The following is a 112,592-nucleotide window of genomic DNA, read 5'->3' on the forward strand; positions in this document are numbered from 1 at the left end:
GCGTGGATGTATTTGGCGTTCAGGGTGGCAATAACGATGCGCGGCATGGGCCTATTATCGGAGTTGCACCTGCAGAGGGCTGTAATAAACCCCCTGGCGGTCTGACTAACCACCACACAAACCCGGCAATCAACCACGCCACGCCACCCCTGAATTTGCCCTGATCTGGCCCTCCTTCGGCCCCGCGGCGCCCGGTTTTGACAAACCGGCCTCGATGCTGGCGATGATGAAGGCCAGGCCCGCCCCGGAACTAAAGCCGCCGCCCTCTGCTCACACCTCCACCATGAATTTCAAGTGTTCCCCGTTTGCTGCGTTTTTTGCTGCTGTTTTGATAGCTGTGGGCGTAATAAGTACGCCGGCTTATGCACAGAATAACCAGAATTCCCAGGCAAATTTCCTGAACCAGGGTGGCCGCCCCGCATCGGGCGCCCTGGTGACCACCGAGCAGGTGCGCGCCGAACTGCTGGCCTGGGCCCCCGAGGGCGTGGAGGCGGGCAAGCCGCTCTGGCTGGGTCTGCAATTGACGCACCAGCCCGAATGGCACACCTACTGGAAAAATTCCGGCGATTCCGGCCTGCCGACGCAGCTGGCGTGGCAGTTGCCGGCCGGCATCACGGCCGGTGAGATCGCCTGGCCAACCCCAAAAAAAATCCCGGTCGGCACGCTGGCCAACTATGGCTACGAAAACACCGTGCTGCTGCCCGTGCCGCTCACGGTGGCGCCCGGGTTCAACGGTGCCCAGCTCAACGTCAAGCTCAATGCCGCCTGGCTGGTCTGCCGCAAGGAGTGCATCCCGCAGGAAGGCGAGTTCACGCTGAGCCTGCCGGTCAAAAGCTCCACGGCGCTGAGCGGCAAGGCCTTCCAGGCCACGTTTGATGCCACGCCCACCGCCTTGCCGGCAGGCGCCAGCCAGGTCGAAGTCAGCGGCAAGGCCATCAAGGTCGCCCTGAGCGGGTTGCCGGCTGGCCTGCAGGGCAAGACCCTCGATTTTTTCCCCGAAACCGGCAGCGTGATTGAGCCGGCGGCGCCGTGGCAGCAAGCCTGGCAGGGCGCGGTGTGGACGGCGCAAGTGCCACTGTCCGGCCAGCGTACCGAGAGCCCCACGCAGCTGCCGCTGGTGGTCGCTTTCCAGCAAAGCGCCTATCGCATCGAAGCACCCGTCAAGGGGCCGTGGCCGGCCGTGGCCGCTGCCGCCGTGGTGCCGCCGGCGCTCGAGGCCGCCCTCCGAGCCAATGCCTCGGCCGGTGCCGCGCCGGTGCAGGCCGGCGGGCCACCCCTGAGCCTGCTGGCTGCGCTGCTCGGCGCCCTGGTGGGCGGCATGATTCTTAACCTGATGCCCTGCGTGTTTCCCGTGCTGGCCATCAAGGTGGTGAGCTTTGTGCACGTGAAGGATCCGGGCACCCGCGTGAGCACCGGCCTGGCCTATACCGCCGGCGTGGTGCTGTCGTTTTTGGCGCTGGGCGCCCTGCTGCTGGGCCTGCGGGCCGCGGGCGAGCAACTGGGCTGGGGTTTTCAGCTGCAAAACCCGGCGGTGGTTGCCGCACTGGCCGCCCTGTTCACGCTGCTGGGCCTGAACCTGGCGGGCCTCTTCGAGTTTGGCCACTTCCTGCCCGACCGGGTCACCCGCCTGCAGTCCACGCGACCTACCATCAACGCTTTCCTGTCGGGCGTGCTCGCCAGCGCGATTGCCTCCCCCTGTACCGCGCCGTTCATGGGCGCCTCGCTGGGGTACGCGGTGGGCTTGCCGGCGCTGCAGGCGCTGGCCATGTTTGCCGCCATCGGCCTGGGCATGGCCTTGCCTTACCTGGCCGCCAGCGCCGTGCCGGCTGTGGCGCGCGCCCTGCCACGCCCCGGCCACTGGATGGTGACCTTCCGCCAGCTGATGGCCTTCCCGATGTTTGCCACCGTGGCCTGGCTGGTCTGGGTGCTGGGCCAGCAAAGCGGCATCGACGGCGCCGGCGCGCTGCTCGCCCTGCTGGTGCTGATGGCGCTGGTGCTCTGGTCGCTGACCCTCCAGGGCCGGACACGGACGCTGTTTGCGACGTTTTCCATAGCGCTTGCTGCGGCCGGCTTGCTGACAATCGGTCAAAACATTACCAAGCCGCTGCAGGCGTCTGCTCCCGCCATCGCCACCTCCGAAAGATGGCAGGCCTGGGAGCCGGGACGGGTCGACCAGCTGACAGCCCGGGGCCAGAGCGTGCTGGTGGATTTCACCGCCGCGTGGTGCGTCACCTGCCAGTACAACAAGAAAACCACGCTGGCCAACACCGCCGTGCTGGCCGACATCGATGCGAAAAACGTCGCACTGCTGCGCGCCGACTGGACGCGCCGCGACCCGGCAGTAACGGCGGCGCTGACCCAGCTGGGCCGCAGTGGCGTGCCGGTGTATGCCATCTACAAACCGGGCCACGCTCCGGTCATCCTGTCGGAAGTGCTGTCGGTCGATGACCTGCGGGCCGAACTGGCCAAGCTGTGACCTTTGTACGAATTGGTAACGCCGCGGATAAGGCCGTCAGAAAATGGTAAGTTAGCTAGTATAGTGATCCCTCACAGCCCGCGAGGTATTTGTCATGACCCAGGTTTCCCACGCAGAGCGTATTCCGCACATTCTCAAGCACATGCAAACCATTGCGGTGGTCGGGCTGTCGCCCAAGCCGCATCGCGCCAGTTTTGGCGTGTCGCGCTACATGCAGGCCCAGGGCTACCGCATCATCCCGGTCAACCCCAACGCCACCGAGGCGCTCGGCGAGAAGTCCTATCCCTCGCTGACCGAAGCCGCCAAGCATGAAAAGATCGATCTCGTGAACTGCTTTCGCAACAGCGAAGACATCCCGCCCATCGTCGATGAGGCCATCGCGATAGGCGCCAAAGCCGTGTGGATGCAGTTGGGCATCGAGAACCGGGCGGCGGCCGCCAAGGCGCAGGCGGCCGGGCTACTGGTCGTGCAGGATCAGTGCATCAAGGTCGACCACACCGTGCTGCTGTCGCGCGGCCTGATATAGGCCGATAAAGTCCGACAAGGCGGGCACGCTGCTGCAGCCACCACGGCCTCCGTCTCCTCGCAATGCGTGCTGTACGCTGTTGCCGGCGGGGCTGATCGCCACCATCCCTCCTTTCCTCAATCTGACCGGGCGCGCGCGGCCAGCTATTTAATCCATAGCAAGCCACGTTTGGTGCTTGCGGCATTCCGGCTTGTCCCCGAGAATGCCGCATGCCCACGCTGCGCCCTCATGTGCCGTTTCCCTTCCTGCTGCCGGGTCTGCTGGCGCTGCTGCTGGCGGGCTGCGCCTCCACCGCGCCCGCGCCGCGCGGCGAGGCACAGTCCGCCCCCATCGCCTCCTCGGAATTGGGGCAATCCGACGTGAACCGCATGGCCACACTGGGCATGCGCGACAACCTGGAGAGCCTGCTGCGCCTGGGCGACAAGCTCTACCGGCGCAACCCGGCCGAGTGGCGAAAAACCGGCCTGGCCAGCCGCGAGGCTGCGCTAGCCCAGCTGCGCAGCGCCGTGGAGAACCGCAGCCCCTGGCCCGAGCTGCAGGGCAAACGCGACATCGCAGCCCTGTCGCTGGCACTGGCCGGCGACTTCAAGGGCGACCGTGTGGCGGCTTTCATTTACGCCAGTGCCGACATGCTGGTCACGGCCCACGGCGGTAAAACCAGTTTCTACCTGACCGATGCGCTGGACGCCCAATACATCTACAACGCGGCCCGCAACATCGAGATCGCGGTGTGGCTGCTCTCCAGCCGGCGCAACAGCGCAGGCCAGCCGCTGCTGCTGGCCGACGAGATTTCCGAGCGCGAGCGCAACCTGAGCTTCGAGCGCGAGTTCGGCAAGGTGATCGGCCGGCTCGACCTGCTGGCGGTCGTGCTGACCGAAAAATACCGCCGCGCCGTGATCACCTATGTACAGAACCTGCTGGGGGGCACCTTTCTGCAGTTTTTGCCGGTGAGGTAAGCACACCCCCTTCTCGGCTCACTTCGTGTAGCCGGATCCCCCCTTGCAGGGGGCGACTGCTGTGGCCCGGCATAGCCGGTTCCACGCCGTCACTTGGTCTGGGCGGCTGCGCTGGCGTCATGGCTCTTCGGGCGGAGACAATACCTCTGTTTGCCATTCCCTTTTCCGGAAAATGCCCATGCCCGACAACTACCTGCCGCAGGTCAGAAGCCAGTACGAAGCCCTGCCCTACCCGCCGTGCAACCCGGAGGACGAGCGCCAACGCCTGGTGCTGACCTGGCTGGAAGACCTGCCGATGATCAACCACTACTGCTTTGCCGGAAAGCAGTCGTTTCGCAACGGCTTCAGGGCCCTGGTAGCGGGCGGCGGCACGGGTGACGCCACGATCTTCCTGGCCGAGCAGCTGCGCGCGACCGACGCCGAGATCGTGCACCTGGACATGAGCGAGGCGAGCATCGCGCTGGCAAAGGAAAGGGCGCGCATTCGTGGCCTGAACAACATCACGTGGGTGCACGACTCGCTGCTCAACCTGCCCCGCCTGGGCCTGGCGCCCTTCGACTACATCAACTGCAGCGGTGTGCTGCATCACCTGGCCGACCCTGACCTGGGCTTCGGGGCCCTGCGCGCGGTGCTCAAGCCCGAGGGGGCCATCGGCCTGATGGTCTACGCCACGGCGGGGCGCACCGGCATCTACCAGATGCAGGCCCTGATGCGGCTCGTCAACGGCACGCAGGCTGACGACCAGCGCAAGATTGCCAACACCCGCGACCTGCTGGCCAGCCTGCCGCCCAGCAACTGGTTCAAGCGCAGCGAAGACCTGCACCACGACCACAAGGCCGGGGACGCGGGCATTTACGACCTGCTGCTGCATTCGCAGGACCGTTCGTACTCGGTGGGCGAGCTGTTTGACTGGCTGGGGCATAACGCCGCAGGCACGGGAGGGCACGGCCTGCACCTCGAATTCACCGACGTGCAGCGTGGCCGTTCGCCCTACCTGCCGCACATGGTGCTGGGCAGCCAGCCACCGGCCATGGCCGGCGAACTGCGCAAGATGGCGCGCCGGCGGCAGTATGAGATGGCCGAACTCATGATCGGCAACATCATCACCCATTCGCTGTACGTCACGCGCGATGCCGGCTGTACCGCGCCTTACGGCAATGCCGAATACGCGCCTTTTTTCTTCCATGAGCCGCTGACCGGCGACGTCGCGGCACAGGTCTTCAGCAGCAACCGCGGCCAGCCTTTCCTGCTCCGGCACCAGCACTCCGGCGTGTCGGTGATGGTCAACCCCGGCCGATATGGGCCGCAAATCCTTCGCCTGATTGATGGCCAGAGAACGTTCGGCGAGATTTTTGATCAGTTTCGCGCAGACTGGCGCGGCCAGGCGGCCGCACCGGACAACGCGGCGCTGTTCGCCGATTTTTCAGAATCATTTGAAGCCCTGAACGCGCTGGACCGCCTGCTGCTGAGGCATCCGCAAGCCGGCACGGCTGCTGCGCCCTAGCCTTACCGCTCTTGCAGCCGCCCGGGGCGCGGACCAAGGTCTGCCCGCGGCAGCGCTTACACCATCGGCTTTACACCATCCGCTTATGCCACCTGGGTAAAGAGATCCGGAGTCATCGCTGGCGGGGGCGGGTCGGTCACCTGCAAATCGACCACCACCACCAGTTCTCCACCGAAACGGCCGATGCCGAGGCCGCTCATCAGGCGCCGCTCTTCTTCGGGGGATGCCATTCGCACAAAGCACAAGGCCTGCTGCCTGCCGGCTTGCGTGGCCACCAGGATGTTGAGTTGGGTGACCGAACCAAATCTGGCGCACCGCCGGCCCAGGGCCGATCGCAGCGCTGCCATGTCAGGGCATCGTCCCAGTTCGTCGAGTTCCTCAGTCGTCATCAGCCATTTACCCCCTCCTGTATGTGCATTCAGCATCGCGGGTGGCAGACAGGCGTTTGATGAGGCAAATGCGAACTGCACTGTAGGACAAGGTCGCCGTCCGGTAAAAAACAGAACGTTTTGCAACGCTTTGCCGTGAACGCTTGCAAATCTGGCCCAAAAGAAGCGGCGCAATACGCCACGATTCCCGCTTGTTGTCAAAAAACAGGGTTTGCCCGTGTCTGTGTCACTTTCCGTCATTGAGTTAGCATCCCGGCGGCCCGCCTCCGCGCTGCGCCATGAGGCTTCAGCCCCTCCCCCGCATCCATTCCTTCGGGAAACCGACCGGCTCACCCGGCTGGCCGCCCGGTCATGCGGCGTGACTATTGCCATGGTGGTGTTGCAGGAAGAGGGCCAGGCGGTTTTCAGCGCCGGCACCGGCTTTGCGGCGCCAGCGCGCGAGGGCCTGGTCACGCTGTGTGCCGCCACGCTGGAAACACCACTCTGCGCTCCCACGTTGCCAGCCCCCTACGCACCGGGCATCCGTTTTTACCGGGGCTTCCAGATGATCGGGGAAGACGGCGCGCTGCTGGGCCTGCTGGCGGTAATGGACACACTGCCCCGAAGCCTGAGCCGCGAGCAGGAAGAAGGCCTGCAGACGTTGGCCGGGCTGCTGGCGGGGCAACTGGAGTTGCGCCACCAGCGGCACGCGCTGGATGCCGAGCGCCAGCACATCGGCACCACCACGCGGCAGACCCAGGAAGACGCACACCGGCTGGCAACGCGGCTGAGCATCACGCTGGAAAACATCTCGGAAGGCTTTTACACGCTCGATCCCGAATGGCGATTTACCTACCTCAGCCGCGAAGGCGAACGGCTGCTGGGCAGGCCCGGTACGGAGTTGCTGGGAAAAAGGATCTGGAAAGAGTTTCCCGGCATCATCAATACGACCTTCGGGGAACAGATAGAGGCCGCGGTCGCAAGCAACCAGCAGGTGGAGTTTGAGGCCCACTTTGCGCCGATGGACAGGTGGTTTGAAGTACGCGCCTATCCGTATCCGGACGGCGTGGCGATCTACTTTCGGGACATCAGCGAACGGCGCAAGGCCCGCGAGCAGCTCATGCTGCTGGAAACCAGCATCTCGCATCTGAACGACATCGTGCTCATCACCGAGGCCGTGCATACCGGCAAACCCGGCCTGCGCATCATCTTCGTCAACAACGCCTTCGAGCGCCACACCGGGTATGGCCGCGACGAGGCCCTGACCCAGTCACCCCGGCTGCTGTGCGGGCCGTTGACGCAACGCAGCGAACTGGACCGCATCAACAAGGCTTTCCTGCGGGGTGAGCCGGTGCAGGCCGAGCTGATCACCTACCGCAAGGATGGCAAGCACTTCTGGATGGAAGTCGACATCGTGCCGGTGGCCGATGATGCGGGCGTCTTTTTCACCCACTGGGTTGCCGTGGGACGGGACATCACGCGGCGCAAGGTGGCCGAAAGCGAAATCATGCACCTGGCCTTTTACGATCCGCTGACCCAGCTGCCGAACCGGCAGCTGCTCATGGACCGCCTGCAGCTGGCACTGGCCCACCCCCCGCAACTCCCGCGCGAAGGTGCGCTGATGTTCATCGACATGGACAACTTCAAGATCCTCAACGACACCCTGGGCCACCACAAAGGCGATCTGCTGCTGCAGCAGGTCGCCGAGCGCCTGACGGCGTGCGTGCGCACCGCCGACACGGTGGCGCGCCTGGGCGGGGACGAGTTTGTGGTCATGCTGGAGAACCTCGGCCACGACCCCCGCGAGGCTGCCGCGAAGGCCCAGGTGGTGGGCAAGCATATTCTTGCGGCACTCAGCGAGCCCTACCTCCTGGCAGGCCACCAGCACTACAGCACGTGCAGCATCGGCGTGACCTCGTTCAACCAGAACCACAACAGCATTGGGGACCTGCTGAAGCAGGCGGACCTGGCCATGTACCAGGCCAAGACCGCCGGACGCAACACCCTCTGCTTTTTTGACCCGGTGACGCAGGCGGCGGTGTCGGCCAGCGCAGCACTGCAGTCGGACCTGCGCCAGGGCCTGCGCGAAAAACAGTTCCTCCTGCATTACCAGCCACAGGTTGGGCGCGACGGCCGCATGATGGGTGCGGAAGCCCTGCTACGCTGGAACCACCCGGTACGCGGCATGGTGTCGCCTGCGGAATTCATTCCGGTAGCGGAAGATTCGGGGTTGATCCTGCCGCTGGGCCAATGGGTACTGGAAACCGCCTGCCACCAGCTGGCCACCTGGGCCCAGCGGCCTGAAACGGCGGCACTGAGCATTTCAGTCAACGTGAGTGTGCGGCAGTTCCGCCACCCGGAATTCGTCGACCTCGTCATGGCCGCCCTGAACGACACGAAAGTCAGCCCGCACAAACTCAAGCTGGAGCTGACCGAAAGCCTGCTGGCCGATGACATGGACATCACCATCGGCAAAATGGCCAAACTCAAGGCCATGGGCGTGACCCTGTCGATCGACGATTTCGGCATGGGGTATTCCTCGCTCTCCTGCCTCAAGCGCCTGCCGCTGGACCAGCTGAAGATCGACAAATCCTTTGTGGCGGACATACTGCGCGACCCGAATGACGCAGCGATCGCACGCACCATCATCGGCCTGGCGCAAAGCCTGGGGCTGGGCGTGATGGCCGAGGGGGTCGAGACCGAAGCGCAGCGCGAGTTTCTGTACCGCCAGGGCTGCGAGAGCTACCAGGGTTACCTGTTCTGCAAGCCGCTACCCATCGATGCGCTGGAAGAATTCATGAAAAACCCGGCGCCCGGCGGCTGAACCGGCGGACGAGCCCGCCCGTTCACGCGACCTCTAAAAGAGAAAGAGGCCGGGCGTGAAAAGTCGAGAAAGTCAAGAGAATCAGGAGCTTGTTTCTGGAGCGGCTTTGGCAACCTTGCCGTGCTCCAGCAAAAACACCACCTCCCGGACAATGCCGAACATCACCGCGCGGTCCCGACCGGGATGGTCGGCAAAGTGAACCACGGTGGAGCCCATGGTTGCAAAGCTGGTCTCCGTCTGCCCCGACTCCTTGCCATACACCACCGTGATGCCGTAGCGGGTCATCAGCGGCCCGCAGGCGCCCCAGTCGCGCGTCCACTGCGGCAGCGCCTGGGCGTTGTCCCAGAGCGTGCCCGCGCTTTCATAGCACTCTTCAATATGCTGGTGGCCCAGCAGCTGTGCCAGGTGCCGTTCCTTGGCAATGCAGCTGCGAAAGTACTCTTGGTCGTTCATGCGCATGGCGAAGTCCTTCTTCGAGTCAGATGAAAGCTCACGGCACCATGGTAAATCTGAATCGCGGCGCTGGATAGACGCCGGCCCCCGCCGATGCGGCCTGCCTGCCACACCAGCCCCTGCCGACCTGAGACAATCTGCTCATGTTTGCACCACTTCAAAACGACACCTTTCTGCGTGCCTGCCTGCGCCAGGCCACCGACCACACGCCCGTCTGGCTGATGCGCCAGGCCGGCCGCTATTTGCCCGAATACCGCGCCACCCGCGCCCGGGCCGGCAGCTTCATGGGGCTGGCCACCAACACCGATTACGCCACCGAGGTCACGCTGCAGCCGCTGGAGCGTTACCCGCTGGATGCGGCCATCCTGTTTTCCGACATCCTGACCGTACCCGACGCCATGGGGCTGGGCCTGTCGTTCGAGCTCGGCGAAGGCCCGCGTTTTGCCACCCCTGTGCGCGACGAAGCGGCGGTGGCCCGGCTGGCGGTGCCCGATATGGGCAAGCTGCGCTATGTGTTTGACGCCGTCACTTCGATCCGCAAAGCCCTTCATGGCCGGGTGCCGCTGATCGGTTTTTCCGGCAGCCCCTGGACGCTGGCCTGCTACATGGTCGAGGGAGCAGGCTCGGACGACTACCGGCTCGTCAAGACCATGCTGTACCAGCGCCCCGACCTGATGCACAAAATGCTGGCCGTCAACGCCGACGCGGTGGCCGCCTACCTGAACGCGCAGATTGAGGCCGGCGCCCAGGCCGTGATGATTTTTGACAGCTGGGGCGGCGTGCTGGCCGACGCGGCCTTCCAGACCTTCAGCCTGGCCTACACCGCGCGCGTGCTGGGCCAGCTCAAGCGCGAGCACGATGGCGTGAAGATTCCACGCCTGGTCTTCACCAAAGGCGGCGGGCAGTGGCTGGAAGCCATGGCGGCCCTCGACTGCGAGGTGCTGGGCCTGGACTGGACCGTCAACCTCGCCCAGGCCCGCGCACGGGTCGGCGAGAACGGACCCCATGCCAAGGCCCTGCAGGGCAACCTGGACCCCAACGTGCTGTTTGCCGGCCCGGCCCAGATCGAAGCCGAAGCGGCGGCCGTACTGGACAGCTTTGGCCGGCCCCACTTGGACGCCAGCCAGCCCGGACCCACCCACATTTTCAATCTCGGCCATGGCATCAGCCAGCACACACCGCCGGAAAGCGTGGAAGTCCTGGTCCGAGCAGTACACACTCACTCTCGCCGCATGCGCACAGCCGGGGCTTGAAGCGGCTGCCAAGCCCCCTCTGACAAGCGATGGAGCCGTCATTTCAGCCATGACTAGCATAAAACCAGGCCCGGGGTGTTGGACTTATGCACAAAATCTGTGCTCCGCCGCCGCAACGCACACAGCCCCGCCGCTACCCCGCTATCAAAGCCATAGCGCAGCTAAGTTATTGATTTATATAGAAACTTCAAATTGCTTTTTTTCCGGGCATTTTAAGAAAAGCCTTGATTTACAAGGCTTCGCGCTGATCCCCGGGAAGCTATCAACAAAGTTATCCACAGAAAATCTGGAAATCTGTAAAGCAGTGATAAATCAAGGACTTAGCGCGCTAACTGGAAGTGCTTTTGAAGATGTTCGCGCATCTGCCTGTCCCGCATGACCTGCTGGATCGAGGTGGTCATGGCCACGCCCGCCCACAGTGCCGTCGCGGGGCCCCTGACCTATCGAAGTGAGCTCCCACTGCTTCCGGGTGCGCTGGTGCGTGTGCCCTTGGGCCGGCGGGAAGTGCTGGGCGTGGTGTGGAGCCTCTTGCCGGACAGCGGTGGCCTGCCGGAAAAGCAGGTCCGCGCCATTGCCGGCGTATTCGACGGACTGCCGCCCCTGTCCGCAACCTGGCGAAAACTGGTTGCCTTCACGGCCGGCTACTACCAGCGCTCGCTGGGCGAAGTGGCGCTGGCCGCCCTGCCGCCGCAACTGCGCGAGCTCAGCGCCGTGCAGCTGGGCCGCCGGCTCAAGCGGCCCACGGTGGACAGCAGCCACGCCCCGGACACTGCTGATTTAATAGCACTCACCCCCCAGCAGATGCGGGCACTGGCCGAATTTGACGCCGACACCCGGCCCGCCCTGCTGTTTGGCGCCACCGGCAGCGGCAAAACCGAGGTCTATCTGCGGGCCGCGGCACGGGTACTTGAGCAGGACCCGGACGCCCAGGTGCTGGTCATGGTGCCCGAAATCAACCTCACCCCGCAGCTGCAGGCCCGTTTTGAGGCGCGCTTTGCCCACCTGGGCAAGGAGCGGGTCGTGCCCCTGCACAGCGGGCTCACGCCGGCCCAGCGGCTCAAGAGCTGGCTGGCGGCCCATACGGGGCAGGCCCGGCTGGTGCTCGGCACGCGCATGGGGGTGCTGGCCTCCTTGCCCAATCTGCGCCTGCTGGTGGTCGACGAGGAACACGACCCGAGTTACAAGCAGCAGGAAGGCGCACGCTACTCGGCGCGCGACCTGGCGGTCTACCGCGCCAAGCTGGAAACCGGGGACGCCACACATCCCCACGGTCCCTGCCGCGTGCTGCTGGGCTCGGCCACGCCCTCGCTGGAAAGCTGGCAGGCCACCCTCACCGGCCGCTACCAGCGCCTCATCATGGATGAGCGTATAGGAGGCATGGCCCCCACGCTTGTCGCTTCGCGTACTGCGCTGCCCCCCGAGGGGACTGGCCTTGCTTGGGGCGGCCCGGCGCTGCGGCCGGCCCCCACGCTTGTCGCTTCGCGTGCCTCCGGCGGTGCGCTGCCCCATTCACCAGAGGAAGGGGCTAATTTTCCTGGGGGCGGCCCGTCGGAAAATTCCGCGCCCCCGACGACCGGCGGGGAGGCCGCGCCCTATGGCGCCGGGCCGCGGCCTGGCCCCTCCTCGCCTCCGAAGGCCAGGGAGCCAGGCGCCTCGGGAGAGGCGGGCAGCCTGCCCACTGTGCGGCGCGTGGACATGAACCACCAGCCCAAGCACTGCATCATCGCGCCGCCGTTGCTGGACGCGATCGCGCAGCGCGTGGCGCGCGGCGAGCAGTCCCTGATTTTTTTGAACCGGCGCGGCTATGCGCCGGTGCTGGCCTGCCATGACTGCGGCTGGAAAAGCGAGTGCCCGCATTGCAGCGCGTTTCGCGTCTTCCACAAGATAGACCGCACGCTGCGCTGCCACCACTGCGGTTTCACCGAGCGCGTGCCGCGCGCCTGCCCCAGCTGCGGCAACATCGACATCGCGCCGGTGGGGCGCGGCACCGAGCGGCTGGAAGAGCATCTGGCCGAACTGCTGGCTGGCGTGAAGCGGCCGGACGGCGAGCCGGTGCGCATCGCCCGCATCGACGCCGACACCACGCGGCTCAAGGGCGCGCTCGAATCGCAGCTGGCCAGCGTGCATGCCGGCGAGGTCGACGTGCTGGTCGGCACGCAAATGATTGCCAAGGGCCATGACTTCCGGCACATCACGCTGGTGGCGGCCGTCAACCCCGACGGGGCGCTGTTCTCCAGCGACTTCCGCGCGCCCGAACGCCTGTTCAGCCTGCTGATGCAGGCCGGAGGCCGGGCCGGCCGCGATGCCCGGCACAGCGAGGCCAGCGAGATGTGGGTGCAGACTTTCCACCCGGATCATCCGCTGTTCGAGGCGCTGAAAAAACACGACTACCCGGCCTTTGCCGCACAGCAGCTGACAGAGCGCCAGGCGGCCGGCATGGCGCCCTTCGGTTTCTCGGCGCTGGTGCGCGCCGAGGCCCGCACGCAGGAGGTGGCGCAGGGCTTTCTCAACGCCGCGGCAGCATCGGCCACGGCGCAGAAAATCACCGGCCACGACCAGGTGACAGCCTACCCGGCGGTGCCGATGACGATCCAGCGCGTGGCCAACATCGAGCGCGCACAGATGCTGGTGGAAAGCCCGTCACGCGCGGCCCTGCAGCGCTTTCTGGCCGCCTGGCAGCCGGTGCTGTTTGACACCCGCCAGCACAGCGATTTCAAAAGCCTGATCCGCTGGGCGGTGGATGTGGACCCGATTGCGATTTAACCTGGAAACGGCAGTTGGATGCGCTGTCACCCAGAAGGTGAATGCGATCGAAGAGGGAAAAGTCAATGTGCTTGCGGCTTTCCTGAAGTTTGCGCTCACCCTTCCGGAAAGCCGACCCTCAACGTTCAAAGCCCGGTGAACCAAATCGCAGAAAGACAGAACACAGAACTCGAGCGGGCCGCCCTCTTTCGACAAGCCATTTAGGGCCCCTTCATACGCTCGGATTCCATGGCGGCATTGCGCTCCTCACTGGCCTCAATGGGTTCCATGTCCTCGTCGATGGATGCCCCCGCGCGTTCTGCGGCCGCTTTCGTTTCGTCAGCAGTCGCGCCGAGCCCTTCACCATCGTCATCGCCTGGAGGCTCCAGCATGTCTTTCAGCATGGCCGCCAACTCCGGTGTGTCCCACGGCTCGCCATGCTGCTTTTTCTTTTTGATGTAGTGTCTGATTTCTGCGTCTTGCTCCGCGGTCAATGGAAGCCCACGGAAAGTGCTTTTAGGGTCAATGTCGGGCATGGTGTTCCTCCGGGGTTGGTCTCGCACTCCGGCGCAGGGGAGGCCGCCGTCGGCACGGATACGTGAAGGACGTGAAGACCGCCAGCACGGCGGATTCGTCGGAACCCATCACGGGCGGATGCGATGGCACCGCGCCGTCTGCCAGGAAGTCGATCTCGCGCGCGTTGTCGCAGCCCCAGAGGCACACACAGTGCCTGGATGCGTCGTAGCTGCGGCTGGGGTTGGAAAACTTGGGCGCCATGCGGTCATCCTAGTCCTATTTAGTGACGGCGTAATCACGGCCTGAGTAATCACCGTGCATCGTGTGGCTTCCGTCCTGGCGTCAGCCCCTCGGCTCTGAGGCCGGGTTTGTGACAGGGGAAAAAGCAGCACGAAAAGCCGCACGCAGAGGCGAATATCCCTGCGCCAACGAATGGCCGCTCCTGACCGGACTGTGCCTGCCTCGGTTCAAGCTCCAGACGCGACCCGAAGCCGAGGTTCAACCTTGTCCATGCCTGGGGAGGCTTGCATTTCCGGACATTTAGGACTAAATTGGTTCCATATAAAGAGGAAGGCCACGGCAATGTTGAGACTGAGCAAGCTGACCGACTACGGCACGGTGATCATGACCCACATGGCGCGGCAGCCGGCCCACGTCTACAGCGCCGCTGAAGTGGCCACCGCGACAGGCGTGACAGTCCCCACGGCGAGCAAGATCCTGAAGACGCTGGCACGGGAAAACCTGCTGCAGTCGCTGCGCGGCGCCCACGGCGGTTACCTGTTGTCGCGGCCACCGGATGAGATTTCCATTGCCCAGGTCATCGACGCGATGGAAGGGCCGGTCGGCGTGACCGAGTGCAGCGCCGCCCTTGGCCTCTGCGCGCAGGAAGGTTCGTGTTCGTTGCAGGCGAACTGGCAGCGCGTCAACCAGATCATTCGCCGCGTGCTGAGCGACCTCACGCTGGCGGACATGGCGCAACCGGTGTTTCGGCCGGTGAACGTCGGCGCACTGCGGGCCCGGCAGCCACGCGAGGGCGTGAGGCAGTAGCAGACGCGGTCGCAACGGGCAACGGGAGATGACACATGGCAAACTCCACAGTCAAACTCGACGAACTGATCAGTCAGGGCTACCAGCACGGCTTCTACACCACCGTGGAGACGGACACCGTGCCGCGCGGGCTCTCCGAAGACGTGGTCCGCCTGATCTCGGCCAAGAAGGGCGAACCGGAGTTCATGCTCGAATGGCGGCTGCGGGCCTATCGCCACTGGCTGACGATGACCGAGCCGCGCTGGGCCACGGTGCGCCACCCGCCCATCGCCTACCAGGACATCGCCTACTACTCCGCGCCGAAGTCGCGCAAGGACGGGCCGCAAAGCCTGGACGATGTGGACCCGGAATTGCTGCGGACCTATGAGAAGCTGGGCGTGCCGCTCGAGGAGCGCGCACTGCTGGCCGGCGTGGCGGTGGACGCGGTGTTCGATAGCGTGTCGGTGGCGACCACCTTCAAGGAGAAGCTGGGCGAGCTGGGCATTGTGTTCTGCTCGTTTTCCGAGGCGGTGCAGCAGCACCCCGACCTGGTGCGGCAATACCTCGGCTCGGTCGTGCCCTACACCGACAACTTTTTTGCCACGCTCAACTCGGCGGTGTTCAGCGACGGCTCGTTCTGCTACATCCCGCCGGGGGTGCGTTGCCCGATGGAGCTGTCCACCTACTTCCGCATCAATGCCAGCAACACCGGCCAGTTCGAGCGCACGCTGATCATCGCCGACGAGGGCGCCTACGTGAGTTATCTGGAAGGCTGCACCGCGCCGATGCGCGACGAGAACCAGCTGCACGCCGCGGTGGTCGAGCTGATCGCGCTGGAAGGCGCGCAGATCAAGTACGCGACGGTGCAGAACTGGTACCCCGGTGATAAGGAGGGCAAGGGCGGCATCTACAACTTCGTCACCAAGCGCGGCGACTGCCGCGGCGCCAACTCGAAAATTTCCTGGACCCAGGTGGAGACCGGTTCCGCCATCACCTGGAAGTACCCCAGCGTGATCCTGCAGGGGGACAACGCCGTGGGCGAGTTCTACTCGGTAGCGCTGACCAACCACTACCAGCAGGCCGACACCGGCACCAAGATGATCCACCTCGGGAAGAACACCCGCAGCACCATCCTGTCCAAGGGGATCTCGGCCGGCCACGGCCGCAACGCCTACCGCGGGCGGGTGCTGATGGCCAAAGGCGCTGCCGGCGCGCGCAACTACACGCAGTGCGACTCGCTGCTGCTGGGCGACCGGTGCGCGGCCCACACCTTCCCCTATATCGAAGTGAAGAACCCGACCGCCCGGGTCGAGCACGAGGCCTCGACCTCACGCATCGGCGAAGACCAGTTGTTCTACTGCCAGAGCCGCGGCCTCGCGCCGGAAGACGCGGTGTCGATGATCGTCAACGGCTTCTGCAAGGAGGTGTTCAAGGAGCTGCCGATGGAATTCGCGGTGGAGGCGCAAAAGCTGCTGGGCGTGAGCCTGGAAGGCAGCATCGGATGACAAGGACAGACCATGCTCGAGATCAGAAACCTGCACGTCTCCGTCGATGACAAGCCCATCCTGCGCGGTATCAATCTCACGATCCGGGCGGGCGAAGTGCACGCCATCATGGGGCCGAACGGCTCGGGCAAGAGCACGCTGGCCCATGTGCTGGCCGGGCGCGACAACCATGTGGTGACCGCCGGCGAGGTGCGCTACGAGGGCCGCAACCTGCTCGACCTGCCGCCTGAAGAGCGGGCGCGGAACGGGATTTTTCTGGCCTTCCAGTACCCGGTGGAGATCCCCGGCGTCGCCAACATCTACCTGCTGAAGGCGGCGCTCAATGCGCAGCGTTTGCACCGCGGCGAGCCGGAGCTGGACGCGGTGGACTTCCTCGCGCTGGTGAAGGGCAAGCTGGCGCTGATGGGCATGGACACCAGCCTGCTGTACCGCGCGGTAAACGAGGGCTTCTCCGGCGGCGAGAAGAAACGCAACGAGATCCTGCAGATGGCCGTGCTGGAGCCGAAACTCGCCATCCTCGACGAAACCGATTCGGGCCTGGATATCGACGCGCTCCAGGTCGTCGCGGGCGGCGTCAGCGCCATGCGCAGCCCGGAGCGGGCCATCGTGCTGGTGACCCATTACCAGCGCCTGCTCAACTACATCGTGCCGGACCACGTGCACGTGCTGGTGCAGGGCCGCATCGCGCTGTCCGGCGGACGGGAGCTGGCGCTGGAGCTGGAAAACCAGGGTTACGGCTGGATCGAGGCCGAAGCCAGCTGCCAGAAGGGAGCGATCTCATGAGCGCGGCGCAAAACCACTTCAGTCACTTCAGGCAAGCTTGCGCACCCCTCGAAGGGCAGCCCGGCATCGCCGGGCATGGGGGTCCCATGAGCGCCACTGCGGCCGACTTTTACCGTGACGAATTCGCCCGCCTCAAAGCGTCGCTGCCCGGCGGGCGCCTGCCGTGGCTGCAGCATGCGCGCGAAGCGGGCCTGGCGTCTTTCGCCGCCACCGGCTTCCCGACGCTGCGCCAGGAGGACTGGAAGTACACCAGCGTCGCCGCCATCGAGAAAAGCCGTTTTGTGCTGGCCGCGCGGGCGCCGTCGGCGCCGAACGGTGTCACGGCACAGCAGATCGAAGACTGGAGCCTGCCCGACACGCAGCGCCTGGTGTTCGTGAACGGCCACTATCAGCCGCGCTGGTCGCGCATCGGGCCGCTGCCCGCGGGCGTCACGCTGGCCAGCCTCGCCGAGCTGCTGGAACGCGACCCCGAGCGCCTGGAAAGCCTGTTGGGGTCGACGCCGGACGCCTACCCTTCCGGCTTCGCGGCGCTGAACGCAGCCTTCATGACCGACGGCGCCTATGTCCATCTGGCTGCCGGCGTGGCGCTCGACACGCCGATCCATCTGCTGTTCGTCGCCACCGAAGCGGGCCTCGCAATGCAGACGCGCAACCTCGTGGTGGCCGACGCCGGCAGCCGGGCCAGCCTGATCGAGCACCATGTGGCCGTGGGCGATGGCGCCTACTTCACCAACGTGATCACCGACCTCGTGGTCGGGCGCGACGCCGGGATCGAGCACCACAAAGTGCAGCAGGAAAGCCTCAAGGCCTTCCACGTCGCCGCGGTGAATGCGGACCAGCAGCGCGGCAGCCGCTTCACCTCGCGCTCGTTCGCACTGGGCGCGGTCCTGGCGCGGATCGACATCGGCGTCGGGCTCAATGCCGAGCACATCACGTGCACGCTCGACGGGCTGTACATGACCGACGGCCGCCAGCATATCGACCACCACACCCGCATCGACCATGCCCAGCCGTACGGCACCAGCCGCGAGTTCTACAAGGGCGTGCTGGCCGGCGCGTCCCGCGCGGTGTTCAACGGCAAGGTGATCGTGCATGCCGATGCGCAGCACAGCGATGCCGATCAGACCAACCGCAACCTGCTGCTGTCGGACAACGCCGAAGTCGATACCAAACCGCAACTGGAGATCTACGCCGACGACGTGAAATGCAGTCACGGCGCCACCGTCGGCCAGCTCGACCCCGAGCAGATCTTCTACCTGCGCTCGCGCGGCGTGGACGATGCGTCGGCACGCGCGCTGCTCACCTTTGCCTTCGCCGAGGAAGTGGTCGACCGGGTAGGCATTGCGCCGCTGCGGGCGCGGCTGGAGAAGCTGCTGCTGGGTCGCCTGCCCGAGCGGGTGAAGGAGCTGATATGAACCACCCCCGAAGCGCCTTCGGCGCCCGGCACCACCGCCAGAGGCGGCGGCTCTTCGGAACCGTCCAAGCCTGCGCAGGCAGGCTTGGAGCCGCGGCCCTCAGCCCCTCAAAGGGGCGCCAGCAACGGCCCGGCAAAGCCGGTTCCGCGCTGGCCCGCGATGGGCGCGACTTGTTTCACGTGTCGTGGGAAGCGCGAAGCGCGCTGGAGCAACTGATATGAACGCCCGAATCAACGAATGGACTGCACGCGCCGACGCGCCCGAGACCGCGCTGGAGCTGGCGCGGTTGCGGCAGGATTTCCCCATCCTGCACCGGACTGTGCACGGCAAGCCCCTGGTCTACCTGGACAATGCCGCCACCAGCCAGAAGCCACAGTGCGTGATCGACTGCGAGGCGCGCTACTACACCGAGCTGAACGCCAACATCCACCGCGGCGTGCACAGCCTGAGCCAGCAGGCGACCGAGGCCTATGAAGCGGCACGCGACACCGTGCGGCGCTTCATCCATGCGGAGCGCCGCGAAGAAATCGTGTTCGTGCGCGGCACCACCGAGGCGATCAACCTGGTGGCGGCGAGCTACGGTCAAGGCCTGCGGCCCGGCGACGAAATCCTGATCACCGAGATGGAGCACCACTCCAACATCGTGCCGTGGCAGCTGCTGTGCGAGCGCACGGGCGCGGTACTGCGCGTCGCGCCCATCGACGACGCCGGCGAACTGCGCCTGGACGCGTTCGAGCGCCTGCTGGGCCCGGCGACGCGCATCGTCGCGCTCACGCAGCTGTCGAATGCGCTCGGCACCCTCAACCCGGTGCAGCACCTCGTTGCGCTCGCCCATGCGGCGGGGGCGGTGGTGCTGGTCGATGGCGCCCAGGCGGTGGCCCACCTGCCGGTTGACGTGCAGGCGCTTGACTGCGATTTCTACGCCTTCTCCGGCCACAAGCTCTACGGCCCGACCGGCATCGGCGTGCTCTACGGCAAGGCGGCGCTGCTGGACGCCATGCCGCCCTGGCAGGGCGGCGGCGACATGATCCGCGAGGTCACCTTCGCCCGGACGACGTACAACGACCTGCCGTACAAGTTCGAGGCCGGCACCCCGAATATCGCGGGCGGCATCGCCCTGGGGGCGGCGATCGATTATGTGAACATGGTGGGTTTGCCCGCCATCGCCGCCCACGAACACGCGCTGCTGGCCTACGCCACCGAACAGGCGGCCGGGATGGCCGGCCTGCGCCTCATCGGCACGGCCCGGGACAAGGCGAGCATCCTGTCGTTCACCGTGGCGGGCGTGCACCCGCACGATGTCGGCACCATCCTTGACGACGAAGGCGTCGCAGTGCGCGCCGGCCACCATTGCGCCATGCCGGTGATGGCGCATTTCGGCGTGCCCGCCACGGTGCGCGCCTCGTTCGCCCTCTACAACACGGTAGAGGAAGTGGATGTGCTGCTGCGCGCGATCCGCAGGGCGCAGGAGGTATTTGGCTGATGTCTGACTTGCGCGATCTGTACCAGGAACTCATCGTTGACCACTACCGCCACCCGCACAATTTCGGGCCGCTGGCGGGGGCCAACCGCCGCGCCGAGGGTTTCAATCCGCTGTGCGGCGACCGGCTGACGCTTTACCTCCAGGTGGTGGACGGCGTGATCCAGGACGCCCGCTTCGAAGGCTCGGGCTGCGCCATTTCCACCGCCTCGGCGTCGCTGATGACCGACGCCCTCAAGGGCAAGACCGAGGCGCAGGTAGAGGCGCTGTTCGCCGGTTTTCACGCGCTGGTGACGGGCGGCGACACCTTGCCGGCGGTTGCGCTGGGCAAGCTGGAAGTGCTGGCCGGCGTGCGCGAATTCCCGGTGCGGGTGAAATGCGCCACCCTGGCCTGGCATACGCTGCGCGCGGCGCTGCACGAGGCCAGCCAGCCGGTTTCGACGGAGTGAATGCGATGAACATTTTCGATTTGATACACCAGGCCAAGGAGGCCGTTGCCCCGCGCCCTGCTGCGCCCGCGGCCACGACCCCCGCCACGGGCTTGCAGGCGCGCGTGGTCGAGGCCCTGCGAGGCGTGTTTGACCCGGAAATCCCGGTCAACATCTACGACCTGGGCCTCATCTACGGCCTGGACGTGGACGAAGCCCGCGGCAAGGTGCATCTCCGCATGACACTGACCGCCCCCGGTTGCCCGGTGGCACAGACCTTTCCCGAAGTGGTCGGCAGCACCGTCGACGCGGTGCCTGGCGTGAACGAGGTCGAGGTCGAGCTGGTGTGGGAGCCGCCCTGGTCCAGGGACCTGATGAGCGAGGCGGCGCGCCTGCAACTGGGGCTGCTGTGATGGCCGACTGGACCGATGTCGCCCCGGCGGACGGCTTCCTGCCCGGCAGCTGCCGCACCGTGGACGTGGACGGCGTGCCCATCGCCGTGTTCAACGTCAACGGCCGCTACTACGCCATCGAGGACCTGTGCACCCACGAGGCCGAGACCCTGTCCGACGGCGAAGTGCTGGATGACATCATCGTCTGTCCCCGCCACGGCGCGCAGTTCTCGCTGGTCACCGGCGAGGCGCTGTCGCCGCCGGCCTACGAGGCCGTGCCAACCTTCCCGGTGCAGGTCGAGAACGGCATGGTGCAGGTGCGGGACGACCGCTTCGACTGACACCTTGACTGACACCTTATGGCGGCAGCCACCCCATCAGGCGGCCGATTCGCTGCCTTGACCCAGGGTAAAGCAGAACATCGCGCCTTCGTTCAATTTGCCTTCGGCCCAGACGCGGCCGCCGTGACGGTCGATGACACGTTTCACGGTGGCCAGCCCGATGCCGGTTCCGGCGAAATCTCCCGGTGAATGAAGGCGCTCGAAGGTGCCAAATAGCTTGTGCGAGAAGGCCATGTCAAACCCGACACCGTTGTCCCGAACAAAAAAGACGGTGTCGCCATCGGCGTCCAGTTCGCAGCCCACCTCAATCCGCGTCAGCACCTGCCTGGAAGTGAACTTCCACGCGTTGGCCAGCAGGTTTTGCAACACGGCCGACAGCAGGCGAGGGTCGCCCTGCGCGCGCAAGCCCTCCTGGATGAGCACCTGCGCCTGGCGCTGCGGCTCCCGCTCCCGGTGGTCCTGCTCGATCCGCCGGGCGACGGCTGAAAGATCGACCGGCTCTGACTTGATCTGCTCGCGGGACAGCTTGGCCAAGGTCAGCAGGCCCTCGATCAACTCGCCCATCTCCTTGACCCCGACACCAATCCGGTTCAGGTAGTGCTTGCCCTTGTCGCTGATATTTTCTGCTTCGGCCTTCGCGAGCAGCTGGCTGAACCCGTGGATGGTATTGAGGGGCGAGCGCAGGTCATGGGACACGGAGTAGGCGAAAGACTCCATCTCCTTGTTCGCCGCTGCGAGTTGGGCCGTGCGCAGCAATACCCGCTCCTCGAGTTCACTGTTGAGGCTGAGAATTTCTTCCTGCTGTTGCCGGCGCTCCGTGATGTCGCGCTCGACCGCCACCCAATGGGTGAATCTGCCCGACTCGTCGGCGATGGGGGCGATGTCTGTTTCCAGCCAGAGCTCCTGGCCGGCCTTGGTGTAAGTGACAATTTCCGCGCGTACCGCTTGCCAGTTTTTCATGGCGGTGCGAATGCGGTCCAGCTCCGCCTGCCCGGTTTTGGCTCCCCACAGCAGCGTCGAGGCATGTCCGAGGACCTCCTTCCGGCCGTATCCGGTGTGACGCTCAAAGGCATCATTCACAAAAACGATTCGCGGCCCCGTATCGTTGAAGGTCTGGGCTTCGGTGATGACTACCATGTCGTTCAGGCGGGACACCGCCGTCTCCAGCAGGCGCAGCTGTGCCTGCTCCGCGCGCCGCTGGGTGATGTCCTGAAAGTAAACCGCGAGCCCCGCCTCTGTGGGATAGACGTGGAAGGCAAACCAGGTCTGCAGCGGCTGATGAAAAGCCTCAAAGCGGGTCGTGTGCTGCGCTTGAGCCGCCATGCGATATTCGCGCTCGATGCGCGCGCCCACGGCCTCGGGAAGCTCCTGCCACAGCGTATGGCCCATCAGGTCTTCCCGGCGGCGCTTGAGCATTCGCTCTGCCTGGCCATTGACGAAGGTGAACTCCCAGTTCCTGTCGATCAGGAAAAAACCGTCGGTGATGCTTTCCAGCGTGGTGAGGAGCTGCGCCTCCAGCGCGAGCGTGCGCGCCTCCGCCTCCTTTTGCTCCGAGATATCCTGAAAGGCACCTTGAATGCGGATGATCTTTCCCGTGGCATCACGCACGGCCTCGCCGATAGAACGCACCCAGATGCGCCGGCCCTTGGCGGTGAGCTTGGGCAGCACAAATTCGTAAGGCGTGCCGTGTTCCACGCAATCCTGCACATGACGGATGACTATCGGCCGATGCTCCGGGAGAAAGTAGCCGACCCCCTCGTCCAGCGTCGGTTGATAACCAGGCGCTACGTCGTGAATCAGGCAGTTTTCATCCGACCAGGTCAGCGTGCGGTCAGGCAGTTCAATCGTCCATCCCCCCAGGCGCGCCACCCTGCCAGCGATGCGGTTGATGGCGAGGTTTTTCTCCAGGAGCGCAGCGGCCTGTTTCAGGTCGTCAACATCGGTCAAGGTACCCAGCCAGTGAGCCGTCAGGCCCGCCGCGTCATAGTGCACAACCGCCCGGCCCAGCATCCAGCGATAGACGCCATCGGCCCGGCGCAGACGGTATTCGACCTCGCAGGTCTCGCCATTCTTGAATGCCTGCGCCCAAAGTTCGGCGGCCCGCGGACCGTCATCGGGATGAACAAGGCCGGACCAGCCGCGGTCCAGGCTCTCCTCCAGGGACAAGCCGCAATAGTCAAACCACCGTTGATTGAAGTAGGTGTAGCGGCCATCGGCCCGCATCATCCAGACGATCTGGGGTATTGCGTCTGCCAGCAGGCGCAATGGTGTGTCACCCATGCCGCCCGCGCACAAGGCCTCAGCGGGGAGCTTGCGGTCAGTGATGCCCTGTGCGGTGCCTGACAAAGTTATCGAGCAGCTGCCTGTCCTGTTCACGCACTCTCCCCGTGTGTGTGTCGTTCTGACTGAATCCTGGATCAGCGAACACGATTGAAATCTTTTCGCAGTCCCGCTTCACTCGCGGCTTTGACGTATTGTGGATTATCACGTGCCACGTCCGGCCACTTCGACGGAGTTCATGATTGTTGTTGAAATGTTGCAGGTCTTGACGGAACGCATACTTTTGCCTGACGGAATGCCCAGCGCAGCCAGCGTACGCCGGCTGGGGAGATCGTTTTGAGCAGCGCATGAATGCTGCATCGCACCCAGGCCCGCCAGCCCGACCTTGGCTCGCCGGGTGCCGCGCACCCCGGACCACTTCCATGCCGTGGGCTTACACCACGGGCTGGACCGCGATCTCCCGCTCTGCCATGATCAGGACATCTCCGCTCCCCCATGACGGACTCCAGCCCGTCGTCGAACCGAAGCGATGGCCACACCCACCGTCCGTGTTGTTGCCGCAGCGCTCCTCTTGAGCATGACGGGGGCACAGACCGCCTCAGCCGAAGACTTCGCGTCCGGGCACCGGCGGATGATGGAGGAAATCACGGCGCTCGTTCGCGAGACCCGCACCGAAACCGGCAAGCCAGCCCTTGATGAGCGGGTGATGGCTGTCATGGGGAAGGTGCCGCGGCACGAGTTCGTTCCCGCTGACCAGCTTCCCCGTGCCTACCAGAACCGCCCCCTGCCGATCGGCCACGGGCAGACCATCTCGCAGCCTTACATCGTCGCACTGATGACCGATCTGGCCAGGGTGGAACCCGGCCACAAGGTGCTCGAGGTCGGCACCGGCTCGGGCTATCAGGCGGCGGTGATGGCGCACTTGGCGCGTGCCGTCTACACCATCGAGATCATCGAGCCGCTGGGGCTGCAAGCCCGGCAACGCCTGCAGAAACTGGGCTACGACAACGTCCAGGTGCGGCTGGGCGACGGCTACCACGGCTGGGAGGAACACGCGCCGTACGACGCCATCCTCGTCACCGCGGCAGCCAGCCACATTCCGCCGCCGCTCATCCGCCAGCTCAAGGCCGGCGGCAGGATGGTGATTCCAGTGGGCGCCGCGTTCATGGTCCAGCAACTGATGCTGGTCGAGAAGAACCGCGATGGGACGGTGTCGACCCGGCAGATCCTGCCGGTGGCCTTCGTTCCGCTGACCGGCCAGCGCTGATATGACACCCACCCCCGTTGCTGGCTCACTGCGTGTAGCCGCCTCCCCCCTCGAGGGGGCAACACCAGCGGCCCGGCAGAGCCGGTTCCGCGGTGTTCCCCGTACAGGCCTCGCGTTTCATGCGTCGCGGCTCGTGCGAAGCGCGGTGGAGCAGTTGAGATATCCATGACCGGGACACGCGTGTCTGCTGTTGGCGGGCCCGTCCCGCCGGTGATCGGCGTGGCCCTGATCTCGGCCGCCGCGCTGGCCTACGAAATCCTGCTGATGCGGCTGTTCTCCATCATCCTGTGGCACCACTTCGCCTACATGATCATCAGCCTGGCGCTGCTCGGCTATGGCGCCAGCGGCGCCGTGCTGACCTTGGTGCAACACGCCGTGCAGCGGCACTTTGCACCGCTGTTCAGCGCGGCCGCCGCAGCGTTCGGGGTCAGCGCCATCGGCTGCTTTGTGCTGGCGCAGCGCGTGCCGTTCAATCCACTGGAAATCCTCTGGGACCCGCGCCAGCCTGTGTACCTGCTGGCGGTCTACCTGCTGCTTCTGCTGCCCTTTCTGTGCGCCGGCGCCTGCGTGTGCATGGCCTTGTCGTGCTTTCGCGGCAAGGTGCCGCGCATCTACAGCTTCGACATCCTGGGCGCCGGGGCGGGCAGCCTGGGCGTCGTGGCCCTGCTGTTCCTGCTGTCGCCGGCGGACACCTTGAAGCTGATCGGGGCCTTGGGATGGGCCGCCGCGGCGGTGGCGTGGCTCGAATGCCGGGGCCCCAGGCACTGGCAGCCGGCGGCCCTGCTGATGGTCATGGCCAACCTGCCCTTGCTGTTGCCGCCGGCCTGGGTGGCGCCCGTCATGTCGCCGTACAAGGAGCTGTCGCAGACCTTGCGCATTCCCGAAGCCCGGTTGATCGAGCAACGCTCGAGCCCGCTGGGCCTCGTCAGCGTGGTCGAGAGTCCGCGCATTGCGCTGCGCCACGCGCCGGGACTGAGCCTCAATGCAACGGCCGAGCCGCCGCCGCAACTCGGGGTCTTCATCGACGGCGAAGGCCTCAACGCGCTGACCCGATTCGACGGGCGGCAGGGCAGCCTGGTCCATCTCGACCAGCTCAGCTCGGCATTGCCCTACCACCTGCTGCGCCATCCGCGCGTGCTGGTGCTGGGTGCCGGCGCCGGCGCCGACGTGCTGCAGGCCCACCATCACGGTGCCAGCCAGATCGATGCGGTGGAGCTGAACCCGCAGGTCGTCGATCTGGTGCGGCGCCGGTTCGCGGACTATGCGGGCGGCATCTATCCGGGAATCGCGCGCGTGCATGTGGCCGAGGCGCGCGGCTTCGTCGCGGCCAGCAAGGAGCGCTACGACCTCATCCACGTGGCGCTGCTCGACTCCTTCAGCGCTTCCTCGGCCGGCCTCTATGCGCTCGCCGAAAACTATCTCTACACGGTCGAAGCCGTGCAGGACGACCTGCGGCATCTGCAGCCCGGCGGCCTGCTGGCGATCACACGCTGGGTCACGCTGCCGCCGCGCGATGCGCTCAAGCTCTTTGCCGCCGCCGTGGTGGCGCTGGAGCGATCGGGCGTCGCCGATCCCGGATCACGGCTCGCCCTGGTGCGCAGCTGGAAGACCACCACGCTGCTCGTCAAGAACGGCGCCTTCGACGGCGCGGACATCGCGGCGATCAAGGCCTTCTGCACTGCCCGCTCGTTCGATGTGGCTTACTACCCCGGCATGCGGCCGGAGGAGGCGAACCGCTACAACGTGGTCGAAGGTCCCGACCTGTTCGACGGCGCGGTGGCGCTGCTCGGTCCGGGCCGGGAAGCATTCCTGCGGGACTACAAGTTTCACATTGCCCCGGCCACCGACGACAAGCCGCACTTCTTTCACTTCTTCAAGTGGCGCTCGCTGCCCGAGCTCCTGTCGCTGAAGGGGCGGGGCGGCTTGCCGCTTCTGGAGTGGGGCTATCCGGTGCTCGTGGCAACGCTGGTCCAGGCGGTGGTTGCGAGCCTGCTGTTGATCGGCCTGCCGTTGGCATGGGTCACATGGGTGGATGCCCGGCAGAACAACAAGGACCGCAGCATGCCGCTCACCGAATCGCGCGGCCGCGTCCTCATCTACTTTCTGGCGATCGGTTTCGGCTTCATGTTCATCGAGATTGCGTTCATCCAGAAGTTCGTCCTGTTCCTGAGCCACCCGCTCCATGCAGTCGCGGTCGTGCTGTTCGCGTTTTTGCTGTTTGCCGGAATCGGCAGCCGCGTTTCCGGGCGACTGGCAGCTGGCCCCCGGGCCATGCGGCATCCGGCGGCGGTGGTGGGCGCGATTGGCCTGTCGGCGGTGCTTTGCCTGGCGCTGCTTCCCTGGCTGTTCCGGCACGCGATGGGGCTGCCGGACGCGGCAAGAATCCTGATCTCGGCCGCCCTCATCGCCCCGCTGGCATTTTTCATGGGCATGCCCTTCCCCCAGGGTTTGGCCAGGGTGGAGGCCATCAATGCCCGGCTCATTCCCTGGGCTTGGGGCATCAACGGCTGCGCGTCGGTCATCGGGGCGGTGCTGGCCACGCTGCTCGCGATCCATGTCGGATTCACCGCCGTGGTCATGGCGGCGCTGGTACTGTATGGGGTTGCGGCGGCGGCCCGTCCTTGACACGTCCCCGACGCTTCATGCGCGCCGCACACCCGAGCTCTCAGGTCAACAAACTCACCGCCGCCGAGAAGCTGAAAAACGCCAGCACCGTCGACAGCAGAATGATCCGCGCAATGCGCCCGTTGTCGGCGCCGAAACGCTCGGCCAGCAAGGCCACATTGCTGGCGCTGGGCAGGGCGGCCACCAGAATCACCACGGTCAGGGCGAAGCGGTCCAGCGGCAGGCCGGCGGCAATCGCCCCGAGGCCGATCAGCCCGACCAGCACCGGATGGATCACCAGCTTGATGAGCGCCACCGGCACATAGTCCCGCAAAGGCACGGTTTCCGCGGTGTTCATCTGGGAGCGCGCCAGCACCGCACCGATGGTGAACAGCGCCACCGGCGAGGCGGCATCGGCCAGCAGCCCCAGCGTCTGCATCACAGGGCCAGGCAGCTTGAGCCCGAAGCCCGACGACAGAGCGCCCAGCACAATGGCCCACGGCATCGGATTGAGCGCCACGCCGCGCAGTGCTTTTTGGGCGGCCACCTCGGCGCCGTGGATGTCGGCCGAGTCCAGCCGCGACAGCGCAATGCACAGCGAGCTGGTGACCAGCAGGTCCACCACGATGGTCACGATCGCCGGGCCGGCCGCCTTGACGCCGAGCAGCGCCACCAGCAGCGGCACGCCCATGAATCCGGTGTTGGGAAAAGTCGCCACCAGCGCGCCGAAAGAGGCATCGTTCCAGCCGATGCGGCCCTTGGGACGGTCTCGTGTGACCGCAATCGTGAATGCCACCAGCAGCAGCGCGCACAGCAGGTACACGGCGACCAGGCTGGCATCGAGCAGTTGGGCAACCGGCGTGCTCGCGCCAAAGCGGTACAGCATGCACGGCAGCGCGAAATACAGCACAAAGGTGTTGAGCCCGGGAATCGCGAGCTGCGGCAGCAGTGCGCGGCGGGCGGCGACATAGCCGCACAGCACCAGGGCAAAGAAGGGAAAGGTGACCAGAAGAATGCTTAACACAGGGCGTATTGTCACCGGCCAGCCGGGCACGCCGGTGACTGGCTATGATTCCCGCTGTTCCGCGCTAATTTTCCCGGACCCTGATTACCGGTTTCTTCACGCCAACACCCTCTCACCCAAGCTAACCCAAGCTGCTCCACCATTTCCCCAAGCGCCCCGCCTGCATGTCGTCTCCCTCCCCTGTTTCCCCTGCCGCCCCTTCGGGCGCTTCTCCTGCCAGTCACGGGCTCAACCTCGCCCAGCAGGAAGCCGTCAACTACCTGCACGGCCCCTGCCTGGTGCTGGCCGGTGCCGGCTCGGGCAAGACGCGGGTGATCACGCACAAGATCGGCCGGCTGATCCAGTCCGGGCTGAAGGCCGAACAGATTGCCGCCATCACCTTCACCAACAAGGCGGCCGCCGAGATGCGCGAACGCGCCAAAAGCCTGATCGGCAAGCAGGCCAAGGGCGTGCTGATCTGCACCTTTCACGCGCTGGGCGTGCGCATGCTGCGGCAGGACGGCCAGGCGCTGGGCTTGAAGCAGCAGTTCTCTATCCTGGACAGCGATGACGTGACCAGCATTTTGAAAGACGCCGGCGGCAGCACCGACGTGGCAACGGCGCGCCAGTGGCAGTGGACCATCAGCGCCTGGAAAGGCCAGGGGCTCAATGCCGCCCAGGCCGCAGCCCAGGCCAGCAACGATGAAGAGCGCCTGGTGGCGCGCGTCATGGCGCACTACGAAGAGCGCCTGACGGCCTACCAGAGCGTGGACTTTGACGACCTGATCGGCCTGCCGCTCAAGCTGCTGCGGGAGCACGAAGCAGTTCGCAACAAATGGCAGCAGTCCCTTGGCCATGTGCTGGTCGACGAATACCAGGACACCAACGCCACGCAATATGAAGTGCTCAAACTGCTGGTGGGCGCGCGCGGCCGCTTCACGGCGGTGGGCGACGACGACCAGTCGATCTACGGCTGGCGCGGCGCCACGCTGGACAACCTGAAGAAACTGCCGCAGGACTACCCCAGCCTCAAGGTGGTGAAGCTGGAGCAGAACTACCGCTCGACCAGCGCCATCCTGCGCGCCGCCAACAACGTGATCGGCCCCAATCCCAAGCTGTTTCCAAAGACCCTGTTCTCGGAACTCGGCGAGGGCGAGCCGGTGCGCGTGGTGGACTGCGACAGCGAAGAGCACGAGGCCGAGCGCGTGGTGGCCCGCATCCAGAGCCTGCGCGCGGGCGGCGAGCTGCAGGCCGTGGGCAGCCAGTACAAGGAATGGAAAGATTTTTGCGTGCTCTACCGCGCCAATCACCAGGCCAAGCCGCTGGAAAAAGCCTTTCGCAAGGCGCAGATTCCGTACAAGGTGTCGGGCGGGCAAAGCTTTTTTGACCGCGCCGAGATCAAGGACCTGTGCAGCTGGATGGTCCTGCTGGTCAACAACGACAACAACCCGGCCTTCATGCGCTCGGTGACCACGCCCAAGCGCGGCATCGGCCACACCACACTGGGCGCCCTGGGCACCTTTGCCGACCAGTACAAGCTCAGCCTGTTTGAGGCGCTGTTCAGCAACTCATTGAGCTCGGTGCTGCCGGCCAAGGCGGTCGGTTCGCTGCAGGAATTCGGCCGCTATCTGAACGAGCTGGAATACCGTGCCAGGCGCACCGTGGGTGCGGTAGATGCGCGCACGTTTCTGAACGACTGGCTCAAGGAAATCGACTACGAAAAACACCTCTACGACGGCGAAGACAGCGAAAAGGTCGCGGCCGCGCGCTGGAGCAATGTGATGGATTTTTGCGACTGGATGGCGCAGCGTTGCGGCGGGCAGATTGACGATGCGGCGGGCGTGACCACGGCCAAAGAAACCAAAACCATGCTTGAAGTGGTGCAGACGATTGCGCTGCTGTCCACCATCAGCGAGCGCGAAGGTGACCAGAATGTGGTGACACTGTCCACCCTGCACGCCTCCAAGGGCCTGGAGTGGCCGCATGTGATGCTGGCCGGCTGCAACGAAGGCCTGCTGCCTTTCAAGCTCGAAGAAGACGACGGCAGCAACACCGACAACATTGCGCTGCGCCTGCAGGAAGAGCGTCGCCTGATGTATGTGGGCATCACCCGCGCCCAGCGCACGCTGGCGGTGAACTGGCTGCGCCGGCGCAAGAAGAACCGTGACACCATCGCCGGCATCCCGAGCCGGTTTATTGCCGAGATGGCGCTGGACAAGGCCACGGTGAAAGAAGACCCGCGCGAAAAGCTCAAGGCCCTGCGGGCCGAGTTTGCCAAAAAATCAGCCGATGGACTGGCCGCCGCGGCGGCCTCGGAACTGCGCTAGAGGGCCGCGACTGCGCCCCCTTTGGATGCGCGACTCAGGCCCCTGCCGTCAAATGCTCAGCCACTTGCCCAAGCCGATCAGGGCGGCCTCGTCGGAGACCAGAAAGCCCGGGACATTGAGTGCGTCCAGACGCTTTTTGCCTTCGGAGTTTTGGTCCAGCTCCACGAAGTAGCTGGTGAGCTGGGCGCGCTGCGCTTCAGACAGCTTGCTGCTGGCAATCATGTGCTTGATGGGGACCGGCTTGCTGCTGGCCAGCACCTTGCCGCCCTTGTCCTGCCAGTTTTTCACCACGGCGCGCGATGCGCTGACGCCAGCCGCCACAAAGTTGTTTTCAATCATGAAGGGGACCGCCTCCTGCAGCTTGACATAGGTGGCGGGCAGCGGCTGCGACCCCAGTGCGTCACGCAGGGTGGCGCGCATGATCACCGAGGTGATGGAGTCTTCGTCGGGCGCGCCGATCTTGCCCGACTTCAGGTCGGCCAGGGTTTTCAGCGTCGAGTCGCCGCGCACCATGAACGACGCCTTGTACTCGGTGAAGCCCTTGGTCAGCGCCACGAGGTGGTAGCCGCCGCTGGTCATGGCGCGGATGGAGTGGTGCGCCGGATGCACATAGGCCAGGTCGTAGCGCTGCTCGGCCAGCCCCGCCGCCAGCTCCTTGTAGTCGGTGACCGGCTGAACCTTGACCGGCCGCTTGAGCAGTTTGCTCAGGTCTTCCGAAATTTCCCGAAAGCGCTCGACGGTGGCGACGGGGTTGACGCGGTAGGTCACGCCTTCGTTCACCGCGAACAGCAGCGGACCGCCTTGGGCCCAGGCCGACCCGGCCACCGCACCCAGCCCGAGAGCCAGCGCACACAGACACTTACGAATGGTCATGAAATTCTTTCGGATAATAGGAACATTCGGCGATTATCAGGTTACAAATTCTTGCACTCTCCTCGGGTTAACCTGCATACCGCATTGCCGCCACGCCCGCGCTTGCTCTTGATGCCCTTGCCCGTGAAATAGTGCACAAGTTCATCCAAGCTCAACCCACTGCGCGTTGTTTTTAAACTCAAACCGACTTCGCGCATTGACAACTTAAATCCTTATTCCAACCGCGATCCTTCGTCCCCTTCGTCCCCTTCGTCCCTTTGCGCGGCCGGTGCCGCCGGCATGCAGCCTGCGCCGCGGCCTGGCGCCAGCCTTGGGCACGAATCCATCACTTTCATTGTGTTCCGCTACGCCCTGGTTGCCCTACCAGCGCCAGAGCGGTCTAACCAGGACATTTACCCAGTCATGACGTCAAAGATGCTCCGGCTCACGCTCTTGTTCATCGCTGCCTGCTCCCATTTTTCCGGGGTCAGCGCCCAAAACACAACGAAAGCGGCGGCATGCCCGCCTCCCCACGCCCTGAAGGCCGAGCAGCTGCATGGCCTGTGGGCCGCGCGCTTTACCAATCCGCCCACCGGCTTGCCGGCCCGCGCCACCATGCGGCTGGAGCGGCATGCGGAGTTCACGGAAAGCCTGGCCGGCACGGTCAGCCGTGACCTGCGCGGAACCAAAGACGCCCCGAAGGCTGGCGGCCATGCCGCGAAAGCCGCGCTGGCCGGCGACCTGGAGGACGGCCTGCTGCTGCTGGATGAGTCGTCCGACAACATCAGCATCACCGGCACCTGGAATGGCGAAGCGGTGGAAGGCTCCTGTGGCCGGATGTTCCGGGGCACCTGGAAAGACACCAGCAGCAGCGCACCGGCCAACGCGCCCGATGTGCCCTTCACCCTGACCCGATTACCTTGAGGATTTCACCCGCCGTGATGACTGACGCCATGTCCCTCCCCCTGCCTCTTCAACGATCCGCGCTGCCCTGCGCCCTGCTGCTCGCCGGCCTGCTGACCGGCGCGGCGCAAGCCCAGGCCGCGCCGGCGGCCGGCGTGCCGCTCCAGCGTCCGTCCAGCGAGGGCTGGCAGGCTTGCCAGGCCTTGAAAAACGATGCCGCGGCGCAGCTGGCGTGTTTTCAGCAATGGGCGGATTCGCAGTCGCCCGCTGCGGCGCCAGCCAGCAACGGGGCCGGCAAACCGGCCCCCACCCTGACCACCGCGCCGGCCAATCCGGACACGGGCCAGCCAGCCATGCCGGTGCTGGTGCTGCCCGCCATGAACAGCGATGCGCCGGACGGCAAACCGCTCGGCTGCAAAAACGACCAGTACGGCGTGCTCTCCAGGTTCTGGGAACTGCAGCGCGGCACCGACTGCGACACCTTTTCCCTGCGCGGCTACCGGCCCACCTCGCTAGCCGTCTCGGCGTCCGACAGCGTGAACACCCAGCCGTCCTCGACGGCCGCCGGCCATACAGCCCTGACGGCACAGGCCTACGGCCGCACCGAGAACAAAATCCAGCTGTCGGTCCGCACCAAGATCGCCAAGGGCCTGCTCAAAAGCGGCCCCGCGGACCAGGACGACCACGACTCGCTGTGGTTTGGCTACACCCAGCAAAGTTACTGGCAGTTGTTCAATGGCGGGCTGTCACGCCCGTTTCGCAACACCGACCATGAACCCGAGCTGATCTACATCTACCCGCACCAGATTCCGCTGGCCGGCGGCTGGAACTACCGGCTCTCCGGGCTGGGACTGGTGCACCAGTCCAACGGGCAGTCGCTGCCGCTGTCACGCAGCTGGAACCGCGTCTACCTGATGGGTGCGGCCGAGAAAACACTGGCCGGCGACTCCAGCCTGACACTGCAGGGCCGGGTCTGGGACCGGCTGCGCGAGTCGTCCGGCAATGACGACAACCCCGGCATCGAAAACTACGTGGGCCGCGCAGAACTGACCGGCGCCTGGCAGATCAACAAGGCCCACAGCCTGGGCCTCACGCTGCGGCATTCGCTGCGCAAGGAGGCCCGTGGCTCGGCCCGCCTGGACTGGATGGTGGGGCCCGCTTCCTCATCCAGCTACACCGGCCTGCGCTACCACGTGCAGTTGTTCAGCGGCTATGGCGACAGCCTGCTGGACTTCAACAGAAAGCGCACGGTATTGAGCCTGGGCCTGAGCGTGGTGGACTGGTAGTCCTCCTTCGCTGCTGCGCTTCAGGGCGTCCTGCCCTTGCCGTGCGCCCGCACCAGGCAATCGTGAAAGGCCTGTACCACGCGCGACGGCTGGGGAGAGCGCCTGAGCAGGCTGACAAAAGTGCAGGGGTAGCGGAACACGGCGGGCTGCACCGCCCGCATCTGGCCGCGTCGCTCAAATGCTTCGGCGTAGTGGTCTGGCAGGAAGCCGAGAAATTTCCCCGAGAGGATCAGGGTGGCAATGGCCTCCTGGTCAAACCCGGTGGCCTTGCGCGACAGGCCTGCGCTGTGGCTCAAGGCCATGTTGGGCGAGTGATAACCCAGCCCCGCGAAATGGTAGGCCTGCAGCCCGTCCCAGGTCAGCGCAGACCCCGGGTCGGCGCCAAACAGCGGATGCTGCGCGCCGCAGTACAGGAGCATGGTCTCGCTGAACAGCTCGGCATACAGCAGACTGTGAGAAGTGCGGTGGGCCGGAATGATGCCCACCTGGTAGCTGCCATCCATCACGCCACGCTCGATGGCGTTGATGGAAGCCACATGCAGTTGCAGGTGCACGTCGGGCGCCTGTTCGGTGAATTCGGCAATCGCCTCACCAATGTGAGCCCGCGGATTGCTGGCGGTCTTGTCGAACACCGCGACCGCCAGCGCTCCCCCCATGCGTGAGTGGATATCGTCAATGCTGTTCCGAAAACCCTCAACCGAAGCCAGCAAGCGCAAAGTCTCTTCATAAACCCGCTGCCCCTCGGGCGTGAGGGCAAAACCGGCCCGGCCACGGCGGCACAGCACCAGGCCCAGCCGGGTTTCCAGGTCCTTCACATGGCGGCTGACCGTGGACGTGCCGATGTTGAGCTCCAGCTCGGCCGCCGCCATGCCGCCGCAATCGACCACGCTCTTGAACACCTGCAGCAGCCGCAGGTCCATGTCGCTCAACTGCCCCAGCACGGCGCGCTTCACTTGCATAAAACCTCAAGTAAACATTGATATTGCATGCTTTTAGAGGTTAACAGAACACTCCAGAATGTCCTCATCGCCTCGCCAAAGGGGTTCTCCGGCTCTCGGGTTCTCGCGAGAGGCCGCTCCCCACCATTTCCTGCCCCCCCCAAACTCCGGAGAAAGCACATGCGCTTCACTGACCTTGAGCAACCCACAACGGCCGCCGGCCCCCGCATGGATGCCGCCTGGCTCGACGCCCACTGGATGCCCTACACCGCCAACCGCAGCTTCAAGGCCAACCCGCGCATGGTGGTGGAGGCCAGCGGGGCCTACCTGACGGATGCCGGGGGGCGCAAGATTTTCGACGGCCTGTCGGGCCTCTGGTGCTCGGGCCTGGGCCACTGCCGGCGCGAAATCACCGAGGCCGTTAGCCGCCAGGTCGGCAAGCTCGACTACGCACCGGCCTTCCAGTTCGGCCACCCGCTGGCCTTCGAGCTGGCCAACAGGATCAAGGAACTGACGCCCGAGGGGCTGGATTACGTGTTCTTCACCGGCTCGGGCTCCGAGGCGGCCGACACCTCGCTCAAGATGGCGCGGGCCTACTGGCGCGCCAAGGGCCAAGCCGGCAAGACGCGCCTGATCGGCCGCGAAAAGGGCTATCACGGCGTCAACTTCGGCGGCATTTCGGTCGGCGGCATCGCGGCCAACCGCAAGCTGTTTGGCCAGGGTGTCGAGGCTGATCACTTGCCGCACACCCAGCCGCCGCCCGGCTCCTTTCACCGCGGCATGCCGCCCACCGGCGCTGAACTGGCCGACCGCCTGCTCGACGTGATCGCGCTGCACGACGCGTCCAACATCGCCGCCGTGATCGTTGAGCCCTTCTCCGGCTCGGCCGGCGTGGTGATTCCGCCGCAGGGCTATTTGCAGCGCCTGCGCGAGATCTGCACGGCCCACAACATCCTGCTGATTTTTGACGAGGTCATCACCGGCTTTGGCCGCTGCGGCGCCTGGACCGGCGCCGAGGCCTTTGGCGTGGTGCCCGACATCATGAATATCGCCAAGCAGGTGACCAATGGCGCGCAGCCGCTGGGCGCCGTGGTCGCGACAAAAGACATCTACGACACCTTCATGGACGCGGGCGGCCCGGAGTACATGATCGAGTTCCCGCACGGCTACACCTACTCGGCCCACCCGGTGGCCTGCGCCGCCGGCGTGGCCGCGCTCGACGTGCTGCAGAAGGAAGACATGATCGGCCGCGTCAAGGCGCTGGCGCCGCATTTCGAGAACGCCGTGCACAGCCTCAAGGGCAGCAAGCATGTGGCCGACATCCGCAACTACGGCCTGGCCGCCGGCTTCACGATTGCCGCGCTGCCGGGCGAGCCGGCACGCCGGCCCTACGAGATTGCGATGAACTGCTGGAAGAAAGGCTTTTACGTGCGCTACGGCGGCGACACCATCCAGCTGGCCCCGCCCTTCATCAGCGAAAAGGCCGAGATCGACCGGCTGATCAACGCGCTGGGCGATGCGCTGGCCGAAACGGCATAAGCAGCCCCTTCACACTGCACACGTATTGCACACGTACTGCACGTGCAGCGTTCGCTGCGGTAATTCGCTATTGTTTTTAGCATCTCCTTCGCATACCCTGATCAGGCGGGCTTCGCCGGACGCTGTTGTTGCACAAAGCGCCGGTCGTGCCCGCCCAACCTGGTGCGCAAGGAGACGTCATGACCCGCAAAACACCTATTGAACGCTACCGCAATATCGGCATCAGCGCTCACATTGACGCCGGCAAGACCACCACGACCGAGCGCATCCTGTTCTACACGGGGGTGAACTACAAGCTCGGCGAGGTCCACGAGGGAACGGCCACCATGGACTGGATGGAGCAGGAGCAGGAGCGCGGCATCACCATCACGTCCGCCGCGACGACCGCCTTCTGGAAAGGCATGGCCGGCAACTACCCGGAACACCGCATCAACATCATCGACACACCGGGCCACGTCGACTTCACGATCGAGGTCGAGCGCTCCATGCGTGTGCTCGACGGCGCGGTGATGGTCTACGACTCCGTCGGCGGCGTGCAGCCGCAGTCGGAAACCGTGTGGCGCCAGGCAAACAAGTACAAGGTGCCGCGCATTGCCTTCGTCAACAAGATGGACCGCGTGGGTGCCGACTTTTTCCGCGTGCAGCGCCAGATCGGCGAGCGCATGAAAGGCGTGGCGGTGCCGGTGCAGATTCCGATCGGCGCCGAGGATCACTTCCAGGGCGTGGTCGATCTGGTGAAGATGAAAGCCATCGTCTGGGATGACATCAGCCAGGGCCTGCATTTCGAATACCGCGACATTCCGGACGAGCTGCTCGCCACCGCCAGGACTTGGCGTGACAAGATGATCGAGGCCGCCGCCGAAGCCAGCGAGCCCTTGCTGGAAAAGTACCTCGCCGGCGAAGCGCTGAGCGAAGACGAAATCAGGCAGGGGATTCGCCAGCGCACCATCGCCAACGAGATCGTCCCCATGCTGTGCGGCAGCGCCTTCAAGAACAAGGGGGTGCAGGCGCTGCTCGATGCCATCATCGACTACCTGCCCTCACCGGTCGACGTGCCGGCCATCCTGGGCCACACCGAAGACGACAAGGACGCCGAGCGCCATCCGGCCGACAACGAGCCCTTCGCCGCGCTTGCGTTCAAGGTCATGACGGACCCGTTTGTCGGGCAGCTGATTTTCTTTCGCGTCTATTCGGGCGTGGTCAAGACCGGCGACACCGTGTACATCCCGGGCAAGACGCGCAAGGAGCGGCTCGGGCGGCTGTTGCAGATGCACGCCAACGTCCGCCAGGAAATCAAGGAAGTGCATGCCGGTGACATCGCGGCGGCGGTGGGCCTGAAGGACGTGACCACCGGCGACACCCTGTGCGACCCGGACAAGGTGATCATGCTGGAGCGCATGGTCTTTCCGGAGCCGGTGATCTCCCAGGCCGTCGAGCCCAAGACCCAGGCCGACCAGGAAAAGATGGGGGTGGCGCTGCACCGGCTGGCCCAGGAAGATCCCTCGTTCCGGGTGCAGACCGACGAAGAATCCGGCCAGACCATCATCTCCGGCATGGGCGAGCTGCACCTGGAGATTCTGGTCGATCGGATGAAGCGCGAGTTCGGCGTGGACGCGACCGTCGGCAAACCCCAGGTCGCCTACCGCGAGACGATCAAGCAGGCCGTCAAGGATGTTGAAGGCAAGTTTATCAAGCAGTCGGGCGGGCGCGGGCAATACGGCCATGCCGTGCTGAACGTCGAGCCGCAGCCACCCGGCAAGGGCTATGAGTTCGTCGATGCCGTCAAGGGTGGCGTGGTGCCGCGCGAATACATTCCGGCGGTGGACAAGGGCATCCAGGATGCCCTGACGGCCGGCGTGCTGGCCAGCTATCCGGTGGTTGACGTGAAGGCCACGCTGGTGTTCGGCTCGTCGCATGACGTTGATTCGAATGAAAACGCCTTCCGCATGGCCGGCGCCATCGCGTTCAGGGAGGCCATGCGCCGCGCCAAGCCGATTTTGCTCGAGCCCATGATGGCGGTCGAAGTCGAAATGCCGGAAGACTTCATGGGCCATGTGATGGGCGACCTGTCCACGCGCCGCGGCATGATCCAGGGCATGGAAGACATCGCGGGGGGCGGCGGCAAGCTGGTGCGCGCCGAAGTACCGCTGAGCGAAATGTTCGGCTACTCGACGACGCTGCGCTCACTGACGCAGGGCCGGGCCACCTACACGATGGAATTCAAGCACTACACGGAGGCGCCCGCCGATGTGTCCGACGCCATCATTCGCGGAAAAGGAATGGGCCGGCAATGAGCAGGGTCGCTGCGGCGAGCGCCGCTGTGCGTGCCGGCCCGGCTGAACTACACAGGGGTTTGCTTTAAGCTGTGCCAATGACCAGCACAGCATTTTTCGCGGGCAGGCGACGGCAGAACCCAGCCCCACCATCCCGCCATGCTTGAGCCGTCCGATTTCACCCTGGGCTGCATCATCGTCGGCGCCTTGCTGATCGTGATGACCCTGAGCGGCTCCTTCATTGCGCGCCTGCCGCTGAGCGCGGCGATGCTCTACCTCGGGGTGGGCGTGGCCATCGGGCCGATGGGTCTGGGCCTTCTCAAGCTTGACGCGCTGAAGAACGTGGCGCTGCTGGAACGGCTCACCGAAGTGGCCGTGCTGATATCGCTGTTCACCGCGGGCATGAAGCTGAAACTACCGCTGACGGACCGGCGCTGGCGCATCCCGGTGCAGCTGGCCACGGTGTCGATGGTGGCCACGGTGGGCGCCATCACGGCACTCGGCGTGTGGGGCCTCGGCTTGCCGTTGGGCGCGGCCGTGCTGCTCGGCGCGATTCTGGCCCCCACCGACCCGGTGCTGGCGTCTGACGTACAGGTGGCCAATGTGGGGGACCGGGATCGCCTGCGCTTTGGCCTCACCGGCGAAGGCGGCCTCAACGACGGCTCGGCCTTCCCCTTCGTCATGCTGGGGCTGGGCCTGCTGGGCCTGCACGAACTGGGCGACGGCGGCTGGCGCTGGTGGGCGGTTGATGTGCTGTGGGCGGTGGCCGGCGGCCTTGGCCTGGGCTACCTGATGGGCACGCTGATCGGCCGCGTCATCCTCTACCTGCGCATGCGCCATCGCGAGGCGTTGGGCTCTGACGAGTTCATTGCCCTGGGGCTGATCGCCCTGACCTACGGCCTGGCCCTGGTCAGCCAGACCTACGGCTTTCTTGCCGTGTTCGCTGCCGGGGTGGCGCTCCGGCGCATTGACGAGCTGCCGCAAGTGCCGGTCGCCCCGCCTGCGCCCGAGCTGAGCGCCGCAGAGCAGCAGGCCTCCGGCGCCGAAGCTCCCGCCCACATGATGAACGAGGTGCAGCGCTTCAACAGCCAGCTGGAAAGCTTTGTCGAAGTGGCCATGGTGTTGACCGTGGGGGTGCTGATTGCCACGGTACGCTTTCACGGCGAAGTGCTGTGGTTCATCCCGGTGCTGTTCCTGGTGATTCGCCCGCTGGCGGTGTACCTTGGCCTGCTGGGCACGCCCGTGAAGGGCGCGCAGCGCCGCCTGATGGGCTGGTTCGGCATTCGCGGCATCGGCTCGCTGTATTACCTGCTCTACGCCATCAGCCACGACATTGAAACAGCGCTGGCCCAGCGCCTGCTCTCCCTCACGCTGGCCGTGGTCATCGCCTCGGTCATTGCGCACGGCATTTCGGTCACGCCGCTGATGAAGCGCTATGAAGCGCGCAAGACATCGCGCCGAGGCCCGGACGGCGATCGGCCGGTGTCCGGCGCGCCACCCGAGTGACAGCCGCAGCCTTCCTCAACAGCTGTCGAAGCAAGCAGAATCAAACCGCTATTGTTCTTGCAGCAACTTTCTTGTAGCAACTGCCAACGCCATCCACGGCAGTGCCTGGGCAGTTCTGCAAGGGCCTGGACGATCTCTGCGCATCCACCATGTACAAAGGCCCCGGAACCTGTCACGGCGCCGGAGCCTTTGCATGTTGCAACGGGGACGCCAGCCTGGAGCGGGCGCCTGCTGCTGCATCAGCGGATATCGCTTATTGCTGGACGGCCTTCAACACGCCGGCAGCGCCTTGGGAGGCAGTACCAGACGTGTCGCCGTTGGACACGCCCGGGTTTTGCTGGGTCGTTGCGCCGTTGGAGCTGGCCGTGGCCCCTTCACGCTGCCCCTGCAGCACTTCGGCCTGGACTTCGGCGCGGGTGCGGGTCGAAGGCACTTTCATCTGGTCCCACAGATAGGAATTGAAGGTCTGGGCCGAAGCGGCTACGGAAGTCAGGGCAGCAATCGCCACAACAGCGCTGGCAATCAATTTTGATTTCATGATGAAAGTCCTCTCAAAGTTAAAGTGACATTTCCGGGCATGGCGGGCTCATCTATCCCGTCTGTCCAGCCTCGGTGAGTCGCCTTGCAAGGGGGCTCCGGCTCATCGATGGACGAACTTTATTCCTTTCAAGCAAATCAAAAAACAGCAAAATTAACAATTTATTACTGCTAAAACAGCAATAATGAAGCGCAAAACAAGGGTATTCCATGGACCGACTTCAATCAATGCGCGTGTTTCAACAGGTGGTGGATGACGGCAGCTTTGTCGCGGCGGCGCGCAAATTCGACATGTCGTCGGCCGTGGTGACCCGGCTGGTCAGCGACCTGGAGGACCATCTGGGCGTGCGGCTGCTGCATCGCACCACCCGCCGCATGGCACTGACGGATGCAGGTGTTGCCTACCTGGCTCGCGTGCGCCACATCCTGAGCGACATCGACGAGGCCCACGCGGCGGCGCAGGCGCATGCCCAGGAAATGTCCGGCGTGATCCGCATCCTGACGCCGCCCATCTTCGGTGTGCATGTGCTGGGGCCGCTGGTGGCCGAGTTCGGGCGGCGCTATCCCAAGGTCGTGCTGGATATCCACGTGGACTCGCCTCTGGTGCCACCGGTGGAAGACTACGACCTGACGCTGCTGGGTGCGACCGATACCTTCGATGCCAACATCATTGCGCGGCCGATTGCCTCGTCGGACGGCATCCTGTGCGCCTCACCCGACTACTTGCGCCGCAACGGCATTCCGCAGCAGCCCGAAGACCTCGCGCGGCACCGCTGCCTGCGGATCAAGGTCCCGGCGAACCGGCACCGCGTCTGGCGCCTCATCAATCCCGACGAGAACAGGCGCGAGCTGGAAGTGCCGATCGAGCCCGCCATGCTGGTCAACCACTCCGACACGCTGATACGCGCCTGCGTCGATGGCGCTGGCATCATCAGCCAGTCGAGTCACATGGTGGCCAACCACCTCCACAGTGGCGAGCTGAAACGAATCCTGTCGCCCTGGATCACGGGCACCAACACCCTGTACGCGGCACTGCCCAGCCGCAAATTCATTCCGGCAAGAACCAGCGTGTTCCTGGAATTCATGACCGAGTACACGCGGACTGTGATCAAGAAAATGGACGCGCGGCACGACTGAGCTGAACCTTTACCGCGCACTCGCAAGGCCATGGGAGCCCAGGCCGCGGCTGGCATGGAAAACCGGCCATCAGTCCCCATATGACATGCCAGAACCTGGCACGTCCTTTCTGCAATGAGAGTCCGGCATCGTCCGATTTCGCCATGTGCAGCAACGTGGCAGCCATGTAGCTGCGCTTGATGAGGCTGCGGCCCGGAACTTTTAGCGTGCCAAAAAGTTCCAGCATATGGCGCTTTCATTGTTCCAGTTTTGATAATGGAATGTTCTGCCAAAGCACACTTGTCTATCGACGATGCGGAACAAGGTTCAGTACATCGATGAGCCACACATAACAGCGACTCAGCGATGAAGGCCCCTCGGGCAGAACGCCCGTCCGACCGGATATTTCAAAAAACATTCTCAAGGAAATTCATCATGAAATCGACTCTTGTCTCTGCCTCCATTCTTGCCATCGCTGCACTTGCCTCTGCCAACAGCTTCGCCGAAGGCCGCGACCCCTATCCGCTGGACCAGCTGGACCAAGTGAGCGCCGCCAGTACCAAAACACGTGCTGACGTGCAGGCCGAGTTGCTGCAGGCACAGCGCGCAGGCTACGACGCGAATTTGAACAGCGGCTACAAACAGGTCAAGGCGGCACCGGCCAGCACCAGGACCCGTGCTGAAGTCAAGGCCGAAGCGTCGTCGGGTACCGCTGTATCGGTCAGCGCCCTTGAGCATGCCTATCCTGCTGTTCAATAAACAAGCACCCTGAGCACCCGGGCCCCAGGCCCATTGGCGGTGCGACAGCCACGCACCCCGCTGCGCTTTTGCGCAGCGGGGTGCACGCGTTCAGGCGCCCGCATTCCGCGGTGGGCGCCGGGGCCTGTTCATCCTGAAACGGAAGTGCGTTTCAGGGCGAACAGGCCTTGACTCGTTCGCCTTCCGGCAAAGTCTGTCCAGCATTGCCGCTCGAAATCGTAGAGCTTGCAGCGCCGGGCCGTCTGGAAATACCATGCCCATGAAAACGGCTGAATCACAATCCGGCCCGGCAGTTTTTTCTCGAGCAGCGCCTGCGCTTTCTTGAGGCGATACAGCGGCAGGCTCATGTCGACGTGATGCGCCGTGTGCTCCATGATGTGGTGCAGCGCGCAGCCGATGCCTGCACCGAATGTCAGGTGCACCGTGGTCGAGACAAAAGGGCTGGCCGCCGACCAGTCGTTTTTTTGCTCGTACCAGGCAACGCTGGTATGCGTGTGATGGACATAGACGACAAAGCCCATCAAGGCGTTCCAGACAAAGAGCGGCAGCACAAACGCGACGCCGAGCAGCCACGCCACCGACTGGCCGGTCGCGGATGCCGCATAGGCGAGCGCGGCAATCCAGGCGGCTGCCACCGCGGTGACCAGCAGGCAGTCGGCCGTGAAAATGCCGCGGCGTGTGGGCATCAACGCCCGGGACGGGAAGTACATTCGCTTCCACCAGATTTCAACGCCGTAGTAAAACCACGGCGCCCAGCCGCTTCGGTACAGGCGCTCGCACAGCCTGCGCCAGGCAGGCATGCTTCGGTAGGCCTCGATCGAATACGGTTGCCAGACAAAGTCGAAGTCCTTGAGGTTGGTGTAGCCGTGATGGACCACGTTGTGGCCGACGTCCCAGAGGCTGTAAGGCGTGAGGGACGGCATGAACACCAGGCGCCCCAGCCACCGGTTGAGCCGGCGGTGCGGGGTCAGGCTCTGGTGGCAGGCATCGTGACCCAGGATGAAAAGACGCCCGATGACCAGGCCGGTCAGGATGGCCGCCAGCACCTGCAGCGCAGGCTGGGCCAACAAGACGGTCGCAGTGATGGCCAGCGCGAACAGGGCAAGATCCGACACCACCAGGAACAGGGCGTACGCGGTGTTTTTGGTGGCGATGGGTGCGAGCCAGGAGCGGATGATTTTTCGGTGCGGGATAGCTTCGGTGAGATCAGCAGGCATGAAATTTCGGCAGGTTGTGGTTGATGCGGAACAAGTGCAGGAAAGCAGGACAGCAGGACGTACAGGAGATGCTGGCCATGTTCAGACGCCCGGTCCGCCCGGCGCCGGCGACGGCTGCATTGACGCAGAAGGGATGAGTGGACGGTCAGGCAGGCACCCGCCCATCAGGCCGCGGCAGGGTCGTGGGTCAAAGCGTGTCAGCTTAGCGGGCCTGCCCCGGCGGCGCTTTGATTCACATCAACCGCCCGTGCTTCGATGAACTGCGAAGCACTCAATGCACATGCATCTCGAATGACCGCGTCAGGCCTTCCGGATCGGTGATGCGGATATGGCGCTTGTCCACTTCCAGCAGGCGTTTGTGCTGGAAAGCCGAAAAGGTCCGGCTCACGGTCTCCAGCTTCATGCCCAGGTAGCTGCCGATTTCGGCCCGGGACATCCTGAGGTGGAACTCGTTGGCCGAGTAGCCGCGGGCTCTCAGCCGTTGCGACAGGTTCAGCAGGAAAGCCGCCAGACGCTCCTCGGCATTCATGCTGCCCAGCAGCATCATCAGGCTGTGCTCGCGCACGATCTCGCGGCTCATCAGGCGGCTGACCAGGTTCTGCGTGCCCGCATTGCCGGCCGCCAGTTCCGTGAGGTGGGCATAGGGTATGGCACAGACCTCGGTGTCCTCCAGCGCCGTGGCGCTGCTCGCATGCGTGGCGTGGGCCACACCGTCCAGGCCCATCAGTTCGCCCGCCATGTGGAAGGCGCTGACCTGCTCGCGGCCATCCGCCAGCGTGAGGCTGGACTTGAACGTGCCGCTGCGCACCGCATAAATGAACTGGAAACGATCACCCGCGCGGTAGAGGGCTTCTCCGAGCCTGACCTTGCGCCGCCCGAACCTCAAACTGTCCAGGCGGGCCATATCGGCGCCCGTCATTCCGCAGGGCAGGCACAAGTCCCGCAGATGGCAGCTGGAGCACAGGATTTTCAGGGGCGCGACGGTCCCGGCCCGCGTCGGGGGCGGCCGGGGCACAAAGCGGATCGGGGATGCGGGGATGTCAAGGATGAGGCCAGACATGCATTTCTCCTGCTGGGCGGTTGGTTTCATGGCACGACCTGCTCGCACGCAGACGCCACCGTCTGCGCGAGCTGGTCGAATTCGGTGCTCTTGTCGAGGAAACGGTAGGCGCCCTCGTCGAGATAACGCTTGCGGTAGGCCGGGGCCGAGTTGTTGCTGAACACGACGAAGGCAATGCCGGGGGCAGCCAGGCGAACGGCCCGCATGACCTGCATGCCCGAGCCGCCATCGAGCTGCACATCCAGCACCACCACATCGGGCCACGCGGAAAGAATCCCGTCGATCGACGCCTGAGGTGTTCCGGCCTCGCCCACCACGGTGATGGCGCGTGCGCCCAGCAAGACGGCAACGCGCTGGCGGATCATGGCGGAGTCCTCGGCGAGGAAGACCTTGATGGCGGGAGCGTGGCGCTGAAGCATGCCTCTACTGTGACCGCGGCGCGATCGCAGGGCCATCGGCGCAGGTCGAAAGTGGGCCTCGGCGTGCCCCTAAATTTACCTCGGCCGGCGCCGCAGGGGGCCTAGGAATTTTCCGAGCGGGCTAGAACCTGTTTACGATCTAAACGAGGCCGCGTTGGGGTGCAATCGGGATGAGTGGGGCGCCCGGGTCCGCCGCATGGGCTAATGCCCATGCAAGGGCTCGGGTGGCTCAATCGCCCGACCGCACAGCCGGCCGGCTGTGCGTCGTGCGGCTGCCCCCATGGGGATGCAAACGCGACCGCGTTTGCGTCACCCCAACCCGAAGGGCAAGCGCCTTCTCGGGCGGTCTACGGCGTTGCGGCGCTTGCCCATAGCCCAAGCTATGGGCGGCGCACCGCGCCTTGCATCCCATCCCGACAAGGTGCTTGCGCGGCCCCGTTTAGATCGTAAACAGGTTCTTAGGGTTCGAACTGGTCGGTCAGGCCGTGCCGCATGGCGTAGCGGATCAGCTCGCTTTGATTGTGCAGGCCCATCTTCTGCATCAGGTTGGCCTTGTGCGTGCTGACCGTCTTGACCGACAGGTTGAGCCGGCCCGCGATGTCGGTGACCGATACACCGGCGACCAGCAGGCGGAACACTTCGAATTCGCGGTCCGACAGGGTCCCGTGCGCGGCGACCTCGCTGCCCGGCATCGCACCCAACGCCAGCTGCTCGGCCACCTCGGCACTGATGAATGCACCGCCGGCGGCGATCTTGCGGATGGCCTGCTCCAGCTGCGCCGGCGCGCTCTCCTTGGTCAGGTAGCCACTGGCGCCGGACTTGATGGCGCGCACGGCGTACTGCAGCTCCTGGTGCATGCTCAGCACGAGGATGCGCAGCTTGGGCTTCTCGGCGCGAACCAGCTTGATCAGCTCCATGCCGCTGCGTCCCGGCATGGACAGGTCCAGCATCAGTACATCGAACGACAGTTCACGCACCCGCTGCATGGCCTCGGCGCCGTTGGCGGCCTCGCCGGCCACTTCCATGTCGTCGGCCGAGGAAATGATGCGCTTGAGACCTTCCCGCACGATGGCGTGGTCATCCACAATGACGATCCTGATCAATCCGCTGCCCCCGCTTCCTGAACCTGAACCGGAATCCGCACATCGATACAGGTCCCCTGCCCCGGCTGGCTATCGATGGTGACAGCCCCCTTGAGCAACTGCGCACGCTCGCGCAGGCCCAGGAGGCCCAGGGAATTGGGGCTGCGCGGTGCGGCCAGCGAGAAGCCCCGGCCGTTGTCGGCAACATGCAGGGTGACCGCCTCCGGCGTCCGCTCGATTTTCACCTCGACGCGCGAGGCTTCGGCATGCTTGGCCACATTGGCCAGCGACTCCTGCACGATACGGAAAACAGCGGTGGCGTAGGGCTCGTGCAGTTCCACCTCGTCATCCACCGAGAGCGTGCAGGCCACGCCGGAGCGCTGGCTGAAATTTTGAACCAGCCACTCGATGGCCGGCGCCAGGCCCAGGTCATCCAGCAGCAGCGGGCGCAGGTCCGAGGCGATGCGGCGGGTGGCTGCGACCGTGGTGTCGAGCATGGCCAGCATCTCGCCGAGCTTGGCGGCGGCCGCCTGCGCTCCCTCCGGCAACTGGTCGCGCACCCAGATCGCGTCCATCTTGAGGGCCGTCAGCGACTGGGCCAGTTCGTCATGCAGTTCCCGTGCGATACGGGTCTTCTCGCCTTCGCGAATGGTGTGGGCCGCGGCGGCGAAGGCGCTCAGTTCTTCCTGGGTGCGCATGCGCTCGCTGACATCGCGCAGGATCACGGTGAACAGCTTGCCGTCCACGGTATCCAGCTGGGAGATGGAGGCTTCCATCGGAAACTCTTCACCGCTGGCGCGCTGCCCGTAAAGCACGGTGCCGTCGCCCATGCGCCTCGAGGTGATACCCGTGGTATTGAATTGGCGGACATGCCCGGCATGGCTGCCACGGAAGCGCTCCGGCATCAGCTTTTCCAGGCGTGCTCCCATCGCCTGTGCGCTCGGCCAACCGAAGATTTTCTCCGCCGCGCGGTTGTACAGCACGATGCGCTGTTCTTCGTCCACGGTGATGATGGCGTCCATGGCCGAGTCGAGCAGACCCGCAAGCCGGGCAGCGGTAGCGTCCATTGCACTGGCACCTGCGGGGCGCTGGACAGCTTCGCCGCCGGCACGGGCCAACTCGGGTACGGCAGCCACCGACGGCGGGGACACGGTGGCGTCACCGACCCGCTCACGGCTGGTTGAGCTTGTTTTTCCCGGCGTTGTTTGGTTGAACACACGGTGATCTTACAACTCATGTCCGCCGAGCCTCCCGCCGCCGGGCTGTCGCCAGGGGGAGAAGAGGATGCTGAACGCATGTACAGTCCCCCGCAGCCTCCCGGCGGCGATCCGGTCAACAAAGTATTTCCCTGTTTGATCGACATCAACCCGGCCCGACGGCAAGCGCTCCACACTGCAGGCATCAGGCCATCACCCGCAAAGGAGCCCCACCATGTACAAACGCATTCTCGTGCCCGTCGACGGCAGCGAAACATCCAACAAGGCCCTGGTCACCGCATTGCAGTTCGCCAGGGATTTCGGCGGTCGGGTGCGGCTGGTCCACGTGATGGAAGAGCTGACCTACCTCACGGCCTACGACCCTTACGGCTACTCCGGCGACCTTGTCACCGTCATGCGGGAGACCGGTGAAAAGATTCTGGATCAGGGCATGGCCATGGCCCAGTCCGCCGGCGTGGAAGCCGACTCCATGCTGTTCGACAAATCCGGCGAGAGGCTGGCGGAAACCGTGGCCGATGCGGCGAAGCGCTGGAACGCGGACCTGATCGTTGCAGGCACCCACGGCAGACGCGGTCTCGGCCGCGTACTCATGGGCAGCGGCGCTGAACAGATTGTCCGCCTGGCACCCGTCCCCGTGCTGGTGGTCCGGCTGCCTGACAGCGACAGCCACGCACAGGCCTGAGCCAGGCCCGTGTCAGCTGGCCCTCGTCCGCCGCAGGGCAATCTGGCGGCGTCTGCCGCATGGCTATTGCTGAGGACAGCCGTCCGGGCGCTCGCCGGATGCCAGCGGGCAGCAGTTGACCTCGGCAGGCGGCATGCCCAGCAGCGTCGTCAGGGCACACGACGCCGTTCCGACGGCCCAGAAGACGAAGAAGCCCGCTGTGTAGACGCCGGTCCGTGGCCAACCGAGCGCCTGCCCGGCCCACCGCAACTCGAACGGATCCACCACCGCGAATACCACCAGTTCCAGAATGCAGGCCGACAGGAAAGCGGGCCAGGCGACCCGCATGAGTTTCTGACTCCACATGGCATGTCTCCTTGTAGTTCCGGACTATCGCGGTGCCGCGGCCGGCGGCGTGGCGGCATGATTGCGGCCCTGCAGGGCGGGCATCAAGGCCTTGTCCCTGGCGAGCGTCTGGTTGATCTCCATGCCGCGCCGGTAGTAGTCCTCCGCCACGACCGGATCAGGGCTGCGCACCGCGATCCACACCGTGGTCAGGCCGGCAACCACCACCGCCACGGGGCCGGTGATCACCAGCCAGACATGGCCGTGCTTCCACCAGGGGGAAGAAGGAGGAGGAGGAGGAGGAGTGGCTTGAGGCAGGTCGTTCATGGATATCTCCTAACTTTCCTAACGGGGCACGAGGAACACGGACTTCTCGCTCACATGGGCATCACCCGCGAGGTCGCCGATGCTGAACTGGATAGGATGCGAGCCGGCGCTGGCGGAGCCGTAGGGAATCTGCAGCCTGACGGCAACCCAACGGGATTCTGCCGGGCCGACCACCACCTCGGCGTCGGAGGCCAAAGTCAGCCCATCCAGCCCGCCGGCGGCGATGCGGTAGTGCTGCGGCTGCTCGGTGGCGTTCATGATCTGCAGCCGGTAGACATTCTCCAGCTTGCCGCCGGCCACGATGCGTGACAGCGCGGCGCGGTCGCGCACCACGTCGACCTTGAGCGGCATGCGGACGACAAGGCTCCACAGCAGGCCCAGGCACAAGGCCAACAGGATGGCGCCGTAGACCAGCACCCGCGGACGCAGGACCTGCCGCCATATCTGCAGCCGGCTCCAGTGTTGGGCCAGCGCGTTCTGGGTGGTGAAGCGAATCAGGCCGCGCGCATAGTTCATCTTGTCCATCACGCCGTCGCATGCGTCGATGCAGGCGGCGCAGCCGATGCACTCGTATTGCAGGCCCTTGCGGATGTCGATGCCGGTCGGGCAGACCTGCACGCACAGGGTGCAGTCCACGCAGGCGCCCAGCGACAGCGCGGCCGGGTCGGCCATGCGCGAACGCGCCCCGCGCGGCTCACCACGGCTGCCGTCATAGCTCACGATCAGGGTGTCGCGGTCAAACATGGCGCCCTGGAAGCGCGCATACGGGCACATGTATTTGCACACCTGCTCGCGCAGGAAACCGGCATTGCCATAGGTGGCCAGGCCGTAGAAGCACACCCAGAACACTTCCCAGGCGCTCATGCGCGTTTGCAGGAACTGCATCCCGAGCTCGCGGATCGGCGCAAAATAACCGACGAAGGTGAAGCCGGTCCACATCGCCAGCCCCAGCCACAGGATGTGCTTAAACCACTTCTTGACCAGTTTTTCCAGCGACATCGGCGAGCCGTCCAGCCGCATCCGCAGGGTGCGGTCGCCCTCGACCTTGCGTTCTATCCACAGGAAGATTTCGGTGTACACGGTCTGTGGGCAGGCAAAACCGCACCACAGGCGCCCGGCGACGGCCGTGAAGAGGAACAACGTGAGCGCGCTGACCACCAGCAGCCCGGTGAGATAAATGAAATCCTGCGGGTACAGCACGTAACCAAAGATGTAGAAGCGCCGCGCGCCCAGGTCAAACAGCACCGCCTGCCGCTGACCCCACTCCAGCCAGGGCAGGCCGTAGAACACCAGCTGGGTCAGGATGACGCAAGCCAGGCGCCAGCGCGCAAACAGGCCCGTGACCGAGCGCGGATAGACCTTCTTCTGCGCCTCGTACAGCGACTCCGTCAACCCATGCGCCGGTTCCGGCACGATGGGTATGACTTTGCGACGTGTGGAAGATTGCAAGCGAAACTTTCTCTTCAGAATCTCTTCAGGATCTCTTCAGGGTTTGGCCGGAAGGGGCTTGTTGGACATGCCCCAGATGTAGGCCGTCAGCACATGAAGTTGTGCTTCGGTCAGCTTGCCGATCTGCGCCGGCATCTCGCTGGTCTTGCCCTTGTTGATCATGTTGATGATGGCCTGCTCACCCCAGCCGTGCAGCCAGATGTCATCGGTGAGGTTGGGCGCGCCCAGCGCCGGGTTGCCCTTGCCATCCACGCCATGGCAGGCCGCGCAGGCGCCGAATTTGCTTTTGCCCAGGGCCCCGCGCACGGAGTCGTGTGGACTGCCGGACAGGCTCAACACATAGTTGGCGAGATTCTTCACGTCGTCGGGCGTGCCCACCGCCGCCGCCATCGGCGGCATCTGCCCCTGCCGGCCCCGCGTCAGCGTTTCCGTGATTTTGTCGGGCGTGCCCCCATGCAGCCAGTCGCCGTCGGTCAGGTTGGGAAAGCCCTTGCTGCCACGCGCGTCGGAGCCGTGGCACTGGGCACAGTTGTTCATGAACAGGCGCTCGCCAATCGCCATGGCATTGGCGTCGCCGGCCAGCTCCTCAGCGGGCTTCGCGGTGAACTGCGAATACAGCGGCGCGAGCTCCTGGTTGGCGCGCGCTACCTCGACCGTGTACTCGGCCTGGGTGCTCCAGCCGAGTCGACCCTGATAGGCGCCCAGGCCGGGATAGGCCACCAGGTAACCCAGGGAAAACACAATGGTCAGCACGAACAGCCACATCCACCAGCGCGGCATGGGGTTGTTCATTTCCCGCAAATCCCCGTCCCACACATGGCCGGTGGTGTTGTCGGCACTGGAGACAATCCGCTTGCGCGCGGTCACCCACAGCAGGACCAGGCAGGCCACGATGCCCAGCAGGGTCAGCGCGGCCACATACAGCGACCAGAAATTGCCGGTGAAATCACTCATCAAAAAACTCCCGGAGTCAGTCTTGTTCAAACGGCAGGCGCGCCGCTTCATCGAAACGCGCGCGGTTGCCTCGGGAATACGCCCACCAGACAATGCCCAGGAAGGTGACGAATGAGGCCAGGGTGGCCACGATGCGCAGGCTGTTGACATCCATCTGTATTTCTCCTTATTTCAGGGCCAGGCCCAGCACCTGCAGATAGGCGACCAGGGCATCCATTTCGGTCTTGTCCTTGACGTCCTGCGCCGCCTGGGCGATCTGCATGTCGGCATAGGGAACACCGACGCTGCGCAGGGCCCGCATCCGCGGCGCCATGTCCGCGGCGTCCACCAGGTTCCGATCGAGCCAGGGGTAGGCAGGCATGTTGGACTCCGGCACCAGGTCGCGCGGATTGTTCAGGTGAATGCGATGCCATTCGTCGCTGTACTTGCCGCCCACGCGGTGCAGGTCCGGCCCGGTGCGCTTGCTGCCCCACTGGAAGGGATGGTCATAGACAAACTCGCCGGCCACCGAATAGTGGCCATAGCGCAGGGTCTCGGCGCGGAAGGGCCGGATCATCTGCGAGTGGCAGTTGTAGCAGCCCTCGCGCAGGTAGACGTCGCGCCCTGCCAGCTGCAGCGCCGTATAGGGTTTGACACCCGTCACCGGCGCGGTGGTGGACGTCTGGAAGAACAGCGGGACGATCTCCACCAGCCCGCCGATGGCGATGACCAGCAGGATCAGGACGATCATCAGGAAATTGTTGGTCTCGACCTTTTCGTGCGAGAAGCCGGCGGGGGCGGAAGCGGAAGAAGAGTTGTGGTCGCTCATGTTGTGGGCTCCATCAGGCGGCTTGAGGCAGGGGGACGGCGGTGCGGTGCGGCCGTCCCTGCGCCACGGTCATCCAGGTATTCCATGCCATCACCAGCATGCCGCCCAGGTAAAGCAGTCCGCCCATGAAGCGGATGACGTAGAAGGGATACGTGGCCTTCACCGACTCAACAAAGGTGTAGGTCAGGCTGCCGTCGGCATTGAGCGCGCGCCACATCAGGCCCTGCATCACGCCGGCGATCCACATGGCGGCGATGTACAGCACGATGCCGATGGTGGAGACCCAGAAATGCACCTCGATCGCCGGGACGGAGTACATCTTCTTCTGGCCGAACAGGCGCGGAATCATGTAGTAGAGCGTGCCCATCGTGATCAGGCCCACCCAGCCGAGCGCGCCGGCATGCACATGGCCCACTGTCCAGTCGGTGTAGTGCGACAGGGCGTTGACGGTCTTGATGGACATCAGCGGCCCCTCGAAAGTGGCCATGCCATAGAACGACAGGGCGACGATCAGGAAGCGCAGCACCGGGTCGTCGCGCAGCTTGTGCCATGCGCCGGACAGGGTCATGATGCCGTTGATCATGCCGCCCCAGCTGGGCGCCAGCAGGATCAGCGAGAACACCATGCCGACCGATTGCGTCCAGTCCGGCAGCGCCGTGTAGTGCAGGTGATGCGGGCCCGCCCACATGTAAGTGAAGATCAGCGCCCAGAAGTGGACGATGGACAGGCGGTAGCTGTACACCGGCCGCTCGGCCTGCTTGGGGACGAAGTAGTACATCATCCCCAGGAAGCCGGCGGTGAGGAAGAAGCCCACCGCGTTGTGGCCGTACCACCACTGGATCATGGCGTCCTGCACACCGGCATAGGCCGAGTAGGACTTCATCCAGCCGGCGGGCACGGCGGCGCTGTTGACGAGGTGCAGAACGGCCACCGCCAGAATGAAGGAGCCGTAAAACCAGTTGGCCACATAGATGTGGCGAACCTTGCGCATCCCGATGGTGCCGAAGAAGACGATGGCATAGGACACCCAGACCAGTGTGATCAGGATGTCGATGGGCCATTCCAGCTCGGCGTATTCCTTGCCCGAGGTGTAGCCCAGGGGCAGGCTGACGGCGGCGGCGACGATAACGGCCTGCCAGCCCCAGAAGGTGAACGAGGCCAGCTTGCCTGCGAACAGCGGGACATGGCAGGTGCGCTGCACCACGTAGTAACTGCTGCCGATCAGCGCGCAGCCGCCGAAGGCAAAAATCACGGCATTGGTGTGCAGCGGCCGGAGCCGGCCGTAGCTGAGCCAGGGAATGCCGAAATTGAGTTCAGGCCAGGCCAGCTGGGCGGCAATGAACACGCCGACCAGCATGCCCACCACGCCCCAGACCACCGCCATCAGCGAAAACTGCCGCACGACCGTGTCGTTGTACAAAGCGGCGGAAGTTGGTTGATCATTCATGGAGCACCTTTTTCTTGACGCCCAAGTGTCTCCATCAAGGGTGGGGTGCGAGTTGATGAAAATCAATCCGACTGCAGAATGCGCTCGGCCTCCTGGTCGAGCGCCTCGAACTGGCCGCGCCAGACAGCCCAGCCCAACGCGCCGATGATGAGCAACGCCAACACGACCGACAGTGGAATCAGCAGAAACAGGATGTCCATTCAAGCGGCCCCGGGAATGCGCGCCAGCCGCGCCGAATTCAACACCACCAGCAGCGAGCTGGCCGCCATGCCCAAGCCCGCCAGCCAGGGCGGCATGAAGCCGAGGATGGCCAGCGGTACGCAGACGGCGTTGTAGAGGGCCGCCCACAGCAGGTTTTGCCGCACGACGGTGCGCGTGCGGCGCGCCTGCAGCAGCAGCGCAGGCACATCCGCCAGCCGGCTGCCCAGCACCACGAAATCGGACTTCGCCTGTGCCAGTGGCACGGCGTGCCCCATGGCCACCGACAGGTCGGCGCAGGCCAGCACCGGCCCGTCGTTCATGCCGTCGCCCACCATGGCGATGCGCCGGCCGCGCCGCTGCAGGGCGCGCACGTGCGCCAGCTTGTCTTCGGGCGTGCGCTGGCCGTAGGCCTCATCGATGCCGGCGCGGCCGGCCAGCCGCAAGACGGCTCCGGTCTGGTCGCCGGAGAGCAGCTGCACCCGCAGGCCCATCGCCTGCAGCCCGCCGACCGCAGGCCTGGCATCGGGCCGCAGCGCCTCTTCAAATTCAAAGCTGGCCAGCCAGCCCTGCCCATCGGCCAGATGCACCTGCGGGCCACGGGCCGGCGAGTCCTGCGGCGGGGCACCGCAAAATGCGGCCGAACCTAGCCGCATCGCAAGCGGATGGCCTCCCGTCTCGCCACGGCCCACGACCTGCCCTTGCAGCCCGTGGCCAGGTATCTCTGTGATCTCCACGGCGGGCCACGCCGCGCCCGCAACGGCCTGCACAATCGCGCGCGACACCGGGTGGTGTGAATGCTGCGCCAGCGCCGCCGCGAGCTGGAGTGCCTGCGCAGTGTCGGCGCCCGGGCGGGCCCGACGCATGACCACCGCCATGCGGTCCTCGGTAAGCGTGCCGGTCTTGTCGAACACCACCGTGTCCACCGTGGCGCCGGACTCCAGCGCCTGCAGGCGACGCACCAGCACGCCCCGGCGCGCCAGGGCGCCCGCCGCGGCCAGCGTGGCGGCCGGCGTGGCCAGCGACAAGGCGCAGGGGCAGGTGACGATGAGGACGGCGGCCGCCACGCTGATCGCATGCGCCGGGTCCACCGGCCACCACCACAGCGCCGCCGCGGCGCTGGCCAGCAGCACCCCCAGCAGGAAGGGGCTGGCGATGCGGTCGGCAACCCGGGCCAGCCGCGGCTTCTGGACCGAGGCCTGCTCCATCAGCGCCACGATGCTGGCATACCGGGTCCCGGCACCCACGCGGTCCACCCGCACCAGCAGCAGGCCGGAGAGGTTGTGGCTGCCGGCGATCACCGCGCCGCCGACGCCCCGCTGCAGCGGCGCGGACTCACCGGTCAGCAGGGCTTCATCCACCCGGCTGTCGCCCGCCGTCACGGTGCCATCCGCAGGAATGACCTCGCCCGGCAGCACACGGATCAGGTCGCCCACGATGAGGCGCCGCAGGGCCACGCGCTCGAACTGGCCCTCAGCGCCCTGCCGCTCCACACTGTCGGGCAGCCTGCGAATCAGCGCCTCCAGCGAGCCGGCCGTGCGGTCGCGCAGGCGCTGCTCCAGCAGGCGCCCGGACAGCAGGAAAAACACGAACATGGTCACCGAGTCGTACCAGACCTCGGCACCCCACGGCCCGGCGGTATCGAAGGTGGCGGCCGTGCTGGCACCAAACGTGATGAGGATGCCCAGCGCCACCGGCACGTCCATGCCGATGCGCCGTCTGCCCAGGTCACGCAGCGCGGTGGCAAAGAACGGCCAGCAGGAAAACAGCACGACCGGAAGCGTCAACACCCAGGAGGCCCAGCGCAGCAGCGCCTGCACATCCGGCGTGATCTCGCCGGGGCCGGCGACATAGGCGGGTAGCGCGTACATCATCACCTGCATCATGCAAAAGCCCGCGACCAGCCAGCGCCAGAGCATCAGGCGTTGGGCCTGCAGCCGCGGCGCGGCCAGCAGCATGTCGCCAGCCGGCAGGGCCGTGTAGCCGGCGCGCTGGAGTGCGGCCATCCAGGCCGAGGGGCAGGTTCGCCCGGGCTGCCACACGAGGCGCGCCATCGCGGTCGCGCCATTGACCTGAACGCCCTCCACATCCGGCAACTGGCCCAGCGCCTGCTCCACCGTGAGCGAGCAGGCGGCGCAGTGCATGCCATCGATGGCGAGGTAGGTCTCCCACCAGCCATCGCGCCCGGCCACGGGCCGGCTGAAGCCCTCCCATTCGGCGGGCTCGTCCAGCGCAGCCCAGTCCGCATGGGACGCGGCAACAGGCTCCGCGCCCAGGGCAAGGGTGGCAGTTTGCATGGCGCAAGGTTACCCAGTACACCGACACGCCCGGTTGATCTGGATCAATCCGGTACAGGACGCGCGCGCCTAAGCTGTGGACGTCAATCAAGAAAGGAGAAGAACATGTACCAACGCATTCTTGTTGCTACCGATGGCTCCACCCTCTCGAAAAAGGCCGTTCGCAGCGCGCTCGGGCTGGCAAGCGCACTCGGCGCCGAACTCGTGGCGCTCCATGTGGTTCCACGCTACCCCATGAGCTATTTCGAGGGCAACGTGTCGATCACACTCCAGGAGGTCGGCCGCATCGAAAAACAATGGGCCACCGAGGGCCAGGCCATGGTCGATGCGGTGCAGCAGGCCGCGCAGGCCGAAGGGATCCGGGCCAAGGCCGTGGTCGCGCGCTCCAACCTGGTGGCCGAGGCCATCATGGCCGCAGCCAAAAAACACAAGTGCGACCTGATCGTCATGGCCTCACATGGCCGCAAGGGTCTCAAGCGCGTGCTGCTGGGCAGCGAAACCCAGCATGTGCTGGCGCACAGCAGCACTCCTGTGCTAGTGTTGCGTTGAATTGGTCCACCTGGAGGAGAAAAAATGAAAGTCCTGTTCGCCGCCGATGGCAGCAAGTACACCAAGAAGGCCCTGGCCTTCCTCGTCACCCACGAAAGCCTGACCGGCCCGGAGGACGAGGTGGTCGTGCTCAATGTACAGGCGCCCATGCCCGGGCGCGTCAAGACCATGGTGGGCGCCGCCACGGTCAGTGCCTACCACAAGGACGAAGCCCTGAAGGTGCTCGAGCCGATCGAGCGCTTCCTCAAGCGCCACAAACTGCACTACCGCGTGACCTGGGCCATCGGCTCGCCGGCGGCCGAAGTGGTGCGCGCCGCGCAGCGCGAAAAGGCGCACATGATCGTCATGGGCACCCACGGCCACGGCCTGGTCGGCCGCGCCATCATGGGCAGCGTGGCCCAGCGCGTGGTCACCGAATGCGACGTCCCGGTGCTGCTGGTCAAGTAGGCCGGTTGGCAATTGCCGCGATGCCGGCTTCGAGGGCTGAGGCCAGCGCGCAAGACAGCAGATTCTGTCGTCAGGGAATTACTCCGCACGGCGGGTTTGTGTCAGGCCTGTAGGCGGGCCATCAATCGCCGTCCAGCCGCCATCGACGGACAGCGAACTCCCGGTGATATAACTGGCGGCATCCGAGGCCAGGAAGGCAACGGCGGCGCCCACTTCCGAGGGCTGGCCCCAGCGGTTGAAAACCGTGTGCGCGGCATAGGTGTTGTAGATTTCCGGCTTTTCCTTCAGGGGCGCTGTCAAGCGGGTTTCGATGACGCTGGGCATCACGGCATTCACGCGAACACCGTACTCACCCACTTCGCAGGCAAAGCCTTTGACCATCTGGGCAATGCCGGCCTTGCTTGCCGCATAAATCCCGAGGCCGGGCTCCAGCGTCACGGCACGCATGGATGAACACAGGATGATGCTGCCCGCACGCTGCTTCATCATGGGCTTGCCGAAACTGCGCAGAAAGTGAAACGCCCCTTTGAGGTTGAGATTCATCACCTGGTCAAACTCATCTTCGGTGTAGTCCATGATGAGTTTTCGGATGTTCAGCGCGGGCGTTGCCACGGCAATGTCAACCCTTCCGTGCAGGGAAACGGCATGGCCTGCCAGCGCGGCAATTTCTGCGCCGCTCGCTGCATCCACGGCCACCCACTCGGCCGACCCGTCCTGCGCAATCTGCCTCGCAGTGCCGCGAGCGCCGTCGCCGTCGCGGTCGGCGCACACAACGTGCGCTCCCAGTTCGCCCAGCGCGTGCGCAGAGGCCTGGCCAATGCCGGAGGCCGCTCCGAGCACAACGGCCACTTTTCCACTCAGATCAAACAGTTGACGGTAGTTTTTCATGGCGATCATTCTTGCTGTCGGAGGTACGGCCCCGGGGAGTTCCGGGAGCGGGCTCCGGTTGGTTGCCTGCATTTTCAGGAAGGGACTGGGGTGGGCGCACAGGGGCCTGGCCTGTGAGGGCCAGCCAGATGTCGCGCAGCGAATAGCCCATCATGATCACGCCGGCCACCGGCATCACGCCATACCAGTATTTTTTGGAAATCGCGAATACCGGCGAATCATCGCTCGCGCTGACGACCAACTCCCATGCGTGGTAAACCAGCACGGACAGGAAGGCCATGCCCAGCACGCTCAGGACCACATCCAGCACACGCCCCGGGGGCTTGCCGGCCAGGCGGACCGTCAGCATGTCCACGCAGAAGTGGGAGTTTTCGCGCCACAGGCAGGCGGCGCCCACAAACACCAGCCAGGCAAACAGGAGCTCGATGATTTCATCGGCCCAGCCCATGGACATGAGCGCCGCAAAGCGGTTGAACACGGACATCAGAATGATCAGAAACAGCAGCACCAGGCATGCAATGCACAGCCAGCGCAGCACGACAGCGAGTCCAAGGTCAAGCTTTTTCATTTTCCGGCTCCCATGATGAGGTCCGGCAGCCACGTCACCAGCACAGGCACCGCAGTGATCAGCGCCAGCACGACAAACAGGCTGACCAGAAAAGGCACCAGCTCTTTGGCCAGCACCATCATCGGCACGCGCGCCACCGATGACATCGCATACAGAACCATGCCCACGGGTGGCGTCAACAGCCCCAGCATGAGGTTGAGGGTCATCAGCACACCAAAGTGAATGGGATTGATACCGAGCTGGCCAATGATCGGCATGAAAATCGGAATCGTCAGCAACATGATCGCGATGCCTTCCATGAAACAACCCAGCATGAGCAGAATCACATTGATGATGATCAGCACCACCAGCGGGTTGCCTGACAGCGCGCTCAGCCAGGCAATCAGCGCATCAGGCACCCGCAGGTAAATCAGCAGCCAGCCGAACAGCCCTGCGGCCGCGACAATGAACATCACCTGCGCCGTCTGCCGCACCGTGTCCCACAGGATCTCCGGCAGGTCAGCCCAATGCAGCTCACGGTAAACGGTCAGCCCCAGAAACAGCGCGTAAATGCTCGCAGCCACCGAGGCTTCAGTCGGCGTAAAGATACCGCTGAGAATGCCGCCCATGATGAGTGCCGGCGTGGCGATGGCGGCCAGGCCCCCAAGAAGCGCGCGTACCACTTCATGGGCGGTGGCACGCGGCTCGCGCGGGTAATTGCGTTTGACCGCAATGATGTACACCGTCACCATCATGGCCACGCCCATCAGGATGCCCGGAACCAACCCGCCGAGAAACAACGCGCCCACGGATACGCCGCTCATCGAGCCATAAATCACCAGCGGTATGGACGGCGGAATCACCGGTCCGATGGTGGCCGAAGCCGCCGACACGGCCGCGGCAAAGCGCGGCTGGTAACCGGACTTGACCATCGCCTTGACCTCGATCGCGCCAAGGCCCATGGCATCGGCCAGCGCCGAGCCGGACATGCCGGCAAACACCATGGACCCCAGCACGTTGACCTGGCCCAGGCCGCCCTTGAAATGCCCGACGAGGCTGTGCGCAAAACGGAAGATCCGCTCCGTCATGCCACCGGTGTTCATCAGGTTGCCTGCGAGAATAAAGAACGGAATCGCCAGCAACGGAAATGCCGTCGTACTTGAGTACATGCGCTGGCCCATCACGCTGAGGATCTCGGTCTGGCCGAGCAACACCAGCGTGACGACCGATGTCAGGCACATGGCCACCGCTACCGGCAGGCCAAGCACCATCAGGGAAACAAGCAATGCAAAAATGCCTAAGGTTTGCATAAAAACTTTCCTGCCCCTGTCTTACCTGCTTCGCTGGGCATCAACCATCTTCATGAATTGCTGCACGTTTGCTTCGCCGGCATACGCACCAATGCGCCTGTAGGCCGGCTCCATCGCAGCGCGAAACAGCTTGGGGTCGGGCCGCGTGACCTGCATGCCCTGGGCCTGCAGCTTGGCAATTTGCGCGTCTTCCTCCGCGGCGATGGTCTTGCGCATCAGTTCGCCGGCCGAGCGGCTCTCTTCCCTGACGATGGTGCGCTGTTCGGGCGCGAGCCTGGCCCAGGTTTTGGTGCTGATGACGTGCATCATGCTGTTATAAGCGTGGCGGGTCAGCGCAAGGTGCTTCTGCACCTCATAAAACTTGTTGTACGCAATGACGGAAATCGGATTTTCCTCGCCGTCAACAACGCCTTGCGACAGAGCCATGTACAGCTCGGGGAAAGCAATTTTGGTGGCATTGGCGCCCAACGCCTCCATGGCCGCTTCAAGCTGCACTTCGGGTGGAACGCGGATCTTCAGGCCCTTGACGTCGGCAGGCGTGTTGATGGGCAGCTTGCTGTTGGTCAGCTTCCGGAAACCATACTCCCAGTTTGACAGCAGCACGAAGCCATCTTTTTCCGCCATGGGAGCCAGCCAGTCCATGGCCGGGCCATCCAGTACCCTGTGGGCATGCGCCAGGTCTTCAAAGACAAACGGCAGCATCACCACCGCAAAGGCCTTGTTGTACTTGTCCATGGCCCCCTGCGTGGGAAGCCCCATGTCGATCACACCCAGCTTGACCTGCTGGAGCTGTTCGGGCGGCGAACCCAGAGCGTTGGCCGGGTAGACCGACACCTTGACCTGGCCCTTGGTGCGAGCCTCGACACGTTGCGAAAACTGCAGTGCGGCCTGGTTGGCCGGGTGGCCCGCTTCGGCGTAGTGGGCAAGTTTCAGGGTCACCTGTGCTGCCGCGCCCGCTGCAAAAGCAAGGCCGGCGGCAAGTGCCAGGCATCGAATGAGCAGAGTGTTGAATTTCATGTTGTCTCCTGGTGGTTCTTGGGGTTCAAACGGTCAGCCTGCAGCCTGATCGTCGCGGATCATGTCGGCGCCTTGGGTGGGTCGCTTCTTTTTTTTTCGCGGGAAGCATTTCAGGGTTTGAAAAAGGGCGCAGGCACCATCAATCGCGTTTCCTGCGACACGAGGTAGGCCGCCTGCGCGCTCTTTTCCAGGTAGCCGATCCACTCGGGATCGCGCTGCAAGGCAGCACGCCTGTCCGCCCGGTCAGCTGCGTTTTCAAAAACCCAGATGTGGGTGTAGCTGTTGACGTTTCCCGTTTCGGTCTGTAGGTACGCCAGCGGCTCCCCCAGATGGCGGCGCTGCACGTGATAGCCGTGCTCGCCATACAGCGTCATGTGTTTTTTCAGAGTACCCGGGAGGCAGGTATAGGTGCGAACGTCGTAGAGCATGCAGCTTTCCTTGGCTTGATATCGAATGAAAAACCGGATCAGTCCAGCGTGGCGCCGGAACGCTGAACCAGCAACCCCCAGCGCTCGACTTCCTGGGCAACAAATTTCTGGAATGCCTCGCTCTGGTTGCCGACGGGGTCCGCACCCAGCTCTTTCAGGCGAGCTTGAACAGCGGGGTCTGCCACGGCTTTGGCAATGGCAGAAGAAAGCTTGGCAACCACCGGTGCCGGTGTGGCCGCAGGTGCGAACAGGCCAAACCATGACTTGGCGTCCATTTGCGCAAAGCCTGCTTCAGCAAAAGTCGGCACGGATGGAAGATTGGTCCGGCGGGTGCTTCCCGTCACCGCCAACGGCCGCAGACGCCCGGCCTGCACCTGCGTCAGCGCCTCCGGCAGGTTGGCAAACATCGCCTGGACTTGCCCGCCAATCAGGTCCGTCTGCGCCAGCGCGCCCCCCTTGTACGGCACATGCATCATGCGCACGCCTGCCAGGGCATTGAACTGTTCACCCGCCAGATGCGCCGCGGTTCCTGCGCCGCCGGAGGCGAAGTTGACCTTGCCGTCATTGGCCTGGGCGTAGGTGGCCAGCTCGGCCGGTGTTTTGGCCGGCACGGCGGTATTGACCACCAGCACCAGCGGAACCGATGCGAGGCTGGACAGCGCCACAAAATCGGTCGTCAGGCGGTAGTCCAGCTTGCGGTACAGCGTGGCATTGATCGCATGGCTCGAGGTGGCCATGAGAATGGTGTGGCCATCGGGCGCAGCACGGGCGACAGACAGCGCGCCGATGTTGCCGTTGGCGCCCGCCTTGTTTTCGACCACCACCGGCTGGCCCAGAAGGTCCGATACCTTTTGCCCGACCACCCGTGCGATCACATCGGTCGCACCGCCCGGCGCAAAAGGCACAACAATGCGAACCGGCCGGCTCGGAAAGTCGGCCGGCTGCGCCTGCGTGGCCGGGGTTGTACCGAAAGCCATCATCGCGGCCAATACAAGCAATGGTCTTTTCATGTCATATCTCCTTGTGGTGATGACCGGATCAGCGGATCAGGTGGAAGCTTGCAATGCCGCGCGCCGCAAGCCCGAAAGCGTTGCACGCGGAGTCAGGATTTCCGACTCGATGGCCAGTTCAATGAGGTAGGCGCCGCCCGCGTTCAGGGCCCGCGCCAGTGAGGGCGCAAACGCCTCTGTGGTTTCGACCCTCTCGGCCGGGATGCCAAACGACCGGGCATACAGCACAAAATCGGGGTTGCAGAGGTCGGTCCCAATCGGACGCCCCGGATAGTTGATCTCCTGGTGCATCCGTATCGTGCCGTACATGCCGTTGTTGAACACGATGAAGATGATCGCCAGGCCGTGCCGCTGCACCGTTGCCAGCTCCTGCGAGCTCATGAGGAAACAGCCATCGCCTGCCAGGCAGACGACCTGCCGCGCCGGGCTGTGCAGCTTGGCGGCAACAGCGGCCGGTACGCCATAACCCATGGCGCCGCTGGTAGGCGCCAACTGGCTGCGCGGCGCCGAAAACTGGTGATAACGATGAGCCCAGGCGCTGTAATTGCCCGCCCCGTTGGTGATGATGGCGTCCGTTTCGAGCTTCTCGCGCAAAGCGATGATGACGCCCGCAGGATCCAGCCGCGCCTCGCGTGTGCTTGGCCCGATGTAACGGGTGTAGTTTTCCCGCAGCGCCTGCAGCCAGCCGCTCCAGGGCGTGGCGTCCGGCGGCGGCAGCTGGGCCGCGGCTTGCGCAAAGGCATCCATGCTCGCCAGCACTTTCAGCTCCGGCTGGTATACCCGGCCAAGCTCCTCTGCGCAAGGCAAGACATGAACCAGCGCCTGCTGGGGAACCGGTACGTCCAGCAAGGTGTAGCCACTGGTCACAATTTCACCGAGCCGCGTGCCCACAGCCAGCAGCAGGTCTGACTCCCGAATCGCCTGCGCCAGCTCCGGGTTCAGGCCAATACCGACCTCGCCCACGTAGTTGGCATGGCGGTTGTCAAAGAGGTCCTGCCGCCTGAACGCGCAGGCCACCGGCAGCGCGTGTTGCGTAGCAAAACTTCTGATGTCATGCAGGCCTGCGTCTGTCCAGCTTGAGCCGCCCAGAATCATCAGCGGCTTGCGGGCCCGCGCCAGTGATTCGCGCAGCCGCAGCATGGCCTCCGGCGCGGGGTACGCGCACGGGATCTCCACCCGCCTTGCGCTGCCGGGGAAGACAGAGTCGGTCAGCATGTCCTCGGGCAATGCCAGCACCACAGGGCCGGGACGGCCTGACATGGCCACCGAAAACGCGCGCATCATGTACTCGGCCACGCGTGAGGCATCCTCAATCTGCGCTACCCACTTGGTGAACGGCCCAAACATCCGCCGGTAGTCGATTTCCTGGAACGCTTCGCGCTCCATCATGTCGCGCCCCACCTGCCCGACCAGCAGGATCATGGGCGTGGCGTCCTGAAAAGCGGTGTGCACGCCAATGCTGGCATTGGTGGCACCAGGTCCACGCGTGACCATGCAGATGCCCGGTCGCCCTGTCAGTTTCCCGTGTGCTTCGGCCATGAAAGCGGCTGCGCTTTCATGGCGGCAGGCGATGACGCGCAACGCGTCCTGCTGCGCGTACAGTGCATTCAGCACATCCAGATAGCTCTCGCCCGGGACGCAAAAAACAGTATCGGTGCCTTGGGCGAGCAAGGCATCCACCACCTGCTGGCCGCCCGTCCTGAGCTTGGGAGTGTCATTCATCACTTGCAATCTGTCCGCCGACGAGGCGGGTTGGTTGAACGTGAACGAACTCTACTCAGGCAGACGGGCTTCGCGTTAGGACTTAAGCGAGCTTCACCTGCACTTTTTTGCGTGCGGCAGGCCACCGCGGGTTATTCGTTGGTGGGTTATTTGGCGGCGACGGAAATGCGCTTCTTGAACTCGCCCGGAGTGGCTTGCGTGTGTTTTTTGAAGAAGCGGCAGAAATAGGCAAAGTCTTCAAAATTCAGCTGGAAAGCAATTTCGGCCACACTCAGGTCGGTGTTGCTCAACAGGCGTTTGGCCTCCAGCACCAGGCGCTCCTGCACCAGTTGCCCCGCTGTTTTGCCCAGCGTCCGTTTGAGCGCGTCGTTCAACTGCCGTTCGGTCACATGCAGCTTTTCGGCGTAATCGCGCACCGGGCCAAAATCAAGGTAATGCTGCTCGATCAGGAGCTTGTAACGCTTGGTCAGCGAGTAGTTCTGCGGCGACGTGCCGTCGGCATGGTGCTCGGGATAAAGCCGCCGCAGCCGGGTCAGCAGCACCAGCAGATAAGACCTCACGATGTCGAGGCTGCCATCGCCGCGGCCCAGCACCTCTTTCTCCATCTCCATGAGCAACGGCAGGAGCTGGTCGTGTTGCGCCTGGTCCAGGTACAGCACCGGGGTATCACGCGCGATATGGAAAAAAGGAAACTGCGCGATGTCGTCCGAGCGTGGGAACATCTGTACAAAAAACTCCGTGCTGAAATTGACGACGTAGCCTTTCGGCCTGACGGTCGAGTTCCAGGAATGCAGTTGCCCGGGAGAAACAAAAAAAACCGTGTTGGCGCGTACCTGGAAACTCTCGAAGTCCAGCATGTGCGTGCCGGCTGCTTCCGTCATCCAGAGCAGGTGGTAATAGTTGTGCCGATGCGGAAACGCACGCGGGATTTCAGGGTTGTCCTGAAGCCGGACCAAGTCAAAATAAGATGCCGTAGCTTCACCGCTGAAGTCGGATCTGTCGAACACAGGAAAATCTGACGCCATGGGCTCAGTCACGCGAATCTACCTCTTTGCACCGGCCGGGATCTGCGTTGCATTATAGAAGTCCGTCCAATTTCGCTGCCGCGCTTCCTCAAAACAACAAGGTCAGAACAGCCACAGCCGCCCTAAGCCGCCAAACTCAATGCAACGCAATTGCCGACCGATCGCGGCCGACACATCTTCAACAAAACCCGGGAATGGGGCTATAGGGTTGCTGTCTGGGGCGGCTACTGTGCCGGCTGCCCATCTCCGCCCACGCCCCAACTTCCTGTTCAAGGGCGCGCCGCTGTTTTCGCTCTGGCAGGTGACGATGCAATCGAGGACGTCATGCCCTTTCCGAGAACGCTGAGCGACGGCTGGTGGGTGACTGACTTCGCATAGCCGGCACGGCGGCACTCGTCGAATCACCCCATCCACGGCGCTACGGTCGGCGCTGTTCTTCTTCAGCCCGCCGGCGTTGCTCCTCAGCTCTTTTCGCCTCGCTCGCCGCCTCTCGCCTGTCGGCTGCCCGGCCCGCCTCGGGGCGTTGCCGCCGGCCAGGCATATCCCCAACAGCGGCTGGTGGTGACGCGGGCGCGGCGGCAGGGCCGCTCGCCCGGGGCGGTGCAACTGCGCCACCGACAGGCGGACGGTTATCGGGCGGCAGGGGGCGGCTTTGGGCCGGCGGGACGGGCACGGGCTCTGGCTTCAATGGTTCCGTGGGCCTTTGTACAGTCGCGGGTGCGCGGCGCGCGCGCTCCTCTTCCGCTGAGGGGCCCGCAGGCACATTGCGAGGTGCGAGCCCAGGCAGACGCGCGGGCCTTGCTTCTTCCGCGGGCTTGGTGGCGTCAGGGACTGGTGCTGCAGGGACCGGTGCTGCAGGCGTGGCCGCCGGCTGGGATCCAGGCCGGGGCAGTTCGGATCGCTGTGGGAGTCCGGGCTGGCGCGCGCGCTCCTCTTGCGCCGAAGGGCCTGCGGGCACATTGCGAGGTGCGATCGCCGGCGGACGCGCGGGGCGCGCTTCTTCCGCGGGCTTGGTGGCGTCAGGGACTGGTGCTGCAGGGACCGGTGCTGCAGGCGTGGCCGCCGGCTGGGATCCAGGCCGGGACAGTTCGGGTCGCTGTGGGAATCCGGGCTGGCGCGACCGCTCCTCTTCCGCCGGCGGCTTGCGCTCGGCACTGCCTGCTCCAGGCGGCACAGACGGCACAGGCGTTCCCGGCATACCTGGCCGCGCGCTGCGAGGCTCGGTCGATGGCGCTGGCACGGGGGCTTGAGCCGCAGCCGGCCGCGTTCTCTCCGACGCGGCGGCACCCGGCGGCTTGGGCGGAGGCGGCAACGCTGCTGACTGGGGCGGCGTCACAATCGTTACCGCAGTAGCAGCCGGGGGCGCCACGGCGGGTCTCAGGGCATTCACGGCTGCCGCGTCAAGCGGTTTCCCGGGATTGGCCGCGAGGGCACTCTGCCGGCTTGCAAACGACGTTGGTGCCGGCGGCGGGGCGGTCTTGGCCACCACGGGTCGAACTGCCGCTGGCTCCGGCGGCTTCGCACTGGGCGCAGCCGCGCCCAGGACACTGGTGCGCACGGGCGCCAGAGGCGCAACCGCCATCACAGGCGAAGTGGCCACCATGTCCTGCGTCACACGCACCGCCTCTCGCGCGACCGGCCTGGATTGCACGAAGGCCGTGGTGGGAACGGCGACCACCGCTCCGGGCACCTGCTGGTTGACGTAAACCACATTGGTCACGTTCGTGTTGTTGTACACGTTCGTGATGTTCGTCGTGTTGATGATGGTGTTGCTGGTGTTGACGCTGGTGAAATATTCGCGACTGACCGGATAGGATGGCCGGTAGACGTCGCGCGGCCCGAGCGGAAACCACGCCACCGCGCCACCGCCGCCAAGGTTGAGCGAGATGCTGAAGTTGCTGCCGCTGACAAAGGCGACCAGTGCCGGCGCGTAGACAGGCCGGGCCGCGACCGGCCCAGGCACCCAGCCCCATGCGCCGCCGATGTTGGCCCAGCGGCCGTAGTGCGACGGCGCGAATCCCCAGGGCGCGTCATCCACCCAGGTCCAGCCCCAGGGTTCGACCCAGGCCCAGTGCCCGTCGCGATACGGTGCCCAACCGACGGCGACACGCGTGGGTGTCCACACGTGACCGTAGCCCGTCACCTCCCGCCACGTTCCGTATTCGTCCAGGTCCTCGTAGCCGATCAGGTCGCGCGAAACGTAGCGCGCGGATGCAGAGTTCTCCCAGCGCTGGTCACGCGCGCTGGACCAGCGGTCGAAGTCATCGGCAGGAGCCAGCGCGAAGCTGTCGTAGTCGCGCAGGCCGGTGCCAAAGAACTCAAAGCCCTGGCCTGCCCTGATGACAAAGGCCCGCCCCTCGCCATAAACCTCGGCCTCGCCGGCCCGGACCACCACGACAGTCGAATCACCGTTGGGATCGACGTGAATGCGATAGCTGCCGGGGCTGCGGAGGGAATAGGCGAGATTCGGCGTGTTTATTTCGAAGGCGTGATTGCGGTCGAATCGCCAGATGCGGATGTTCAGGGTGCCCTGCGTCAACTGGACTTGCGCAATGCGGTCATCGACGTTCAGCAAGGTCACGCTGGTGTGGGAGCCCATGCGGATCGCGGCGCCGCCCAGTTGCAGTTCGCTGCGCGAACCGGCATCGACCCACAACCTGTCGCCCGTGATCAAGGGCCGATTGACAGCCGCGCGGACCCAGTCGTTTTCGCCACCGGGCGAAAAGCTCACGGCGCCACTGACATGGGCCAGCCGTGCCACACGCGATGGCGGGTCGGCATACGCCCATCCACTCAGCGCGAAGGCGCAGAGGCCCAGAATAAAAGTGCCGAAGAGTTTGTGCAGCGATGACCTGTCCATGATGACTCTCCGTTGGAGGGTTTGCGTTCGACTGAAATGCGCCCTGCGATCGCGGTAGCACTGAGGAAGTGTCCTTGCTTGGACCAGGGCCTGTTCACACAATGCGAAGTCAATGCTGCTGAGGTAGATGGTGAGGGTTTCACGGCCGGGCCGCTGTAGGACGGTGCCGGATTACGGGGAAAGCCTTTGAGCCAATCCAGCGGTTGTAGCTCAATGGGGCCGTGCTGGCCAGCTGCAAGCCCCGTCACCGGCATCCCACGCACACGCAGACCTGGACAGCCGCATTCGGGTTCCTTTGGGAACTCGCGCATACCGCAAATTCGCGGTTCCCATGCCTGCAAGACATATCTGCTAGTGCCAATGACGCCTAGTCGCTGGCGCCACGCTGCTCGAGAATAAAAACCAGCCCATCTGGAGAAAAAAATGACGAAGAGACAAATTAGTGCGGCCACTGCGCGTTCTGTCGCAGTAGCTGTGACCGCGCAGGCGATCAGTCCCGTGAATCTACACGGGATCATCGATAAGGCAGCGCGCTCGTAAAGCAGCGTCTCCCATGCTTTAAGCCTCTCCCCGGGCAGCACCGTGGCCCTCGCGAGCGGCGTAGCGCCCGGGAGCCGCTGGGTCATCCGCGGCACCGAAAACCCGGGGACAGGCTTGCGCGCTACTTTCAACCTGGAGCCCTGGCGCGACATGGGCACGGGGACTTTCGCAATGCTGTGCCTGATGCAGCGCAATTCCAGTCACTGATCGATGCGGGACCCGTCAGGCGGACCGCCGCAGTCAGGGGGTTTTCTGGGGTTTGGCGCCGCTGCCGATTGAGACGGATTTTATTTTTCCAAGGAAGGCAAACATATGTTGAACAGACGAGAGGTCCTCGCGAGCCTGGCAGTTGGGCCTCTGGCCATCACGGGTGTGGCAGCCCAGAGCGCGTTCCCCCACAAGCCATTGCGCATCATCGTGCCGTTCGCACCGGGCGGGTCGAGCGACGTTCTCGCGCGCGCGATCGGGCTCGAACTCGGCAAGGCGCTCAACCAGCCGGTCGTGATCGAGAACGTGCCCGGGGCGGGAGGCTCGCTCGGCGCGGAGAAGGCGGCAAGGTCCCCTGCCGACGGCTACACGCTGCTGATGGGGCATGTCGGCACGCTGGCCATCAACCCTTCCCTCTACCCGAAGTTGGGGTACGACCCGCAACGCAGCTTCACGCCGGTGGCGTGGATCGCGCGCGTTCCCAATGTGCTGGTGGTGAACGCGTCGGTCCCGGCGCAAAACCTCAAGGAACTCCTCGCGCTGGCGAAGGCCCGGCCCGGCCAGCTGGCATACGGCTCCGGCGGGAACGGCAGCGCGGCGCACACCACGATGGAATACCTGAAAATGCAGACGGGCACTTCCTTCCTGCATATTCCCTATCGCGGAACGGGCCCTTCGGTGACCGACCTGCTCGCGGGACAGGTGCAGGTGCTCTTCACCGGCATCCCCGCGCTGCTTCCCCACATCAAGTCGGGAAAGATGCGCGCGCTCGCCGTCTCGAGTCCCAGGCGCCTCGCCCTCCTTCCGGAGGTGCCCACGGTGACCGAAAGCGGCGTCGCCGGTACGAAGGGCTTCGAGGCGGACCAGTGGTATGGACTGGTGACGCCTGCGGGCACCCCGGCCGACGTGGTGTCGCTCCTCAACCAGCACGTGAACAACGCCCTGGCCTCCGAGGCCGTCCGCTCACGCCTGGCAGCCGAAGGCGCCGAGGCGACACCGGTTTCGTCCCAGGTGTTCGGGCAGCTCATCGCGAAGGAAATCCCCCGCTGGGAGCGGGTGATCAAAAACGCTCACATCACCCTGGACTGAAAACATCCGAGAGGACATTGCAGATGAAATCCATTTTGCGCCTGCTGATCGCCGGCGTCTTCGCCGCGGCATTGCCCGCATCCTGGGCCCAGGCACCTGCCGGGAAGACGGAAGTGCTCTGGCTTGGCCAATCGGCGTTTCGCATCACCACGCCCGGTGGCAAGGTCATCGTGACCGATCCCTGGTTGAAGCTCAATCCGCTCACGCCGCCCGAGTACAAGAATCTGGAGGCGCTGGGCAAGGTGGACGTCATCCTCGTCACCCACGGCCACTTCGACCACTTCGCGGATGCGCCCGCGCTGGCGCTGCTGAACCAGGTGCCGATGTACGCACCCGGAGACATGAACCAGACCGTCGGGCTGCTCGGCATCCTGCCGCCCAACCTGGTGCCTCGCTTCAACAAGGGCGGAACCATCACGCCCGCCGCAGGCATCAAGGTCACGGCCGTGCGCGCCGATCATTCCTCGGTGATCGTGTGGAAGAACGCTGCCACGGGCAAGGACGAGGCGCATCCCGGGGGTGAACCCGTCGGTTTCATCATCGAGCTGGAGGACGGCTTCCGCATCTACCACATGGGCGACACCGGCCTGTTCGGCGACATGAAGTTCATTGCCGACTACTACAAGCCTGACCTGGTGCTCATGCCCATTGGCGGCCATTTCACCATGGGGCCTTCGGATGCAGCGTATGCCACGCGCGAGTGGCTGAAGCCGCGGTTCGTGATCCCGATGCACTACGGCGCGAACCCCCTTGGACGCGGCACGCCGGAGGAGTTCTCGCGCGCGCTCGGCAAAACCACGACCCATGTGCTGCCGCTCAAACCTGGCGAGAAGGCGACTTTCTGATGCCCGGATGCAGATCCATAAACACCATAAGCCCCATAAACCCCATGAAAACCATGACCACCATGAATACCTTGAGACGACGAACCCTCATCACGGGCGCCGCGGGCGCGATCCTGCCCGCCTGGAGCCTGGCGCAGTCCTTCCCCTCCAAAACGATCCGCATCGTCGTGCCGTTTGGGCCCGGCGGCATCGCTGACCTCACGGCCCGCACCATCGCGCAAAAGCTCGGCGAAAACCTGCGCCAGAGTGTGATCGTGGAGAACAAGCCCGGTGCCGGTGGTGTCGTGGCCGGTGAGATGGTGGCCAAGGTGGAGCCGGACGGTCACGTGCTGCTGCTCATGAGCAACGGCACAGCCGTCAGCGCCGGCATATTCCAGTCCCTGCCCTTCGATGCGCAGAAGGACTTCGAACCGGTGGGGACGCTGGGCTTTTTCGACCTTGCCGTGCTGACGACCACCGACAGCCGCTTCAAGAGCATGAAGGACTTGCTCGCGTACGCCAAGGCGAACCCAGGCAAGCTGAACGTGGCCACCATCAACGTCGGCAGCACGCAGCATCTCTCTGCGGAATTGCTGAAGACGAGCGCGGGTGTGGATTTTCAGGTCGTACCCTTCAATGGTTCGCCTGCGGTGCTCACCGCGTTGCGCGGCGGGCAGGTCGATGCGGCGGTGGAGATCCTGGGTCCCATGCTTTCCCAGATCTCCGCGAAGGCGGTGCGGCCGCTGGCCGTGATGGGGGCGCAGCGAGCGTCAGCCTTGCCCGATGTGCCGACGATGGCGCAGAGCGGCGTGCCTGGTTTCGACGTCGCCTCCTGGAATGCGCTGGCGGCGCCAGCGCGCACGCCGCCGCAGGTGATCGCCATGCTCAATCGGGAAGTGAACAAGGTCCTTGCCGATCCCGGTGTGCGCAAACAGCTCGCTGGGCTGAATGTCACGCCCCGAGGAGGCACGCCCGAGCAGCTGCGTGATCTGCTGGCGTCCGAGATCCGCCGATGGTCAGACGTGATCGTGCGCGCCAAGGTGCCACGTCAATAACCCCCAACCTTTTTACAAGTCCAATAAACGAGGAGACAGAAATGAAGATGAAGATGAAGATGAAAAAACTGGCCGTTGCCGCCGGCCTTTGCGCGGGCTTTTCTGCGATGGCGCAAACCAGCAGCGTCACGCTGTACGGCATCCTTGATACATCGGTGCGCTACCAGACAGGGCTCACGAGCACGTATGCGCGCTCCCCGCTGAACACGACGACGGTGGCCAGCGGCGTCGGTCCGACCAGCCGCTGGGGCCTGCGCGGGTCCGAGGACCTGGGCGGCGGCCTGCGGGCGCTCTTCAACGTGGAATCCGGCATCAACGTCGACACGGGCACGTCCGCCAACGCCACCACGTTCTTCGATCGCGCATCCATCATTGGGTTAAGTGGCAGCTGGGGCACCGTGACGGCCGGCCGCCAGAACACACTGGTCGCAGATTCCGTCGGCGTGGTCGATCCGATTGGCCTGCGCTTTGCCGGTCTGAACCCCAACATTCAAGTGACCAGCCTCACGGGGCACCAGCTGGGCATCGAGTTCGGCACCACGAACTCCACTGGTTCATCCAACCGCGTCAACAATTCCGTCAAGTATTCAATGCCTTTCGGGCCTGTGGTGGCGCGCGCCATGTACAGCTTTGGCGAGACGGCAGGGGACACTTCGAAGCAGAACTCGACCGGTCTGGGGCTGGACTACATTAGCAGCGCATTTTCTGCCACCAGCGCTTACACCCAGTTCAGGGACGCGAACAACCGTGAACTGCGGGCCGCGAACCTGGGCGCCAGCTGGCTTGCGCTGCCCTCGCTGCGCGTGATGGCCAACGCCGGCTACAACCGGGGTGAAACGTCGGCGACAGCGGTGACCCGGAATCGGCTGCTCTCCGCCGGCGCCAATTACGCGATCACGCCCGCCGTGGACCTGCTTGCAGGCTACTACAAGGTGGACCGCAGCAGAACCGCGCAGGCGGACGACGGTTTCAATCGCCTCCTTGCCTTCATGGAGTACAAGTTCTCCCGGCGCAGCAGGGTGTTCCTGGAGCTCGACACGACGAACTGGAAAGGCAATTACCTGGGCGCCGGCAACAAGTCCACGTCGAACGGCCTGAGCGTCGGCATCACGCATTCCTTCTGACCCGCAGGCGCCTCATGCTCCTCCCTGGTGGTTTCGTTCGTTCCCGCCGGCGTCTGCTGGCGGCTGTGCTGGCCGTCGGTGCATCTCTCGGCGGCTGCGCCACCGCTCCGGTGCCGGGGGTGCCCGCTGCCGCGCGTGAAGCGCTTGCGCCGACGGGGACGCTGCGCGTCGCAGTCTATCCCGGCAGTCCCACGTCGCTGGTGGAACAGGCACCGCCTGAGAGCATGCGGGGGGTCAGCGTCGACCTCGGCCGCTCCCTTGCGGCCCGCCTCGGTGTGCCCGCGCAGATCGCTGTGTATCCACGTCTTGCGGAGGCACTGGCGGCGCTGCAGCGGGGGGATGCCGATCTCACGGTCACCAACGCAACGGCCGAGCGTGCGCGCGTGGTGGATTTCGCTCCCACGCTGGTGGACCTGGAACTCGGTGTGCTGGTGCCCTCCGCGCCGCGCGTCACGGCGATCGAGCGGCTGGACCAGCCAGGTGTGACCGTTGGCGTCAGCCAGGGCAGTTCCTCGGAGCGGGTGCTCGGAGGTCGCCTGAAGGAGGCGAAGCTGCGTAGCTTCCCGACACTGGAGGCCGCGCGCTCAGCGCTGCAGGCTCGGGAGATCGACGCATTTGCCACCAACAAGGGCATCCTGTTCGAGCTAGCCCAACGGGTGCCTGGCGCGCGCGTGCTCGAGGGCGGCTGGGGCAGCGAACATCTCGCCCCCGCCATACCCAAGGGCCGTGCCGGCGGCATGCCGTACCTGCGGACCTTCACCGAGGAAGTCCGGCGCAACGGCGAACTCGATCGCGCCATCATGCGTGCCGGTCTGCGTGGCACGGTGCCCCCGGCACAGTAGCTACGGGCGTGCGGGCTGCGCCATGGGGCCATCCGCGCAGTTCGCCAGGAGCCATCCAGCGAGCGCAAGCCTGCTTCTTCCGCTAATGGCCTTTCCAGATCAAAACCGCCCGGCAGGCCCGGGCCTGGAGTCAACCGCCGCGTGAACCGCCTTTATCCAGGGTTTCCATATTGCTGTAGATGCGGCGAAGCATGTCACGCAGCAGATCGACTTGTGTCGCGCTGATACCTGAGAGTGCAACCCGGTCATACAGTTGGGCCAGAGGAATGATGCGTTGCGCCAGCGCATCCCCCTCCGGGGTCAAGCTGAGCGCCAAGGCCCGCGCATCGTCCCCCGATCTCTCCCGGATAAGCAACCCACGCTGCAGCAGCCCATCCACGGTCCGAGAGAGCGTCGAGGGTTCGGCGGACGTATGTGCCGCCAGCTCCGCCAGTCGCTGGTGCGGCTGGTGATGAAGGGCGGCGCAGACCCGCCACTCGGTGAGCGACAAACCGAAAGGCTTCAGTTCTTTGCCGAAGGCCTGACCCATGCGCATACCTGCACGTGCAAGTAAATAAGGGATGGCGCGCTCAAGGTCGTGATCAATGAAATTAATTGCCGTTGCAGCATCGTTTTGCTTGCGCTTGGGACCTGTAGCGCGTGACGGCGACGACTGCGACATCTCTGCGTTTATCCCTGCGTTTTCCTTCTTCATGCCATCATGATAGCAGGCGACCGGAGGGGTAGATCAGGGAAATTACCTAGGTTTTATTATTTGCATTTGCAAGTTAATATGGATCTAATTAACTTCCATGTAGAAGTTTTTTTGTAAGGACTTTGGAGACACCATGAACCGACTGGCAAACTCAGATTCACTCCCCATGCAGGCGCCCGGCCGTATCAGCCCGGTGCATGGGGCCCCGTCACTCAAGAACATCGTCGGGGCTGCGCAAGAGCTTGTCCCCGTGCTTCGGCAAAAGGCGCAGGCCACCGAGCAATCGCGGCGGGTATCCGGGGAGGTCACCGAACTCTTCCACACGGCGGGGTTCTTCAAACTGATGCAGCCGGCGCAGTTCGGCGGCTATGAATATGGCTTCACCGCTTTCATCGACGTGATCAGCGAACTCGGCAAGGGGTGTACGTCCTCGGCCTGGGGCTGCTCCCTCGGCGCCATCCACCAGTGGCTGCTTGGAACGTTTCCGGCACAGGCCCAAAAGGATGTGTGGGGCGAAAATCCCAGCGCCATCATTTGCGGCTCCTATGCACCTGCGACCACGGCGGAACGGGTGGACGGCGGATACCTCGTGAGCGGCCACTGGAAGTTCGCTTCCAATGTGGACAACTCGCAGTGGGCCTTGCTGGGGGTGCACTTTCCGCCGGAAGAAAAAGGGCGCCCCCCGAGCGCCGGGTTCCTGCTTGCGCCGCGTTCGGACTGGAGCATCGAGGACAACTGGCATGTGGCCGGCCAAGCCGGAACCGGTTCGAAGACCGTGGTCATCGAAAAGCCCACCTTCATTCCGGCACACAGGCGTCTCACCTTCGCCGAAGCGTCTTCCAACGCCCCGCCCGGCACCGAAGTCAACAAGAACCCCATCTACCGCATACCGTTCCTGTCGGCCGTGCCGGTCTGCCTGGTATCGCCCCTGCTTGGGACGGCACAGGGCGCGGTCGACGCCTTTGTCGACTTGTGCGGGACGCGGGTGACCCGCGGCGCGGTCGCCGGCGGCGGCAACCAGCTGAGCCAGTTCTTTCCCGTACAGTCCCGCCTCGCCGAAGCCGCTGCCGCGGTCGATGCGGCTAGGCTGCTGCTGTACCGCGACACCGCGGAGGTGGAGCAGATCGCGGCGCAAGGGGAAGTGATCAGCGTCGAAAAACGGATCCGCAATCGCCGCGACCATGCGTTCGCGGCGCGCCTGTCGCACAGCGCGGTGGAAGCTCTCTTCGCCAGCGTAGGCGGAGCGGGACTCGCGCTCGACCAGCCTATTCAGCGCATGTGGCGCGACGCCAATGCCATTTCCAGGCACATCAGCCTGAACTGGGACGCGGTGTCGTCCATGGTCGGACAGCACATGCTGGGGCTCGAGCCCAAAGGCCAGTACTGATATGTCCCCCACGCTTTTCACTTCGTGTAATGCGCTGCCTCCCGAGGGGGCTTCAGCCGCCTTGGGGCGGCCCGTCGGCGTCTGAGGTGCCGCCATGTATTCCTGGAGCTACATCACCGGAGACATTCCGCTCACCGTGGACGCCAGCCGCTTCCGGCGTGCCTTGGGCTCATTCCCGACGGGCGTCTGCCTGGTCACCACGGTAGGCCCCGACGGAAAGCGCGAGGGAATGACCATCAACTCCTTCGCCTCGGTTTCCCTCACCCCGCCCCTCGTGCTGTGGAGCATCCGTGACGACACGCGCAGTGCCGAGGTGTTCCTTACCGGCCGCAGCTACATCATCAGCATTCTCGCGAGCGACCAGAAAGAGCTGGCGTCGCACTTCGCCAAGCCGGCCCTCGACAAGTTCGCGCTGTACGAGGACGCGTTCACCGTGGGCATCGGCGGGTGCCCCAGGCTGCGCCACAGCGCAGCCACCTTCGAATGCTCGTCCTACTCCCGTTATCAGGAAGGTGACCACACCATTCTCGTCGGCAGGGTTGACGCGTTTTCGAACTCCGAGTCGACACCGCTGCTTTTCCATTCCGGGCAAATGGGCTCCGTCTGGGAAGTGGCGGAGAAGATTCCGCAGCAGCAGGCTTGAGCAAGTGAGAACTTAGGAGCCCTCGATGAATATCAACACTGTCGACCTGAATCTGTTTCTTGTCTTTCAGGCCATCTATGTGACGCGCAGTGTCACGCTGGCTGGCGATCGGATCGGCATGACGCAGTCTGCCGCGAGCAACGCACTCAAGCGCATGCGCGAACGATTCGGAGATCCCCTTTTTGTCAGGACGATCGAGGGGATGGTTCCTACGCCCTTGGCCGAGCGGCTCATCGTCTCGGTCGACGCGGGCTTGGGCAAGTTCGCACAAGCCATCGATCAGGGACGCCAGTTTGACCCGTCGACCTCCGACCGCACCTTCCGGATCGCCATCAATGACATCGGCCAACTGATCATGATGCCGCAGCTGCTGGCAGCAGCCCAGAAAGAAGCGCCCGGCGTTCGCTTCGAGACGGTGGATGCATCGATGGCAGATGCAAGGCAAGGGATGATGCACGGACAGATCGATCTTGCCGTGGGCAGCTGGAAGGCCATGGGCCAGACCTTCTACGAGCAAAGGCTCTTCGATGAGACCTTCGTGGTGCTGATGAGCAGCAGCAACCCTTTGGCAGCGGGCGAGATGCTCTTCGAGGACTACATGTCCGCCAAACACATCGCCTACCGTCCCAGCGGCGCCACCGACACCGAGTTACAGAGCACCTTGAATCGCGCCGGCGTGCTGGGCCAGCGCAATGTGGTGCTGACGGCGGCGCATTCACTGGGCTTGTCCGCGATAGTCGCTTCGTCCAATCTGCTGCTCACCGCGCCCAGGCGACTGGTGCAGGCGATGATGTCAACCCGCGCCGACCTCAAGATGGGTCCCACGCCGTTCGAGGTGGCGCCTTTTGCCATCCGCCAGCAGTGGCACGAGAGATTTCGGCTCGACAGCGGCAATCAGTGGCTGAGAGCTCGCTTCTTCTCGCTCTTTCACGAGCCGTCGGTGCGCCAGGTCGTGGCGATGGCATTCGAGCGGCGCCAACATGCGCTGCACTCTGTTGAGGATGAAGACGCCTATCCCGTCCGCTGAACAGCCTGACTATGCCGCGTGCGATGGCGGCAGCCCCTCATAAGCCAGTTGCAACAGGGTGCGTATGGCGTCGCGGTCCAGTGGACGAGGGTTCCAGTAGGCGTTCTGCATCGCCATGTCGGCTGCCTTGTCCAGGTCCTGCGCCTTCATGCCGATCTCCATGAGGCTGACCGGTGCTCCGCAGGTTTTGGCCAGCTCCTGGATGGCCGCCGGACCATGGTCTCTTTGCATCGCCCGCTCCAGCCGATGCATCGCCTCGGGAGCGTGCCTGTAGTTGTAGGCAAGCGCATAGGGGAGCACGACCGTGTGGGTCTCGGCGTGAGGAAGCCCGAAGCTGCCGCCCAGTGTGTGGCACAACTTGTGATGCAAGGCCATCCCGACCGCGCCCAGCACCGAGCCGCACAACCAGGCCCCATACAGCGCCATCTCCCGTGCCTGGAGGTGCGTCGGTGCAGCGATGAGCTTCGGCAGGGCTTCGGTCAGCGCCCTGATCCCTTCTTCCGCCATCAGCGACGTGATGGGATTCGCGTCCCGTGCGTAGAGTCCCTCTGCCGCGTGCGCGATGGCGTTGATACCACTGGTGATGGAGATGCTTGCGGGCAACTTCATCGTGAGTTGCGGGTCGTAGATGACAACCTTGGGCAGCACCTTTGGGTCAACACCGGTTTGCTTCCCCTGCGCGTCGGTGATGCCGTAGATAGGCGTCATCTCGGAGCCGGCATAGGTCGTGGGCATCGCCAGAATGGGCAAGCCCATGCTCAGGGCAATGGCCTTCGCCAGCCCAATGGTCGAGCCGCCTCCGACCGCGACGGTGCAATCGGCATTGGCCGCCCGGGCAGCCCGAAGACCCGCGGCGGCAACTTCGAGCGGGACGTGCATCTGTGCCTGATCGAACACGGCGACGGCTTTTGAACCCAAGGTGTGGACCACTGCTTCCGCCAGTGACCGCTGGTTAGGCGTGCAGAGCACGAGCGCGCGCGTGCAGCCCATTTTGTCGAGCTCCCGCAAGGCATGCTGTGCACTGCCCGCGCCAAAGACGACGCGCGCCGCGTTCGCGTTGTAGATGAACTCACCGATCTCGGAACGCATCGCTCAGCCGCACAGGTAATCGACTTGCCTGCTCTCAATCCGGACACCCGCAAGTTCCGCGCGGACGCGCAGATGCTCCGGATGGGACGCGTACCCGGTCAGAGATTCCTGATCCGTGAATGTCGAATTCAGGACTACATCGCTGGCATAGCTGATCCTCGACGAATCGATGCCTACTTCCAGCTCCACCAGCCCTGGAATTTTTCCCGCCAGTGACTCGAACGCTTCCCTGATCTTCTGGCAAGCGGTTTGACGTGCGTCCTCGCTATCGGCGTGGACGCGCCACATGACAATATGTTTGATGGTCATCTATGAATATCCTGCAAAGGATTCAGAACGATGTCGTACCCGACCGTGTAGAAGGGGCTCGCAAGTTGACTGCCGTCGGGCGCGCCCCCCGGTTCATGGCGGGTCCAGTCGGTGACCAGCGAGGAGCGGACCCCAAACACGGCGTCCGATTCCAGATACGGATCTCCCGCGCGGAAGATGTGGGTGATCAGGTCCTGAAACCCAGGCGCCTTCACCATGAAATGCAGGTGCGCCGGCCGCCACGGATGGCGACCCAGTTGCTGCAGCATGCGCCCGACGGGCCCGTCGTGCGGTATCGGGTACGGTGCGGCAAGAATCGTCTTGAAGTAGTACCGGCCGTCCGGCCCGCTGACCAGCTCACCGCGCGCCTGAGCCCCCTCGAGTTCCGGGCGCTGGACGTCGTAAAAACCATCCTCATCGGACTGCCAGACGGAAATCTGCGCGCCCGCAATCGCTTCCCCGCCAATGCTGCGAACCCTTCCGCTCACGTAGCAAGGCTGGCCCTTGGCACCATTCGAGATGTCGTCACCATTGACGAACTTCGGCGCACCTTCGACGAAAAATGGCCCAAAGACAGTCGATTCGGTACAGCCCGCCGGCTTGGCATTGTTTTGCGCCGTGACCAGGGTGGACAGGCCCAGGGTATCGGACAACAAAATGAACTCCTGTCTTTTGTCGTCGGTGATGTGGCCCGCCTCCGTCAGGAATTCAATCGCCAGAAGCCACTCTTTTTCGGTCAGCGCTACTTCACGGGCGAATTCGTGAAGGTGCCTCACCAGGCTCTCCATCACTTGTTTCAGCCGGGGATTGCCGCATTTTGCTTGGGCTTCCAGGACTGCCTGGGTAATCGTCCGCTCGTCAATGTCGATCACGCTCGCTCCTTCGGATGGCCTCAGATTTCCAGCTTGAACAGGTTCACCGCATTGGTCCGGCCGATCTTCACGCGATCCGCTTCGCTGATGGAGGTACTGTTGAACCAATTGGACGCATGGTCGACATTCTCGAACGGCCAGTCGGTGGAGAAAAGAATCCGGTCGGAACCGACTTCGAGTATGGCATCGATCAAGGTCTGTGTCCTGAAGTTGCCGGAGGTCGTCAGATGAAAGTTTTGCTGGAAGTATTCCGCGAAGGTCTTCTTGGCTGGATAGGCTTTGGGAAGCTTTACCCAGGCGTTGCGATTGTCGATTCGCCACATGCTGTACGGCAATCCTTCGCCCATATGACCCAACACGATCTGCAGCTTGGGGTGACGATCAAACAGCCCGCTCGCCATCAGCCGCAAGGCGTGCACGGCGGTTTCCTGCCCGAATGCCCACGTCGGCCCCATGAGCCAGGGGTGACCCTCGTAGATCTGAGCCCAGGAGGCGATGGGATTGCGCGGGTGCAGATAAAAAGGTGCCTCGAGTGCCTCGGACCTGGCCCAGAAATCCGCGTACTGCGGCGCGTCATAGTAGACGACGTTTTCGGGCGTTCCCACTTGAGAAAATCCATTGACCAGTGCGCCCTTGAAACCCAACTCCTTCATGCAGCGTTCGAGTTCGCGTGTTGCCGCATCCGGGTCCTGCATGGGCAAGGCAGCAAATGCCTGAAAGCGGTCGGGACGCTTTGCCACCTGTTCTGCCAGGTAGTCGTTGGCCCGGACGGCAATCTCGATGGCTTTGGCGGTTTCAGGAATAGCCTGCACCGCCGGTGCATTGAGCGAGAGGATCATCATCTCCATGCCGTTCTGATCCATTTCGCGCAGGCGGCCATCGTGAATATCGGTCAGCCGTTTGCTGAGCTCCTTCCAGTAGTCGCCCGGCACGAAGCCGGCTGAATCTTGAAGAGTCTCTGCGATTGCAAAGTGCTCTTCCAAGCCAATCTTTCCGTTCATTCAATGCTCCTGTTTAGGTTGGAATATCGGGCCCAGGTGGGACCGCAGTTGTTCGGTGGCGGCGAAATGCCTGGCGTCAAGCCTTGTCCTTGTATTTCTGGCAGGCCTTGGCGTAGCGTTCGTACTCCGCCAGCACGGCGGGCTTTTCACGCAGAATCGCCATGGCTGATTCGTTGACCAGCCTGGAAAAGGACGACGCATCGTTGGCATTCATCGTCACCAGCTGGCCACCGTTTTGCGTCCACACAGTCTGCGCCGCCTGGATGTCCTTGGCGCCGAATTCATTGGTGGAAGGCTCGACACGCGAAGCCTCCTCGGTGACGACGGCACGCAGATCGGCAGGCAGTTTCGCGAGCCAGTTCTTGTTGCAAGCGGCGACCACAATGACAGGCCACTGCGACAAGGAGGTCTGGTACTTGGCAGCGTCGTAGAACTTGAGCGCCGAAAAAACGGTACTCGCGGCGATGAAGCCGTCGATCGCCCCGTTCTGAAGCGCCGGCATGACTTCGGACAAAGGCATGGGAACGGGCGTGGCGCCGAGCTTCTTTAAGGGCTCGATCTGCATGGGCGTGCTGAGCACCCGAATCTTCTGCCCCGAGAAATCCGCGATGCTGCGGATGGGCCGCCGCGAGACCACGTTTTGCGGGCTGTGCATGAAGACGGAGATGCTCTGCAGCCCTTTGTTGCCGCCCATCGCAAATACCTGCTGACGGACTTCAGGATCCGAAAACGTCCGCTGCGCATGGGCCGTGTCCGATAGCAGTCCCGCAACATCCAGCACTTCGAACCGGGCGTCCAGACTGGTCAGAAAGCTGGAAGCCGTGACGAAGCACTCGATGGTGCCCAGCGCGGCGCCCTCCACCATTCGGGGAATGGCGCCCAACTGGCTCGCGGGATAGAGTTCGACCTTGATACGGCCGGCACTCCTGGCCTCGACCGCGGCCTTGAAGCTCTTCATCCAGTGATGAATGACGTCATTGATGGTGGCCGAGGTCACCTTCATGACAATCTGATTTTGCTGCGCGAAAAGAACCTGGGGCGCGGCCAAGGCCGCGGCAACGGCACCGGTCATGGCGCGACGGGAAAGCAATGCACTCATTTCATGTCTCCTTTTTGACGACGGGCCGCCCCTGGGCAAAATGCGCCCCCTCGGGAGGCAGCGAAGCGTGGGGGCGAGTGTTCATTCAATAAATCATTCGGACCAGTGCCATGGACAGCCAGGGCACATACGTGATCAGCGCCAGGGCCAGCAAGTACAGGTAGAGGAAAGGAACGATGCCCTTGTAGATCACCTGCAGCGGGAATTTGAATAGCGACTGGGTCACGAAGATATTCAGCCCGAACGGCGGATGGAACATGCCTATGGCCAGGTTCGTGGTGATCACGATCCCGAAGTGAACCGGATCGATCCCCGCGGCCTTGATGAGAGGCATGAGCAGTGGCGTGAGCACCAGAATGGCCGACAGCGGATCGATAAAGCAGCCCACCACCAGGAACACGATGTTCAGGACCAGAAGAATGGTCCACGGGGACAGTTGCCATCCCTGCACCAGCTCGACCAGCGCCAGCGGGATCTGATGCACGGTCAATATCCAGCCGAACACGTTGGCGCAGGCCACGATCAACAGGATCTGCGCTGTCAGCGTGACCGTCCGTGTGGCGCAGTCGATGATGTCGCCCCAACTCAGCTCGCGGTATATGAATCGCGTAACGAACGCCGCGTAGACACAGGCCACCGCGGCCGATTCGGTAGGAGACACGAAGCCGCCGTAGATCCCGCCCAGGATGATGACGGGCGCGCCCAGGGCCCAGAGCCCACGCCGGAACGAAGCCAGCAGGAGCCGTAGCGAGAAGGACTGACCGTCGGAGATGTTCCTTCGCCTGGCGTACCACAGCACGTAAACGGCCAGGATGGCGGCAATGAGAAGCCCCGGAACGACGCCCGCCGCGTAGAGCTTGGGCACCGACTCGGATGCAGCGGCCGCATAGATGATCAAGGGCACTGACGGCGGGATGATGATGTCGATGGCGCCGACGGCGGTGATCAGGCCCGCCCTGAAATCATCGGGATAGCCCCGCTCCTTCAAGGGTGGCAGCATCAGCTGCCCCACGGTCGCGACGGTGGCGGCACTCGCGCCCGACATCGCCCCGAACACGGCGGACGTTCCCACTGTTGCCAGGGGCAGGCTGCCTTTGAGGTGTCCCGTCGACGCTCGCATGATGTCGACGATGCGCGACGCCACACTGCCCCGGCCCATCAGTTCACCCGCGAAAATAAAGAACGGCACGGAAAGCAATGCAAAGCTGTCCAGTGCCCCGAATATCGTCTGATGAAGCACCGCGATCGGCACGTTCATCAAGAACAGAACGGTCGCCGCCGATGCCGTGAGCAGCACCAGGAATATCGGCACTCCCACAAGGAGCAGCACCAGGGGTACAAAGGCCAGGGTGATGCCGGTCATGAGGGTTCTCCGCTTTCGGCTTGCGCGCTGGTTATGGGTCTGTTGAGCCCCAATCGAATCAAATCCCAGCCGGAGGCCAGCGCCAAGCCGAGGAAGCCGGCCGCCGGGGCGGCATGCACCAGCCACATGGGAATGCCGGCGCCGTCGCTGCGTTGGCCCATGGTCATCATCTCGCTGGAAAACCCGATCGAAACCCAGGTCATGAGAATGCAAATCGCGAGCGAGAGCACCGCCTCGAAGAGCCCGCGCCACCAGCCAAGCTGCGGACCCAGCCTTTGCACAAAAATATCCATCCGCAGGTGCATATGGCGAGCGCCCGCAACGGCCGCGCCCAGGAAGATGAGCCAGACCATCAGATAGACCTGGACCTCGTCGGCCCCCACCAGCGCCCGTCCGCCCGCGTATCGCAGCGCCGCGCTGGCAAAGTTCAACAGAACGACTGCGCAAAACATCAGGCCGAACAGGCGCTCGATGCTCGTCGCAAAACTCGTGATCCCGCGCGCAGGTGTTTGGCGCTGGGCAGTTGGGACATCGACTATGTCCTTGATGGCGGTTGCTTTAGTCACAGCCGCATTCTTTGCGCTCGTCGCCCGTCAGTCCAACAAGTTCTGCAGATGTGGACTATGCGATTTATGAATTCACATCCTCCCGGCAGCGTTTCGCCAACTCAACGATATAGGGTTAACCCCATTCCAATTCACCTATCGAGCCACCCCCGCATTTCTCTGACGTCGCGTTGTGATGTTTCATTAGTTGCGGTTGCGGTTGCGGTTGCGCTTGCGCGGTGCCGCCTGACGGCATTGCCAAAACCGTCACGGTGCATGCTTTTGCGAAATCATGTATGATGACTATCATGCGAAATACAAAGCACAACGCCAGAACAGCAGCCAAGGAGGCCTCACACGAACGCATCGTGTCCGTAGCTGCGCGGGCGATCCGTCGTAGCGGCTACGACGGCACCGGCGTCGCCGACATCATGAAGGAGGCCGGCCTGACCCATGGCGCGTTCTACGCCCATTTCGCGTCGCGCGAGGCCATGTTGGCAGAAGCTGCGACTCGGGCGTGCGCCGAGTCAGCCACTTTAGCGGCAGGCGTTGTTGCCAGCGTGCCCTCCGAACAGGCTTTGGCATCCATGCTTCGCACCTACCTCTCGCGGGAGCACCTGGAACAGATTGAACTGGGATGCCCCCTGGCCGCGCTGGGCTCGGAGACGCCGCGCCAGGCACCCGAGGTCCGCCGGGTGACCACCCGGCACATCAAGGAAACGATTGATCTTGTCGCCCGCCAGTCGCCTGACTGGGGGCAGCCCGGTGCCCACGAACGGGCACTCGTGACCGTGGCCACCATGGTGGGCACCTTGCTGTTGGCTCGCGCAGTCGATGAACCCGCACTGGCGGACGCCCTGTGCGAGGCCGCCCTGAAGCACCTGGCCCCCGCCGCCTGAATCCACTGAGACACACCACCTTCTCCATCTTTTCGCTCGTCAATACATATGATAAACATCATACGAAATCAACATAACGCCTGTTCGGCCATGCACCCGCATGCCGACGAGTTCCGAATCCCACATGCTGAAGGAGAAACATCATGAACATGAAAAGCAAGGTTGCCCTCGTGACGGGGGCCTCCTCGGGCATCGGCGAAGCGACTGCGCAGCGGCTTTCGCAGGCCGGCTACAAGGTGTACGGCACCAGCAGGCGCGGCGGCCAGGCGGGCCAACGATCATTCGAGATGCTGCCCCTGGATGTGACCCAGGACGAGTCGGTCGACGCTGCGGTCCAGAAGCTGATGCAGTTGGAAGGCCGCATCGACCTTCTCGTGAACAACGCGGGATTCAGCACCGCGCCTGCCGGAGCGGAAGAGAGTTCGATGGAACAGGTCCGATCTATCTTCGACACCAACTTCTTCGGAATCGTCCGAATGACCCGTGCGGTCCTGCCTCACATGCGACATCAGGGAAGCGGTCGCATCATCAACATCGGCTCCATCTTCGGCTTCCTGCCGATGCCCTACATGGCGCTCTATGCCGCAACCAAGCACGCGATCGAAGGTTATTCGGAATCACTCGACCATGAGTTGCGCACGATGGGCATCCGGGTCTCGGTGATCGAGCCTGCCAACACCAAGACGCAGTTTGACGCGAACTTGCTCCAGGCCGACGCCAAGCTGGATGCATACCGCGACGTTCGTGAGGCCGTCGGCAAGCGGATGACCGAGTTGATCGAAGAGGCAGACGAACCGGCCGTCGTGGCCGAGACCGTGCTCAAAGCCGCGATCGCGGCCAACCCGAAACTCCGATACACGCCCGGCAACCGCGCCAGTCGCCTGCAGTTGCTCCGGACCTACGCGCCTGCAGGCATGGTGGACGCCGGCATCCGAAAAAACCTGCGTCTTGTCGCGGCCTGATGGCGGAACGCTGGAGAGCAAACATGGTGAAGAAGAAACTGACGAAGGCCTTCACGCTGGCGCTGATGCTGGCCAGTGGTGGCGCGTTTGCGCAGGCCACCCCGATAGGGCTGTGGAAGGTGATCGACGACGAGACGAAGCAGCCTTTGTCGCACGTGCGCATCGGTGACGCGGGCGGCGTGCTGGGCGGCAGGATGGAGAAGCTGCTCGACCCATCGCGGCAGGACGCGAAGTGCGACCAGTGCACCGACGAGCGCAAGAACCAGCCGATGCTCGGCATGACGATCATGCGCAACGTCAAGGCCGCCGGTGACGGCATCTGGGAGGGCGGCGAGATCCTCGATCCGAACAACGGCAAGGTCTATCGAGTGAAGCTGAAGCCGCTCGACGGGGGCAAGGTGCTCGAGGTACGCGGCTACATCGGACCATTTTTCCGCAATCAGCACTGGCTGCGAGTCGAATAAGACACGGCAGATGCGTCGCCCCGTCGCGTTCCTCCACTGAAAGGCATTCCCCATGGAAACCAAAAATCCGATTGCGCTCGTCACAGGCGCCTCGTCTGGCGGTCGTGCGCGGCCATATCGACGTGCCCGTCCTGGGCCGTTCGCAAACCTGGTACGCCAGGAATAAGGAAAAAACATGAAAGCATTTGCTCTCGAGCGATATGGAAAAAAGCGCGCGTTGCGGTTGGCAGACATGCCGACTCCGGAGCTGCGCGATGACGAGGTCCTGGTCCAGGTCCACGCCGCTGGCGTGAACCTGCTGGACTCCAAGATCCGGGACGGGGAGTTCAAGCTCATCCTGCCCTATCGCCTGCCACTCATCCTGGGCCACGACGTCGCTGGGGTGGTCGTCAAGGTCGGCCCGCGCGTGCGGCAGTTCAAGCTGGGCGATGAGGTCTATGCGCGGCCGGATGATTTTCGGATCGGTACGTTCGCTGAATTCGTCCCCGTCAAGGAGGCATCGCTTGCGCTCAAGCCCAAGGGTCTCACGATGGAAGAAGCCGCGTCCATTCCCCTGGTGGCTTTGACGGCCTGGCAGGCACTGGTCGAGAAGGCCAACCTGAAGCGGGGGCAGAAGGTCTTCATTCAGGCTGGCTCCGGCGGCGTAGGCACTTTTGCTATCCAGTTGGCCAAGCATCTGGGCGCAACCGTTGCCACGACGACGAGCACGGCCAATGTCGCGCTCGTGAAGAGCCTGGGCGCAGATGTGGTCATCGACTACAAGACGCAGGACTTCGAGGATGTCTTGCGCGACTACGACGTGGTGCTGAACAGCCAGGACGGCAAGACGCTAGCAAAATCCCTGCGCGTGCTCAAGGGCGGCGGCAAGCTCATCACCATCTCCGGACCGCCTGATCCCGAATTCGGCAAGGAAATCGGGGCACCCGGGTTCGTGAAACTGGTCATGCGGCTGCTGAGCTCAGGCATCAGACGCAAGGCAAAGAGCCGCGGGGTCAGCTTCTCGTTCCTCTTCATGAAAGCGAACGGGAGCCAACTTCGCGAGATCACCCGCCTCTTCGATGCTGGCGTCATCCGTCCCGTGATGGACCGGGTCTTCCCGTTCGAATCAACCAACGAGGCCATGGCCTACGTCGAAGCGGGCCGCGCAAAAGGCAAGGTCGTCGTCAAGATCAAGTGAGTTTGTTCATGTCAGTGCGGCTGGAAGACCTGGAAGACCTGAAAGCCGGCAGCTGAATCTGTTTGTCCCCCTCCCCTTATTTTTTTGGAGATTCCTATGAAAATCGAGAATTCTGTTGTCCTCGTCACGGGCGCCAATCGCGGCATCGGCCTGGCATTCGCGCGCGAACTGCTCGCCCGCGGTGCCCGCAAGGTCTACGCCGGCTCGCGCGACCCCGCAACCGTCACCCAATCCGGTGTTCAAGCCCTGCGACTCGACGTCACCAATCCGGCAGACGTGGCAGCCGCCGCAGCGCTGGCCTCGGATGTCACGCTGGTGATCAACAACGCCGGCATTGCTCAGCCTGGGGGTTTTCTCGCAGCCGATAGCGAAGACACCGCACGGCGCATCTTCGAGACCAACCTCTTCGCCGTGCTGCGCATGAGCAAGGCCTTCGCGCCTATCCTCAAAGGCAACGGCGGGGGCGCGTTGCTCAACGTCTTGTCGGTCGCCTCCTGGGTGAACGGCGGCGAGCTGGCAGCCTATTCGGCCAGCAAGTCCGCAGCCTGGTCGCTCACCAATGCCCTGCGCAATGAACTGGCAGCGCAGAAGACGCAAGTGCTGGCGCTGCACATGGCCTACGTCGATACCGATCTCACGCGCGGGTTCGATGTCCCGAAGTCCAGCCCTGAGGAGATTGTCAAGCGTGCGCTCGACGGACTCGAATCGGGCTTCGATGAGGTGCTGGCCGATGAACTCACCCAGCAGGTCAAGCGCGGGATGACGGCGGCAAGGCCCAGCTACCTTCCGCAGGCGTCCTGAACCCGAAACCTGACTGGATCGCCAGCATGGCGACGTTTTACACGCCAGGCCCAAAGGGCTACACCGACTATCCGGCCGTTGCGCAACAATCCAGTGTGCCGGTATGAGCTAACCACACCGGGGGCTAGTTCGCGCCGGCGGTTCAACCAGTCGGGCGCTACCGTTGTACCCACTAAAGGCACTTAAATAACTCGGTGATTCAATCCTTCTTCTTCTGTTTCTGCGAAAAGCTGGGTCATCAGAGACTAACCCGCTGCCGCACATGCCGGATCAGCCCCTCACAAGCATCCTCCACCAGGTCCAGCACCTGCTCAAAGCCATCCTTACCGCCGTAGTAAGGGTCAGGTATCACGGGACTCTCGTGCTTCAGACAGAACTCAGTCAGCCTGCGCACCTTGCCTTGATATTCAACCGGGCATTCAGCCTGGATCAAAGCCAAGTTGTCCCAGTCCATGGCCAGGATCAAGTCGTGGCTCGCGAAGTCTGCGTCCGCGATTTGACGGGCTCGCAGGTCTGACAGGTCATAGCCTCGCTTCACGGCGTGAGCCTGGGAGCGTTCGTCTGGCGGGTTACCGGGGTGATAGTTGTGCGTGCCAGCCGAGTCCACTTGCACCTGATCGGCCAGGCCATGCTCGATGAGCTTTTGCCGGAATACACCGTGAGCCGTGGGGCTTCGGCAGATGTTACCCATGCAGACGAAGAGGACTGAGTAGGTTTTCATTGGGACAGCTGCACTTTAGCCAGTAACAGGCGCAACCGGTCTTAGCCACACTGCAGCAGCCTCTTCCGGCGGCATGGAACGAAGCTGCGCGTCCTGCCATATCGCCACAGCAACCTCTTCGAGTTGAGCCGTCTCAACCGTGTGCCAACGCTCGTGCAGCTTCTCCCCACACTTGGCAATCCACTGGCTTGGGGTCATCTCGTCCATGACTTCAATATACTGTATAAATCCACAGCTTGTCCAGTAAGATGGTTGGCAATCGCAGGAAAAAGGAAACAGAGCCATGCAGCAACCTTCACCTCAAAGTCAACCGCGCCGAGCAATGCCTTCGTCTCCCCCTCCGCGTCTACGCAAGGTTTCTCCCTGGCCCTTTCCTGCTGCAGTGAAACGGCACTCGGAGGCTGACACCATGGCGAATGCTCGGCGGATCGTTGCGACTACTGCGCAGCAATGGGCAGTGAAGCAGGATGGCTTTTAGTGGGCGCCTCACATTCTCGATCTCAATCTGATCGATTCGCTTCACTGTTGTCACGTTTTACGCTCCGTAGGTCAGTCGAACGTCCCCGTCCAAATTGCGCACCCCATAACGGCCGCGCCATATGGCACGGTAACAGGCATAGCACCGAGAAACTCTAGTAAACGCCGCTTCATTTGGCATTGTGCGGCGTTATAAGCCTTCATTTATGCTCCAGACAAGTCCTGTTTGCCTACAGCTTGCCTACAAGCACCCGGAATGAAAAAACCCCACTACCAAATTGATAGCGGGGTTTCTTTTACCCTTGCGGGTCTAACTGGCGGCCTGGGGCTGAATCGAAAAACCTGCTCCAGCCCGCACCAGCGCTCATTCTCTGAAACGCCGCAGTTCTTGGGGTACACACTTGACGTGGGGGCTGCGTGCTCGCAGACGCGCTCGACCCATGCTAATTGCGGTACGGATTGTCCGGGAGGCGGTCGTAGCGGTTGCGAACGCCGTCACCGTCGCGATCGCGGTCGTCCTGGTTCATGATGCCATCGCGGTCTAGATCACCGTAAGGGCCGTAAAGGCGTGCATGGCGCCGCTGGTTGCGCGGGCTGTCCGGATCGTAGACGTTGGCGATGCCATCGCGGTCGTGGTCGCCGTAAGGGCCGCGGCGTTCCCAGTTCTGCCTGTCATAGCGCCCATAGTGGCCCGGCGCGGGCGTGTAGACCGGCTGGGGCGCCACGTACACGGGGCGAGGTGCCGCGTAAACAGCCCGGGGCTGGACGTAGACCGGCTGGGGCTGCACATACACAGGCGCCGGCTGCACGTAGACTCCCGGTGACTGCACGCCGACAGAGAAGTAAACGTCGCTACGGGCGTGCGCCGCCGAAGCCGCCGCGAAAGCGCCCAGTGCGACCGCAACTGCTGCGAGCGATTTGGTGGAAATGAGAGGTTTCATGAAAGCTCCTTGGGTTGGCATGGATCACATCTTGCGCGTCCGTGTATGAACGCAAGCTGAACCGATTCAAGAAAGATTCTGAGCAGGCTGGCAGTCAAGCGGCCGGCAGGACAATGTCCACCTGCGCCCTACCCCACTCGGAGCGAGACAGCTTCAGCTCACCTTCGCGGCTGGCCACCAGGTCAGTGACGACCGCCAAGCCGGCGCCGTGGCCGGGCACTTGTTCGTCTGCGCGCACATGCAGCTGCAATATGGAAGTATTGGCGCCAGAGACAGATAAGGTGCAAAGCGCGCAGTGCCGCTGGCCGCCGCCCGGCCGAGCTGGTGTTGAACAATGTACTCATGCGTTGCCCACTCCTTCAACGGCGCGTGTTTGAGCTTTTCTGCCAGCAACAAACAGAGGCGAAGAAGCCTCGAGACGTTGACGTCTTTAGAAGTGCATTCCGACTGAATTTCCGCAAGAAGCGCCATCTGTCACTCCCAAGAATCGCCTGAATCATGACGAATTGTAGAAAACCAGCCCGAAATGTAGAAACGCCCCAGAACCCGAAAGGGCGCTGGGGCGCATGAATACTGGTGGCTGGGGGCGAAATCGAATCACCGACACATGGATTTTCAAGCGCGTAAAGGTTTTCAATGACGTGCCGCCTGATGCGATTGCGCCTGTGCGCATTCGCGGTGAGCTCGCCAAGTTCAGAGCCTATCGCAATGGACAGATCCACAGGCAATTTGGAAAAATATGGAGCGGGAAAAGAGTCTCGAACTCTCGACCTCAACCTTGGCAAGGTTGCGCTCTACCAACTGAGCTATTCCCGCACATGACCGCTGCTGCGATCAAAGAAAAACCCATCGCGTGGATGGGCTTTCAAATTTGGTGGCCTGGGGCGGAATCGAACCACCGACACAAGGATTTTCAATCCTCTGCTCTACCGACTGAGCTACCGGGCCTGAGCCTAAGATTATATATCAGCCGCAGGCACCGCTAAAAAAGCGGCTGCCCCGGCACTCAAGCGGCGCGCTTGCCGCGCGTGAGATCAACGCCCAATTGCTTCAGCTTGCGGTAGAGGTGGGTGCGTTCCAGACCGGTCTTCTCGGCCACGCGGGTCATGGAGCCGCCCTCTTTGGCGAGGTGAAATTCAAAATAGGCTTTTTCAAACTCGTCACGCGCATCGCGCAGCGGCTTTTCAAGCAGGAAGCTCTGCGTGGCCTGCGGTCCCAGGTCGATGGGTGCGGGCAAGATGCTGCCCGTCATGACGGCTTCCACCGTGAGATCTGCCGAATGCACCGTCGCGTGGTTCAGGATGGCGGGCTTGCGGGCCGCTGTTTTGGTGAGGCCCTGCTCCACTGCCTTGAGCAATTTTTGCAGGGTGATGGGTTTTTCAAGAAACGCCATGGCACCAATTTTGGTGGCCTCTACCGCGGTGTCTATGGTGGCGTGGCCGCTCATCATGATGACGGGCATGCTGAGCAGGCCGCTGGACGACCACTCCTTGAGAAGTGTCACGCCATCGGTGTCGGGCATCCAGATGTCGAGCAGCACCAGGTCGGGCCGGGTGCGCGAACGGGCGGCACGCGCCTGCGCTGCGTTTTCAGCCAGTTCGACTTGATGCCCTTCGTCATTGAGAATTTCCGAGAGAAGGTCGCGTATGCCCAGCTCGTCGTCGACCACCAGAATATTTGCCATGATTGAATTGCTGCCCTGCCAGTTGTTGCCGATGCGGAGTGTCGTTGAATGTGTTACTGAATGTGTTGTTAAACCACAACTGCAAATGATAACGACACTTGAGCCCCTTGCACCACACCGTCCACCACGCGGTTAGAAATATCGATGCGTGCGCCGTGTTCATCTGCAATCTTCTTGACGACAGCAAGACCCAGGCCAGTGCCTTTGACCTTGGTGGTCACATAGGGCTCAAAGGCCCGCTTGAGGATGTACTCGGGAAAGCCGGTGCCGTTGTCGCGCACGCTCAGGCGTACACGCTTCGAGGTGTCGGAGTATTCGGTTTTCAGGGTGACGCGGCCATCCGGCCTGCCTTCCTGTGCGTCCTGCGCGTTTTGCAGCAGGTTGTGAATGACCTGGCGCAGCTGCTGGCCATCGCCCTGAATCAGCGGGGCTTTGGGGTCCAGCTCGGCATAAACGGGCACCACCGCGTTCTCGCCGGCGTACAGCTGCATCACATCGTTGACCAGCGCATTGAGGTCAATGGGTTTGAGTTCGGCGGCAGGCAGGCGGGCGTAGTCGCGAAACTCATTGACGAGGCGCTTCATGGCGTCAACCTGGTCCACGATGGTTTTGACGGATTTGGTCAGCAGCGCCTGCTCGGTTTCGCCGACCTTGCCCGTGAGCTTCATTTCAAGGCGCTCGGCCGACAGCTGGATGGGCGTGAGGGGGTTCTTGATTTCATGCGCCAGCCTGCGTGCGACTTCGCCCCAGGCCTGCGCACGCTGGGCCGACACCATTTCGGAGATGTCGTCGAACACCAGCAAAAACTCTTCGGTGCCCGGCATTTTGGCGCCGCGTGCAATCAGGGTGATGGCGTTGTCGGGCGCGCCGGGCACGGCGGCCTTGAGTTCAAACGATTGCTGCCAATGCTCCAGCCCATGCGGCGCGTTGTTGTTGAGGTAGTCGGCAAACTGGGCCAGCACATCCTTGGCGAACACCTCCAGGCCCGGCACTTCGCCGAGGGACTTGCTGTGGTAGGCCGCCAGCGGCGCGCGCAAGATGCGGGTCGCGCCCGGGTTGCTGGACTGGATGCGGCCGCGCACGTCGAGCACGATGACGCCCGCGGTGAGGTTGTCCAGGATGGTTTGCAGGTTGGCGCGCGCGGCGTCGACCTGGTTCATGCTTTGCTGCACCGCGGAGCGGGCATCGGCCAGCTGCTGCGTCATGTCGGCAAATGACCGGGTCAGGCCGCCCAGCTCGTCCTTGCCCTGCAGCGCGGCCTTGGGTGTCAGGTCGCCCCGGGCGACCTGCCTCACGCCTTCGGCCAGCACCAGCAGCGGTTTGGCCAGCTGGTTGCCCAGCAAGACCGCCAGCAGCACGGCGCCAAACACCGCCAGGAAGAGGCTGAGCGTGAGGGTGCCGATGTACATCTTGCGCAGGCCGCTGCGCGCCAGCGCGCGCTCCTGGTATTCGCGGTTGGCCTCCTGCACGGCAATGGCATTGGCCACCAGGCTCGCGGGCAATATCTCGGTCACCTGCAAAAAGCGCGACTCACCCAGGACGTTCACATTCGGGTTGTTGACCACGGCAATGGCCTTGACGCGTGGCGGCGTATTGGCCGCCGCTGCGGCGGCGCCCGCACTGGCCGCCCCGCTGCCGGCCAGCTCGCCGATGCCGCTGGGGGACACCTCGTCCAGGCCTTCGATCTGGGTGACGACGCGCAGGGTGCGCGCGCTGCGCAGTTGCTGCGCCGAGGGACGTTCGGGTTTGAGCAAAAAGCGCGATTCGCCCGCGCTTGCAATCACCTGGCCTGACGCACTCCAGAGCACCACATCGCTGGCCGTGAGCTGGTCACGCAGGCGCTCCAGCGCCAGGCCGGCCATGGCATCGGGGGTTTCCGACAATTGCGTGGCGGCCTGCTTCGTCTTGTTGGCCAGGTCGGCCGCCAGGGTGTCCAGCGTGACACGCCCCAGGTTCAGGCCGGCTGCCAGCGCCCCTTCCACTTCCACGTCAAACCAGGTTTCGATGGAGCGCGATACGAACTGGTAGGACACGACATAAATCATCAGGCCCGGGAGCAGGCCCACCAGCGCGAAGATGGCCGCCAGCTTGACAAGCAGGCGGCTGCCGAATCGGCCACGGTGCAGCCGCAGCGCCAGGCGCAGCACGATCCAGCCGATCACCAGCAGCAAGAGCACGGCCACAGCCACGTTCAGCACAAAGAGCAGCGCGTAATTGCGTTCGTACAGCTCGCGATTGCCGGTGGCCTGGGTCAGCAGGAACATCAACACCAGGCCAAGCGCGGCCATGGTTCCCACGCCCACGCCCACTGTCCAGCGGAAGGCCTTGCTGCTTTTGATTGAGTCCACGTTGCGCGGAGCGCTCACTTGCTTCCTTCGGTGGTGCCGGCTGCGGATGCCGCCGGCTCCAGCCTCAGTCTTTCCTTGAGTTGCGCGGACACCGCCCACTCCCGTTGGCCGGCCACGCCGATCTGGAAGGGGCGTGGCAGTTGCGACAGGTCGAGCCGGAAACTGAATTCGAGCTTGTGCGAGGCATCGAGATCGACATCGGATATTTCGGCAATTTTCCAGCGGGCCACGCGCTGGATGGCCGACAGGGCTTCGGGCAGGGTGTCGTAGTTCTGGTTGAGCGTAGCACGCAAGCCGGCCGAGCTGCTGATCAGGCCCGGGGCCACGTTGACGCGCCAGCGCCGGGTCAGGGGCTGGTAGGCCAGGCGAATGGTGCGGGCGGCGCTGGCCACCCGCGGATCCGTCCAGTACCAACGCTCACGGTAGATGTCGGCCTCGACCACAAAAAACATCGGGATGCCCTTGAGCAGGGCGTCTTCCACCACTGGCGGTATGTCAAACCGGACCAGCGCCGACAGGTGGATGCCGTCATCGGCGCGTTCGACGCGCAGCTGGGAGATCTCGGTGGCCGACGCCACCCCGGCGCCAGCCCCGCAGGCCAGCAGCGCGCACAGGTAAAAACCCAGCAGGAAGCGCACAACGGTGCTAAGGGTTGCGTTTTTCAAGAATGGCGTAATAAAAACCGTCGTGCTCACGCATCAAATTGTCCGGGAAGACTGTCGCTTCGACCCCACTTTGGGGCAGCAAATGCCCTGGCGATGGCATTAATAAAGCATCTGTGTGGTGTGCAACAAACGTTTGTATCTGGTTGTCGCCTTCCGCCCGGAAAACCGAGCAGGTGCAATACAACAGCCGTCCACCCGGCTTGAGCAGCGGCCACAGCGCCTGGAGCAAATGCGCCTGGATGCCGGCCAGTTGGGCAATGTCGGTCGGCCGGCGCAGCCAGCGCACGTCGGGATGACGCCGCACAATGCCCGAGGCGGTACAGGGCGCGTCGAGCAGGATGCCGTCGTAAAGCTGGCCGTCCCACCAGTCCTGCGGGCGACCTGCATCGGCCACCTCGATGTGCGCCTGCAAACCCAGGCGCCCCAGGTTTTGGGCGATGCGCGTGCAACGGCGGGCGTCGATGTCGAGCGCGGTCACGTCGCAGTCGGCCAGCTCCAGCAGGTGGGCGGTTTTACCGCCGGGCGCGGCGCAGGCGTCCAGGATCCTCGGGCGCGCGCCCTGCCCGTCGCCGGTGTTCAGCCCCTCGAGCAACAGCGGCGCGGCGAGCTGCGCAGCGGCATCCTGCACCGAAAAATGCCCCTCGGCAAAACCCGGCAGCGACGGCACAGGCTGGGCGCTGGCCAGAATTACCCCCTGTTTCCCCACCGGGGTCGCTGCAATATTCATAGCAGACAATGCCAGCAAATACTGGGCTTGCGTCGTCTTTTGTTCATTAACCCGCAGGATCAGCGGTGCCCGGGAGTTGTTGGCCTGCAGGATGGCCTGCCATTGGCCGGGGTGGTCCTTGCGCACCCGGTCTATCCACCACTGCGGGTGGTTCCAGACGGCCTGGGGACTTTTTTCGCTGCGCGCCACCAGGTCGTCCCGCTCGCGCAGGAAGCGTCGCAGGCAGCCGTTGATGAAACTGGCCTGGTGCTGCGTGGCGTCGCCGCGCTTGGCGGCCTCAACAGCCTGGTCGACCAGGGTGTGCGCGGTGTAGGGCGCATCGTGCTCCGTCCAGATCAAGGCCAGGGCCACGCACAGCAAGGCGTCGGCTTCGGGTGGCGGTGGGCGTTTGGCCAGTTGCTGGCGCAGGGCCTCGGCGCGGCCCAACCAGCGCAGCGTATGAAAGCCCAGCGACTGAACGCCGGGCCGCAGCGCGGCGTCGACGTCCTCGAGCGCGGCCGTCATGGACTGGCCATCACGCACGGCCATCAAAAGGGAAGCAGCCCCCTGAAGCTGGCGCCACAGGGGAATTTGGGTCGGGTTGTCTTGCATCGGGGTATTAGACCAGCCCCCACGGTTGCTCACTGCGTGTAGCGCCCTGCCCCCCGAGGGGGCCGCCCGCCTGTGGCCCGGCAAAGCCGGTTCCACGGCTCATGCTGGGTTTAAGAGTTCAGGGGACACTACCAGCGGGGGCCGCGGGACTGGCTCTGCCAGACCGCTGGCGCCGCAACCTTGAGGAGGGAACAGGCTACACGCAGTGAGCCTGGACGGGGGTGCCTTATATACACGCCTGCGGTCCGGCAAAGCCAGTCCCGTGGCCCCTGCTTGCAATTCGGAGTGGCCAGTGGGGTGGCCCGCCCGGGGCCAATCTCAGGCCAAGGTATCAGCCCAGATGTTGCTCGCCCAATTCAATGCGTAAACGCCTTCAAGTTCGGTGGGTGCCGTGCTAACACCGCCGGAGCCGGCCACGATTTTGAAGGTTTTTTCGGCGGCCACATACTCGTGCACGCTGGCCACGTGGATCACATTCTTGTTGTCGACGAAGCTGTAGCAGGTATTCGTGAGCATGGGCGCGGGGTTCACGTCCCAGCCGGAGAGCTGCGCCACGATCGCGGCGGCGGCCACCTTGCCATGGTTGTTGGCCATGTGGCCGCTCTTGGGCATGGCGGGCGCCACCTGGATGGCGTCGCCCAGCACATGCACATCTTTGGCGGCGGTCGACTCAAAGCTCAGGTAATTGACGCCGCACCAGCGGTTGTTGGCCTGGTTGTTGAGGCCCGCCAGCACGGCAATCGCGCCTGCACGCATGGGCGGCAGCACGTTCAGCACGTTGGCCTTGACGTCGTCCTGCAGATCAAACCTGATGAGGCCCGCTTTCGCATCGACCGCAGTGACCTTGTGCTGGCTGCGGTACTCGACCATGCCCTTGTACTGCTCGGCCCAGACCTTCTTGAACAGGGGGCCTTTGGAGGTGACATCAGGGTTGGCGTCCAGGATCAACACCTTGCTGCGCGGCTTGGCGGCCTTGAAATAGCCGGCAATGACCGACGCGCGCTCATAAGGGCCGGGCGGGCAGCGGTAGGGCGCTTCGGGAATGGTGATGGCATACACGCCGCCGTCGGGCATGGCTTCGAGTTGCTGGCGCAGCGCCATGGTTTCGGCGCCAGCCTTCCAGGCCTGAAGAATCTGGCCGGAGGCGTTGGCTTCCCTCAGGCCCTCCACGCTGCCCAGCAACAGCTCCACACCGGGCGAGACGACCAGCTTGTCGTAGGCGATGGTGGCGCCGCTCCCAAGCGTGACGGTTTTGCGGGCGGTATCGATGGCGCTGGCGTAGTCCCTGACGACGGTGATGCCGTGGTTTCTGGACAGGCCCGTGTAGGGCGTCGTGAGGTCGCCGAGCTGCTTGCCGCCGCTGAGCACCAGGTTGGAGATGGGGCAGGAGATGAAGACGTCCTGCGGCTCGATCAGCACCACATCAATCTTGTTGGCCGACAGCAGACGCACATACTTGGCGGCCGTGGCCCCGCCGTAGCCGCCGCCAATCACCACCACCCGGGCTTTGGAAGGAGTGCCGGAGGTGCTGGCGCAGCCGGCCAGGCCCAGCAGCCCCACTGCGGCCGTTGATTGCAGGAAGGAACGGCGTTTGAAATGAGAGGTATTCATGATGTTCGGTCCTGGCTGGCTTATTTCTTCCGGGCGGCGAAGTAGGCCGCCAGCGACTCGATCTGCGCATCGCTAAAGCCTTTGCTGATCTGGTGCATCACGGTGGCCGGGCGGGTGCCCGCCTTGAAGGCCTTCAGCTGGGTGCTGATGTAATTCTTGTCGAGCCCTGCCAGCGACGTCACGCTGGAGCCTTCGACCACCTTGCCGTTGGTGCCGTGGCAGTTGGCACAGGTCGCGGCCAGGCTCGCGGCGTACAGCGCCTCCTGGGGACCGGCAGCCTGCGCCCACGCGCTTCCCGGCAGGCAGAACGCAAGGCACAGCAGAGACATCGTGAGGCTTGTGGCGGTTTTATTTTTCATGGCTTCTCCTGACGTTGCGACCAGCTGACAATTTAACGCGGCGCCCGGTGCACCCTATAGGGAGTATCCAGTACTTCGAGAACTTCCAAAGTCAAACGGCGTGCATGCTGCGGCATTCGAATCATGCGCCAGATTCGCGCGCCCCCATCATCGCTGGCGCTTTGGCCAAATTTAAAAAATGGCGTCCGGCCGCGTGGCCACATCATCGTCACGCTGCAGCGGCAGTGCGGCCATGGGCCGGCCATAGATGCGGCGAATGCGCTCGGACAAGGGCGGGTGGCTGGCAAACCAGCGGGCATGCGGGTTCGCGTTGACCAGGAGCATGTGCTGTACCGCCGGGTGCAGGCTGCGCCGCATGCCCAGGCCCTGCGCCTCCTCGCCCGCCACCTTGCGCAGCACGCCGCCCAGGCCGTCCTTGCTGCGTGTGAACTGCACAGCCCGGGCGTCCGCCAAATACTCGCGCTGGCGCGAGACCGCGGCCTTCAGCATTCGGCCCGCCAGCCAGCCCAGCGAACCGGTGACCATGATCGCGAAGCCCGGCAAGGCCATGAAAGAACGGCGACCGTCGTCATCGGACGCGCACATGCTGCGGCCCAGATTGAAAATCATCTCCAGCCCGAACACCATGCCACCCAGCCGCATGTTCAGGCGGGTATCGCCCTCGCGCAGGTGGCTGAATTCGTGGGCCACCAGGCCCTGCAGCTCGTCACGCGTCAACTTGTCGAGGGCGCCGCGCGTGACGGCCACGACCGCGTCGTCCTCGTCCCAGCCGCAGGCAAAGGCGTTGATGCCCTCTTCCCGGTCCAGCACCATGGGCGCCGGCGGCTTCATGCTGGCGGCGATGGCCAGTTCGCTGACGATATTGCACAGCTTCTGTTCAGCCGCGCGGCTGGACGGCCAGGCCTCGCGCGCACCGGCACGGCGTGCCAGCTTTTCACCGCCGCCCTGCAAGGCCGAGGTCTCCAGCCACCAGCCGCCCAGCACGAACAGCAGGGTCATGCCGGTGTTGACCGCAAAGAAATAGGCGGGGTAGCCGCCAAGTCCCAGAGTCGCCATGCGCCAGCTCAGGGCCAGCGCGGCATTGACAGCCAGCACCAGCGCCAGCACCGTCAGGCCAAAGAGCAGCAGCAACCGGACGGTCTGCGCGCGGGCGGCTTCCTGCCGCTCAAAGAAACGCATGCTGGAGACCGATGAAATTTTCTGTCCTGCTCAAAGCGTCAAAGCAGCAATTTTCCGACGGGCCGCCCCAGGCAAGTTGCGAAGCGTCCCGCAAGCCCCGGCCTGCCCAAAAGGCAATGCGAAGCGAGCCGACCGAAGGCCAGTCCGAGCCGCGGAACCGGCTTTGCCGGGCCGCAGGCGGGGTGACCCCCTCGGGGGGCAGCGCAGTACGCGAAGCGACAAGCGTGGGGGCCATGACTACATCTGGATGCGCACGGCCTGGCGCTCGGCCGCGCTCTCCGTGGCGCGCAGCATGGCCGAAGGCGCAAAACCAAACACGCGGGCAATCAGCACGGCCGGGAATTGCCCCTGCGCGTTGTTGTAGTCCAGCACCGCATCGTTATAGGCCTGCCGCGCAAAGCCGACCTTGTTCTCGGTACTGGTGAGTTCTTCACTCAGGTCGCGGATGGTCTGGTCGGCCTTCAATTCAGGATAAGCCTCGGCCACCGCGAACAGCTGCCCGAGGCTGCTGTCCAGGGCCTGCTCGGCGGCGGCCAGCGTGGTCACGGCGGCGGCATTGGCCGGGCGGCTTCGCACCGCATCGCTGGCGGTACGCGCCTGGTTGCGCGCGGCCATTACCGCCTCCAGCGTACTCTGCTCGTGCTGCAGGTATTTCTTGGCGGCCTCCACCAGATTGGGAATCAGGTCATAGCGCCGCTTGAGCTGCACATCGATCTGGCCGAAGGCGTTGGCGATGAGGTTTTTCAGGCGCACCAGGCGGTTGTAGGCGCCCACCGCCCAGCACACCAGCAGGGCGAGCACGGCGATCGAAACCAGGTTACTGAGGGACATGGATCTTCCTTGAAGCAGAGTGACAGGCAGGCAAACCCGGAGGCCACGCCAACGCGTGCCGCGAGGTTAACTGCTTTTCGGCCGGATCGACAAGGCATCCCCCGTCGACACGACTTTCCGTATTATTTTTATAGGCAATCATCCACGCAGCATATCGGCAAAAGCCCTTTTCGCGCGGGTTTGTGACAGGGCCGTTCGCCACCCTGATTCCGCATCTTCAGGGAAAGCGGCGCAGGCCGAAGCGGCCAAAAAAAAAGCCTCCCACCCCTTGCGAGGTGGGAGGCTTGACGCCCGTCAGGGCATCAGGTGCTGTACAGCTTACTCGGTCGCAGCACTGTCGCCGCCGGCATCGGCAGGTGCCGTGGCCGTCACTGCTTCGAGCTCGGCCGCTTCCGCCTCGGCGATGGCACGGCGCTCGGCGTCGTCCATCAGGTCCTTGGCTTTGCGTGCCTCGTGGTAGGCCATGCCGGTACCCGCAGGAATCAGGCGGCCGACGATCACGTTTTCTTTCAGGCCGCGCAACTCGTCGCGCTTGCCCATGATGGCAGCCTCGGTGAGCACGCGGGTGGTTTCCTGGAAGGAAGCCGCGGAAATGAACGAATCGGTCGACAGCGAGGCCTTGGTGATACCGAGCAGCAGGTTGCTGAAGGTTGCAGGGATCTTGCCCTCGGCGCGCAAGGCGTCGTTGGCATCCAGCATGGCCGAGCGTTCAACCTGCTCACCGGAGATGTAGCTGGAGTCGCCCACATTTTCCACGACCACACGGCGCAGCATCTGACGAACAATCACTTCAATGTGCTTGTCGTTGATCTTCACGCCCTGCAAGCGGTAAACGTCCTGCACTTCATCGACGATGTAGCGGGCCAGCTCTTCCATGCCCAGCAAACGCAGGATGTCTTGCGGGTCGGCCGGGCCGTCGACAATCGACTCACCCTTGTTCACCACCTGGCCTTCGTGCACGAGAATGTTCTTCTCCTTGGGCACGAGGTCTTCCCAGACTTTGCCGTCCGGATCGGTGATCTGCAGGCGAACCTTGCCCTTGGTCTCTTTACCAAACGACACGGTACCGGTCATCTCGGCCAGCGTACCCTTGTCTTTCGGCGTACGGGCTTCGAACAGCTCGGCCACGCGCGGCAGACCGCCGGTAATGTCGCGGGTCTTCTGGCCTTCGATCGGGATACGGGCCAGCACTTCGCCGGGGCCCACGTCCTGGCCGTCGCGCACCTGAACCAGCGCACCGACCTGGAAGCCGATCGTCACCGAGTGGTCGGTGCCGGGGATCTTGACTTCATTGCCCGTGGCATCAATCAGCTTGACCTGCGGGCGGATCACCTTGGTCGCGCCGCGGCGCTTCGGATCGATCACCACCAGGGTCGACAGACCCGTCACATCGTCAACCTGCTTGGCCACCGTGACGCCTTCTTCCACATTCTCGAACAGCACCTTGCCGGCGAATTCGGTAATGATGGGGCGCGTCAGCGGATCCCAGTTGGCCAGGATGGCGCCAGCCTTGATGGTCTGGTCGGCCTTGACCGTCAGCGTGGCACCGTATGGCACCTTGTGACGCTCACGCTCGCGGCCATGCTCGTCATGAATGACGATCTCGCCGGAACGGGCAATCACCACCAGTTCACCCTTGCCGTTGGTCACATAACGCATCGGGGCATTGAAACCGATCACGCCGTTGGACTTGGCTTCGACGCTGGAGGCAATCGCCGCACGCGACGCAGCGCCACCGATGTGGAAGGTCCGCATCGTCAGCTGCGTGCCGGGCTCACCAATCGACTGGGCGGCGATGATACCGACCGCCTCACCGATGTTGATCAGGCCACCGCGGCCCAGATCGCGGCCGTAGCACTTGGCGCACAGGCCGAAGCGGGTTTCGCAGGTCAGGGCCGTGCGTACTTTCACTTCGTCGACGCCAGCCGCTTCGAGTTCGTCGATCAGGTCTTCGTCCAGCATGGCACCGGCTTTAGCCAGGACCGAGCGGTTCTCGGGGTGCAGCACATCTTCCACCGCGGTGCGGCCGAGAATACGCTCGCGCAGCGATTCGATCACCTCACCACCCTCGACGATGGCGCGCATCAGCGAGCCCTCTTGCGTGCCGCAGTCATCTTCGGTCACCACCAGATCCTGCACCACGTCGCACAGGCGGCGCGTCAGGTAACCGGAGTTGGCCGTTTTCAGCGCGGTGTCAGCCAGACCCTTACGGGCACCGTGGGTGGAGATGAAGTACTCCAGCACGTTCAGGCCTTCGCGGAAGTTCGCGGTAATCGGCGTCTCGATGATGGAGCCGTCAGGCTTGGCCATCAGACCCCGCATACCGGCCACCTGGCGAATCTGCGCGGCAGAACCGCGGGCGCCGGAGTCGGCCATCATGTAGATGGAGTTGAAGGATTCCTGCTCGACTTCCTTGCCATTGCGGTCGATGACTTTTTCTTTCGAGAGCTGGGCCATCATGACCTTGGAGACTTCGTCGCCGGATTTGCCCCAGATGTCGACCACCTTGTTGTAGCGCTCGCCGGACGTCACCAGACCCGAGACATACTGCTGCTCGATCTCTTTGACTTCCTTCTGGGCACGCGAAATGATGTCGTGCTTTTCCTTGGGCACCAGCATGTCGTCGATACAGATGGAAATGCCGGCCTTGGTAGCCAGGCGGAAGCCCGACTGCAGCAGCTTGTCGGCAAACACCACCGTCTCTTTCAGGCCGCACTTGCGGAAAGACACGTTGATCAGCTTGGAGATTTCCTTTTTCTTCAACGCCTTGTTGATGTTGGAGAAAGGCAGGCCCTTGGGCAGGATTTCAGACAGCAGCGCACGGCCGCCGGTGGTTTCCCACAGCTTGGTCGACGGGATGAACTCGCCGGTTTCCTTGTTCTTGGTCCATTCGGTCAGGCGCACACTGATGCGGGCGTTCAGGTCGAGCTCGCCCGCGTCAAACGCGCGGCGGACTTCGCCGGTGTCCGAGAACACCAGGCCTTCGCCCTTGCCGTTGGTACGGTCACGCGTCGTGTAGTACAGGCCCAGCACCACGTCCTGCGACGGAACGATGGAAGGCTCGCCGTTGGCAGGGAACAGGATGTTGTTCGAGGCCAGCATCAGCGTGCGGGCTTCCATCTGCGCTTCCACCGACAGCGGCACGTGAACGGCCATCTGGTCACCGTCGAAGTCGGCGTTGAAAGCCGAGCAGACGAGCGGGTGCAGCTGGATGGCCTTGCCTTCGATCAGGATGGGTTCAAAGGCCTGGATACCGAGACGGTGCAGCGTAGGCGCACGGTTCAGCATCACGGGGTGCTCCTTGATGACCTCTTCCAGGATGTCCCACACCACCGGCGTGCCGGATTCGACTTCCTTCTTGGCCGCCTTGATGGTGGTCGCGATGCCCATGGCTTCGAGGCGCGAGAAGATGAAAGGCTTGAACAGCTCGAGTGCCATCAGCTTGGGCAAGCCGCACTGGTGCAGCTTGAGCGTCGGGCCCACGGTGATCACGGAACGGCCGGAGTAGTCGACGCGCTTGCCCAGCAAGTTCTGGCGGAAACGGCCCGACTTGCCCTTGATCATGTCGGCCAGCGACTTCAGCGCGCGCTTGTTGGCGCCCGTCATGGCCTTGCCACGGCGGCCGTTGTCCAGCAGCGAGTCGACCGCTTCCTGCAGCATGCGCTTTTCATTGCGGGCAATGATCTCGGGAGCCTTGAGCTCCAGCAGACGGCGCAGACGGCTGTTGCGGTTGATGACGCGGCGGTACAGGTCGTTCAGGTCGGAGGTCGCAAAGCGGCCGCCGTCCAGCGGCACCAGCGGACGCAGGTCTGGCGGCAGCACAGGCAGCACGTCCAGCACCATCCACTCGGGCTTGATGCCGGACTTCTTGAACGCTTCCATCAATTTCAAACGCTTGGCGTTTTTCTTGATCTTGATTTCGGAACCGGTCAGGTCGTTGCGCAGCTTGTCGATCTCGATGTCGAGATCCAGGCCTTCGAGCAGGTCCTTGATGCCTTCGGCGCCCATCTTGGCGACGTATTCATCACCGTATTCCTTGCGCTTGGCGTCGTAGTCGTCTTCCGACATGATGCTGAATTTCTTCAGCGGGGTCATGCCGGGGTCGGTCACCACGTAGGCTTCAAAATACAGCACGCGTTCGATGTCGCGCAGCGTCATGTCGAGCACCAGGCCCAGACGCGACGGCAGCGACTTCAGGAACCAGATGTGCGCGCAGGGAGCGGCCAGGTCGATGTGCCCCATGCGTTCGCGGCGAACCTTGGTCTGCGTGACTTCAACGCCGCACTTCTCGCAGATGACACCGCGGTGCTTCAGGCGCTTGTACTTGCCGCACAGGCATTCGTAGTCCTTGATCGGGCCAAAGATCTTGGCGCAAAAAAGACCGTCGCGCTCTGGCTTGAAGGTGCGGTAGTTGATGGTTTCAGGCTTCTTGACTTCGCCGAAAGACCACGAACGGATCTTCTCGGGCGAGGCCATGCCGATCTTGATGGCATCGAAATGCTCATCCGGCGTGAATTGCTTGAACAGGTCGAGTAATGATTTCATGAGTTAAATCCTTTTCTTTCCTGTAATTAGCTGCGTTCCAGCTCAATATCGATACCGAGCGAACGAATCTCCTTGACCAGCACGTTGAACGACTCGGGCATGCCTGCCGTGATCGCGTGCTCGCCCTTGACGATGCTCTCGTACACCTTGGTACGGCCCTGCACGTCGTCGGACTTGACGGTGAGCATTTCCTGCAGCGTGTAGGAAGCGCCATAGGCTTCCAGCGCCCAGACCTCCATCTCGCCGAAACGCTGGCCACCAAACTGCGCCTTGCCGCCCAGCGGCTGCTGGGTAACCAGGGAGTACGGTCCGGTTGAACGTGCGTGCATCTTGTCGTCCACCAGGTGGTGAAGTTTCAGCACGTGCATGTAACCGACCGTCGTCGTGCGCTCGAACTGGTCGCCCGTGCGTCCGTCATACAGCTGAGCCTGGGTACGCGTCGCCGTCAGGCCCTTGGCCTTGGCGATGTCGTCCGGATAGGCCAGCTTCAGCATGGTCATGATGTCCTCTTCCGAGGCACCATCAAACACCGGCGTTGCAAAGGGAACACCCGTTGCCAGGTTGCTGGCCATCTCGAGCACATCGGTATCCGACAGATTGGCCAGGTCCTCGACGCGGCCCGACTTGTTGTACAGGGTGTCCATGAACTTGCGCAGCTCGGCCACCTTGGCTTCGGCTTGCAGCATGTCGCCAATGCGCTGGCCCAGGCCCTTGGCGGCCCAGCCCAGATGCACCTCGAGCACCTGACCGACGTTCATGCGCGAAGGCACGCCCAGCGGGTTCAGCACGATGTCGCACGGCGTGCCGTCGGCCATGTAGGGCATGTCTTCGACCGGAACGATCTTGGACACCACGCCCTTGTTGCCGTGGCGGCCGGCCATCTTGTCGCCGGGTTGCAGGCGGCGCTTGACGGCCAGGTAGACCTTGACCATCTTGAGCACGCCGGCCGGCAGTTCGTCGCCCTGCGTGAGCTTCTTGCGCTTCTCTTCGAAAGCCAGGTCGAAGCTGTGGCGCGTCTGCTCCATGGCGTTCTTGATGCTTTCCAGCTGCGAAGCCACTTCGTCATCCGCCGGGCGGATGTCGAACCAGTGGTACTTCTCGACGTCGGCCAGGTAGGCCTTGTCGATCTTGGTGCCTTTGGCCAGCTTTTTCGGACCGCCGTTGGCAACCTTGCCGTTGAGGAGCTTTTCGATGCGGTCAAATGCATCGGCTTCCACAATGCGCAGCTGGTCGTTCAGGTCCAGACGGAAACGCTTGAGCTCGTCGTCAATGATCTGCTGGGCACGCTTGTCGCGCACAATGCCTTCGCGGGTGAAGACCTGCACGTCGATCACGGTACCCTGCGAGCCCTGGCTCACGCGCAGCGAGGTGTCTTTCACGTCGCTGGCTTTTTCGCCGAAGATGGCGCGCAGCAGTTTTTCTTCCGGCGTCAGCGTGGTCTCGCCTTTTGGCGTGACCTTGCCGACCAGCGTGTCGCCCGGCTGGACTTCAGCGCCGACATAAATAATGCCGGATTCGTCGAGGCGGTTGAGCTGCTGCTCGGACAGGTTCGGGATGTCGCGGGTGATCTCTTCAGAGCCCAGCTTGGTGTCACGCGCCATCACCACGAGTTCTTCGATGTGAATCGAGGTGTAGCGGTCTTCGGCCACCACGCGCTCGGAAATCAGGATCGAATCCTCGAAGTTGTAGCCGTTCCAGGGCATGAACGCCACCAGCATGTTCTGGCCCAGGGCCAGTTCGCCGATGTCCGTCGAGGCACCGTCGGCGATCACGTCGCCCTTGGCCAGCTTGTCGCCGATCTTGACGATCGGGCGCTGATGGATGTTGGTGTTCTGGTTGGAACGCTGGTACTTGATCAGGTTGTAGATGTCCACACCGACTTCGCCAGCGAGGGCTTCCGCATCATTGACACGCACCACGATGCGGGTGGCATCGACGTAATCGACCACACCGCCGCGGTTGGCCGTCACCACGGTGCCGGAGTCCACTGCAGACACGCGCTCGATGCCGGTGCCGACAAAGGCCTTCTCAGGGCGCAGCACAGGCACGGCCTGACGCTGCATGTTGGCGCCCATCAGCGCGCGGTTGGCGTCATCGTGCTCCAGGAAGGGCACGAGCGAGGCAGCCACCGAGACGATCTGCGCGGGCGACACGTCCATGTACTGGATGCGCTCTGCGCCGACCAGCACGGATTCGCCGTTCTCGCGGGCCGACACCAGGTCGCCGGTCAGTGTGCCGGACTCATCGAGCAGGGCATTGGCCTGGGCAATCACGTACTTGCCTTCTTCAATGGCCGACAGGTAGTCGATCTGGTCGGTGATCTTGCTGTCCACCACACGGCGATACGGTGTTTCGATGAAACCGTACTCGTTGAGGCGGGCATACAGAGCCAGCGAGTTGATCAGGCCGATGTTCGGACCTTCAGGCGTCTCAATCGGGCAGACGCGGCCGTAGTGGGTCACGTGCACGTCGCGCACTTCGAAGCCGGCACGCTCGCGCGTCAAGCCACCGGGGCCAAGGGCCGAAACACGGCGCTTGTGGGTGATCTCGGACAGCGGGTTGGTCTGGTCCATGAACTGCGACAGCTGGGACGCACCGAAGAATTCCTTCAGCGCGGCGGAAATCGGCTTGCTGTTGATCAGGTCATGCGGCATCAGCGGCTCTTGCTCCGCCTGGCCCAGACGCTCTTTCACGGCTTTTTCGATACGTGCCAGGCCGGTGCGGTACTGGTTTTCCGCGAGTTCGCCGACACAGCGCACACGGCGATTGCCGAGGTGGTCAATGTCATCGACTTCGCCGTTGCCGTTGCGCAGGTCCACCAGGATCTTGACGACTGCGAGGATGTCCTCGTTGGTCATGACCATGGGGCCGGTGGAGTCGTCACGGCCCACGCGGGCGTTGAACTTCATGCGGCCGACCTTGGACAGGTCGTAGGTGTCCGGGTTGTAGAACAGGCGCTGGAACAGGGCCTGCACGGCGTCTTCCGTCGGCGGCTCGCCGGGACGCATCATGCGGTAGATCGCCACGCGGGCCGCAAACTCGTCAGCCGTTTCATCGGCGCGCAGGGTTTGCGAAATGTAGGCGCCCTGGTCGAGTTCGTTGGTGTACAGCACCTGCAGGTCCTGCACGCCGGCCAGGCGCAGCTTTTTCAGCAGCGCTTCGGTCAGCTCGTCGTTGGCCTTGGCGATGATCTCGCCGGTTTCAGCGTCGACGATGTTCTTGGCGACCACACGGCCCACCAGGAAGTCTTCAGGTACGCTGATGGTGGTGGTGCCGCTTTGCTCCAGCTCGCGGGTGTGGCGAACCGTGATGCGCTTGTCTTTGGCGACAACGACCTTGCCGCTCTTGTCGGTGATGTCGAAACGGGCCACTTCGCCGCGCATGCGCTCGGCGACAAACTCCATCTGCGCGCCGCTGTCCATCAGGCGGAAGTTGTCGAACACGAAGAAGTTCGCGAGGATGGACTCCGGGTTCAGGCCGATGGCCTTGAGCAGGATAGTGACCGGCATCTTGCGGCGGCGGTCGACACGGAAATACAGCACGTCCTTCGGGTCGAACTCGAAGTCGAGCCAGGAGCCGCGGTAAGGAATGATGCGGGCCGAAAACAGCAGCTTGCCCGAGCTGTGGGTCTTGCCCTTGTCGTGCTCGAAGAACACGCCGGGGGAACGGTGCAGCTGGGACACGATCACGCGCTCGGTTCCGTTGATGACGAAAGAGCCCTTGTCGGTCATGAGCGGCACTTCGCCCATGTAGACCTCCTGCTCCTTGACTTCCTTGACGACCTTGGACTGCGATGTGGATGACTCGCGGTCATAGATGATCAGCTGGACTTTGGCGCGGACGGCCGAGGCAAAGGTCAATCCACGGGTCTGGCATTCGCGCACGTCGAAGGCGGGCTTGGCCAGGTTGTACTCGATGAACTTCATCTCGACAAAACCGTTGTGCGAGACGATGGGGAATGCGTTTTCAAACGCTGCCTGCAGACCTTCTACGGTGCGCTTCTGGGGCGCACGATCGGCTTGCAGGAACGCTGTGTACGCGTCTTTCTGCATTTGCAGCAAATAGGGAACAGTCAACACGCTCTCGCGGTTGCCGAAGCTTTTGCGGATGCGTTTGCGTTCGGTATAGGAATAGGCCATGAGTTCTCCGCTTTGATGGGCTCTGGCGACTCTCGTGCCCGAATACACCACGTATTCAGGCAGGCTTGGTGGTTGGCCACTACCAACCATGGCGGACGGTGACGCATTGCACGTCACCCGGACCAAGGCGTTTTCTGCAGTCGGGGTTCAGAAAACACTGGAAAAAGGACTGATCTCAATCATTTTTCCAGTGCCTCTACGGTCGCACCAAAAAAGGCTTCAGCCTGTTTCAGTGCACCGGGAGCACCGCAAAAACAGCTTTTTTGCTGGCCTTGCGGCGTACTCCTGGAAACACGAAAGGCTGGAAGCCCAATGCGGTCTTCCAGCCTTTGCAAACACAAGCAATTACTTGAGTTCGACTTTCGCGCCAGCGTCTTCGAGCTTTTTCTTGGCGGCGTCTGCGTCGGCCTTGGGTGCGGCTTCCTTGACGTTCTTCGGAGCGCCGTCCACCAGGTCCTTGGCTTCTTTCAGGCCCAGACCGGTGATTTCGCGAACCGCTTTAATCACGGACACCTTGTTGGCGCCAGCTTCGAGCAGCACGACGTTGAACTCGGTCTTCTCTTCAGCAGCAGCAGCGGCACCGCCACCACCAGCAGCAGCGGGAGCGGCCATGGCGGCAGCGCTCACACCAAATTTCTCTTCGATGGCTTTCACCAGGTCGTTGAGTTCGAGGACCGTCATGCTATCCAGCGCGGTCAAAAATGCGTCTTTATCGAATGCCATTTTGATTTCCTAAAAAAGTTGGGTACAAATTACGCTGCTACAGCTTCTGCTGGCGCTGGGGTTTCGGCTTCGCCGCCACCCTTTTTCGCCGCCAGCGCGCCCAGCACAACGGCCGTACGCGAGATGGGCGACATCAGCAAGCCACACAACTGGGCCAGCAACACTTCCTTGGAAGGAATGTTGGCCAGTTGCTTCACGCCGTTCACGTCCAGGGATTTGCCAGCAAATGCACCACCGCGAATCACCAGCTTGTCGTTGGTTTTCGCGAAGTCAGCCACTACTTTCGCAGCAGCTACAGCATCTGTGGAAAAGCCGTAGATCAGCGGTCCGGTCATCTGGTCGGACACGACTTCAAATGCGCTACCTGCCACGGCACGGCGAGCCAGGGTGTTCTTCAGAACACTCAGGTTCACGCCTTTGTCGCGGGCTTGGCTGCGCAGCTTGGTCATGTCAGCGACCGTGATGCCACGGTATTCCGCCATCACGAGCGTTTGAGCTTTAGCGGCGAGGCCAGTCACTTCATCAATGACGGCTTGTTTCTCACTGCGGTTGAGACTCAAGGTCTACTCCTTAAAAATGTGCTTCCGGGTTTCCAGCTTGCGCTGTCGGCCGTTCAGCACGCTCATATTCAGCGACCAACTGTTTCAGATTCTTTTCAAACCATCTGCAGCGGGACCGCCATCTGCGTTGGCTGTCTTTCGATTAAGTGCCGGCCTTACAGCTGACACACCAACGGTCTTGGATGACCTGCCGGAGTCCGAAGACGCCAGCAGCCCACCACATTGAACCGCCCTTGCGGGCCGCTCAAATTTTTGCGATTACGCCGCGATGGTTTGCGTGTCGACGCGAACGCCCACACCCATCGTTGACGAAACCGCGACTTTCTTCAAATACACGCCTTTGCTCGAAGCAGGCTTGGCCTTCTGCAGCGCATCGATCAATGCAGCCAGGTTGCCTTGCAGCTTGGCGGTATCAAATGAACGGCGGCCAATGGTGCCGTGCACGATACCGGCCTTGTCGACACGAAACTGGACCTGGCCGGCTTTCGCGTTTTTCACGGCGGTCGCCACATCCGGCGTCACGGTGCCAACCTTGGGGTTGGGCATCAGGCCGCGCGGGCCCAGGATCTGGCCCAGCGTACCCACGATGCGCATCGCGTCGGGGGAGGCAATCACCACGTCGAAATCCATCTTGCCGGCCTTGATTTCGGCAGCCAGATCATCCATGCCGACGATGTCGGCGCCGGCGGCCTTGGCTTCTTCAGCCTTGGCGCCTTGGGCGAACACGGCAACGCGCTTGGTTTTGCCGGTGCCATTGGGCAGCACGACAGCGCCGCGAACGACCTGGTCGGATTTCTTGGCATCAATGCCGAGCTGCACAGCCACGTCGATGGACTCATCGAACTTGGCGACGGCGAACTCTTTCACGAGACCAATGGCGTCGGACAGGGCGTACAGCTTGTTGCTGTCAATCTTGTCGCCGATGGTTTTCTGGCGTTTGGTCAGCTTGCTCATACAACACCCTCCACCGTCACACCCATGGAGCGGGCGGAACCGGCAATAGTACGGACGGCGGCGTCGAGATCGGCGGCCGTCATGTCTTTCATCTTGGTCTTGGCAATTTCTTCCAGCTGGGCGCGGGTGATCTTGCCAACTTTCGCGGTGTGCGGTGTGGCAGAGCCCTTGTCGAGCTTGATGGCTTTCTTGATCAACGTGACAGCCGGAGGCGTCTTGATGATGAAGGTGAAGCTCTTGTCTGCATACGCGGTGATCACCACGGGCAATGGCAGGCCCGGCTCAACACCCTGGGTCTGGGCATTGAATGCCTTGCAGAATTCCATGATGTTCAAGCCGCGCTGACCCAGTGCCGGGCCAATCGGGGGGGACGGATTGGCCTTGCCAGCTGGTACTTGCAGCTTGACGAAGCCGACGATTTTTTTCGCCATACTTTTCTCCTTGCGGGTCATAACGCCCGGACACTGTTAAAAACAGGCCCAGGCTCCCCGGGGGTTACACAACTCAATCAAGGTTCCGAAGAACCCTCCGCGCCGAGTTGCAAAGCGCAGGATTTCTAGACGCCGACCGAAAGTTACGTCTTTTCGATCTGGCTGAATTCCAGCTCAACCGGTGTGGCACGACCGAAAATCGTGACCGACACACGCACCTTGTTCTTGTCGTAGTTGACTTCTTCCACCGTGCCATTGAAGTCGGTGAACGGACCATCCTTGACGCGGACATATTCGCCCGTTTCAAACTCAACCTTGTGGCGCGGCTTCTCGGTACCGACCTGCATCTGGCTGACGATCTTCTGGACGTCTTCCTCGGAAATCGGGGCCGGGCGGTTCTTGGCGCCGCCGACAAAACCGGTGACCTTGTTGGTGTGCTTCACCAGGTGCCAGGTTTCGTCATCCATGACCATTTCGACCAGCACATAGCCCGGAAAGAAGCGGCGCTCTGTGGTTTTCTTCTGGCCGTTCTTGATCTCGACCACTTCTTCAGTGGGCACCAGGAAACGGCCGAACTTGGCCTGCATGCCGGCGCGATTGATACGCTCCAGAATGTTGCGCTCGACCGCCTTTTCCATACCGGAATAGGCATGCACGACATACCACTGCATGCCGGGGGTCGGCGTGAGGGACGTACCCGCCGCCACTTCGCTGACTACCGTGCCGTTCATATCGCTCATCATCTTTTCCATCCCAGGATCAGGTCGTAAAACACCCATTCGAGCGTTTTGTCGGTCAACCACAAAAACAACGCCATCACCACCACGAAGCCGAACACGTAGGCCGTCATCTGAATGGCCTCCTTGCGGGCCGGCCAGACGACTTTTTTGACTTCGCGCCAGGAATCACGCCCAAAGGCCACAAACTGCTTGCCGGGCTCAGAGGTCAGAAACACCACTACCGCCGCAACCAGACCCGCGACCAGGGCACCCCACTGGGCGACCTGACCCTGCTTGCTCAACAGGTAAAAGCCCGCCAGCGACGCCAGCACCAGGGCGACGGCCAAGCCCAGCTTGGCTTTGTCGGCGGTGGTGCTGACGGTTTCAACTTGAGAAGAGGCCATGGTTGCCGGATTTCCTGTTCAATCTTCATGCGTCTTTGCAGACGCTTAAGCCCACCGGGAGTTTTTGACTCCTGGCGGGCCTTGTTTGCTATCTTTTCAAACCACCTGCGGCTTCACATCTCTACGCATCAGCCGGGTGGCAGGGGCAGTAGGAATCGAACCTACAACCTTCGGTTTTGGAGACCGACGCTCTGCCAATTGAGCTATACCCCTCCATCAAACCTTCAAAACTCAGGCAATGATCTTGGCCACGACGCCAGCGCCAACGGTCTTGCCGCCTTCGCGGATGGCAAAGCGCAGGCCTTCTTCCATGGCGATCGGGTTGATCAGCTTGACGGTGATCGACACGTTGTCGCCTGGCATGACCATTTCCTTGCCTTCTGGCAACTCGATCGCGCCCGTCACGTCCGTCGTGCGGAAGTAGAACTGGGGGCGGTAGTTGTTGAAGAAGGGCGTGTGGCGGCCGCCTTCGTCCTTGCTCAGCACGTAGATCTCGCCGGTGAAGTGC

General features: G+C 63.6%; 104 protein-coding genes, 3 tRNA genes and 1 pseudogene (1 of these 108 cut by a window edge). 42 read left to right on the forward strand and 66 right to left on the reverse strand.

Annotated features, from left to right (window positions below; all coding sequences use genetic code 11):
• Window positions 1–47, reverse strand: partial view of a B12-binding domain-containing radical SAM protein gene (locus AC1DS5_RS15500; RefSeq protein ID WP_477719142.1) — the start only. 1,564 nt of this gene lie to the left of the window's left edge; the window shows 47 of its 1,611 coding nt (coding positions 1–47); it begins with the start codon at window positions 45–47; the stop codon falls past the left edge of the window.
• A 236-nt stretch (window positions 48–283) separates the two neighbouring features.
• Between AC1DS5_RS15500 and AC1DS5_RS15505 the strand changes: the two genes are divergently transcribed.
• From AC1DS5_RS15505 to AC1DS5_RS15520, 4 genes are all read left to right on the forward strand, one after another.
• Complete coding sequence (locus tag AC1DS5_RS15505; RefSeq protein WP_477719143.1) at window positions 284–2,476, forward strand: protein-disulfide reductase DsbD family protein; 2,193 nt, start codon at window positions 284–286, stop codon at window positions 2,474–2,476.
• Window positions 2,477–2,570: 94 nt separating this feature from the next.
• The gene (locus AC1DS5_RS15510) at window positions 2,571–3,002 is read left to right on the forward strand and encodes a CoA-binding protein (protein ID WP_477719144.1); all 432 of its coding nucleotides are present in this window, start codon (window positions 2,571–2,573) and stop codon (window positions 3,000–3,002) included.
• 209 nt (window positions 3,003–3,211) lie between these two features.
• Window positions 3,212–3,958, forward strand: coding sequence for a hypothetical protein (locus AC1DS5_RS15515; protein WP_477719145.1), 747 nt, complete (start codon window positions 3,212–3,214; stop codon window positions 3,956–3,958).
• Window positions 3,959–4,136: 178 nt separating this feature from the next.
• The gene (locus tag AC1DS5_RS15520; RefSeq protein ID WP_477719146.1) at window positions 4,137–5,462 is read left to right on the forward strand and encodes a class I SAM-dependent methyltransferase; all 1,326 of its coding nucleotides are present in this window, start codon (window positions 4,137–4,139) and stop codon (window positions 5,460–5,462) included.
• An 83-nt stretch (window positions 5,463–5,545) separates the two neighbouring features.
• Here AC1DS5_RS15520 and AC1DS5_RS15525 read toward each other — a convergent pair whose 3' ends face one another.
• Window positions 5,546–5,851 (reverse strand): hypothetical protein, encoded by a 306-nt coding sequence (locus AC1DS5_RS15525; protein ID WP_477719147.1) that lies wholly within the window; start codon window positions 5,849–5,851, stop codon window positions 5,546–5,548.
• 217 nt (window positions 5,852–6,068) lie between these two features.
• Here AC1DS5_RS15525 and AC1DS5_RS15530 point away from each other — a divergent pair, with 217 nt between their 5' ends.
• The gene (locus AC1DS5_RS15530; RefSeq protein ID WP_477719148.1) at window positions 6,069–8,654 is read left to right on the forward strand and encodes an EAL domain-containing protein; all 2,586 of its coding nucleotides are present in this window, start codon (window positions 6,069–6,071) and stop codon (window positions 8,652–8,654) included.
• A gap of 81 nt (window positions 8,655–8,735) precedes the next feature.
• On the opposite strand, the gene AC1DS5_RS15535 is transcribed toward AC1DS5_RS15530, so the two are convergent.
• A complete protein-coding gene (locus AC1DS5_RS15535) occupies window positions 8,736–9,113 on the reverse strand; it encodes an aminoacyl-tRNA synthetase (protein WP_477719149.1) in 378 nt (125 codons plus the stop codon).
• A 137-nt stretch (window positions 9,114–9,250) separates the two neighbouring features.
• On the opposite strand from AC1DS5_RS15535, the gene hemE reads away from it, so the two are divergent.
• From hemE to priA, 3 genes are read left to right on the forward strand one after another with little or no spacing between them, the layout of a single operon-like run.
• Entirely contained in the window at window positions 9,251–10,360 is a 1,110-nt protein-coding gene (gene hemE / locus AC1DS5_RS15540; RefSeq protein ID WP_477719150.1) for a uroporphyrinogen decarboxylase, read from the forward strand.
• Window positions 10,361–10,409: 49 nt separating this feature from the next.
• Window positions 10,410–10,739: a hypothetical protein gene (locus tag AC1DS5_RS15545; RefSeq protein WP_477719151.1), complete on the forward strand. Its 330-nt coding sequence runs from the start codon at window positions 10,410–10,412 to the stop codon at window positions 10,737–10,739.
• The gene (gene priA, locus AC1DS5_RS15550; protein ID WP_477719152.1) at window positions 10,736–13,123 is read left to right on the forward strand and encodes a replication restart helicase PriA; all 2,388 of its coding nucleotides are present in this window, start codon (window positions 10,736–10,738) and stop codon (window positions 13,121–13,123) included. The genes AC1DS5_RS15545 and priA overlap by 4 nt, the downstream gene beginning before the upstream one ends.
• 200 nt (window positions 13,124–13,323) lie before the next feature.
• Here priA and AC1DS5_RS15555 read toward each other — a convergent pair whose 3' ends face one another.
• Window positions 13,324–13,638, reverse strand: a complete 315-nt coding sequence (locus AC1DS5_RS15555) for a hypothetical protein (RefSeq protein WP_477719153.1) — start codon at window positions 13,636–13,638, stop codon at window positions 13,324–13,326.
• Entirely contained in the window at window positions 13,625–13,879 is a 255-nt protein-coding gene (locus tag AC1DS5_RS15560; RefSeq protein ID WP_477719154.1) for a DUF1488 family protein, read from the reverse strand. Before AC1DS5_RS15560 ends, AC1DS5_RS15555 begins: the two co-directional genes overlap by 14 nt.
• Window positions 13,880–14,200: 321 nt before the next feature.
• On the opposite strand from AC1DS5_RS15560, the gene AC1DS5_RS15565 reads away from it, so the two are divergent.
• The 8 genes from AC1DS5_RS15565 (at window position 14,201) to AC1DS5_RS15600 (ending at window position 20,988) form a co-directional block, all read left to right on the forward strand.
• The gene (locus AC1DS5_RS15565; RefSeq protein WP_477719155.1) at window positions 14,201–14,665 is read left to right on the forward strand and encodes an SUF system Fe-S cluster assembly regulator; all 465 of its coding nucleotides are present in this window, start codon (window positions 14,201–14,203) and stop codon (window positions 14,663–14,665) included.
• 35 nt (window positions 14,666–14,700) lie between these two features.
• A complete protein-coding gene (gene sufB, locus AC1DS5_RS15570; protein WP_477719156.1) occupies window positions 14,701–16,149 on the forward strand; it encodes a Fe-S cluster assembly protein SufB in 1,449 nt (482 codons plus the stop codon).
• A gap of 12 nt (window positions 16,150–16,161) precedes the next feature.
• Window positions 16,162–16,932, forward strand: coding sequence for a Fe-S cluster assembly ATPase SufC (gene sufC / locus AC1DS5_RS15575; protein WP_477719157.1), 771 nt, complete (start codon window positions 16,162–16,164; stop codon window positions 16,930–16,932).
• A gap of 86 nt (window positions 16,933–17,018) precedes the next feature.
• On the forward strand, window positions 17,019–18,347 hold the full coding sequence (gene sufD / locus AC1DS5_RS15580; protein ID WP_477719158.1) for a Fe-S cluster assembly protein SufD: 1,329 nt from the start codon (window positions 17,019–17,021) through the stop codon (window positions 18,345–18,347).
• Between the two features lie 217 nt (window positions 18,348–18,564).
• Window positions 18,565–19,830: a SufS family cysteine desulfurase gene (locus AC1DS5_RS15585; protein ID WP_477719159.1), complete on the forward strand. Its 1,266-nt coding sequence runs from the start codon at window positions 18,565–18,567 to the stop codon at window positions 19,828–19,830.
• Window positions 19,830–20,276 carry a Fe-S cluster assembly sulfur transfer protein SufU gene (gene sufU / locus AC1DS5_RS15590; protein WP_477719160.1) on the forward strand — a complete coding sequence of 149 codons (447 nt, stop codon included), beginning with the start codon at window positions 19,830–19,832 and terminating at the stop codon, window positions 20,274–20,276. The genes AC1DS5_RS15585 and sufU overlap by 1 nt, the downstream gene beginning before the upstream one ends.
• A gap of 5 nt (window positions 20,277–20,281) precedes the next feature.
• Window positions 20,282–20,668 (forward strand): SUF system Fe-S cluster assembly protein, encoded by a 387-nt coding sequence (locus tag AC1DS5_RS15595; protein WP_477719161.1) that lies wholly within the window; start codon window positions 20,282–20,284, stop codon window positions 20,666–20,668.
• A complete protein-coding gene (locus tag AC1DS5_RS15600) occupies window positions 20,668–20,988 on the forward strand; it encodes a non-heme iron oxygenase ferredoxin subunit (RefSeq protein ID WP_477719162.1) in 321 nt (106 codons plus the stop codon). Before AC1DS5_RS15595 ends, AC1DS5_RS15600 begins: the two co-directional genes overlap by 1 nt.
• A 36-nt stretch (window positions 20,989–21,024) precedes the next feature.
• Here the strand turns inward: AC1DS5_RS15600 and AC1DS5_RS15605 are convergent, their stop codons facing one another.
• Window positions 21,025–23,364, reverse strand: coding sequence for a PAS domain-containing sensor histidine kinase (locus AC1DS5_RS15605; RefSeq protein WP_477719163.1), 2,340 nt, complete (start codon window positions 23,362–23,364; stop codon window positions 21,025–21,027).
• A gap of 535 nt (window positions 23,365–23,899) precedes the next feature.
• Between AC1DS5_RS15605 and AC1DS5_RS15610 the strand changes: the two genes are divergently transcribed.
• Window positions 23,900–24,535, forward strand: coding sequence for a protein-L-isoaspartate(D-aspartate) O-methyltransferase (locus AC1DS5_RS15610; protein ID WP_011485159.1), 636 nt, complete (start codon window positions 23,900–23,902; stop codon window positions 24,533–24,535).
• 165 nt (window positions 24,536–24,700) lie between these two features.
• The gene (locus AC1DS5_RS15615) at window positions 24,701–27,160 is read left to right on the forward strand and encodes a spermine/spermidine synthase domain-containing protein (protein WP_477719164.1); all 2,460 of its coding nucleotides are present in this window, start codon (window positions 24,701–24,703) and stop codon (window positions 27,158–27,160) included.
• 40 nt (window positions 27,161–27,200) lie between these two features.
• On the opposite strand, the gene AC1DS5_RS15620 is transcribed toward AC1DS5_RS15615, so the two are convergent.
• Complete coding sequence (locus AC1DS5_RS15620; RefSeq protein ID WP_477719165.1) at window positions 27,201–28,163, reverse strand: AEC family transporter; 963 nt, start codon at window positions 28,161–28,163, stop codon at window positions 27,201–27,203.
• Between the two features lie 164 nt (window positions 28,164–28,327).
• Here AC1DS5_RS15620 and AC1DS5_RS15625 point away from each other — a divergent pair, with 164 nt between their 5' ends.
• Window positions 28,328–30,469, forward strand: coding sequence for a UvrD-helicase domain-containing protein (locus AC1DS5_RS15625; protein WP_477719166.1), 2,142 nt, complete (start codon window positions 28,328–28,330; stop codon window positions 30,467–30,469).
• Window positions 30,470–30,517: 48 nt separating this feature from the next.
• Here AC1DS5_RS15625 and AC1DS5_RS15630 read toward each other — a convergent pair whose 3' ends face one another.
• Window positions 30,518–31,342: a phosphate/phosphite/phosphonate ABC transporter substrate-binding protein gene (locus AC1DS5_RS15630; protein ID WP_477719167.1), complete on the reverse strand. Its 825-nt coding sequence runs from the start codon at window positions 31,340–31,342 to the stop codon at window positions 30,518–30,520.
• A gap of 402 nt (window positions 31,343–31,744) precedes the next feature.
• Here AC1DS5_RS15630 and AC1DS5_RS15635 point away from each other — a divergent pair, with 402 nt between their 5' ends.
• Both AC1DS5_RS15635 and AC1DS5_RS15640 read left to right on the forward strand, forming a co-directional pair.
• Complete coding sequence (locus AC1DS5_RS15635; protein ID WP_477719168.1) at window positions 31,745–32,245, forward strand: hypothetical protein; 501 nt, start codon at window positions 31,745–31,747, stop codon at window positions 32,243–32,245.
• A 29-nt stretch (window positions 32,246–32,274) separates the two neighbouring features.
• On the forward strand, window positions 32,275–33,510 hold the full coding sequence (locus AC1DS5_RS15640; protein ID WP_477719169.1) for a phospholipase A: 1,236 nt from the start codon (window positions 32,275–32,277) through the stop codon (window positions 33,508–33,510).
• 20 nt (window positions 33,511–33,530) lie between these two features.
• Here the strand turns inward: AC1DS5_RS15640 and AC1DS5_RS15645 are convergent, their stop codons facing one another.
• Window positions 33,531–34,469, reverse strand: coding sequence for a LysR family transcriptional regulator (locus tag AC1DS5_RS15645; RefSeq protein ID WP_477719170.1), 939 nt, complete (start codon window positions 34,467–34,469; stop codon window positions 33,531–33,533).
• A gap of 159 nt (window positions 34,470–34,628) precedes the next feature.
• Here AC1DS5_RS15645 and aptA point away from each other — a divergent pair, with 159 nt between their 5' ends.
• The 3 genes from aptA (at window position 34,629) to AC1DS5_RS15660 (ending at window position 39,766) form a co-directional block, all read left to right on the forward strand.
• Window positions 34,629–35,987: an omega-aminotransferase AptA gene (gene aptA / locus AC1DS5_RS15650; protein ID WP_477719171.1), complete on the forward strand. Its 1,359-nt coding sequence runs from the start codon at window positions 34,629–34,631 to the stop codon at window positions 35,985–35,987.
• Window positions 35,988–36,166: 179 nt separating this feature from the next.
• Window positions 36,167–38,281 (forward strand): elongation factor G, encoded by a 2,115-nt coding sequence (gene fusA / locus AC1DS5_RS15655; RefSeq protein ID WP_477719172.1) that lies wholly within the window; start codon window positions 36,167–36,169, stop codon window positions 38,279–38,281.
• Window positions 38,282–38,419: 138 nt separating this feature from the next.
• The gene (locus AC1DS5_RS15660) at window positions 38,420–39,766 is read left to right on the forward strand and encodes a cation:proton antiporter (RefSeq protein WP_477719173.1); all 1,347 of its coding nucleotides are present in this window, start codon (window positions 38,420–38,422) and stop codon (window positions 39,764–39,766) included.
• A 253-nt stretch (window positions 39,767–40,019) separates the two neighbouring features.
• Here AC1DS5_RS15660 and AC1DS5_RS15665 read toward each other — a convergent pair whose 3' ends face one another.
• A complete protein-coding gene (locus AC1DS5_RS15665; protein ID WP_477719174.1) occupies window positions 40,020–40,304 on the reverse strand; it encodes a DUF4148 domain-containing protein in 285 nt (94 codons plus the stop codon).
• A 209-nt stretch (window positions 40,305–40,513) separates the two neighbouring features.
• Between AC1DS5_RS15665 and AC1DS5_RS15670 the strand changes: the two genes are divergently transcribed.
• Both AC1DS5_RS15670 and AC1DS5_RS15675 read left to right on the forward strand, forming a co-directional pair.
• On the forward strand, window positions 40,514–41,440 hold the full coding sequence (locus tag AC1DS5_RS15670) for a LysR family transcriptional regulator (RefSeq protein ID WP_477719175.1): 927 nt from the start codon (window positions 40,514–40,516) through the stop codon (window positions 41,438–41,440).
• A gap of 414 nt (window positions 41,441–41,854) precedes the next feature.
• On the forward strand, window positions 41,855–42,178 hold the full coding sequence (locus tag AC1DS5_RS15675) for a DUF4148 domain-containing protein (RefSeq protein ID WP_477719176.1): 324 nt from the start codon (window positions 41,855–41,857) through the stop codon (window positions 42,176–42,178).
• A gap of 128 nt (window positions 42,179–42,306) precedes the next feature.
• Here AC1DS5_RS15675 and AC1DS5_RS15680 read toward each other — a convergent pair whose 3' ends face one another.
• From AC1DS5_RS15680 to AC1DS5_RS15700, 5 genes are all read right to left on the reverse strand, one after another.
• The gene (locus tag AC1DS5_RS15680; RefSeq protein WP_477719177.1) at window positions 42,307–43,395 is read right to left on the reverse strand and encodes a fatty acid desaturase; all 1,089 of its coding nucleotides are present in this window, start codon (window positions 43,393–43,395) and stop codon (window positions 42,307–42,309) included.
• Window positions 43,396–43,666: 271 nt separating this feature from the next.
• The gene (locus AC1DS5_RS15685) at window positions 43,667–44,455 is read right to left on the reverse strand and encodes a helix-turn-helix domain-containing protein (RefSeq protein WP_477719178.1); all 789 of its coding nucleotides are present in this window, start codon (window positions 44,453–44,455) and stop codon (window positions 43,667–43,669) included.
• Window positions 44,456–44,481: 26 nt separating this feature from the next.
• Entirely contained in the window at window positions 44,482–44,874 is a 393-nt protein-coding gene (locus tag AC1DS5_RS15690) for a response regulator (protein ID WP_477719179.1), read from the reverse strand.
• Window positions 44,875–45,332: 458 nt separating this feature from the next.
• Complete coding sequence (locus AC1DS5_RS15695; RefSeq protein WP_477719180.1) at window positions 45,333–45,977, reverse strand: response regulator; 645 nt, start codon at window positions 45,975–45,977, stop codon at window positions 45,333–45,335.
• Window positions 45,974–47,173: a sensor histidine kinase gene (locus AC1DS5_RS15700; RefSeq protein WP_477719181.1), complete on the reverse strand. Its 1,200-nt coding sequence runs from the start codon at window positions 47,171–47,173 to the stop codon at window positions 45,974–45,976. Before AC1DS5_RS15700 ends, AC1DS5_RS15695 begins: the two co-directional genes overlap by 4 nt.
• A gap of 214 nt (window positions 47,174–47,387) precedes the next feature.
• Between AC1DS5_RS15700 and AC1DS5_RS15705 the strand changes: the two genes are divergently transcribed.
• Window positions 47,388–47,855: a universal stress protein gene (locus tag AC1DS5_RS15705; protein ID WP_477719182.1), complete on the forward strand. Its 468-nt coding sequence runs from the start codon at window positions 47,388–47,390 to the stop codon at window positions 47,853–47,855.
• 63 nt (window positions 47,856–47,918) lie between these two features.
• On the opposite strand, the gene AC1DS5_RS15710 is transcribed toward AC1DS5_RS15705, so the two are convergent.
• The 9 genes from AC1DS5_RS15710 to AC1DS5_RS15750 form a co-directional block, all read right to left on the reverse strand.
• Window positions 47,919–48,200 (reverse strand): hypothetical protein, encoded by a 282-nt coding sequence (locus AC1DS5_RS15710; RefSeq protein ID WP_477719183.1) that lies wholly within the window; start codon window positions 48,198–48,200, stop codon window positions 47,919–47,921.
• Window positions 48,201–48,224: 24 nt separating this feature from the next.
• On the reverse strand, window positions 48,225–48,506 hold the full coding sequence (locus AC1DS5_RS15715) for a FixH family protein (RefSeq protein ID WP_477719184.1): 282 nt from the start codon (window positions 48,504–48,506) through the stop codon (window positions 48,225–48,227).
• 18 nt (window positions 48,507–48,524) lie between these two features.
• On the reverse strand, window positions 48,525–49,955 hold the full coding sequence (ccoG, locus tag AC1DS5_RS15720; protein ID WP_477719185.1) for a cytochrome c oxidase accessory protein CcoG: 1,431 nt from the start codon (window positions 49,953–49,955) through the stop codon (window positions 48,525–48,527).
• A 36-nt stretch (window positions 49,956–49,991) separates the two neighbouring features.
• Window positions 49,992–50,909, reverse strand: a complete 918-nt coding sequence (gene ccoP, locus AC1DS5_RS15725) for a cytochrome-c oxidase, cbb3-type subunit III (RefSeq protein ID WP_477719186.1) — start codon at window positions 50,907–50,909, stop codon at window positions 49,992–49,994.
• Between the two features lie 16 nt (window positions 50,910–50,925).
• Window positions 50,926–51,063 (reverse strand): cbb3-type cytochrome oxidase subunit 3, encoded by a 138-nt coding sequence (locus AC1DS5_RS15730; RefSeq protein ID WP_477719187.1) that lies wholly within the window; start codon window positions 51,061–51,063, stop codon window positions 50,926–50,928.
• Between the two features lie 12 nt (window positions 51,064–51,075).
• Window positions 51,076–51,717, reverse strand: coding sequence for a cytochrome-c oxidase, cbb3-type subunit II (ccoO, locus tag AC1DS5_RS15735; protein ID WP_477719188.1), 642 nt, complete (start codon window positions 51,715–51,717; stop codon window positions 51,076–51,078).
• Window positions 51,718–51,730: 13 nt separating this feature from the next.
• Window positions 51,731–53,164, reverse strand: coding sequence for a cytochrome-c oxidase, cbb3-type subunit I (ccoN, locus tag AC1DS5_RS15740; RefSeq protein ID WP_477719189.1), 1,434 nt, complete (start codon window positions 53,162–53,164; stop codon window positions 51,731–51,733).
• A 62-nt stretch (window positions 53,165–53,226) separates the two neighbouring features.
• Window positions 53,227–53,364 (reverse strand): cbb3-type cytochrome oxidase assembly protein CcoS, encoded by a 138-nt coding sequence (gene ccoS, locus AC1DS5_RS15745; protein ID WP_477719190.1) that lies wholly within the window; start codon window positions 53,362–53,364, stop codon window positions 53,227–53,229.
• Window positions 53,365–55,659, reverse strand: a complete 2,295-nt coding sequence (locus AC1DS5_RS15750; RefSeq protein WP_477719191.1) for a heavy metal translocating P-type ATPase — start codon at window positions 55,657–55,659, stop codon at window positions 53,365–53,367.
• A gap of 105 nt (window positions 55,660–55,764) precedes the next feature.
• On the opposite strand from AC1DS5_RS15750, the gene AC1DS5_RS15755 reads away from it, so the two are divergent.
• Together AC1DS5_RS15755 and AC1DS5_RS15760 are read left to right on the forward strand one after the other, a co-directional pair.
• Window positions 55,765–56,208, forward strand: a complete 444-nt coding sequence (locus AC1DS5_RS15755; protein WP_477719192.1) for a universal stress protein — start codon at window positions 55,765–55,767, stop codon at window positions 56,206–56,208.
• 24 nt (window positions 56,209–56,232) lie between these two features.
• Entirely contained in the window at window positions 56,233–56,655 is a 423-nt protein-coding gene (locus tag AC1DS5_RS15760) for a universal stress protein (protein ID WP_477719193.1), read from the forward strand.
• A 78-nt stretch (window positions 56,656–56,733) separates the two neighbouring features.
• Here the strand turns inward: AC1DS5_RS15760 and AC1DS5_RS15765 are convergent, their stop codons facing one another.
• From AC1DS5_RS15765 to AC1DS5_RS15805, 9 genes are all read right to left on the reverse strand, one after another.
• Entirely contained in the window at window positions 56,734–57,543 is an 810-nt protein-coding gene (locus tag AC1DS5_RS15765; RefSeq protein ID WP_477719194.1) for an SDR family NAD(P)-dependent oxidoreductase, read from the reverse strand.
• Window positions 57,518–58,111, reverse strand: coding sequence for a TRAP transporter small permease (locus AC1DS5_RS15770; RefSeq protein WP_477719195.1), 594 nt, complete (start codon window positions 58,109–58,111; stop codon window positions 57,518–57,520). Before AC1DS5_RS15770 ends, AC1DS5_RS15765 begins: the two co-directional genes overlap by 26 nt.
• Window positions 58,108–59,400 (reverse strand): TRAP transporter large permease, encoded by a 1,293-nt coding sequence (locus AC1DS5_RS15775; RefSeq protein WP_477719196.1) that lies wholly within the window; start codon window positions 59,398–59,400, stop codon window positions 58,108–58,110. The genes AC1DS5_RS15770 and AC1DS5_RS15775 overlap by 4 nt, the downstream gene beginning before the upstream one ends.
• 21 nt (window positions 59,401–59,421) lie before the next feature.
• Window positions 59,422–60,417 (reverse strand): TRAP transporter substrate-binding protein, encoded by a 996-nt coding sequence (locus AC1DS5_RS15780; protein WP_477719197.1) that lies wholly within the window; start codon window positions 60,415–60,417, stop codon window positions 59,422–59,424.
• 110 nt (window positions 60,418–60,527) lie between these two features.
• Window positions 60,528–60,845 carry an NIPSNAP family protein gene (locus AC1DS5_RS15785; RefSeq protein WP_477719198.1) on the reverse strand — a complete coding sequence of 106 codons (318 nt, stop codon included), beginning with the start codon at window positions 60,843–60,845 and terminating at the stop codon, window positions 60,528–60,530.
• Window positions 60,846–60,883: 38 nt separating this feature from the next.
• Window positions 60,884–61,855: a Bug family tripartite tricarboxylate transporter substrate binding protein gene (locus AC1DS5_RS15790; protein WP_477719199.1), complete on the reverse strand. Its 972-nt coding sequence runs from the start codon at window positions 61,853–61,855 to the stop codon at window positions 60,884–60,886.
• Between the two features lie 36 nt (window positions 61,856–61,891).
• The gene (locus AC1DS5_RS15795) at window positions 61,892–63,577 is read right to left on the reverse strand and encodes a thiamine pyrophosphate-binding protein (protein ID WP_477719200.1); all 1,686 of its coding nucleotides are present in this window, start codon (window positions 63,575–63,577) and stop codon (window positions 61,892–61,894) included.
• Window positions 63,578–63,723: 146 nt separating this feature from the next.
• Window positions 63,724–64,584: a helix-turn-helix domain-containing protein gene (locus AC1DS5_RS15800; protein ID WP_477719201.1), complete on the reverse strand. Its 861-nt coding sequence runs from the start codon at window positions 64,582–64,584 to the stop codon at window positions 63,724–63,726.
• A gap of 436 nt (window positions 64,585–65,020) precedes the next feature.
• Complete coding sequence (locus AC1DS5_RS15805; RefSeq protein ID WP_477719202.1) at window positions 65,021–67,462, reverse strand: DUF6600 domain-containing protein; 2,442 nt, start codon at window positions 67,460–67,462, stop codon at window positions 65,021–65,023.
• A gap of 852 nt (window positions 67,463–68,314) precedes the next feature.
• On the opposite strand from AC1DS5_RS15805, the gene AC1DS5_RS15810 reads away from it, so the two are divergent.
• The 5 genes from AC1DS5_RS15810 (at window position 68,315) to AC1DS5_RS15830 (ending at window position 73,143) form a co-directional block, all read left to right on the forward strand.
• On the forward strand, window positions 68,315–69,298 hold the full coding sequence (locus tag AC1DS5_RS15810; RefSeq protein WP_477719203.1) for a Bug family tripartite tricarboxylate transporter substrate binding protein: 984 nt from the start codon (window positions 68,315–68,317) through the stop codon (window positions 69,296–69,298).
• A 23-nt stretch (window positions 69,299–69,321) separates the two neighbouring features.
• Window positions 69,322–70,143 carry a metal-dependent hydrolase gene (locus AC1DS5_RS15815; RefSeq protein ID WP_477719204.1) on the forward strand — a complete coding sequence of 274 codons (822 nt, stop codon included), beginning with the start codon at window positions 69,322–69,324 and terminating at the stop codon, window positions 70,141–70,143.
• A gap of 62 nt (window positions 70,144–70,205) precedes the next feature.
• On the forward strand, window positions 70,206–71,177 hold the full coding sequence (locus AC1DS5_RS15820) for a Bug family tripartite tricarboxylate transporter substrate binding protein (RefSeq protein WP_477719239.1): 972 nt from the start codon (window positions 70,206–70,208) through the stop codon (window positions 71,175–71,177).
• Between the two features lie 47 nt (window positions 71,178–71,224).
• The gene (locus tag AC1DS5_RS15825; RefSeq protein ID WP_477719240.1) at window positions 71,225–72,301 is read left to right on the forward strand and encodes a porin; all 1,077 of its coding nucleotides are present in this window, start codon (window positions 71,225–71,227) and stop codon (window positions 72,299–72,301) included.
• Window positions 72,302–72,315: 14 nt separating this feature from the next.
• A complete protein-coding gene (locus tag AC1DS5_RS15830) occupies window positions 72,316–73,143 on the forward strand; it encodes a transporter substrate-binding domain-containing protein (protein ID WP_477719205.1) in 828 nt (275 codons plus the stop codon).
• 130 nt (window positions 73,144–73,273) lie between these two features.
• Here the strand turns inward: AC1DS5_RS15830 and AC1DS5_RS15835 are convergent, their stop codons facing one another.
• Entirely contained in the window at window positions 73,274–73,837 is a 564-nt protein-coding gene (locus tag AC1DS5_RS15835; RefSeq protein WP_477719206.1) for a MarR family winged helix-turn-helix transcriptional regulator, read from the reverse strand.
• A 133-nt stretch (window positions 73,838–73,970) separates the two neighbouring features.
• On the opposite strand from AC1DS5_RS15835, the gene AC1DS5_RS15840 reads away from it, so the two are divergent.
• From AC1DS5_RS15840 to AC1DS5_RS15850, 3 genes are all read left to right on the forward strand, one after another.
• On the forward strand, window positions 73,971–75,224 hold the full coding sequence (locus tag AC1DS5_RS15840) for an acyl-CoA dehydrogenase family protein (protein ID WP_477719207.1): 1,254 nt from the start codon (window positions 73,971–73,973) through the stop codon (window positions 75,222–75,224).
• A gap of 94 nt (window positions 75,225–75,318) precedes the next feature.
• Entirely contained in the window at window positions 75,319–75,867 is a 549-nt protein-coding gene (locus AC1DS5_RS15845) for a flavin reductase family protein (protein WP_477719208.1), read from the forward strand.
• A 25-nt stretch (window positions 75,868–75,892) separates the two neighbouring features.
• Entirely contained in the window at window positions 75,893–76,894 is a 1,002-nt protein-coding gene (locus tag AC1DS5_RS15850; protein WP_477719209.1) for a LysR family transcriptional regulator, read from the forward strand.
• 9 nt (window positions 76,895–76,903) lie between these two features.
• On the opposite strand, the gene AC1DS5_RS15855 is transcribed toward AC1DS5_RS15850, so the two are convergent.
• The 7 genes from AC1DS5_RS15855 to AC1DS5_RS15885 all read right to left on the reverse strand — a co-directional run bounded on the left by AC1DS5_RS15855 (window position 76,904) and on the right by AC1DS5_RS15885 (window position 83,193).
• Window positions 76,904–77,983 carry a maleylacetate reductase gene (locus AC1DS5_RS15855; RefSeq protein ID WP_477719210.1) on the reverse strand — a complete coding sequence of 360 codons (1,080 nt, stop codon included), beginning with the start codon at window positions 77,981–77,983 and terminating at the stop codon, window positions 76,904–76,906.
• 3 nt (window positions 77,984–77,986) lie between these two features.
• Entirely contained in the window at window positions 77,987–78,292 is a 306-nt protein-coding gene (locus AC1DS5_RS15860; RefSeq protein WP_477719211.1) for a Dabb family protein, read from the reverse strand.
• Window positions 78,289–79,164: an intradiol ring-cleavage dioxygenase gene (locus AC1DS5_RS15865; protein ID WP_477719212.1), complete on the reverse strand. Its 876-nt coding sequence runs from the start codon at window positions 79,162–79,164 to the stop codon at window positions 78,289–78,291. Before AC1DS5_RS15865 ends, AC1DS5_RS15860 begins: the two co-directional genes overlap by 4 nt.
• A gap of 20 nt (window positions 79,165–79,184) precedes the next feature.
• Complete coding sequence (locus tag AC1DS5_RS15870; protein ID WP_477719213.1) at window positions 79,185–80,165, reverse strand: amidohydrolase family protein; 981 nt, start codon at window positions 80,163–80,165, stop codon at window positions 79,185–79,187.
• Window positions 80,166–80,241: 76 nt separating this feature from the next.
• Window positions 80,242–81,264, reverse strand: a complete 1,023-nt coding sequence (locus AC1DS5_RS15875) for a TRAP transporter substrate-binding protein (protein ID WP_477719214.1) — start codon at window positions 81,262–81,264, stop codon at window positions 80,242–80,244.
• A gap of 85 nt (window positions 81,265–81,349) precedes the next feature.
• Window positions 81,350–82,627: a TRAP transporter large permease gene (locus AC1DS5_RS15880; protein ID WP_477719215.1), complete on the reverse strand. Its 1,278-nt coding sequence runs from the start codon at window positions 82,625–82,627 to the stop codon at window positions 81,350–81,352.
• Complete coding sequence (locus AC1DS5_RS15885) at window positions 82,624–83,193, reverse strand: TRAP transporter small permease (protein ID WP_477719216.1); 570 nt, start codon at window positions 83,191–83,193, stop codon at window positions 82,624–82,626. The genes AC1DS5_RS15880 and AC1DS5_RS15885 overlap by 4 nt, the downstream gene beginning before the upstream one ends.
• Window positions 83,194–83,468: 275 nt before the next feature.
• Between AC1DS5_RS15885 and AC1DS5_RS15890 the strand changes: the two genes are divergently transcribed.
• From AC1DS5_RS15890 to AC1DS5_RS15910, 5 genes are all read left to right on the forward strand, one after another.
• Window positions 83,469–84,071: a TetR/AcrR family transcriptional regulator gene (locus tag AC1DS5_RS15890; RefSeq protein WP_477719217.1), complete on the forward strand. Its 603-nt coding sequence runs from the start codon at window positions 83,469–83,471 to the stop codon at window positions 84,069–84,071.
• A gap of 143 nt (window positions 84,072–84,214) precedes the next feature.
• A complete protein-coding gene (locus AC1DS5_RS15895; RefSeq protein ID WP_477719218.1) occupies window positions 84,215–85,033 on the forward strand; it encodes an oxidoreductase in 819 nt (272 codons plus the stop codon).
• A gap of 23 nt (window positions 85,034–85,056) precedes the next feature.
• The gene (locus tag AC1DS5_RS15900; RefSeq protein WP_477719219.1) at window positions 85,057–85,497 is read left to right on the forward strand and encodes a DUF2147 domain-containing protein; all 441 of its coding nucleotides are present in this window, start codon (window positions 85,057–85,059) and stop codon (window positions 85,495–85,497) included.
• 175 nt (window positions 85,498–85,672) lie between these two features.
• The gene (locus AC1DS5_RS15905) at window positions 85,673–86,674 is read left to right on the forward strand and encodes an NADP-dependent oxidoreductase (protein ID WP_477719220.1); all 1,002 of its coding nucleotides are present in this window, start codon (window positions 85,673–85,675) and stop codon (window positions 86,672–86,674) included.
• A 96-nt stretch (window positions 86,675–86,770) separates the two neighbouring features.
• Window positions 86,771–87,475: an SDR family oxidoreductase gene (locus tag AC1DS5_RS15910; RefSeq protein WP_477719221.1), complete on the forward strand. Its 705-nt coding sequence runs from the start codon at window positions 86,771–86,773 to the stop codon at window positions 87,473–87,475.
• Window positions 87,476–87,713: 238 nt separating this feature from the next.
• Here the strand turns inward: AC1DS5_RS15910 and AC1DS5_RS15915 are convergent, their stop codons facing one another.
• The 25 genes and pseudogenes from AC1DS5_RS15915 to AC1DS5_RS16035 form a co-directional block, all read right to left on the reverse strand.
• Window positions 87,714–88,196, reverse strand: coding sequence for a low molecular weight protein-tyrosine-phosphatase (locus AC1DS5_RS15915; RefSeq protein WP_477719222.1), 483 nt, complete (start codon window positions 88,194–88,196; stop codon window positions 87,714–87,716).
• A 15-nt stretch (window positions 88,197–88,211) separates the two neighbouring features.
• On the reverse strand, window positions 88,212–88,481 hold the full coding sequence (locus AC1DS5_RS15920; RefSeq protein WP_477719223.1) for a hypothetical protein: 270 nt from the start codon (window positions 88,479–88,481) through the stop codon (window positions 88,212–88,214).
• A gap of 635 nt (window positions 88,482–89,116) precedes the next feature.
• On the reverse strand, window positions 89,117–89,614 hold the full coding sequence (locus tag AC1DS5_RS15925) for a hypothetical protein (protein ID WP_477719224.1): 498 nt from the start codon (window positions 89,612–89,614) through the stop codon (window positions 89,117–89,119).
• A gap of 94 nt (window positions 89,615–89,708) precedes the next feature.
• On the reverse strand, window positions 89,709–89,852 hold the full coding sequence (locus tag AC1DS5_RS15930; protein WP_477719242.1) for a hypothetical protein: 144 nt from the start codon (window positions 89,850–89,852) through the stop codon (window positions 89,709–89,711).
• A gap of 113 nt (window positions 89,853–89,965) precedes the next feature.
• Window positions 89,966–90,085 (reverse strand): annotated as a pseudogene (locus AC1DS5_RS15935) (AbiTii domain-containing protein); the annotation flags it as partial.
• 269 nt (window positions 90,086–90,354) lie between these two features.
• Window positions 90,355–90,430, reverse strand: a tRNA-Gly gene (locus tag AC1DS5_RS15940).
• 56 nt (window positions 90,431–90,486) lie between these two features.
• A tRNA-Phe gene (locus tag AC1DS5_RS15945) sits at window positions 90,487–90,562 on the reverse strand.
• A gap of 58 nt (window positions 90,563–90,620) precedes the next feature.
• On the reverse strand, window positions 90,621–91,298 hold the full coding sequence (locus AC1DS5_RS15950) for a response regulator (RefSeq protein ID WP_477719225.1): 678 nt from the start codon (window positions 91,296–91,298) through the stop codon (window positions 90,621–90,623).
• 68 nt (window positions 91,299–91,366) lie between these two features.
• Window positions 91,367–93,586 (reverse strand): sensor histidine kinase, encoded by a 2,220-nt coding sequence (locus tag AC1DS5_RS15955; protein WP_477719241.1) that lies wholly within the window; start codon window positions 93,584–93,586, stop codon window positions 91,367–91,369.
• Window positions 93,587–93,660: 74 nt separating this feature from the next.
• Complete coding sequence (locus tag AC1DS5_RS15960) at window positions 93,661–94,311, reverse strand: DUF4390 domain-containing protein (RefSeq protein WP_477719226.1); 651 nt, start codon at window positions 94,309–94,311, stop codon at window positions 93,661–93,663.
• A complete protein-coding gene (gene rsmB, locus AC1DS5_RS15965; RefSeq protein ID WP_477719227.1) occupies window positions 94,292–95,629 on the reverse strand; it encodes a 16S rRNA (cytosine(967)-C(5))-methyltransferase RsmB in 1,338 nt (445 codons plus the stop codon). Before rsmB ends, AC1DS5_RS15960 begins: the two co-directional genes overlap by 20 nt.
• A gap of 318 nt (window positions 95,630–95,947) precedes the next feature.
• Complete coding sequence (locus tag AC1DS5_RS15970; protein WP_477719228.1) at window positions 95,948–97,240, reverse strand: NAD(P)/FAD-dependent oxidoreductase; 1,293 nt, start codon at window positions 97,238–97,240, stop codon at window positions 95,948–95,950.
• Window positions 97,241–97,260: 20 nt separating this feature from the next.
• Window positions 97,261–97,599 carry a c-type cytochrome gene (locus AC1DS5_RS15975; protein ID WP_477719229.1) on the reverse strand — a complete coding sequence of 113 codons (339 nt, stop codon included), beginning with the start codon at window positions 97,597–97,599 and terminating at the stop codon, window positions 97,261–97,263.
• A 171-nt stretch (window positions 97,600–97,770) separates the two neighbouring features.
• Window positions 97,771–98,778, reverse strand: a complete 1,008-nt coding sequence (locus AC1DS5_RS15980; protein ID WP_477719230.1) for a M48 family metalloprotease — start codon at window positions 98,776–98,778, stop codon at window positions 97,771–97,773.
• 237 nt (window positions 98,779–99,015) lie between these two features.
• Window positions 99,016–99,609, reverse strand: coding sequence for a LemA family protein (locus AC1DS5_RS15985; protein ID WP_011485316.1), 594 nt, complete (start codon window positions 99,607–99,609; stop codon window positions 99,016–99,018).
• A gap of 318 nt (window positions 99,610–99,927) precedes the next feature.
• Window positions 99,928–104,154 (reverse strand): DNA-directed RNA polymerase subunit beta', encoded by a 4,227-nt coding sequence (rpoC, locus tag AC1DS5_RS15990; RefSeq protein ID WP_477719231.1) that lies wholly within the window; start codon window positions 104,152–104,154, stop codon window positions 99,928–99,930.
• 26 nt (window positions 104,155–104,180) lie between these two features.
• The gene (rpoB, locus tag AC1DS5_RS15995) at window positions 104,181–108,293 is read right to left on the reverse strand and encodes a DNA-directed RNA polymerase subunit beta (RefSeq protein ID WP_477719232.1); all 4,113 of its coding nucleotides are present in this window, start codon (window positions 108,291–108,293) and stop codon (window positions 104,181–104,183) included.
• A gap of 345 nt (window positions 108,294–108,638) precedes the next feature.
• Entirely contained in the window at window positions 108,639–109,016 is a 378-nt protein-coding gene (gene rplL / locus AC1DS5_RS16000) for a 50S ribosomal protein L7/L12 (protein WP_011485319.1), read from the reverse strand.
• Window positions 109,017–109,045: 29 nt separating this feature from the next.
• Window positions 109,046–109,576, reverse strand: a complete 531-nt coding sequence (rplJ, locus tag AC1DS5_RS16005) for a 50S ribosomal protein L10 (protein ID WP_477719233.1) — start codon at window positions 109,574–109,576, stop codon at window positions 109,046–109,048.
• Between the two features lie 258 nt (window positions 109,577–109,834).
• On the reverse strand, window positions 109,835–110,530 hold the full coding sequence (gene rplA / locus AC1DS5_RS16010; protein ID WP_011485321.1) for a 50S ribosomal protein L1: 696 nt from the start codon (window positions 110,528–110,530) through the stop codon (window positions 109,835–109,837).
• Window positions 110,527–110,961, reverse strand: coding sequence for a 50S ribosomal protein L11 (gene rplK / locus AC1DS5_RS16015; RefSeq protein ID WP_011485322.1), 435 nt, complete (start codon window positions 110,959–110,961; stop codon window positions 110,527–110,529). The genes rplA and rplK overlap by 4 nt, the downstream gene beginning before the upstream one ends.
• 143 nt (window positions 110,962–111,104) lie before the next feature.
• Window positions 111,105–111,692, reverse strand: a complete 588-nt coding sequence (gene nusG, locus AC1DS5_RS16020; RefSeq protein ID WP_086003130.1) for a transcription termination/antitermination protein NusG — start codon at window positions 111,690–111,692, stop codon at window positions 111,105–111,107.
• Window positions 111,693–111,700: 8 nt separating this feature from the next.
• Window positions 111,701–112,084 carry a preprotein translocase subunit SecE gene (gene secE / locus AC1DS5_RS16025; RefSeq protein ID WP_011485324.1) on the reverse strand — a complete coding sequence of 128 codons (384 nt, stop codon included), beginning with the start codon at window positions 112,082–112,084 and terminating at the stop codon, window positions 111,701–111,703.
• Window positions 112,085–112,221: 137 nt separating this feature from the next.
• Window positions 112,222–112,297 (reverse strand) — tRNA-Trp (locus AC1DS5_RS16030).
• Window positions 112,298–112,315: 18 nt separating this feature from the next.
• On the reverse strand, window positions 112,316–112,592 hold a 277-nt coding region (locus AC1DS5_RS16035; protein WP_477651471.1), incomplete at its 5' end, for an EF-Tu C-terminal domain-related protein.

This window comes from Polaromonas sp. P4_H1 (assembly GCF_056400945.1).

Excerpts from the sequence above, each read along its gene's own strand:
- AC1DS5_RS15505 (WP_477719143.1), top strand. The coding sequence starts at position 284 with ATGAATTTCAAGTGTTCCCCGTTTGCTGCGTTTTTTGCTGCTGTTTTG.
- AC1DS5_RS15510 (WP_477719144.1), top strand. The coding sequence starts at position 2,571 with ATGACCCAGGTTTCCCACGCAGAGCGTATTCCGCACATTCTCAAGCAC.
- AC1DS5_RS15515 (WP_477719145.1), top strand. The coding sequence starts at position 3,212 with ATGCCCACGCTGCGCCCTCATGTGCCGTTTCCCTTCCTGCTGCCGGGT.
- AC1DS5_RS15520 (WP_477719146.1), top strand. The coding sequence starts at position 4,137 with ATGCCCGACAACTACCTGCCGCAGGTCAGAAGCCAGTACGAAGCCCTG.
- AC1DS5_RS15525 (WP_477719147.1), bottom strand. The coding sequence starts at position 5,851 with ATGACGACTGAGGAACTCGACGAACTGGGACGATGCCCTGACATGGCA.
- AC1DS5_RS15535 (WP_477719149.1), bottom strand. The coding sequence starts at position 9,113 with ATGCGCATGAACGACCAAGAGTACTTTCGCAGCTGCATTGCCAAGGAA.
- hemE (WP_477719150.1), top strand. The coding sequence starts at position 9,251 with ATGTTTGCACCACTTCAAAACGACACCTTTCTGCGTGCCTGCCTGCGC.
- AC1DS5_RS15545 (WP_477719151.1), top strand. The coding sequence starts at position 10,410 with ATGACTAGCATAAAACCAGGCCCGGGGTGTTGGACTTATGCACAAAAT.
- priA (WP_477719152.1), top strand. The coding sequence starts at position 10,736 with ATGACCTGCTGGATCGAGGTGGTCATGGCCACGCCCGCCCACAGTGCC.
- AC1DS5_RS15555 (WP_477719153.1), bottom strand. The coding sequence starts at position 13,638 with ATGCCCGACATTGACCCTAAAAGCACTTTCCGTGGGCTTCCATTGACC.
- AC1DS5_RS15560 (WP_477719154.1), bottom strand. The coding sequence starts at position 13,879 with ATGGCGCCCAAGTTTTCCAACCCCAGCCGCAGCTACGACGCATCCAGG.
- AC1DS5_RS15565 (WP_477719155.1), top strand. The coding sequence starts at position 14,201 with ATGTTGAGACTGAGCAAGCTGACCGACTACGGCACGGTGATCATGACC.
- sufB (WP_477719156.1), top strand. The coding sequence starts at position 14,701 with ATGGCAAACTCCACAGTCAAACTCGACGAACTGATCAGTCAGGGCTAC.
- sufC (WP_477719157.1), top strand. The coding sequence starts at position 16,162 with ATGCTCGAGATCAGAAACCTGCACGTCTCCGTCGATGACAAGCCCATC.
- sufD (WP_477719158.1), top strand. The coding sequence starts at position 17,019 with ATGAGCGCCACTGCGGCCGACTTTTACCGTGACGAATTCGCCCGCCTC.
- AC1DS5_RS15585 (WP_477719159.1), top strand. The coding sequence starts at position 18,565 with ATGAACGCCCGAATCAACGAATGGACTGCACGCGCCGACGCGCCCGAG.
- sufU (WP_477719160.1), top strand. The coding sequence starts at position 19,830 with ATGTCTGACTTGCGCGATCTGTACCAGGAACTCATCGTTGACCACTAC.
- AC1DS5_RS15595 (WP_477719161.1), top strand. The coding sequence starts at position 20,282 with ATGAACATTTTCGATTTGATACACCAGGCCAAGGAGGCCGTTGCCCCG.
- AC1DS5_RS15600 (WP_477719162.1), top strand. The coding sequence starts at position 20,668 with ATGGCCGACTGGACCGATGTCGCCCCGGCGGACGGCTTCCTGCCCGGC.
- AC1DS5_RS15610 (WP_011485159.1), top strand. The coding sequence starts at position 23,900 with ATGATGGAGGAAATCACGGCGCTCGTTCGCGAGACCCGCACCGAAACC.
- AC1DS5_RS15615 (WP_477719164.1), top strand. The coding sequence starts at position 24,701 with ATGACCGGGACACGCGTGTCTGCTGTTGGCGGGCCCGTCCCGCCGGTG.
- AC1DS5_RS15625 (WP_477719166.1), top strand. The coding sequence starts at position 28,328 with ATGTCGTCTCCCTCCCCTGTTTCCCCTGCCGCCCCTTCGGGCGCTTCT.
- AC1DS5_RS15630 (WP_477719167.1), bottom strand. The coding sequence starts at position 31,342 with ATGACCATTCGTAAGTGTCTGTGTGCGCTGGCTCTCGGGCTGGGTGCG.
- AC1DS5_RS15635 (WP_477719168.1), top strand. The coding sequence starts at position 31,745 with ATGACGTCAAAGATGCTCCGGCTCACGCTCTTGTTCATCGCTGCCTGC.
- AC1DS5_RS15640 (WP_477719169.1), top strand. The coding sequence starts at position 32,275 with ATGTCCCTCCCCCTGCCTCTTCAACGATCCGCGCTGCCCTGCGCCCTG.
- AC1DS5_RS15645 (WP_477719170.1), bottom strand. The coding sequence starts at position 34,469 with ATGCAAGTGAAGCGCGCCGTGCTGGGGCAGTTGAGCGACATGGACCTG.
- aptA (WP_477719171.1), top strand. The coding sequence starts at position 34,629 with ATGCGCTTCACTGACCTTGAGCAACCCACAACGGCCGCCGGCCCCCGC.
- fusA (WP_477719172.1), top strand. The coding sequence starts at position 36,167 with ATGACCCGCAAAACACCTATTGAACGCTACCGCAATATCGGCATCAGC.
- AC1DS5_RS15660 (WP_477719173.1), top strand. The coding sequence starts at position 38,420 with ATGCTTGAGCCGTCCGATTTCACCCTGGGCTGCATCATCGTCGGCGCC.
- AC1DS5_RS15665 (WP_477719174.1), bottom strand. The coding sequence starts at position 40,304 with ATGAAATCAAAATTGATTGCCAGCGCTGTTGTGGCGATTGCTGCCCTG.
- AC1DS5_RS15670 (WP_477719175.1), top strand. The coding sequence starts at position 40,514 with ATGGACCGACTTCAATCAATGCGCGTGTTTCAACAGGTGGTGGATGAC.
- AC1DS5_RS15675 (WP_477719176.1), top strand. The coding sequence starts at position 41,855 with ATGAAATCGACTCTTGTCTCTGCCTCCATTCTTGCCATCGCTGCACTT.
- AC1DS5_RS15680 (WP_477719177.1), bottom strand. The coding sequence starts at position 43,395 with ATGCCTGCTGATCTCACCGAAGCTATCCCGCACCGAAAAATCATCCGC.
- AC1DS5_RS15685 (WP_477719178.1), bottom strand. The coding sequence starts at position 44,455 with ATGTCTGGCCTCATCCTTGACATCCCCGCATCCCCGATCCGCTTTGTG.
- AC1DS5_RS15690 (WP_477719179.1), bottom strand. The coding sequence starts at position 44,874 with ATGCTTCAGCGCCACGCTCCCGCCATCAAGGTCTTCCTCGCCGAGGAC.
- AC1DS5_RS15705 (WP_477719182.1), top strand. The coding sequence starts at position 47,388 with ATGTACAAACGCATTCTCGTGCCCGTCGACGGCAGCGAAACATCCAAC.
- AC1DS5_RS15710 (WP_477719183.1), bottom strand. The coding sequence starts at position 48,200 with ATGTGGAGTCAGAAACTCATGCGGGTCGCCTGGCCCGCTTTCCTGTCG.
- AC1DS5_RS15715 (WP_477719184.1), bottom strand. The coding sequence starts at position 48,506 with ATGAACGACCTGCCTCAAGCCACTCCTCCTCCTCCTCCTCCTTCTTCC.
- ccoP (WP_477719186.1), bottom strand. The coding sequence starts at position 50,909 with ATGAGTGATTTCACCGGCAATTTCTGGTCGCTGTATGTGGCCGCGCTG.
- AC1DS5_RS15730 (WP_477719187.1), bottom strand. The coding sequence starts at position 51,063 with ATGGATGTCAACAGCCTGCGCATCGTGGCCACCCTGGCCTCATTCGTC.
- ccoO (WP_477719188.1), bottom strand. The coding sequence starts at position 51,717 with ATGAGCGACCACAACTCTTCTTCCGCTTCCGCCCCCGCCGGCTTCTCG.
- ccoN (WP_477719189.1), bottom strand. The coding sequence starts at position 53,164 with ATGAATGATCAACCAACTTCCGCCGCTTTGTACAACGACACGGTCGTG.
- ccoS (WP_477719190.1), bottom strand. The coding sequence starts at position 53,364 with ATGGACATCCTGTTTCTGCTGATTCCACTGTCGGTCGTGTTGGCGTTG.
- AC1DS5_RS15750 (WP_477719191.1), bottom strand. The coding sequence starts at position 55,659 with ATGCAAACTGCCACCCTTGCCCTGGGCGCGGAGCCTGTTGCCGCGTCC.
- AC1DS5_RS15755 (WP_477719192.1), top strand. The coding sequence starts at position 55,765 with ATGTACCAACGCATTCTTGTTGCTACCGATGGCTCCACCCTCTCGAAA.
- AC1DS5_RS15760 (WP_477719193.1), top strand. The coding sequence starts at position 56,233 with ATGAAAGTCCTGTTCGCCGCCGATGGCAGCAAGTACACCAAGAAGGCC.
- AC1DS5_RS15765 (WP_477719194.1), bottom strand. The coding sequence starts at position 57,543 with ATGAAAAACTACCGTCAACTGTTTGATCTGAGTGGAAAAGTGGCCGTT.
- AC1DS5_RS15770 (WP_477719195.1), bottom strand. The coding sequence starts at position 58,111 with ATGAAAAAGCTTGACCTTGGACTCGCTGTCGTGCTGCGCTGGCTGTGC.
- AC1DS5_RS15775 (WP_477719196.1), bottom strand. The coding sequence starts at position 59,400 with ATGCAAACCTTAGGCATTTTTGCATTGCTTGTTTCCCTGATGGTGCTT.
- AC1DS5_RS15780 (WP_477719197.1), bottom strand. The coding sequence starts at position 60,417 with ATGAAATTCAACACTCTGCTCATTCGATGCCTGGCACTTGCCGCCGGC.
- AC1DS5_RS15785 (WP_477719198.1), bottom strand. The coding sequence starts at position 60,845 with ATGCTCTACGACGTTCGCACCTATACCTGCCTCCCGGGTACTCTGAAA.
- AC1DS5_RS15790 (WP_477719199.1), bottom strand. The coding sequence starts at position 61,855 with ATGAAAAGACCATTGCTTGTATTGGCCGCGATGATGGCTTTCGGTACA.
- AC1DS5_RS15795 (WP_477719200.1), bottom strand. The coding sequence starts at position 63,577 with ATGAATGACACTCCCAAGCTCAGGACGGGCGGCCAGCAGGTGGTGGAT.
- AC1DS5_RS15805 (WP_477719202.1), bottom strand. The coding sequence starts at position 67,462 with ATGGACAGGTCATCGCTGCACAAACTCTTCGGCACTTTTATTCTGGGC.
- AC1DS5_RS15810 (WP_477719203.1), top strand. The coding sequence starts at position 68,315 with ATGTTGAACAGACGAGAGGTCCTCGCGAGCCTGGCAGTTGGGCCTCTG.
- AC1DS5_RS15815 (WP_477719204.1), top strand. The coding sequence starts at position 69,322 with ATGAAATCCATTTTGCGCCTGCTGATCGCCGGCGTCTTCGCCGCGGCA.
- AC1DS5_RS15820 (WP_477719239.1), top strand. The coding sequence starts at position 70,206 with ATGAATACCTTGAGACGACGAACCCTCATCACGGGCGCCGCGGGCGCG.
- AC1DS5_RS15825 (WP_477719240.1), top strand. The coding sequence starts at position 71,225 with ATGAAGATGAAGATGAAAAAACTGGCCGTTGCCGCCGGCCTTTGCGCG.
- AC1DS5_RS15830 (WP_477719205.1), top strand. The coding sequence starts at position 72,316 with ATGCTCCTCCCTGGTGGTTTCGTTCGTTCCCGCCGGCGTCTGCTGGCG.
- AC1DS5_RS15835 (WP_477719206.1), bottom strand. The coding sequence starts at position 73,837 with ATGAAGAAGGAAAACGCAGGGATAAACGCAGAGATGTCGCAGTCGTCG.
- AC1DS5_RS15840 (WP_477719207.1), top strand. The coding sequence starts at position 73,971 with ATGAACCGACTGGCAAACTCAGATTCACTCCCCATGCAGGCGCCCGGC.
- AC1DS5_RS15845 (WP_477719208.1), top strand. The coding sequence starts at position 75,319 with ATGTATTCCTGGAGCTACATCACCGGAGACATTCCGCTCACCGTGGAC.
- AC1DS5_RS15850 (WP_477719209.1), top strand. The coding sequence starts at position 75,893 with ATGAATATCAACACTGTCGACCTGAATCTGTTTCTTGTCTTTCAGGCC.
- AC1DS5_RS15855 (WP_477719210.1), bottom strand. The coding sequence starts at position 77,983 with ATGCGTTCCGAGATCGGTGAGTTCATCTACAACGCGAACGCGGCGCGC.
- AC1DS5_RS15860 (WP_477719211.1), bottom strand. The coding sequence starts at position 78,292 with ATGACCATCAAACATATTGTCATGTGGCGCGTCCACGCCGATAGCGAG.
- AC1DS5_RS15870 (WP_477719213.1), bottom strand. The coding sequence starts at position 80,165 with ATGAACGGAAAGATTGGCTTGGAAGAGCACTTTGCAATCGCAGAGACT.
- AC1DS5_RS15875 (WP_477719214.1), bottom strand. The coding sequence starts at position 81,264 with ATGAGTGCATTGCTTTCCCGTCGCGCCATGACCGGTGCCGTTGCCGCG.
- AC1DS5_RS15880 (WP_477719215.1), bottom strand. The coding sequence starts at position 82,627 with ATGACCGGCATCACCCTGGCCTTTGTACCCCTGGTGCTGCTCCTTGTG.
- AC1DS5_RS15890 (WP_477719217.1), top strand. The coding sequence starts at position 83,469 with ATGATGACTATCATGCGAAATACAAAGCACAACGCCAGAACAGCAGCC.
- AC1DS5_RS15895 (WP_477719218.1), top strand. The coding sequence starts at position 84,215 with ATGAACATGAAAAGCAAGGTTGCCCTCGTGACGGGGGCCTCCTCGGGC.
- AC1DS5_RS15900 (WP_477719219.1), top strand. The coding sequence starts at position 85,057 with ATGGTGAAGAAGAAACTGACGAAGGCCTTCACGCTGGCGCTGATGCTG.
- AC1DS5_RS15905 (WP_477719220.1), top strand. The coding sequence starts at position 85,673 with ATGAAAGCATTTGCTCTCGAGCGATATGGAAAAAAGCGCGCGTTGCGG.
- AC1DS5_RS15910 (WP_477719221.1), top strand. The coding sequence starts at position 86,771 with ATGAAAATCGAGAATTCTGTTGTCCTCGTCACGGGCGCCAATCGCGGC.
- AC1DS5_RS15915 (WP_477719222.1), bottom strand. The coding sequence starts at position 88,196 with ATGAAAACCTACTCAGTCCTCTTCGTCTGCATGGGTAACATCTGCCGA.
- AC1DS5_RS15920 (WP_477719223.1), bottom strand. The coding sequence starts at position 88,481 with ATGGCTCTGTTTCCTTTTTCCTGCGATTGCCAACCATCTTACTGGACA.
- AC1DS5_RS15925 (WP_477719224.1), bottom strand. The coding sequence starts at position 89,614 with ATGAAACCTCTCATTTCCACCAAATCGCTCGCAGCAGTTGCGGTCGCA.
- AC1DS5_RS15950 (WP_477719225.1), bottom strand. The coding sequence starts at position 91,298 with ATGGCAAATATTCTGGTGGTCGACGACGAGCTGGGCATACGCGACCTT.
- AC1DS5_RS15955 (WP_477719241.1), bottom strand. The coding sequence starts at position 93,586 with ATGGCCGCGCTTGGCCTGGTGTTGATGTTCCTGCTGACCCAGGCCACC.
- rsmB (WP_477719227.1), bottom strand. The coding sequence starts at position 95,629 with ATGCAAGACAACCCGACCCAAATTCCCCTGTGGCGCCAGCTTCAGGGG.
- AC1DS5_RS15970 (WP_477719228.1), bottom strand. The coding sequence starts at position 97,240 with ATGAATACCTCTCATTTCAAACGCCGTTCCTTCCTGCAATCAACGGCC.
- AC1DS5_RS15975 (WP_477719229.1), bottom strand. The coding sequence starts at position 97,599 with ATGAAAAATAAAACCGCCACAAGCCTCACGATGTCTCTGCTGTGCCTT.
- AC1DS5_RS15980 (WP_477719230.1), bottom strand. The coding sequence starts at position 98,778 with ATGCGTTTCTTTGAGCGGCAGGAAGCCGCCCGCGCGCAGACCGTCCGG.
- AC1DS5_RS15985 (WP_011485316.1), bottom strand. The coding sequence starts at position 99,609 with ATGTCCCTCAGTAACCTGGTTTCGATCGCCGTGCTCGCCCTGCTGGTG.
- rpoC (WP_477719231.1), bottom strand. The coding sequence starts at position 104,154 with ATGAAATCATTACTCGACCTGTTCAAGCAATTCACGCCGGATGAGCAT.
- rpoB (WP_477719232.1), bottom strand. The coding sequence starts at position 108,293 with ATGGCCTATTCCTATACCGAACGCAAACGCATCCGCAAAAGCTTCGGC.
- rplL (WP_011485319.1), bottom strand. The coding sequence starts at position 109,016 with ATGGCATTCGATAAAGACGCATTTTTGACCGCGCTGGATAGCATGACG.
- rplA (WP_011485321.1), bottom strand. The coding sequence starts at position 110,530 with ATGAGCAAGCTGACCAAACGCCAGAAAACCATCGGCGACAAGATTGAC.
- rplK (WP_011485322.1), bottom strand. The coding sequence starts at position 110,961 with ATGGCGAAAAAAATCGTCGGCTTCGTCAAGCTGCAAGTACCAGCTGGC.
- nusG (WP_086003130.1), bottom strand. The coding sequence starts at position 111,692 with ATGAACGGCACGGTAGTCAGCGAAGTGGCGGCGGGTACGTCCCTCACG.
- secE (WP_011485324.1), bottom strand. The coding sequence starts at position 112,084 with ATGGCCTCTTCTCAAGTTGAAACCGTCAGCACCACCGCCGACAAAGCC.